The organism is Streptomyces sp. A01 (assembly GCF_059026195.1).
In genome coordinates, this window is the sequence record NZ_JBWLKN010000020.1 from 1 (window position 1) to 113,953 (window position 113,953).

At 70.8% G+C, this 113,953-nt stretch carries 98 protein-coding genes, 1 tRNA gene, 3 pseudogenes and 1 riboswitch (1 of these 103 cut by a window edge); of the genes and pseudogenes, 61 read left to right on the top strand and 41 right to left on the bottom strand.

The window, feature by feature from the left end; translation table 11 throughout:
* Positions 1-209: biotin carboxylase N-terminal domain-containing protein (locus AC5P1B_RS24750; RefSeq protein ID WP_493889782.1), on the bottom strand; the 209-nt coding region annotated here is incomplete at its 3' end.
* Between the two features lie 395 nt (positions 210-604).
* On the opposite strand from AC5P1B_RS24750, the gene AC5P1B_RS24755 reads away from it, so the two are divergent.
* Positions 605-1,105 carry a hypothetical protein gene (locus tag AC5P1B_RS24755; protein ID WP_493889784.1) on the top strand — a complete coding sequence of 167 codons (501 nt, stop codon included), beginning with the start codon at positions 605-607 and terminating at the stop codon, positions 1,103-1,105.
* Here AC5P1B_RS24755 and AC5P1B_RS24760 read toward each other — a convergent pair.
* The 3 genes from AC5P1B_RS24760 to AC5P1B_RS24770 form a co-directional block, all read right to left on the bottom strand.
* Positions 1,077-1,763 (bottom strand): Maf family protein, encoded by a 687-nt coding sequence (locus AC5P1B_RS24760; RefSeq protein WP_493889785.1) that lies wholly within the window; start codon positions 1,761-1,763, stop codon positions 1,077-1,079. The genes AC5P1B_RS24755 and AC5P1B_RS24760 overlap by 29 nt on opposite strands.
* Positions 1,764-1,864: 101 nt before the next feature.
* Positions 1,865-2,245 (bottom strand): bleomycin resistance protein, encoded by a 381-nt coding sequence (locus AC5P1B_RS24765; RefSeq protein ID WP_493889787.1) that lies wholly within the window; start codon positions 2,243-2,245, stop codon positions 1,865-1,867.
* A gap of 189 nt (positions 2,246-2,434) precedes the next feature.
* Entirely contained in the window at positions 2,435-3,799 is a 1,365-nt protein-coding gene (locus AC5P1B_RS24770; RefSeq protein ID WP_493889788.1) for a heparan-alpha-glucosaminide N-acetyltransferase domain-containing protein, read from the bottom strand.
* A 184-nt stretch (positions 3,800-3,983) separates the two neighbouring features.
* Between AC5P1B_RS24770 and AC5P1B_RS24775 the strand changes: the two genes are divergently transcribed.
* Entirely contained in the window at positions 3,984-4,643 is a 660-nt protein-coding gene (locus AC5P1B_RS24775; RefSeq protein WP_493889789.1) for a response regulator, read from the top strand.
* Positions 4,640-5,743 (top strand): sensor histidine kinase, encoded by a 1,104-nt coding sequence (locus AC5P1B_RS24780; protein WP_493889790.1) that lies wholly within the window; start codon positions 4,640-4,642, stop codon positions 5,741-5,743. The genes AC5P1B_RS24775 and AC5P1B_RS24780 overlap by 4 nt, the downstream gene beginning before the upstream one ends.
* A 172-nt stretch (positions 5,744-5,915) precedes the next feature.
* On the opposite strand, the gene mmpB is transcribed toward AC5P1B_RS24780, so the two are convergent.
* The 3 genes from mmpB to AC5P1B_RS24795 form a co-directional block, all read right to left on the bottom strand.
* Complete coding sequence (gene mmpB, locus AC5P1B_RS24785) at positions 5,916-6,047, bottom strand: morphogenic membrane protein MmpB (RefSeq protein WP_493889791.1); 132 nt, start codon at positions 6,045-6,047, stop codon at positions 5,916-5,918.
* Between the two features lie 114 nt (positions 6,048-6,161).
* Positions 6,162-6,368, bottom strand: a complete 207-nt coding sequence (locus AC5P1B_RS24790; RefSeq protein ID WP_493889932.1) for an acyl-CoA carboxylase subunit epsilon — start codon at positions 6,366-6,368, stop codon at positions 6,162-6,164.
* A gap of 16 nt (positions 6,369-6,384) precedes the next feature.
* Positions 6,385-7,974, bottom strand: coding sequence for an acyl-CoA carboxylase subunit beta (locus tag AC5P1B_RS24795; RefSeq protein ID WP_493889792.1), 1,590 nt, complete (start codon positions 7,972-7,974; stop codon positions 6,385-6,387).
* A 418-nt stretch (positions 7,975-8,392) separates the two neighbouring features.
* On the opposite strand from AC5P1B_RS24795, the gene AC5P1B_RS24800 reads away from it, so the two are divergent.
* From AC5P1B_RS24800 to hutH, 5 genes are all read left to right on the top strand, one after another.
* Positions 8,393-9,319, top strand: a complete 927-nt coding sequence (locus AC5P1B_RS24800) for a biotin--[acetyl-CoA-carboxylase] ligase (protein ID WP_493889793.1) — start codon at positions 8,393-8,395, stop codon at positions 9,317-9,319.
* A 294-nt stretch (positions 9,320-9,613) separates the two neighbouring features.
* On the top strand, positions 9,614-10,753 hold the full coding sequence (locus tag AC5P1B_RS24805; RefSeq protein WP_493889795.1) for an adenylate/guanylate cyclase domain-containing protein: 1,140 nt from the start codon (positions 9,614-9,616) through the stop codon (positions 10,751-10,753).
* A 514-nt stretch (positions 10,754-11,267) separates the two neighbouring features.
* Positions 11,268-12,062, top strand: coding sequence for an enoyl-CoA hydratase/isomerase family protein (locus tag AC5P1B_RS24810; RefSeq protein ID WP_493889796.1), 795 nt, complete (start codon positions 11,268-11,270; stop codon positions 12,060-12,062).
* 210 nt (positions 12,063-12,272) lie between these two features.
* On the top strand, positions 12,273-13,541 hold the full coding sequence (locus AC5P1B_RS24815) for a GGDEF domain-containing protein (protein WP_493889933.1): 1,269 nt from the start codon (positions 12,273-12,275) through the stop codon (positions 13,539-13,541).
* 11 nt (positions 13,542-13,552) lie between these two features.
* On the top strand, positions 13,553-15,109 hold the full coding sequence (gene hutH, locus AC5P1B_RS24820) for a histidine ammonia-lyase (RefSeq protein WP_493889797.1): 1,557 nt from the start codon (positions 13,553-13,555) through the stop codon (positions 15,107-15,109).
* Positions 15,110-15,207: 98 nt separating this feature from the next.
* Here the strand turns inward: hutH and AC5P1B_RS24825 are convergent, their stop codons facing one another.
* Entirely contained in the window at positions 15,208-15,492 is a 285-nt protein-coding gene (locus AC5P1B_RS24825; protein ID WP_493889799.1) for a hypothetical protein, read from the bottom strand.
* Between the two features lie 107 nt (positions 15,493-15,599).
* On the opposite strand from AC5P1B_RS24825, the gene AC5P1B_RS24830 reads away from it, so the two are divergent.
* The 3 genes from AC5P1B_RS24830 (at position 15,600) to AC5P1B_RS24840 (ending at position 19,098) form a co-directional block, all read left to right on the top strand.
* Positions 15,600-16,016 (top strand): hypothetical protein, encoded by a 417-nt coding sequence (locus tag AC5P1B_RS24830; protein ID WP_493889800.1) that lies wholly within the window; start codon positions 15,600-15,602, stop codon positions 16,014-16,016.
* A gap of 284 nt (positions 16,017-16,300) precedes the next feature.
* Positions 16,301-17,572, top strand: a complete 1,272-nt coding sequence (locus AC5P1B_RS24835) for a L,D-transpeptidase (RefSeq protein WP_493889801.1) — start codon at positions 16,301-16,303, stop codon at positions 17,570-17,572.
* A gap of 224 nt (positions 17,573-17,796) precedes the next feature.
* Positions 17,797-19,098: a DUF2786 domain-containing protein gene (locus tag AC5P1B_RS24840; RefSeq protein ID WP_493889803.1), complete on the top strand. Its 1,302-nt coding sequence runs from the start codon at positions 17,797-17,799 to the stop codon at positions 19,096-19,098.
* 144 nt (positions 19,099-19,242) lie between these two features.
* Here the strand turns inward: AC5P1B_RS24840 and AC5P1B_RS24845 are convergent, their stop codons facing one another.
* Positions 19,243-19,878, bottom strand: a complete 636-nt coding sequence (locus tag AC5P1B_RS24845) for a TetR/AcrR family transcriptional regulator (protein WP_493889805.1) — start codon at positions 19,876-19,878, stop codon at positions 19,243-19,245.
* 317 nt (positions 19,879-20,195) lie between these two features.
* Here AC5P1B_RS24845 and AC5P1B_RS24850 point away from each other — a divergent pair, with 317 nt between their 5' ends.
* Complete coding sequence (locus tag AC5P1B_RS24850) at positions 20,196-20,867, top strand: DUF5701 family protein (RefSeq protein WP_493889806.1); 672 nt, start codon at positions 20,196-20,198, stop codon at positions 20,865-20,867.
* 195 nt (positions 20,868-21,062) lie between these two features.
* On the opposite strand, the gene AC5P1B_RS24855 is transcribed toward AC5P1B_RS24850, so the two are convergent.
* Positions 21,063-21,485 carry an acyl-CoA thioesterase gene (locus tag AC5P1B_RS24855; protein WP_493889807.1) on the bottom strand — a complete coding sequence of 141 codons (423 nt, stop codon included), beginning with the start codon at positions 21,483-21,485 and terminating at the stop codon, positions 21,063-21,065.
* 303 nt (positions 21,486-21,788) lie between these two features.
* Between AC5P1B_RS24855 and AC5P1B_RS24860 the strand changes: the two genes are divergently transcribed.
* The gene (locus AC5P1B_RS24860; RefSeq protein ID WP_493889808.1) at positions 21,789-22,307 is read left to right on the top strand and encodes a hypothetical protein; all 519 of its coding nucleotides are present in this window, start codon (positions 21,789-21,791) and stop codon (positions 22,305-22,307) included.
* 63 nt (positions 22,308-22,370) lie between these two features.
* Here the strand turns inward: AC5P1B_RS24860 and AC5P1B_RS24865 are convergent, their stop codons facing one another.
* Complete coding sequence (locus tag AC5P1B_RS24865; protein WP_493889809.1) at positions 22,371-23,954, bottom strand: DUF2079 domain-containing protein; 1,584 nt, start codon at positions 23,952-23,954, stop codon at positions 22,371-22,373.
* A 330-nt stretch (positions 23,955-24,284) separates the two neighbouring features.
* On the opposite strand from AC5P1B_RS24865, the gene AC5P1B_RS24870 reads away from it, so the two are divergent.
* From AC5P1B_RS24870 to AC5P1B_RS24885, 4 genes are all read left to right on the top strand, one after another.
* Positions 24,285-25,070: a GmrSD restriction endonuclease domain-containing protein gene (locus AC5P1B_RS24870; protein ID WP_493889811.1), complete on the top strand. Its 786-nt coding sequence runs from the start codon at positions 24,285-24,287 to the stop codon at positions 25,068-25,070.
* Between the two features lie 192 nt (positions 25,071-25,262).
* Positions 25,263-25,910 (top strand): SurA N-terminal domain-containing protein, encoded by a 648-nt coding sequence (locus AC5P1B_RS24875; RefSeq protein ID WP_493889813.1) that lies wholly within the window; start codon positions 25,263-25,265, stop codon positions 25,908-25,910.
* Between the two features lie 18 nt (positions 25,911-25,928).
* On the top strand, positions 25,929-26,981 hold the full coding sequence (locus tag AC5P1B_RS24880; protein WP_493889814.1) for a nucleoside triphosphate pyrophosphohydrolase: 1,053 nt from the start codon (positions 25,929-25,931) through the stop codon (positions 26,979-26,981).
* Between the two features lie 250 nt (positions 26,982-27,231).
* On the top strand, positions 27,232-27,699 hold the full coding sequence (locus AC5P1B_RS24885) for a DUF6479 family protein (protein ID WP_493889816.1): 468 nt from the start codon (positions 27,232-27,234) through the stop codon (positions 27,697-27,699).
* 229 nt (positions 27,700-27,928) lie between these two features.
* On the opposite strand, the gene AC5P1B_RS24890 is transcribed toward AC5P1B_RS24885, so the two are convergent.
* Positions 27,929-28,231 (bottom strand): hypothetical protein, encoded by a 303-nt coding sequence (locus AC5P1B_RS24890; RefSeq protein WP_493889818.1) that lies wholly within the window; start codon positions 28,229-28,231, stop codon positions 27,929-27,931.
* A 40-nt stretch (positions 28,232-28,271) separates the two neighbouring features.
* On the opposite strand from AC5P1B_RS24890, the gene AC5P1B_RS24895 reads away from it, so the two are divergent.
* From AC5P1B_RS24895 to AC5P1B_RS24935, 9 genes are all read left to right on the top strand, one after another.
* Complete coding sequence (locus AC5P1B_RS24895) at positions 28,272-29,528, top strand: cytochrome P450 family protein (RefSeq protein WP_493889819.1); 1,257 nt, start codon at positions 28,272-28,274, stop codon at positions 29,526-29,528.
* A 148-nt stretch (positions 29,529-29,676) separates the two neighbouring features.
* On the top strand, positions 29,677-30,708 hold the full coding sequence (locus AC5P1B_RS24900; RefSeq protein WP_493889821.1) for a transglycosylase family protein: 1,032 nt from the start codon (positions 29,677-29,679) through the stop codon (positions 30,706-30,708).
* 276 nt (positions 30,709-30,984) lie between these two features.
* Positions 30,985-31,160, top strand: a riboswitch (cyclic di-AMP (ydaO/yuaA leader).
* Between the two features lie 3 nt (positions 31,161-31,163).
* Positions 31,164-31,877, top strand: a complete 714-nt coding sequence (locus AC5P1B_RS24905; protein ID WP_493889823.1) for a transglycosylase family protein — start codon at positions 31,164-31,166, stop codon at positions 31,875-31,877.
* Between the two features lie 340 nt (positions 31,878-32,217).
* Entirely contained in the window at positions 32,218-33,504 is a 1,287-nt protein-coding gene (gene eno, locus AC5P1B_RS24910; RefSeq protein WP_493889824.1) for a phosphopyruvate hydratase, read from the top strand.
* Between the two features lie 205 nt (positions 33,505-33,709).
* On the top strand, positions 33,710-34,168 hold the full coding sequence (locus AC5P1B_RS24915) for an FtsB family cell division protein (protein ID WP_493889825.1): 459 nt from the start codon (positions 33,710-33,712) through the stop codon (positions 34,166-34,168).
* Between the two features lie 165 nt (positions 34,169-34,333).
* On the top strand, positions 34,334-34,888 hold the full coding sequence (locus AC5P1B_RS24920) for a DUF501 domain-containing protein (RefSeq protein WP_493889826.1): 555 nt from the start codon (positions 34,334-34,336) through the stop codon (positions 34,886-34,888).
* Positions 34,885-35,871: a Ppx/GppA phosphatase family protein gene (locus tag AC5P1B_RS24925; protein WP_493889827.1), complete on the top strand. Its 987-nt coding sequence runs from the start codon at positions 34,885-34,887 to the stop codon at positions 35,869-35,871. Before AC5P1B_RS24920 ends, AC5P1B_RS24925 begins: the two co-directional genes overlap by 4 nt.
* 527 nt (positions 35,872-36,398) lie before the next feature.
* Positions 36,399-37,802, top strand: a complete 1,404-nt coding sequence (locus AC5P1B_RS24930; protein ID WP_493889828.1) for an NAD(P)/FAD-dependent oxidoreductase — start codon at positions 36,399-36,401, stop codon at positions 37,800-37,802.
* A 410-nt stretch (positions 37,803-38,212) separates the two neighbouring features.
* Complete coding sequence (locus tag AC5P1B_RS24935; protein WP_493889830.1) at positions 38,213-39,574, top strand: class I SAM-dependent methyltransferase; 1,362 nt, start codon at positions 38,213-38,215, stop codon at positions 39,572-39,574.
* Between the two features lie 147 nt (positions 39,575-39,721).
* Here the strand turns inward: AC5P1B_RS24935 and AC5P1B_RS24940 are convergent, their stop codons facing one another.
* Together AC5P1B_RS24940 and AC5P1B_RS24945 are read right to left on the bottom strand one after the other, a co-directional pair.
* A complete protein-coding gene (locus AC5P1B_RS24940) occupies positions 39,722-42,253 on the bottom strand; it encodes an ABC transporter permease (protein ID WP_493889832.1) in 2,532 nt (843 codons plus the stop codon).
* 54 nt (positions 42,254-42,307) lie between these two features.
* Positions 42,308-43,078 carry an ABC transporter ATP-binding protein gene (locus tag AC5P1B_RS24945; RefSeq protein ID WP_493889833.1) on the bottom strand — a complete coding sequence of 257 codons (771 nt, stop codon included), beginning with the start codon at positions 43,076-43,078 and terminating at the stop codon, positions 42,308-42,310.
* Positions 43,079-43,719: 641 nt separating this feature from the next.
* Here AC5P1B_RS24945 and AC5P1B_RS24950 point away from each other — a divergent pair.
* Positions 43,720-43,804 (top strand) — tRNA-Leu (locus AC5P1B_RS24950).
* A gap of 314 nt (positions 43,805-44,118) precedes the next feature.
* Here the strand turns inward: AC5P1B_RS24950 and AC5P1B_RS24955 are convergent.
* Together AC5P1B_RS24955 and AC5P1B_RS24960 are read right to left on the bottom strand one after the other, a co-directional pair.
* On the bottom strand, positions 44,119-44,910 hold the full coding sequence (locus AC5P1B_RS24955; RefSeq protein ID WP_493889835.1) for an SAM-dependent methyltransferase: 792 nt from the start codon (positions 44,908-44,910) through the stop codon (positions 44,119-44,121).
* Between the two features lie 185 nt (positions 44,911-45,095).
* Positions 45,096-46,067: a zinc-binding dehydrogenase gene (locus AC5P1B_RS24960; protein ID WP_493889836.1), complete on the bottom strand. Its 972-nt coding sequence runs from the start codon at positions 46,065-46,067 to the stop codon at positions 45,096-45,098.
* A gap of 302 nt (positions 46,068-46,369) precedes the next feature.
* Between AC5P1B_RS24960 and AC5P1B_RS24965 the strand changes: the two genes are divergently transcribed.
* The 3 genes from AC5P1B_RS24965 to AC5P1B_RS24975 all read left to right on the top strand — a co-directional run bounded on the left by AC5P1B_RS24965 (position 46,370) and on the right by AC5P1B_RS24975 (position 49,971).
* Entirely contained in the window at positions 46,370-46,978 is a 609-nt protein-coding gene (locus tag AC5P1B_RS24965) for a carbonic anhydrase (protein ID WP_493889838.1), read from the top strand.
* A 191-nt stretch (positions 46,979-47,169) separates the two neighbouring features.
* Positions 47,170-48,696: a SulP family inorganic anion transporter gene (locus AC5P1B_RS24970; RefSeq protein WP_493889839.1), complete on the top strand. Its 1,527-nt coding sequence runs from the start codon at positions 47,170-47,172 to the stop codon at positions 48,694-48,696.
* 387 nt (positions 48,697-49,083) lie between these two features.
* Complete coding sequence (locus AC5P1B_RS24975; protein ID WP_493889840.1) at positions 49,084-49,971, top strand: Bax inhibitor-1/YccA family protein; 888 nt, start codon at positions 49,084-49,086, stop codon at positions 49,969-49,971.
* Positions 49,972-50,147: 176 nt separating this feature from the next.
* Here the strand turns inward: AC5P1B_RS24975 and AC5P1B_RS24980 are convergent, their stop codons facing one another.
* Positions 50,148-50,378, bottom strand: coding sequence for a DUF4287 domain-containing protein (locus AC5P1B_RS24980; protein ID WP_493889935.1), 231 nt, complete (start codon positions 50,376-50,378; stop codon positions 50,148-50,150).
* Positions 50,379-50,500: 122 nt separating this feature from the next.
* Between AC5P1B_RS24980 and AC5P1B_RS24985 the strand changes: the two are divergent.
* Positions 50,501-50,812: pseudogene (locus AC5P1B_RS24985) on the top strand (hypothetical protein); the annotation flags it as partial.
* A 460-nt stretch (positions 50,813-51,272) separates the two neighbouring features.
* Here the strand turns inward: AC5P1B_RS24985 and AC5P1B_RS24990 are convergent.
* The 4 genes and pseudogenes from AC5P1B_RS24990 to AC5P1B_RS25005 form a co-directional block, all read right to left on the bottom strand.
* A complete protein-coding gene (locus AC5P1B_RS24990) occupies positions 51,273-52,181 on the bottom strand; it encodes a hypothetical protein (protein ID WP_493889841.1) in 909 nt (302 codons plus the stop codon).
* A gap of 677 nt (positions 52,182-52,858) precedes the next feature.
* Positions 52,859-54,079, bottom strand: a complete 1,221-nt coding sequence (locus tag AC5P1B_RS24995; protein ID WP_493889842.1) for an acetyl-CoA C-acetyltransferase — start codon at positions 54,077-54,079, stop codon at positions 52,859-52,861.
* A gap of 515 nt (positions 54,080-54,594) precedes the next feature.
* Positions 54,595-55,278: pseudogene (locus tag AC5P1B_RS25000) on the bottom strand (SGNH/GDSL hydrolase family protein); the annotation flags it as partial.
* Positions 55,279-55,581: 303 nt separating this feature from the next.
* A pseudogene (locus AC5P1B_RS25005) lies at positions 55,582-55,983 on the bottom strand (SGNH/GDSL hydrolase family protein); the annotation flags it as partial.
* A gap of 426 nt (positions 55,984-56,409) precedes the next feature.
* On the opposite strand from AC5P1B_RS25005, the gene AC5P1B_RS25010 reads away from it, so the two are divergent.
* The 4 genes from AC5P1B_RS25010 to AC5P1B_RS25025 all read left to right on the top strand — a co-directional run bounded on the left by AC5P1B_RS25010 (position 56,410) and on the right by AC5P1B_RS25025 (position 60,417).
* Complete coding sequence (locus AC5P1B_RS25010; protein WP_493889843.1) at positions 56,410-57,801, top strand: cystathionine beta-synthase; 1,392 nt, start codon at positions 56,410-56,412, stop codon at positions 57,799-57,801.
* Between the two features lie 589 nt (positions 57,802-58,390).
* The gene (locus AC5P1B_RS25015) at positions 58,391-59,176 is read left to right on the top strand and encodes a helix-turn-helix domain-containing protein (protein WP_493889936.1); all 786 of its coding nucleotides are present in this window, start codon (positions 58,391-58,393) and stop codon (positions 59,174-59,176) included.
* Positions 59,173-59,427 (top strand): DUF397 domain-containing protein, encoded by a 255-nt coding sequence (locus tag AC5P1B_RS25020; protein ID WP_493889844.1) that lies wholly within the window; start codon positions 59,173-59,175, stop codon positions 59,425-59,427. Before AC5P1B_RS25015 ends, AC5P1B_RS25020 begins: the two co-directional genes overlap by 4 nt.
* Positions 59,428-59,499: 72 nt before the next feature.
* The gene (locus AC5P1B_RS25025; protein ID WP_493889845.1) at positions 59,500-60,417 is read left to right on the top strand and encodes a LysR family transcriptional regulator; all 918 of its coding nucleotides are present in this window, start codon (positions 59,500-59,502) and stop codon (positions 60,415-60,417) included.
* 171 nt (positions 60,418-60,588) lie between these two features.
* Here AC5P1B_RS25025 and AC5P1B_RS25030 read toward each other — a convergent pair whose 3' ends face one another.
* Positions 60,589-61,023: a hypothetical protein gene (locus AC5P1B_RS25030; protein ID WP_493889847.1), complete on the bottom strand. Its 435-nt coding sequence runs from the start codon at positions 61,021-61,023 to the stop codon at positions 60,589-60,591.
* A gap of 293 nt (positions 61,024-61,316) precedes the next feature.
* On the opposite strand from AC5P1B_RS25030, the gene AC5P1B_RS25035 reads away from it, so the two are divergent.
* The 5 genes from AC5P1B_RS25035 to AC5P1B_RS25055 all read left to right on the top strand — a co-directional run bounded on the left by AC5P1B_RS25035 (position 61,317) and on the right by AC5P1B_RS25055 (position 66,334).
* Entirely contained in the window at positions 61,317-62,744 is a 1,428-nt protein-coding gene (locus AC5P1B_RS25035) for an AMP-binding protein (protein ID WP_493889849.1), read from the top strand.
* 213 nt (positions 62,745-62,957) lie between these two features.
* Positions 62,958-63,809, top strand: coding sequence for a MurR/RpiR family transcriptional regulator (locus tag AC5P1B_RS25040; protein WP_493889851.1), 852 nt, complete (start codon positions 62,958-62,960; stop codon positions 63,807-63,809).
* A 93-nt stretch (positions 63,810-63,902) separates the two neighbouring features.
* Complete coding sequence (locus tag AC5P1B_RS25045; RefSeq protein ID WP_493889852.1) at positions 63,903-64,502, top strand: hypothetical protein; 600 nt, start codon at positions 63,903-63,905, stop codon at positions 64,500-64,502.
* Between the two features lie 273 nt (positions 64,503-64,775).
* Complete coding sequence (locus AC5P1B_RS25050; RefSeq protein ID WP_493889854.1) at positions 64,776-65,234, top strand: cupin domain-containing protein; 459 nt, start codon at positions 64,776-64,778, stop codon at positions 65,232-65,234.
* 206 nt (positions 65,235-65,440) lie between these two features.
* The gene (locus AC5P1B_RS25055; protein ID WP_493889856.1) at positions 65,441-66,334 is read left to right on the top strand and encodes a putative protein N(5)-glutamine methyltransferase; all 894 of its coding nucleotides are present in this window, start codon (positions 65,441-65,443) and stop codon (positions 66,332-66,334) included.
* A 142-nt stretch (positions 66,335-66,476) separates the two neighbouring features.
* Here the strand turns inward: AC5P1B_RS25055 and AC5P1B_RS25060 are convergent, their stop codons facing one another.
* Positions 66,477-67,925 carry an APC family permease gene (locus tag AC5P1B_RS25060; protein ID WP_493889857.1) on the bottom strand — a complete coding sequence of 483 codons (1,449 nt, stop codon included), beginning with the start codon at positions 67,923-67,925 and terminating at the stop codon, positions 66,477-66,479.
* Between the two features lie 117 nt (positions 67,926-68,042).
* On the bottom strand, positions 68,043-69,431 hold the full coding sequence (locus AC5P1B_RS25065) for a type III PLP-dependent enzyme domain-containing protein (RefSeq protein ID WP_493889938.1): 1,389 nt from the start codon (positions 69,429-69,431) through the stop codon (positions 68,043-68,045).
* A gap of 474 nt (positions 69,432-69,905) precedes the next feature.
* On the opposite strand from AC5P1B_RS25065, the gene hutU reads away from it, so the two are divergent.
* From hutU to AC5P1B_RS25090, 5 genes are all read left to right on the top strand, one after another.
* Positions 69,906-71,567: a urocanate hydratase gene (gene hutU / locus AC5P1B_RS25070; protein WP_493889859.1), complete on the top strand. Its 1,662-nt coding sequence runs from the start codon at positions 69,906-69,908 to the stop codon at positions 71,565-71,567.
* 245 nt (positions 71,568-71,812) lie between these two features.
* Positions 71,813-73,018: an allantoate amidohydrolase gene (locus AC5P1B_RS25075; RefSeq protein ID WP_493889940.1), complete on the top strand. Its 1,206-nt coding sequence runs from the start codon at positions 71,813-71,815 to the stop codon at positions 73,016-73,018.
* Positions 73,019-73,188: 170 nt separating this feature from the next.
* Entirely contained in the window at positions 73,189-74,700 is a 1,512-nt protein-coding gene (locus AC5P1B_RS25080) for a formimidoylglutamate deiminase (RefSeq protein WP_493889941.1), read from the top strand.
* A 17-nt stretch (positions 74,701-74,717) separates the two neighbouring features.
* Positions 74,718-75,959, top strand: a complete 1,242-nt coding sequence (hutI, locus tag AC5P1B_RS25085) for an imidazolonepropionase (RefSeq protein WP_493889860.1) — start codon at positions 74,718-74,720, stop codon at positions 75,957-75,959.
* 264 nt (positions 75,960-76,223) lie between these two features.
* Positions 76,224-77,504, top strand: coding sequence for a methyltransferase (locus AC5P1B_RS25090; RefSeq protein WP_493889862.1), 1,281 nt, complete (start codon positions 76,224-76,226; stop codon positions 77,502-77,504).
* A 155-nt stretch (positions 77,505-77,659) separates the two neighbouring features.
* Here the strand turns inward: AC5P1B_RS25090 and AC5P1B_RS25095 are convergent, their stop codons facing one another.
* Positions 77,660-78,076 (bottom strand): DUF1348 family protein, encoded by a 417-nt coding sequence (locus AC5P1B_RS25095; RefSeq protein ID WP_493889864.1) that lies wholly within the window; start codon positions 78,074-78,076, stop codon positions 77,660-77,662.
* A 282-nt stretch (positions 78,077-78,358) separates the two neighbouring features.
* On the opposite strand from AC5P1B_RS25095, the gene AC5P1B_RS25100 reads away from it, so the two are divergent.
* Entirely contained in the window at positions 78,359-78,958 is a 600-nt protein-coding gene (locus tag AC5P1B_RS25100; protein ID WP_493889866.1) for a TetR/AcrR family transcriptional regulator, read from the top strand.
* Positions 78,959-79,101: 143 nt separating this feature from the next.
* Here the strand turns inward: AC5P1B_RS25100 and AC5P1B_RS25105 are convergent, their stop codons facing one another.
* Complete coding sequence (locus AC5P1B_RS25105) at positions 79,102-80,118, bottom strand: zinc-binding dehydrogenase (RefSeq protein ID WP_493889867.1); 1,017 nt, start codon at positions 80,116-80,118, stop codon at positions 79,102-79,104.
* Between the two features lie 664 nt (positions 80,119-80,782).
* Positions 80,783-81,739 (bottom strand): RNA polymerase sigma factor SigF, encoded by a 957-nt coding sequence (locus AC5P1B_RS25110; protein WP_493889869.1) that lies wholly within the window; start codon positions 81,737-81,739, stop codon positions 80,783-80,785.
* Between the two features lie 237 nt (positions 81,740-81,976).
* On the opposite strand from AC5P1B_RS25110, the gene AC5P1B_RS25115 reads away from it, so the two are divergent.
* The 4 genes from AC5P1B_RS25115 to AC5P1B_RS25130 all read left to right on the top strand — a co-directional run bounded on the left by AC5P1B_RS25115 (position 81,977) and on the right by AC5P1B_RS25130 (position 85,308).
* Complete coding sequence (locus tag AC5P1B_RS25115) at positions 81,977-82,345, top strand: STAS domain-containing protein (protein ID WP_493889870.1); 369 nt, start codon at positions 81,977-81,979, stop codon at positions 82,343-82,345.
* Positions 82,346-82,516: 171 nt separating this feature from the next.
* Entirely contained in the window at positions 82,517-83,002 is a 486-nt protein-coding gene (locus tag AC5P1B_RS25120) for an ATP-binding protein (RefSeq protein WP_493889871.1), read from the top strand.
* Between the two features lie 304 nt (positions 83,003-83,306).
* The gene (locus tag AC5P1B_RS25125) at positions 83,307-84,122 is read left to right on the top strand and encodes an LPXTG cell wall anchor domain-containing protein (protein WP_493889872.1); all 816 of its coding nucleotides are present in this window, start codon (positions 83,307-83,309) and stop codon (positions 84,120-84,122) included.
* A gap of 145 nt (positions 84,123-84,267) precedes the next feature.
* Positions 84,268-85,308, top strand: a complete 1,041-nt coding sequence (locus tag AC5P1B_RS25130) for a neocarzinostatin apoprotein domain-containing protein (RefSeq protein WP_493889873.1) — start codon at positions 84,268-84,270, stop codon at positions 85,306-85,308.
* Between the two features lie 146 nt (positions 85,309-85,454).
* Here the strand turns inward: AC5P1B_RS25130 and AC5P1B_RS25135 are convergent, their stop codons facing one another.
* On the bottom strand, positions 85,455-86,984 hold the full coding sequence (locus AC5P1B_RS25135) for a peptide MFS transporter (RefSeq protein WP_493889874.1): 1,530 nt from the start codon (positions 86,982-86,984) through the stop codon (positions 85,455-85,457).
* A 481-nt stretch (positions 86,985-87,465) separates the two neighbouring features.
* On the opposite strand from AC5P1B_RS25135, the gene AC5P1B_RS25140 reads away from it, so the two are divergent.
* Positions 87,466-88,146 (top strand): response regulator transcription factor, encoded by a 681-nt coding sequence (locus AC5P1B_RS25140; RefSeq protein ID WP_493889875.1) that lies wholly within the window; start codon positions 87,466-87,468, stop codon positions 88,144-88,146.
* 46 nt (positions 88,147-88,192) lie between these two features.
* On the opposite strand, the gene AC5P1B_RS25145 is transcribed toward AC5P1B_RS25140, so the two are convergent.
* Entirely contained in the window at positions 88,193-88,357 is a 165-nt protein-coding gene (locus AC5P1B_RS25145; protein WP_493889876.1) for a hypothetical protein, read from the bottom strand.
* Positions 88,358-88,375: 18 nt separating this feature from the next.
* Between AC5P1B_RS25145 and AC5P1B_RS25150 the strand changes: the two genes are divergently transcribed.
* Positions 88,376-89,635: a sensor histidine kinase gene (locus tag AC5P1B_RS25150; RefSeq protein ID WP_493889877.1), complete on the top strand. Its 1,260-nt coding sequence runs from the start codon at positions 88,376-88,378 to the stop codon at positions 89,633-89,635.
* A 44-nt stretch (positions 89,636-89,679) separates the two neighbouring features.
* Here the strand turns inward: AC5P1B_RS25150 and AC5P1B_RS25155 are convergent, their stop codons facing one another.
* Positions 89,680-90,183: a GtrA family protein gene (locus AC5P1B_RS25155; RefSeq protein WP_493889878.1), complete on the bottom strand. Its 504-nt coding sequence runs from the start codon at positions 90,181-90,183 to the stop codon at positions 89,680-89,682.
* Positions 90,184-90,378: 195 nt separating this feature from the next.
* Here AC5P1B_RS25155 and AC5P1B_RS25160 point away from each other — a divergent pair, with 195 nt between their 5' ends.
* The 3 genes from AC5P1B_RS25160 to AC5P1B_RS25170 all read left to right on the top strand — a co-directional run bounded on the left by AC5P1B_RS25160 (position 90,379) and on the right by AC5P1B_RS25170 (position 93,571).
* Positions 90,379-91,506: a 5-(carboxyamino)imidazole ribonucleotide synthase gene (locus AC5P1B_RS25160; RefSeq protein WP_493889943.1), complete on the top strand. Its 1,128-nt coding sequence runs from the start codon at positions 90,379-90,381 to the stop codon at positions 91,504-91,506.
* On the top strand, positions 91,503-92,027 hold the full coding sequence (gene purE / locus AC5P1B_RS25165) for a 5-(carboxyamino)imidazole ribonucleotide mutase (protein WP_493889879.1): 525 nt from the start codon (positions 91,503-91,505) through the stop codon (positions 92,025-92,027). The genes AC5P1B_RS25160 and purE overlap by 4 nt, the downstream gene beginning before the upstream one ends.
* Positions 92,028-92,290: 263 nt before the next feature.
* On the top strand, positions 92,291-93,571 hold the full coding sequence (locus AC5P1B_RS25170) for a dipeptidase (RefSeq protein ID WP_493889880.1): 1,281 nt from the start codon (positions 92,291-92,293) through the stop codon (positions 93,569-93,571).
* A 203-nt stretch (positions 93,572-93,774) separates the two neighbouring features.
* Here the strand turns inward: AC5P1B_RS25170 and AC5P1B_RS25175 are convergent, their stop codons facing one another.
* Positions 93,775-94,140 carry a VOC family protein gene (locus tag AC5P1B_RS25175; RefSeq protein WP_493889881.1) on the bottom strand — a complete coding sequence of 122 codons (366 nt, stop codon included), beginning with the start codon at positions 94,138-94,140 and terminating at the stop codon, positions 93,775-93,777.
* Between the two features lie 119 nt (positions 94,141-94,259).
* Here AC5P1B_RS25175 and AC5P1B_RS25180 point away from each other — a divergent pair, with 119 nt between their 5' ends.
* Complete coding sequence (locus AC5P1B_RS25180) at positions 94,260-94,895, top strand: CGNR zinc finger domain-containing protein (protein WP_493889882.1); 636 nt, start codon at positions 94,260-94,262, stop codon at positions 94,893-94,895.
* Positions 94,896-94,906: 11 nt separating this feature from the next.
* Here AC5P1B_RS25180 and AC5P1B_RS25185 read toward each other — a convergent pair whose 3' ends face one another.
* Positions 94,907-96,247, bottom strand: a complete 1,341-nt coding sequence (locus tag AC5P1B_RS25185; RefSeq protein WP_493889884.1) for a UDP-glucose dehydrogenase family protein — start codon at positions 96,245-96,247, stop codon at positions 94,907-94,909.
* 232 nt (positions 96,248-96,479) lie between these two features.
* Between AC5P1B_RS25185 and AC5P1B_RS25190 the strand changes: the two genes are divergently transcribed.
* The gene (locus tag AC5P1B_RS25190; protein WP_493889945.1) at positions 96,480-97,601 is read left to right on the top strand and encodes an acyl-CoA dehydrogenase family protein; all 1,122 of its coding nucleotides are present in this window, start codon (positions 96,480-96,482) and stop codon (positions 97,599-97,601) included.
* Between the two features lie 378 nt (positions 97,602-97,979).
* On the opposite strand, the gene AC5P1B_RS25195 is transcribed toward AC5P1B_RS25190, so the two are convergent.
* Positions 97,980-99,185, bottom strand: coding sequence for a helix-turn-helix domain-containing protein (locus AC5P1B_RS25195; RefSeq protein WP_493889885.1), 1,206 nt, complete (start codon positions 99,183-99,185; stop codon positions 97,980-97,982).
* Positions 99,186-100,233: 1,048 nt separating this feature from the next.
* Here AC5P1B_RS25195 and AC5P1B_RS25200 point away from each other — a divergent pair.
* The gene (locus tag AC5P1B_RS25200) at positions 100,234-100,821 is read left to right on the top strand and encodes a hypothetical protein (protein WP_493889886.1); all 588 of its coding nucleotides are present in this window, start codon (positions 100,234-100,236) and stop codon (positions 100,819-100,821) included.
* On the opposite strand, the gene AC5P1B_RS25205 is transcribed toward AC5P1B_RS25200, so the two are convergent.
* The 3 genes from AC5P1B_RS25205 to AC5P1B_RS25215 all read right to left on the bottom strand — a co-directional run bounded on the left by AC5P1B_RS25205 (position 100,818) and on the right by AC5P1B_RS25215 (position 103,518).
* Positions 100,818-101,222 carry a hypothetical protein gene (locus AC5P1B_RS25205; protein WP_493889887.1) on the bottom strand — a complete coding sequence of 135 codons (405 nt, stop codon included), beginning with the start codon at positions 101,220-101,222 and terminating at the stop codon, positions 100,818-100,820. The genes AC5P1B_RS25200 and AC5P1B_RS25205 overlap by 4 nt on opposite strands.
* Positions 101,223-101,714: 492 nt before the next feature.
* A complete protein-coding gene (locus AC5P1B_RS25210) occupies positions 101,715-102,008 on the bottom strand; it encodes an antitoxin (protein ID WP_493889889.1) in 294 nt (97 codons plus the stop codon).
* A 163-nt stretch (positions 102,009-102,171) separates the two neighbouring features.
* Positions 102,172-103,518, bottom strand: a complete 1,347-nt coding sequence (locus AC5P1B_RS25215) for an LCP family protein (RefSeq protein ID WP_493889890.1) — start codon at positions 103,516-103,518, stop codon at positions 102,172-102,174.
* 106 nt (positions 103,519-103,624) lie between these two features.
* On the opposite strand from AC5P1B_RS25215, the gene AC5P1B_RS25220 reads away from it, so the two are divergent.
* Positions 103,625-104,173: an acyl-CoA thioesterase gene (locus AC5P1B_RS25220; RefSeq protein ID WP_493889891.1), complete on the top strand. Its 549-nt coding sequence runs from the start codon at positions 103,625-103,627 to the stop codon at positions 104,171-104,173.
* Between the two features lie 175 nt (positions 104,174-104,348).
* Here AC5P1B_RS25220 and AC5P1B_RS25225 read toward each other — a convergent pair whose 3' ends face one another.
* Complete coding sequence (locus AC5P1B_RS25225; RefSeq protein WP_493889892.1) at positions 104,349-105,863, bottom strand: LCP family protein; 1,515 nt, start codon at positions 105,861-105,863, stop codon at positions 104,349-104,351.
* 191 nt (positions 105,864-106,054) lie between these two features.
* On the opposite strand from AC5P1B_RS25225, the gene AC5P1B_RS25230 reads away from it, so the two are divergent.
* The gene (locus AC5P1B_RS25230) at positions 106,055-107,074 is read left to right on the top strand and encodes a glycosyltransferase family 2 protein (protein WP_493889893.1); all 1,020 of its coding nucleotides are present in this window, start codon (positions 106,055-106,057) and stop codon (positions 107,072-107,074) included.
* A gap of 96 nt (positions 107,075-107,170) precedes the next feature.
* On the opposite strand, the gene AC5P1B_RS25235 is transcribed toward AC5P1B_RS25230, so the two are convergent.
* The 4 genes from AC5P1B_RS25235 to AC5P1B_RS25250 all read right to left on the bottom strand — a co-directional run bounded on the left by AC5P1B_RS25235 (position 107,171) and on the right by AC5P1B_RS25250 (position 113,421).
* On the bottom strand, positions 107,171-109,096 hold the full coding sequence (locus AC5P1B_RS25235; RefSeq protein WP_493889894.1) for an LCP family protein: 1,926 nt from the start codon (positions 109,094-109,096) through the stop codon (positions 107,171-107,173).
* A 71-nt stretch (positions 109,097-109,167) separates the two neighbouring features.
* On the bottom strand, positions 109,168-110,862 hold the full coding sequence (locus AC5P1B_RS25240) for an LCP family protein (protein WP_493889896.1): 1,695 nt from the start codon (positions 110,860-110,862) through the stop codon (positions 109,168-109,170).
* Between the two features lie 216 nt (positions 110,863-111,078).
* On the bottom strand, positions 111,079-112,323 hold the full coding sequence (locus AC5P1B_RS25245) for an LCP family protein (RefSeq protein WP_493889898.1): 1,245 nt from the start codon (positions 112,321-112,323) through the stop codon (positions 111,079-111,081).
* A gap of 315 nt (positions 112,324-112,638) precedes the next feature.
* A complete protein-coding gene (locus AC5P1B_RS25250; protein WP_493889900.1) occupies positions 112,639-113,421 on the bottom strand; it encodes a TIGR03089 family protein in 783 nt (260 codons plus the stop codon).
* A 137-nt stretch (positions 113,422-113,558) separates the two neighbouring features.
* On the opposite strand from AC5P1B_RS25250, the gene AC5P1B_RS25255 reads away from it, so the two are divergent.
* Positions 113,559-113,953: the beginning of a peptidoglycan recognition protein family protein gene (locus AC5P1B_RS25255; RefSeq protein WP_493889901.1), read on the top strand. It continues 994 nt past the right edge of the window; only the first 395 of its 1,389 coding nucleotides appear in the window; the start codon lies at positions 113,559-113,561; its stop codon lies off the right edge, out of view.

The window sequence follows — 113,953 nt, forward strand, 5'->3', positions numbered from 1 at the left end:
GCCGCCGCGGCGAGCACCTTGCCCATATCCAGATAACTGGACGCGGGCGTGTCACCACCCAAGGCATATGCCTCGTCCGCGGCCCGGACATGTGGCGCGTCACGGTCCGGGTCGGCGTACACCGCCACACTCCCGATCCCGGCGTCGCGGCATGCACGGGCAACGCGGACAGCGATTTCGCCACGGTTGGCGATGAGCACCTTGCGCACGATGGCTCCCTCCTTGAAACAAGCAGAGTTTAGGTACAGGCAACACTGTGCGCCGAGAAGACTCCGGGCGTGAGCTTGACCACAGAGGGTGCGCGCCAGGCCCCTGCGGAGGGACCAGATCCCCCGTTGCTCCACGGTACGCCCGCTTTTCTGGACCGCTAGCCAGATGCGAATGTGGGCAAGGTCTCGATGGGGTGGCCCCATGGCAGCCTGCGTTTTTTTGTAGAGAACCTACGAATGCGAAGCGGAAACTTTGCCTTATGGTCCCGGCGGTCTCCCGTGTTGACGCGCGCGCCGCAGACCCCTTGTCGGCGCGCCTTACTCGTTAGTAGCGTGCGCTTCGAGGGCGTACTAGGGGTAACCGCCTCTGGACGGCAGCGGAAGAGGTGGCACGGGTGGCGCGCAGAACGGTGGCCGCGGTGGCGGCTGTGGTGCTGATGGTCGAGGCGGTCGGCATCGCGCTGCTCAACTGGATTCTGGGGCTGGTCGTGGACCGCCAGGAGATGTCCCTGGCCGATCTCGACCCGGGCGCGATGACCATCGCCACCTGGGTCGCGGGCGGCGCCATCGGGCTCTACTTGCTGGCCTGCGCCGTGATCCTGCTCCGTGCGTCCGTACGAGACCTCGCGCCGGGCCGCTTCGGTCACATCCTCCTCATCACTTGCGCCGTCACGCACGGTCTGCTCGGCGCCTTCTCCGTCGGCCTGGTCGGCTGGTCCGCGTTCGCGTTCATGATGGTCGTGCTGGGCCTGATCGTGCTGGCTTTGATGGGATACGACGGTGACGTCGACGGCGCGGCCGCGGGGCCCGCGGAGGGCGGCGGCGCGGGCAACGGCACCGGCGACGGCCCTTCCCCGATCGGCCCGGCTACTCCGGCGCCGTCCACAACTCCGTGATGGAGACGTCCAGTTCCGCCAGCAGGCGGCGCAGCAGCGGCAGCGAAAGCCCGATCACATTGCCCGGGTCGCCGTCGATGCCGTCGATGAAGGGCGCCGAGCGACCGTCGAGGGTGAAGGCGCCCGCGACGTAGAGCGGTTCGCCGCTGGCCACGTACGCCGCGATCTCGGCGTCCGTGGGCTCGCCGAACCGGACCGTCGTCGAGGCCGTGGCTGACGTCCGCCGACCCGTCGCGGTGTCGATGACGCAGTGCCCGGTCCGCAGGACTCCGGAACGGCCGCGCATCGACTTCCAGCGCGCGGTGGCGTCCTCGGCGTCCGCGGGCTTGCCGAGCGCCTGTCCGTCCAGCTCCAGCACCGAATCGCAGCCGATGACGAGCGCGCCGGTGCCCATGCCCGTGTCCGTGCTGGTGCTCGCGCCGGTGGCGGCCGCCTCCGGGCGCACCTCCGGGCGGGCGGCCACCGCTTCCGCCTTCGCCTCCGCCAGCAGCCGCGCCAGCTCGGTGGGGGAGTCGGCGCTGAGCGCGTCCTCATCCACGCCGCTGACGATCACCTCGGGCGCGAGCCCGGCCTGGCGCAGCAGCCCGAGCCTGGCGGGCGACTGGGAGGCGAGCACGAGGCGGCGGGAGGGGGAGTGGGGGCGGTGAGTGGCGTTCATGCCGCACATCGTAGGCAGGGCCGCCGGGAGGGGCCGGGCGGGCACCGCCCGTGGTGGTCAGGGCACGGCGGGCCGGGGCGGGCAGGCACCGGCCCGTGCGCTCACGACTGGGCGGGCAGCGGACTGCCGACGCGCAACAGGTTCCCGCTGCGGTCGACGAGGGCGAACTCGCGCATCCCGTACGCGGTGTCGGACGGCGGCACCAGGCGGCTGCCCGTGGCCTCGTCGCTGGGCACGCCGATCTCCTCCCACGAGCGGTGGAGGGCGTCGGCGTCCTCGACACGCACGTAGCAGCTGGCGGCCGTGGACAGCGGGTCCACCTCCTGGTGGTGCCAGAAATGCAGCTCCACCGTCCCCCGGCTCAGGATCAGATAGTCGTCGTCCTCCGGGGTGGCCTCCGGCTCGAAGCCCAGGCGGACGTAGAAGTCCAGCGTCTCGTTCAGGTTGCGGCTGGGCAGGATGGGCACGGCGTATTCGGTCATGATTCCTACCGTAGGGATGGGCACTGACATTCGCTCCGCACGCTCGGGTGGTCGGGTGGTCGGGTGGTCGAGCGATGCGGTGTTCGGGGGCGGGGTGCTCGGGTGCCGGCGTGGTCCGGGTGCCGGTTCGGTACGTCCGCCGTGTGGCGGGCCCGACCCCCTCGGCGGGGCGCTGACGGCCTCCCGGTGTCAGCGGACCCAGCGGGCCAGCCGGGTGGTCTGGTACACCAGGTACTCCAGTGGCCCGCGCCGGAACAGGTGCGACCAGCCGTACGCCAGGGCGCCGGCGCAGGCGATGAACCCGAGCAGCAGGGACAGCGGCAGGTCGGACGGTTCCTCGGCCTCGATCTCGATGTTGAAGGCCCAGATGCCGACGACATGGCCGACGTACGCGCTCAGCGACATGGTGCCGACCGCGATGACCGGGCCGAGGAAGCGGCGCAGCCGGGGCAGGTGGTCCATGGCGGCCAGCGCGGCGACGATCACGGTGACGGCGACGCCGGTATTCGCGATGACCGACAGCGTGGTCTCACTGTGCGGGGCGGCAAGCAGCAGCTCGACGGCGCGGTAGTCGTCGTAGTTCATCGGGAAGGGATCGGCGTCGGACCACCACGCGTTCGGCCTGCCCGTGGTCTCCACGATGGCCGGAACGAGCCGGAAAAGCAGCCATGAGGTGCCGTAGCCGAGCACCGCCAGGGCGGGGCCGATGACGGCCAGCCGGACGCGTACCCGGTGAGCGGCGAGGTCGAGACGGCCTATGGCCATGCCCGCGAACACGAACGGCATCCAGGCCAGCAACGGGTAGTTGCCGGTGACCAGCAGTTCCAGGAAGCCCTCACCGCCGACTCGGGCCAGGGGGTCGTGCGCCTCGGCGGCCCGCTCCAAGGGGCTGTCCCCGGTCGCCTTCAGCGCGACGTACAGCAGTTGGGGTCCGGCCAGCGCCCAGCCCGCCGCGATGGCGGCCAGCGCCCCGGCGCCCAGCCGGGCGAAGGGCAGGGCGAGCAGGAAGTACAGGCCGTAGTACGCGAGGATCACCTCGACCCGGGTGTCGCTCATCATCAGCGCGGTGCCCAGCGCGAGCAGAACCACCGCGCGGATGGCGATCCGGACGGCGGCCTGCCGCCCGTCGCGCCCCGTCTTGGGCGTTCGGCGCCCCGCGATGATCACGAGGGTGATTCCGGCGAGCACGGCGAACAGCGCGGAGGAACGGCCGTGGGAGAGTTCCATGAGGAAACCGGCGGCTCCGTCCCTGACGGCCGGGTCGGGGCCGACATGGGCCGCGTACATCCCGAAGACCGCGAGGCCGCGCGCCAGGTCGAGCCCGACCAGTCGCGTGGTCGCGGCCGTGGTCGTTGCTGTGGCCGTGGTCGCTGTCGTGGGCGCCGCCGGCGTGGCGGCTTCCACGGCCCGTGTGCCGGGTGCCGGGTCGGGTGTGCCGGTGGACGGAGCGGGTGGGCCGGGTGCCGGACTCGGTGTGCCGGTGGTCGGAGCGGGTGTGCCGGTTGTGCGGGTCGGTGGGCCGACCTCCGTGTCGGATGCCGCGTGGCGCCTCATGCCGTCAACGCTCCGGTAACCGCGTCCCCTCGCCCATCCGGCAGGCTTCCGGGGCCACCCCGCCGACTGGCTGGACCACCCCCCGCCAGGTGACTGGAACCGGAACGGCGACGACCACGGCGGCACGCCCGTGGTAGGTAATCGGACGAGGGCGGCGGAGCGACGACGAGAGAAGGGCGGGACCGTGATCCGAGTGCTGGTGGTGGACGACGAGGCGCTGATACGCAGCGGTTTCCGGCTGATCCTCGACGCGGCCGACGACCTTGACGTCGTCGCGGCCGTCCCTGGCGGCGAGGCGATGAAAGCCATCCGGGAGTGCCGCCCCGACGTGGTCCTTCTCGACATCCGCATGCCCGACGTGGACGGGCTCACGCTCCTCGGCCAGATCCGCCGACTGCCCGAACCTCCCGTGGTCGCCATGCTCACCACCTTCGACACCGACGCGTACGTGGCCACCGCGCTCCGCTCGGGAGCCGCCGGGTTCCTGCTCAAGGACACCGACCCGGAACAGCTCCCGCACCTGGTGCGCAGCCTCGCCGCCGAGAGCGTCGTGCTGTCCTCGAAGGTCACCCGCACCGTCGTGAACGGCTACCTGGACCGCGCGGCGGACAACCCGGCCGCCGGAGCCATCGCCCGGCTCACCGACCGTGAGCGCGATGTTCTCCGCCTGATCGCCGAGGGCCTGACCAACACCGACATCGGCCTGCGCCTCTTCCTGAGCACCGGTACCGTCAAGGACCACGTCAGCGCGATCCTCACCAAGCTGGAGGTCAGCGGCCGCATCCAGGCGGCCCTCCTCGCCGAGCGCGCCGGCCTCCTCGCACCGCGCCGGAACACCGCATGACCTCCCCCCGGCTGCCCGCCCCCCTGCTTGACGCCCTGCTCGTCGGCGTAGCCCTGCTCGACACGTACATCAACGTCTACTTCGACGACCGTGGCGAGATGTCCCTGGCGACGCTGGCGGCCTGCGCCCTGCTGCTGCGGCGCCCGCTGCCGCTGGTGGCCTTCGGCCTGACGCTGCCCGCCGCCCTCATGACCAACGCGAGCCTCCCCGCACTGATCGCCCTGTCCCTGCTCGCCGCGAGCACCCGCAGCCGCCTGCTGATCGGCGTCTCCACCGCCGCGTTCACCACCTGCTACGCGCTGCCGTGGCAGACCCCGGACTTCAGCGCGGAGTTCGGCATCGACACCGCGCCCAGCGCCGGTTACGGGCTGGCGTCCGCGGCCGCCGCGGTCTTCCTCGGCCAGCTCGTCCAGGCCCGCCGCGACCTGTCAGCGCGCCTGGCGGAGATCACTGAGGCGCGCGAGACCGAGCGGCTGCTGACGGCCCAGACGGTGCTGGCGAACGAACGCGCCCAACTGGCCCGCGAGATGCACGACGTCGTCTCCCACCAGGTGAGCCTGATCGCCGTACGGGCGGGCGCCCTCCAGGTCAGCACCAGGGACCCGGACACCAAGGAGGCGGCCACCACCATCCGCCAGCTCGGCGTGCAGACCCTCGAAGAGCTGCGGCACATGGTCAGCCTCCTGCGCACGTCCGGCAGCGCGCCCACCGAGCTGACCCCGCAGCCCACGCTCGCCGGGCTCGACCGGCTCGTCAGCGGCAGCGCCATCGAGGCCGACCTGGACATGGACCTGCCGGACGACCTCGCACCGCCCCTGCAACGCGCCATCTACCGGACGGTGCAGGAGGCGCTTACGAACGTGCGCAAACACGCGCCCGGCGCGCGAGCGCTGGTCCGCATCCGGCACGGCGACGCGGCAGTGGTCACGACGGTCACGAACACCGCCCCCACCCGTCCCGCCCTCCACCTGCCCAGTTCCCAGCACGGGCTCGTCGGCCTGCACCAGCGCGCCGCGCTCCTCGGCGGCCTCCTCGAATCCGCGCCGACCGGCGACGGCGGCTACCGGCTCCGGCTGGAGCTGCCGCTGGGGGAGCGCTGAGGCGCGTTGAGGCACCCCGAGACGGTGGGCGCCTGGTGTGTTGTGCTTGCTGTGGTGCGGGCGCGTTGTGGCGCGATGCGTTGTGGTGCGTACGCCTTGTGATGCTGAGGTGCCTGCTGTGGCGTGCTGTGCGCTGTGGTGCGGACGCGTTGTGGTGCCGTGTGCTGCGTGCCTACGCGCCCAGGCTCAGGATGATCATCAGGACGACCGCGGCGACCGCCAGCACCGTACCCGCACGACGGATCATCATCTCCGTCACGCGCAGCTCGTCTGGCGGTTCTTCGGGCGGGTCGGACCACAGCATGTGAGACATCGTGCGCCGCAGCGCGGACCGGCGCCTGAGTACAGGTACTCAGGCGCCGGGCGCTTCAATGCTGGTTTTCTGCGGGATCTGACCCCTCAGACGGACCAGTACGTGTCAGACGGGCCAGTACGTGGTCCGCCACGCCTTCGGCCCCGGGTGCGGCATACGGCGGCTGGGGACGGTGCGGGCCGGGTCGGACCACTCCTCCGGCACCCCGGCGCCGGGCGCGGCGGCGCCCGCGGCCGCCGCGCGTGCCTGTACGACCGCCAGGGCGGCGGCCAGCTCCTCGGGCGTCGGGTTGCCCCGAAGTACCTTGATCACCATATGAACGGCCCTCCTACAGCGGGATGTTGCCGTGCTTCTTCGGCGGCAGGGACTCGCGCTTGTTGCGCAGGGTGCGCAGCCCGCGGACGATGTGGCGGCGCGTCTCGGACGGCAGGATCACCGCGTCGACATAGCCGCGCTCGGCCGCGGCGTAAGGGTTGAGCAGGGCGTCTTCGTAGTCGGCGATGAGCTCCTGGCGCAGCTCCTCGGCTCGCTCGGGGGTCTCAGCGGCTGCGAGTGTGCGCCGGTGCAGGATGTTGACCGCGCCCTGCGCGCCCATGACGGCGATCTGCGCCGTCGGCCAGGCCAGGTTGAGGTCGGCGCCGAGGTGCTTGGAGCCCATGACGTCGTACGCGCCGCCGAACGCCTTACGGGTGATCACCGTGATCAGCGGGACGGTCGCCTCGGCGTACGCGTAGATCAGCTTGGCGCCGCGCCGGATGATGCCGCTGTACTCCTGGTCGACGCCGGGCAGGAAGCCGGGCACGTCGACGAAGGTCAGCACCGGCACGTTGAAGGCGTCGCAGGTCCGTACGAACCGCGCCGCCTTCTCCGAGGCGTCGATGTCCAGGCAGCCCGCGAACTGCATGGGCTGGTTGGCCACGACACCCACCGGGTGGCCCTCGATCCGGCCGAAGCCGGTGATGATGTTCGGAGCGAACAGGGACTGCGTCTCCAGGAACTCGGCGTCGTCGAGTACGTGCTCGATCGCCTTGTGCATGTCGTACGGCTGGTTGGCCGAGTCCGGGATGAGGACGTCCAGCTCCAGGTCCTCCGGCGTGATCTCCAGGTCCGCCTCCTCGGGGAAGGCCGGCGGCTCGGAGAGGTTGTTGGACGGCAGGTACGACAGGAGCGCCTTGATGTACTCGATGGCGTCCTTCTCGTCACCCGCCATGTGGTGCGCCACACCCGAGGTGGTGTTGTGCGTCCTGGCGCCGCCCAGCTCCTCGAAACCGACGTCCTCGCCGGTCACGGTCTTGATCACGTCGGGTCCCGTGATGAACATGTGCGAGGTCTGGTCGACCATCACGGTGAAGTCGGTGATCGCCGGGGAGTAGACCGCGCCACCGGCGCAGGGGCCCACGATCAGGCTGATCTGCGGGATCACCCCGGAGCCGTGCACGTTGCGGCGGAAGATCTCGGCGAAGAGGCCGAGCGCCACGACGCCTTCCTGGATACGGGCGCCGCCGCCGTCGTTGATGCCGATGACGGGGCAGCCGTGCTTCAGCGCGAAGTCCATCACCTTGACGATCTTCTCGCCGTAGACCTCGCCGAGGGAGCCGCCGAAAATGGTGAAATCCTGCGAGTACACGCAGACCGGGCGGCCGTCCACGGTGCCGTACCCGGTGACGACGCCGTCACCGTACGGGCGGTTCTTCTCGATGCCGAAGTTCGTGGAGCGGTGCCGAGCGAACTCGTCCAGCTCGGCGAACGACCCCTCGTCCAGCAGCAGGTCGATGCGCTCGCGCGCTGTCAGCTTGCCCTTCGCGTGCTGCTTCTCCACGGCCCGTGCGGAGCCGCCCTGCGTCGCCTCTTCCACGCGGCGCTGGAAATCCGCGATCTTCCCGGCGGTGGTGTGGATGTCGTGTTCCGGCTCGGACATCGGGATGCGGCTCCTGCTCGTCCTCGGGGGTCGACTCCCCGCGCTCCCTGCTGTGCCGCGCGGGTCGCCGTAGCTACCGCCTCGTAGCGTATCGGCGAGATCGCGCTGTGGCAGTGCGGCGTTGGCCACACCTTTTCGCTCCGCTTCGGGCGGGGAGCGGGCGGTCCGCGGATGACGCCCTGGCGGTGCTCGGGCGGTGCTCGGGTGGTCCTCGGCGGTCCTCGGGCGGTGCTCGGCTGGGGAGTGGGTGGGGCTGAAGGGGGCTGGGTGGGGGTTCGGGTGTGCGGGGTCGGGTGTCGGTCTGCGCGGGGGCGGGTGGCTTCTCTTCGGCTTCTGTTCGGCTTCTGTCTGGCTTCTCTGTGGGCGCGGCGCGTTTCCGCTCCCTCGATCTCACCCCTCCGCTTCTAGGCTGGCCCGCATGACGCCCTCTGACACCCCCGAGATCCCCCGTTTCTCCGACGGCGGCCAGTGGTCCGACCTCGACCGGCCGCCGCTGAACGAGTCCGGACTACGGCGCGCGCTGCTGCGGCCCGGCAGCCTGTGGACAGCGCTCGACGTGCTGCCCGCCACCGGCTCAACCAACTCCGACCTTGTCGCACGTGCGAACGCCGGTGCGAGGGAGGGCGAGGTGCTCGTCGCGGAGGAGCAGACGGCGGGCCGCGGGCGGCTGGACCGCGCGTGGTCGGCTCCGCCCCGCTCCGGGCTGTTCTTCTCCGTGCTGCTGCGACCCGGCCCCGAGGTGCCCATCGAGCGCTGGGGCTGGCTGCCGCTGCTCGCCGGGGTGGCGACGGCGAGCGCGATCTCCCGGTCGGCCGGTGTCGACACGGCCCTGAAGTGGCCCAACGACCTGCTCGTCACCTTTCCCCAGCGCGCCGGTGAGCCCCAGGGCGATGACGGGCCCGCCGGTGGCGAACGCAAGCTCGGCGGAATCCTCGCCGAGCGCGCCGATGGCGGCGTCGTGGTGGGCATCGGGCTGAACGTCTCGCTGCGCGCCGACGAACTGCCGGTGCCCGGCGCCGGGTCGCTCACGCTGGCCGGGGCCGTGTCGACCGACCGGGACCCGCTGCTCCGCGCGGTGCTGCGGTCGCTGGAGCACTGGTACGGCGAGTGGCGGGGCGTGGGCGGCGACCCGGTGGCCAGCCGTCTACAGGAGGCGTACGCGGCGGGCTGCGCGACGCTCGGCCGTGCCGTACGGGCGGAGCTGCCGGGCGGAGGGGAGTGCGTCGGCGAGGCGGTGGCCATCGACGGCGACGGGCGACTGGTGATCGCTACGGCGGACGGCGCACGGGAATCCGTGTCGGCGGGGGACATCGTTCATCTGCGGCCGGCATCTCCGGAAGAGTGAGCTACGGCACACCTGTCGTATCGTTGTGCTGATCCGTCCGGTCGGCCGCTGGCCGGGCCGGGGGTGCGGTAAGAGTGCCGGTAGTAGCGCGGCAGTGGTTCGGTGGCGGTACGGGAGCGGTGCGGGAGCGGTGCGCTCGTGGTCTCGTGGTGCTGTCGACGGGCGTGACGCGTGGGCGTGTTTGTGCGTGCGGGTGCGTGGTGCGTGGCGTGGTGAGCGAAAGAGGAACGGAAGGGCAGTGCGCAGGGACCGGACACGGATTGGGGCCTCCTCGCCGATGGCAGGGGAACGCCGGTGACCGTCGACGACACGGGTGCTGGCGACGACGACACGGGTTCCAGCGATGCTGTCTCTCCTGACCCTCCCGACCCTGAGCGCGGGACCGGGCCGGAAGACGACCCGATCGCGATCAAGCTTGAGCAGCTGATCCTCGGCGCGGAGCGGCGCTATACGCCCTTTCAGGCGGCCCGCAGCGCGGGGGTGTCGATGGAGCTCGCCTCGCGGTTCTGGCGGGCGATGGGCTTCGCCGACATCGGGCAGGCGAAGGCGCTCACGGAGGCGGACGTCCTGGCGCTGCGGCGGCTCGCCGGTCTGGTGGAGGCCGGGCTGCTGAGCGACGCGATGGCCGTACAGGTCGCGCGCTCGACCGGGCAGACGACCGCGCGGCTCGCCGACTGGCAGATCGACTCCTTCCTTGAGGGCTTGACGGAGCCGCAGGAACTGGGCATGACGCGGACCGAGATCGCGTATCCGCTGGTCGAGCTGCTGCTCCCGGAGCTTGAGGAATTCATCGTCTACGTGTGGCGGCGGCAGCTCGCCGCGGCGACCGGGCGGGTGGTGATGGCGGCGGACGACGCGGAGATGGTCGACCGGCGGCTGGCCGTCGGCTTCGCCGACCTGGTCGGCTTTACGCGGCTGACGCGGCGGCTTGAGGAAGAGGAGCTGGGCGAGCTCGTCGAGGCGTTCGAGACCACGGCGGCCGATCTGGTGGCCGCGCACGGGGGGCGGCTCATCAAGACGCTGGGCGACGAGGTGCTGTACGCGGCGGACGACGCCGGGACGGCGGCCGAGATCGGGCTGCGGCTCATCGAGACGCTGGCGAACGACGAGACGATGCCTGAGCTGCGGGTCGGGCTGGCCTTCGGCACGGTGACGACCCGGATGGGCGACGTCTTCGGGACGACGGTCAATCTGGCGAGCCGGCTGACGTCGATAGCGCCGAAGGATGCGGTGCTGGTGGACGGGGCGTTCGCGGAGGAGCTGTCGCGGGCGGGGGATGCGCCGGTGTCGGAGGCGGAGGCTGCTGTGGCGGAGAAGGAGGGCGAGGGTACGGCCAAGTACCGGTTCGCGCTCCAGCCGATGTGGCAGCGGCCGGTGCGGGGGCTTGGCGTGGTCGAGCCTTGGCAGTTGCGGCGGCGGCCGCCTTCGGGCTGACGTGGCACGGCTGGGGCGGGTGGGTGCCGGGGCCTTGGGCCTCCGGGGCAGGGTCCTGGACCGTATATTTACGGCGCCTTAGGCCCTTTTGTGTGGTTGGCCTCTTGTTGCGCCACAAATACACGTAAGCGTCCAGGACCCTGCCCCTCCGACCCCGGCCCCTCCCGTCGCCTCTCGGCTGCCGGGTGATTTCTGGTTTTCGTCTGTTTCCTCCCGTTTCCGCGTCTTTCTCGGGTGTTTCCGCGCCTTTCCGGGTGTTTCCGGGTGTCCCTGTGTGTCCGTCCGTTTTCTTGTTTCCCTCTGTTCTCGTTTGTTCCCGCCTGTTTCCGCCGTTTCCGCGTGCTTCTGTGGGTTCTCGACTGTTCCCGACTGTTCCCGTGTGTTCCGGGCTGGTGGCTGGTGGCTGGTGTCGCTCGCGGGTGTCGGTTGGGGTGGGTTTGTAGCGGGGGGTGGGGTGGGGCTGCGATGATCCGTGGGTCTGGGTTTACGGTCGTTAACCTCGGGAGGGTGTGGCGTGAGCGAGCAGCGGTTTGGGGAATGGGTCGCGGTGCGGCGGGACGGGTTTGTGGCTGAGCTGGTGCTGGACCGGCCGAAGGCGATGAACGCGGTGTCCACGGAGATGGCGCGGTCCATTGGTGCGGCGTGTGCCGCGCTCGCTGGGGACCGGGATGTCCGGGCTGTCGTGTTGACGTCCACGCATGAGCGGGCGTTCTGTGTCGGGGCGGATCTCAAGGAGCGCAACAAGTTCAGTGACGCCGAGCTGGGGCGGCAGCGGCCGGTGGCGCGTGGGGCGTATACGGGGGTGCTTGAGCTGCCGGTGCCCGCGATCGCGGCGGTGCACGGGTTCGCGTTGGGGGGCGGGTTCGAGCTGGCGCTCTCGTGCGACCTGATCGTGGCTGACCGGACGGCCGTGGTGGCGCTGCCGGAGGTGTCGGTCGGTGTCATTCCGGGAGGTGGGGGCACGCAGCTGTTGCCGCGTCGGGTGGGGGCTGCGCGCGCTGCTGAGCTGGTGTTCACGGCGCGCCGGGTCGCCGCTGAGGAGGCGCGTGAGCTGGGGCTTGTGGACCAGCTGGTCGCTGAGGGTGAGGACCGGACGGCCGCGCTGGAGCTGGCGGGGCGGATCGCGGGGCACTCGCCGGTCGGGCTGCGTGCGGCGAAGCGGGCGTTGCGGCTCGGGCAGGGGCTTGATCTGCGGGCCGGTCTTGAGGTCGAGGACGCGGCCTGGCGGTCGGTGGCGTTCTCCGGGGACCGGGCGGAGGGGGTCGCGGCGTTCAATGAGAAGCGGACGCCGCAGTGGCCGGGTGAGTGAGTGCCTCCGGGGTTTCTCCAGCCGGGCGCCAGGGGGTGATGAGTGATTCACTCGTCGGTCTCTTCCGGTTCCTAAACCCCCCTCAAGCGAAATTCGCTGAACATTCTTACGCTGGAGTGCAGGCATGTGCGGACAGTGACGGAATGCGAGGCGTGGGTGACGGGCGAGGGCGATACACGACTGGCGGCCGTGGTGGCGTTGGCGCAGGCGATGGCGTCGGCCCACACGGCGCGCGAGTCGATGCGTGCCGCCGCGCGCAGCGCGCTCGCCGCGCTTGAGGGGAGCTTCGCCGCGATCTCCGTGTGGGAGCGCGAGCTGGGGCGGCTGCGGGTGCTGGTCAACGTCGGGGAGCTGGCCGCGGGGGAGGTGGAGTTCCCCGCTGATGAGGCGTATCCCGTGCATGATTTTCCGGAGATCGCCGAGTGCTCCCATGAGGAGTGGATCAGCGGTGGCGGGTCCGCCTGGGTGGAGACGGCGGCGGATGAGCCGGTCGGTGCGTACGGTGCCGAACTGGGTCCTGGGCGGCGGGCCGGGCGGGTGGCGGCGCTGCGGCGGCGGGGGCGTGGCTCCTGCGTGGTCGCGCCGATCGTGCTGCGCGGGCGGGCCTGGGGTGAGCTGTATGTGGCGCGGCCTCCGGAGGTTCCCGCGTTCGGCCGCGGGGATGCCGACTTCGCGGCCGTACTCGCGTCGGTCACAGCCGCCGGGATCGCGCAGAACGAGCGGCTGGAGGAGGCGCACCGGCTGGCGTTCACCGATCCGCTGACCGGTCTCGCCAACCGGCGGGCGGTGGACATGCGGCTGGATGAGGCGCTGGAGCTGCACACGGAGCAGGAGGCGGTGGTCAGCCTCGTGGTGTGCGACCTCAACGGGCTGAAGCGGGTCAATGACTCGCTCGGGCATGAGACGGGGGACCGGCTGCTGGAACGGTTCGGCTCGGTGCTGTCGGTGTGCGGTGCGATGCTGCCGGGCGCGTTGGCGGCCCGGCTGGGGGGCGATGAGTTCTGCCTGCTCGCCGTGGGGCCCTCGGCGGATGAGGTGGTGGTCGTCGCGGACGAGCTGTGCCGCCGGGCGAGCCGCCTCGAACTCGGTGAGGGCGTCGCCTGCGGGGTCGCCTCGACGGGCGATCCCATCGGTCCTGTGCGGTCGGCGCGGCGGTTGTTCCGGCTGGCGGACGCCGCGCAGTACCGGGCGAAGGCCGCGCAAGCCGACAAGCCGGTGGTCGCCGGGCGTGACGGCGGGACCCAGGACCCGGTGGTCCGCCTCGCTGACACGCCCGTTCCGCAGACCGCCGACCGACGGCGTATCAGGGGGCGGGGCCGAGGCCGTGGTGATGGGGGCGGAGGCGGTGCCTCCGGGGGATGGGGCGCGGGTGGTGCCTCCGGTGGGCGCGGTGGTGCGGGTACGGCTGGAGGGTTTGGCGGTGGGGGCGGCGGTGCGGGTGGCCGGCCAGCCCGTGACAGTTCGCGATTCAGTCTCTAGGGTGCCTGAATATGGATATGCACTCTGTGGTGGTGGGGACGTCCGGGACAACCGCTGAGGACGTGATCGCTGTGGCCCGCGGCCAGGCACGCGTCGAGCTGTCCCCCCAGGCTCTGGCGGCTGTGGCCGCCGCGCGGCAGGTCATCGAGGATCTGGCGGCCAAGCCCGAGCCGGTATACGGCGTCTCGACCGGGTTCGGGGCGCTCGCTGTCCGGCACATCAGCCCTGACCTCCGGATTCAGTTGCAGCGCAACATCGTCCGCTCGCACGCGGCGGGGATGGGCCCGCGCGTGGAGCGCGAGGTGGTGCGCGCCCTGATGTTCCTGCGGCTGAAGACGCTGGCCTCCGGTCATACCGGGGTGCGGCCCCTGGTCGTGGAGACGATGGCCGCCATCCTCAACGCGGGCATCACCCCCGTCGTGCACGAGTACGGGTCGCTCGGCTGTTCCGGTGACCTCGCGCCGTTGTCGCACTGCGCGCTGACGCTGATGGGCGAGGGCGACGCCGAGGGGCCCGACGGTGTGCTGCGGCCCGCCGCCGACCTGCTGGCCGAGCACGGGATCGAGCCTGTCGAGCTGCGGGAGAAGGAAGGTCTCGCGCTGCTCAACGGCACGGACGGCATGCTCGGCATGCTGGTCATGGCGTGCGCCGACCTGGCCCGGCTGTTCACCACCGCCGACATCACCGCCGCCCTGTCGCTGGAGGCGCTGCTGGGCACGGACAGGGTGCTCGCCCCCGAGTTGCACGCCATCCGCCCGCACCCCGGCCAGGGGGTGAGCGCGGACAACATGCTGCGGGTACTCGCCGGTTCCGGGCTGACCGGGCACCACCAGGACGACGCCCCCCGCGTGCAGGACGCGTACTCCATCCGCTGCGCCCCGCAGGTCGCCGGAGCGGGCCGGGACACCCTCGCGCACGCCCGGCTCGTCGCCGAGCGTGAGCTGGCGGCGGCCGTGGACAACCCCGTGGTGCTGCACGATGGTGACGGGCAGGGCCGGGTCGAGTCCAACGGCAACTTCCACGGCGCCCCGGTCGCCTACGTGCTCGACTTCCTCGCCATCGTGATCGCCGACCTGGGGTCGATCGCGGAGCGGCGCACCGACCGGCTGCTGGACAAGAACCGCTCGCACGGCCTGCCGCCGTTCCTCGCCGGTGACGCGGGCGTCGACTCGGGGCTGATGATCGCCCAGTACACGCAGGCTGCCCTGGTCAGCGAGCTGAAGCGGCTGGCGGTTCCCGCGTCGGCGGACTCGATCCCGTCCTCGGCGATGCAGGAGGACCACGTCTCGATGGGCTGGTCGGCGGCGCGCAAGCTGCGTACGGCGGTGGACAACCTGGCACGGGTGCTGGCGGTCGAGCTGGTCGCCGCCACCCGCGCCGTCGAGCTGCGGGAGGGGCTGACGCCCGCGCCCGCCACGCAGGCGGTCCTGGCCGCCGTGCGCGAGGCGGGCGTCGAGGGCCCGGGGCCGGATCGTTTCCTCGCGCCTGACCTGGCGGCGGCGGAGGCGTTCGTACGTTCCGGGGCGCTCATCGACGCCGTGCAGCCGGTGACCGGGCCGCTCGGCTGACGGCGCCGCTCAGGAACAACGCAGGTCCGCCCGCCCGGCGATGCCGGGCGGGCGGACCTGTCGGGTAGGAGTGTCGGGTGGGGCTGGGGACCGGATGCTCAGGCCGCGGGCGTGCGCGAGCGGCGCACGGAGGCGGTCACCATCGCCAGGCCGAGGCCCAGGAAGGCGGAACCGCCGATCAGATACGGGGTGGTGTCGACGCTGCCGGAGTTGGCGAGATTCAGCTCTTGTGACGGTGTGTCCGAGCTGGTGCTCGCTGCTGGCTGCGACTGACCTGAGTCGTGGCCCTCAGCCTTCGCGTTGGCGGACGGCACGAACCACAGAGCACACAGCAACGCGCCGGCGGCGGAGGCGGTCAGCAGTGGTCGACGTGCGACAGTCACGGAAGAGATCCCCCTTGTGCTGGCGGCCAATTGGCCTTGTGGCCCGATGGTAGTGACAGCTGCGGGTCGTACGGAAGCCTGGGCCGAAGACCCTTACGCTCCGGACCATGAGCACTTCGGAAACATCACAGTTTGTCCGGCTTCGCGTCGAGATCGTGCTGGACATCACCGACGCTGATCAGCTGGGCCAGGCCGCTTTGCGCCAGATCGAGAGCGACGCCTTCATGCCCGAGGACGAGCGCGGGCACGCCCGGCTCGCCATCCGCGAGGACCACGCGGAGGCGCTGGCGTATCTCATCGATCCGTCCGACCTCCTCAAGGAGGTCCCCGGAATCGAGCTGGCGCAGGCGTCCTGGAGCAGTGAGCGGATCGAGTACGACCCGGACGAGGAGTACTGGGGTCTCGATGACGATGATGACGATGAAGGTGACGAAGAAGAGGGTCTGGAGGTTGAGGGGGATGCGGGTGAAGGGGGTGGCGGCGGTGTCTCTTACGGGGATCGCGCGGGCGGCGCGGGTCGCTAGCCGGAAGTCCCCCGGCCTCGGCGGTGGCGGCGGTGGCGCGGGGCCGCGCTCGGGCCGGGCGGCGAGAGCATAACGAAGTAGTCCCCGAAAGGTGGGCGTGAGGCGGAACCGGACGACCAATAACCCCCGTCAGACATATGGTCTGACCGGGGTTTTTTGGTAAGTGGCATTGCCCACAGTTTTACTGGGAGTGGAACGGACCAAACGGTGCAGGCGTTCCTATGCAGTGGCCGGTACTTGTGCGCCCAGCGGTTCGGCTCGGGGATTGACGGGGTTCAGCAGTGATGGAGAAGCGTGTGATGACGTACGGCAAGCGCCGCAAGGGCTTGGCAGCCGCAGCCGCTGTGCTTGGCGGCGTGCTGGCCCTGTCGGCGTGTGGTGGCGATGACGGCGACAGCGGTAGCGGCGACAAGGACAAGGGCGGCAAGTCGCAGTCCCAGGTGGACGAGGCGGCGGCCAAGGACGCTTCTGACGCCCACATCAAGATCACGCCGAAGGACGGCGACACCAGCGCGGGCATCAACAGTGACGCCAAGGTCACCGTCAGTGGCGGCAAGCTGTCCGAGGTCACGATGACCTCCGCCAACGGCACGGCCGTCCCGGGTGTCATATCCGCCGACGGCACCTCGTGGAAGCCGAACAGCCAGCTGGAGCGGTCCACCACGTACAAGCTGAAGGCCGTGGCCAAGGACTCCGAGGGCCGTAAGGCGACGGAGAACTCGTCGTTCACCACGGTTTCCCCGGCGAACAGCTTCATCGGCAGCTTCACGCCCGAGGACGGATCGAAGGTCGGCGTCGGCATGCCGGTCTCGATCACCTTCGACAAGGCGGTGACGAACAAGAAGGACGTGCAGTCCGCCATCACCGTCACCAGCACCAGCGGGCAGAAGGTCGTCGGCCACTGGTTCAGCCCCAACCGCCTTGACTTCCGGCCCCAGGAGTACTGGAAGGCCGGTTCCAAGGTGACGATGAAGATGAAGCTCGACGGCGTCGAGGCGACGAACGGCGTCAAGGGCGTCCAGGACAAGACCGTCAACTTCGAGGTCGGCCGCTCGCAGGTCAGCACCGTCGACGCGAAGACCAAGCGGATGACCGTGGTCCGCGACGGCAAGAAGATCAAGGACATCCCGATCTCGGCGGGCAGCGTGGAGAACCCGACGTACAACGGCCAGATGGTGATCTCCGAGAAGTTCAAGGAGACCCGGATGGACGGCTCGACCGTCGGGTTCAAGAACAAGGACGGCAAGGGCGAGTACGACATCAAGGACGTCCCGCACGCCATGCGGCTGTCCACGTCGGGCACCTTCATCCACGGCAACTACTGGGGCTCCGACTCGATCTTCGGCGCCGCCAACACCAGCCACGGCTGCATCGGTCTGAACGACGCCAAGGGTGCGGGCGACAACGCGCAGGACGGCGCCTGGTTCTTCAACGAGACGATGCTCGGCGACCTGGTCGTCATGAAGAACTCCCCGGACGACACCATCAAGCCGGACAACGGCCTCAACGGCTGGAACATGAGCTGGAACGAGTGGGTCGCGGGCAGCGCGGTCTGAGCTTGACCCGGGTCTGACCCCGGTCGGCGCCTCCGTGCGCTGACGGGCGAGAGACCACCCGGTTTCCCCGCCGCCGGGCGGTGATCGGCACCGAGCACGAACGCCGATCACCGCCCGGCGGACGTGTGCCCCGGCGCGATCCGTGCCTCTCGCGCGTCTCCCAGGGGCGGCCGCCCCGGAAGAGACACGGAACAGCACAACGCGGAACGACGTAGGAGAGACCCGTGAGCGGACGCGACAGCGGCGCGCGGCGCGGCCGTACCGGTCCGGGCCCGGCGGACGGGGCCCCGGCGCTGCTGGACGGTGTGCTCCGCGAACTGGTGAGCCTGCCGGTGGACGTCAGCGCCGACGCGCTGGACCGCGCCCTCGACGCGGGCGCCTCAGCGCTCACCGCCGCCCCCGACGGCTGGGAGGCCGTGAGTCGCGCGGTGCTCGCCGCCGCCGGGCAGAGCCTCGGCCTGCGCTGGTCGACCGGCTGGTACCCGGCCGACGTGCTGCGCGTCATGCGCCGTGAACTCCCCGCCGACCGGGCCCGGTTGTGCACCGACGCGGTCGCCGCGCAGGCACGCCGCTACCCGCCGGAACACCTGCCGGCGCGCTGGGCGGCACAGTTGCGCGCACTGGACGCACAGGTCTGGTGGGACGGTGACGGCGACTACCTGGAGGCGTTCGCGCGGCGTGAGCGCGCCGGCCGCTTCGAGGCCGCTTCCTGCGCGCTGGACGCGCTCCGGTTCATCAGCCGCCTGCCGCCCCTCACCCCCATCGGGCCGCCCCCGGGCCCGCCCGCCGCCGCGGCCAGGCCCGCGCCGCCGCGTTCCTCTCTCGCGCCCCGGCAGCTCGACCGCGTACGGGCGCTCCTCGCCAAGGCCGAGTCGACGGAGTTTCCCGAAGAGGCCGAGGCGCTGTCGGCGAAGGCGCAGCAGCTGATGGCCCGTTACAGCATCGACGACGCGCTGGTCGCGGCGAACGCCATCGACGGCCGCGCCACTGCTGAGGGGGACGGCCCCGGCGCCTGCCGCATCGGCGTGGAGGGGCCGTACGAGTCGGCCAAGGCGCTGCTGCTCGACGCGGTGGCCGAGGCGAACCACTGCCACGCCGTCTGGTCCTCCGACTTCGGCTTCTCCACGGTCGTCGGCTACGAAGCGGACCTGGAACTCGTGGAGTTGCTGCACACCTCGTTGCTGCTCCAGGCCACCACCGCCATGCACAGCGCGGGCAACCAGCATCACGCGCGGGGCCGGGCCCGCCGTACCAGGGACTTCCGGGAGTCGTTCCTCATCGCGTACGCGGGCCGCATCAGGGACCGGCTCGCCAACGCCACCCGGCAGGCGGCCACGGACGCCGCGGGCGAGGCGGCCCGCGCGCGTACGGCGGACCCGCTGCCGGTGCTCGCCGCCCGTGAGGTGACGGTCGGGCAGGCGGCCCAGCGGATGTTCCCGACGACGACCGCCCACCGGATCAAGGGCCGTGACGCCGAGGGTTGGGCCCGGGGAACGGAAGCGGCGGACGCGGCGCGGCTGCGCTGACGCCGTCCGCACGCGCCGGCATCCATCCGCCCAGTCGTCCGGGAGACGGCCACAGCCACCCAGGCGCCGGGACGCGCGCGCGAAAAGCGATGGGCCCGCCCCTTCTGGCGCATTCCAGGAGCGGGCCCATCGGCGCACCACGGCTCACTTGACCGCGTAGTCCGCGAGCGAGCCCTCCAGCAGGCCGAAGACCGTACGGGCCGAGTCGGCCACCGTGGCGGCGATCTGCTCGTTGGGCTTCCCGTCCAGGGTCAGTTCCATGATGTGCTGGAACAGCACCCGGTGGGCGCCGCCGAGCTGGGTCGCCGCGGCCCTGGGCGTGATGTCGCCTTCGGCGGCCCCGGTGTCGGCCGCCAGCACCTGGGCGAGCGCCTCCTCGCGCTGGTCGTGCAGGTCCCGCAGGCGGGCCAGCAGCGTGGGGCTTTCGACGATCATCCGGGCGAACACCTCACCCGAGAAGCCGATGACCGGGTCCATGCGCTCGACCCCGGCCAGGAACTCACGGCGCAGCGCCGCCAGCGCCGACTCGCCCGCCGGGCGCCCGGCGGCCGCACTGGCCAGGCCCGCGACGAACTCCTCGTGGTGGTCGAGGGCCAGGTCCTCCTTGCGGGCGAAGTAGTTGGTGACCGTTTTCTTGGCCACCCGGGCGGCCGCGGCGATCTCGGCGATCGTCGTCGTCTCGAAGCCGTTCTCGATGAACAGCCTGGTGGCGTGGTCGGAGATCAGTTGCCTGGTCTCCCGTTTCTTGGACTCGCGCAGTCCCATCTCATCGACACTCATGAGGCAATCTTACCCCCGATATAAAATTAACCTTGACGAATCGTGGACTGTCAGGCTAAGTTTACGTCCGTAGCAAGTTCGCCCTGAGGATGCGGACTGGAGAGAGGTCTTACCTTGCGAAAGATCAACGCCGCCCCGCGTATGGCCGGACGGAACGCCGCCCAGGACCGCGGGGCCGCCCGCCCGCAGCGGGTGCAGCCGCCCATGACCGGTCGCGACCAGCCGCGCCGCCCGGTCAACGCCCCCCGCCGGAGGTCCTACTGATACGCCGCCCGTCCACCCGCCCTGCCCCCGCCCCCACCACCTCTGGAGACGCCTTGACTGCCGACACTGTGAACGCCGCCGTGACCGCCTTCGATCCGGCCGCGGAATTCGACCGCCAGGTGGGCACGCTCGTGGAGGCGGGCTACCCGGCCCTGGCCCAGCTGTCCGAGGCCGCGTTCCGTGACCGCGCCGCGCCGCTGCGCGAAAGCGTCCTCGCGCGGGCCGGGGAGATGGCGGAGCCGCGCGAGGGGCGCGTGCCGTTCCTGCTCGTGGTCACCAGGGCGCTCGTCCCCGTGGAGCAGGCCGTGCCGCTGACCACCCTCGCGGGCAAGAGCAAGACCGGCATCATCGACCGGCACTACGCGCCGGGTGACCTGGAGCGGTTCGTCTCCCTCAGGGAACTGGGCGCTCCCGGGAGCGGGATGTACGTCCTGTTCGACGCCGACCGGGGCGAGGAGTTCTGCGGCGCCGTGCCCGCCGACGCCCTGGCGGTGATCACCGAGCGCGGTCGCACCCCGCTCACCATCGAAGAGGGCCTCGCGTTCGTCACGCAGTATCCGCGGGCGCTGGCCAAGAACAAGTGCTTCTCCCTCGCGGGAAGCCGCTCGGGAGACCGCAGGGTTCCGGCTGTCTGGATCAGCCAGGGCGCCCCGAAGCTGGGCTGGTGCTGGGAGGGCAACCCGCACACCTGGCTGGGGGTGGCGTCGGCCGCCGACCGGAGCTGACACGGTGCGGACGGGAGGCGGGGCGGGGGCGTGCCGGGCCGACCGCGCCCGTAAGTCCCAGGGCGCGCCGCGCGGGCTTGCTCACCGCGCGGGCTTGCTCACCGCGCGGGCTTGCTCACCGCGCGGCGCGGGGAGACGGACACGCGGCAGGCGCGGGGCTTCCGCTGCCGCGCCTGCCGGGGCGGGCCGCTCAGGTCAGAGGCCGAGCACCTGCGGCTGCGTGGCCAGGGCGCGGAAGTACTCACGCGGGTCGGCGACCATGCGGCGCTCCTTGAGGTCGAGCAGCCCGCCCAGGCTGGCGATGTCGGCGGAGAGGGTGCCGTCCGTCTTGCGGACCTCCTGCTCGATGCGGAAGGTCTTCCGCTCGCCCCACACGAACGCGCAGCTCACCGTCACCTCGTCCCCGGCGCGCAGCTCGCGCAGGTACTTGATGGTGGTCTCCAGGTTGACCGGGCCGACACCCTTCTCCAGCAGGGCGCTCTGCGAGATGCCCGCCGCGTCGAGCAGCGCCCAGCGGGCATGCTCGGCGTACTGCACGTAGACGCTCATGTTCAGGTGGCCCTGGGAATCCGTCTCATAGCCACGCACGGTGATCGGTACGGTGATGGGCTGCGCCACAGGGACCCCTTGTCCGGTCTTCTCACGTCCGCTGAACCCGGCTGTTCTCCGGGTTCCTCAGTGACTATCGCCGCTCCGGCCACCGCGAGGCAACGCGGATTTTCGTGGCTCTAGCCATAGTCCTACGCTCTGTAATCGGCTCCGTAGGTATCTGTCGTACGCACCGCTCGGCCGACGCCTTCCCGGGGGTGGGCAGGGCCCCACCCGGTCGGTCCTGTCACATCGCCTGCCACAATGACCCTGGATCACGGCACCCTCGCAGGTCGGCAGAGTCCTCTGCGGCCCCTACGGGAAAGGGACATTGTGGCCAACGCCAAGTTCAACCGATCGGCAGCGACCGCTCTGATAGTCGCCGCTGTCGCAGGCAGCGCCCTGGTGACCAGCTCCCCGGCGTCCGCCGCCGGTTACAAGTGCACCACCACGTCGAAGAGCCTCGACATGCCGCGGTACCACGGCCCACGGCCGGACAACTACGTCATCAAGACCGAGGTGTGCGCCCGGCGCTCCGGTCCCCTCGTCTACGCCCACGCGAAGATCAAGTGGACGGCGCCGAAGGTGGCGGACGGGAAGCGCGTCTTCGACGGCGCGCGCTTCACGCTGTCGGTGAAGAAGTCGACCAGCGGCCCTGACCCGGTGCTGGAGTCCGCGAACTTCGATCTGCGCTCCCGCCTCGACGCGGGCAGCGGTTCCTTCACCACGTCCGCCATCAGCTACCCGGCGCGCGGCGCCAAGGCCGTGGCCGACGGCGTTCTGAAGATCAACTGGAACGGCGACGGGGCGGGCTACCGGTCCCACGGCGTCTCCGCCTCGCCCCGCGTCTGAGCCTCGCTGCTGAGCCCCGCTCCTGCCCCGCCGCCTGCGGCGATGCGGCCGGGCCGCGCCGCGTCAACGGGTCTTCGGACGCCCGACGCGTTCCATGACCTCCACGCCGCCCGCACTGCCGATGTGCGTGTACTCCGCGTCGGGGTGCAGCTGACGGGCGTAGCCGACGAGCTGCTCCGGTGTGCGGCCGGTGTTCTCCCGCAGGGCGATGTAGTCGGGCAGCCGCCCCCGGGTGTCGCCGATCCAGAACACCTGGCAACGCCTGGCGAGCCGGCTGATCGGGCCGATGTTGGCCTCCACGGACGCGTCGTCCGGGATGCGCTCCAGCAGCCGCTCGGCCGCCGTGACCTCGCTGGGCTTGCGGTAGGAGTCCGGCTCGGTGAGCGTGGCCAGCGGCAGGGCCGTGGTCAGCGCGAGCCCCGCGGCGGCGACGGCGGCGGGCAGCTGCCCGGCGTACGAACGCAGCCACGCGCGGCGGCTGCGCTGCGAGCGCGCTACGGCGTCCACCAGCGCGAGGAAGACGACCGGCATCAGCACGGCGCTGTAGTGCCAGTCGGTGCCCCAGTAGTGCTCCTCGTGGGAGACGAAGCGCCAGCCGATCGTCGGTAGCGCCACGATCAGCAGCGGGGAGCGCAGCGCCAGCAGCCCGGTGGTGGGCAGCAGCACCCACGCCAGGGTGCGCAGCGCGGTCTCCGCCGGAATGGTGGGCGCCGGGCCGCTCTCCGCGTTGATCTTGTTCCAGTAGTCGTACGAGCCGGAGGTGTTGAACTCCGGGATGACGACACCCAGCGCGAACGCGGCGGCCAGCACGCCGAATCCCGCGAGGGCGAGCGCCAGCGGTGTCACGCGGGAGTCCGCCCGGCGGCCCCGGATGAAGAGCACCACACCGATCGCGGCGACCGTCGCCCCCAGGTCCTCCTTGACCAGGACGAGCGGCAGCGCCCAGCAGGCCGCCGCCACCCACCGCCCGCGCAGCAGCGCCTCCAGGGCGAAGGCGATCAGCGGGACGGCGAAGCAGATCTCGTGGAAGTCGAAGTCCACGGCGCGCTGCACGCCCCAGGACACTCCGTACGCGACGCCGATCGCGAGCCCGCGCTCGCGCCCGAGCAGCTGGGCGGCGACCCGGGTGACGGGGATAGCTGAGAGGGCGAAGAGCACGGCCTGCGCCACGAGCAGGGTCACGGGGGAGGGGAAGACCCGGTAGAACGGCGCGAGCAGGGCGGTGATGGGGCTGAAGTGGTCGCCCAGGATGTTGGTGCCGGGGCCCTTGAGATCGACGATCGGGGCCTGGAAATGCGCGTACGACCGCACGGCCTGCTCGAAGATGCCCAGATCCCAGGACATCGACGCCAGGCGGCGGTAGCGAAGTATGGAGAGGGCGGCGTAGACGGCGAAGAGCGCCGTGGCCAGCCAGTACGGGTCGCAGCGCGGGTCCCGCAACCGCGTCGCCGCGTTCCTGAGCCTGCCGTCCAGCCGGGCCGCCGCCTTGTCCGGGCCGGGCCCGGTGGCCTCGGCGGGCTCATGGTTCCCCGCAGGCTCCGAGGGGGCCTGGGACCCGGTGCGCCCGGCCGGGACCGCGGGGCTGGTGGAGTCGGCGGGCGTCGCTTCGGGAGAGCTGTCCGGAGTGACGGGAGCAGCCGAATCCATGCGGAGATCCTTCGCGTGCGAATGACGGTGACCGAGCGCGGCGTGGGGACAGCTCACCCCCGCCGCAAAGATACGTGAAACGGACCCGGGGCCCGGTGGCACTGTTCTGGTTCCCGCAACCGCCCTGGTGGGAACGGGTATGAGGGGACTAGAAGAGGGTGAAGAGGGGTGGGGAGGGGTCGCCGGACCCGCCGCCGCTCTGATGCCGCATGCTTCGCGGCGTAGCCCGGAGAATTCCCGCGGTGTGATCAGGCACGAACACAGGCATGAATACAGGCACGCATACAGGCGTGGACAAGGGGGCGGCGGGCTGTGCGTACGAAGAGGCATGTGAGCCAGGGGGCAGCGGTGCGCGTGTGGGGGGTCCGCCCGGCGCCGGCCGTCGCTGCGGCTGTGGTCGTGGCCGTGGCGCTCGTCGCCGGATGCGACGCCGGGGGAGAAGGCGACGCCGCACCGAAACCCGGGACCGTCGCGCCCGACGGCTGGGCGGTGGCTCCGCTCAAGAACCCCGACGGCACCAAGCCGGGGCTCCGGCCCCTCACCTCGGACGCGGACAAGGCCGCGGCGCGGGCGCTGATCGAGCGGCTGGAGACGAAGGGGCGCGGCCCGAAGACCGGTTACGCGCGCGATGAGTTCGGCTACGCCTGGATGGACACCGCCGACGGGGTGCCGCTGGCCCGCAACGGCTGTGACACGCGCAACGACCTGCTCAAGCGCGACGGCCGGAATCAGCGCTTCCGTTCCGGCTCCGACTGCGTGGTCGTTTCGATGGACCTGTACGACCCGTACACCGGCAAGGACATCGCCTGGAAGAAGGCGAAGGCGGCCGAGGTGCAGATCGACCACGTGGTCCCGCTGTCCTACAGCTGGCAGATGGGCGCCGCCCGCTGGCCGGAGAGCAAGCGCGAGCGGCTGGCGAACGACCCGCTGAACCTGCTGCCCGTGGACGGGCCCGCGAACAGCAGCAAGAGCGACTCGGGCCCCGCCTCGTGGTTGCCGCCGAGCAAGCGGATTCGCTGCGCGTACGGGGTGCGTGTCGTGCAGGTGGCACTGAAGTACGAGCTGCCGGTGACCGCCGCGGACAAGACGATGATGCTGGGGCAGTGCGGGGCGTAACGGCGGGCCGGGCGGGTCGGGAACGGGCCGAGAAGGGACGCCGGGTGATGATCCGTCCGTAGATCCGCCTGTACGTCCCTGGCGCGCATCTCATCTGTCCACGAATCGTTGGTCGAATCAGTGGCTACGGCCGCGCCGACTCCATACCATCGATCAACGTCAGGTCGGTGCATATCCTTGCCGGGAGGCTCCATGCTGCGTCCCTCGAAGAGCCGCAGGACTGCGCTCTCCTTCTCCGTCGTCGCGCTGGTCGGCGCGACGCCGCTCCTCGCCGGGTGCGGCAGTGACGCGCACCCCGGAGCCGCCGCGGTGGTGGACGGCGACCGGATCACCGTGTCGCAGTTGCAGTCGCAGGTCAGGGACGTACGAGACGCGCAGCGCGACGCTCCGCAGGGCGAGCAGCTGATCGCGGGCTCCAGCAGGCTGAACCAGGACACCCTGATCCGCATGATCCAGGCCCGGGTCGTGGAGCACACCGCCAAGAACAACGGGGTGAGCGTCACCCGGCGTGAGGTGCTGAAGGCGGTCAAGGACACCGAGGACCAGGAGGGTGGCGCGGAGGCGCTGCGCACGCTGTTCCTGAAGCAGGGCATCTCGCCGAAGCACATCAACGAGACCATCCGCCTTGAGCTCGTCCGCGTGAAGCTGCTCCAGAAGCTCGGCCAGGACAAGGCGAACACCGAGCTTCAGGCGACGTCCAAGAAGCTGGGCATCGACGTCAACCCGCGCTACGGCAAGTGGGACAACCAGCAGGGCACGGCGGTCCTGGTCAAGGAGCCCTGGATCAAGCAGATCACGAAGGACAAGGAAAACGACCAGGAAGCGGAGCAGCCCGCGTAGGTGGGTAACGTTCGAGGCGTGAACGCTCCTCGAACCCCCGGTCGCCTCGTCCTGCTGACCACCACCCACCGCGTTTCGCCCGGCCTGCTGTCCTGGCCCGCGTGGCAGACGCTGCGGGACGCCGACCGCGTACTGTGCTCCGACCCCTCGCATCCCCAGCTGCCCTATCTGCGCGACGCGGGCGTCACCGTGGAGATCAGCGAGCAGGACGCCCGCGCGCTGGTGGGCTACTGCGTCGAAGGCGGCCGCACGGCCGTCGTCCTCACCTCGGCGACCGGCGACTCCGCGCTCACCGACGGCCTGGCCCGGCTCGCCGGCTCCGGCCGGGAGACCATGCCCGACCTCGAACTGCTGCCCGGCTCGTACGACCTCCCGGGCGCCAGGCTGCTCGACCTGGTGCAGGTCATGGACCAGATCAGAGCCGCGTGCCCGTGGAGCGGGGTGCGGACGCACGAGGACCTGGCCAAGTACGGGATCGAGGAGGCGTACGAACTCGTCGAGGCCATCGAGGCGGGCGACCGGGAGGAGTTGCGCGAGGAACTGGGCGACGTCCTGCTCCAGGTCGTCTTCCACGCCCGTATCGCCGAGGACGACCCGGAGGAGCCGTTCGCCATCGACGACGTCGCCGCCGGGATTGTCGACAAGCTCATCCACCGCCACCCCCACGTCTTCGGCGGGGAGTCGGCGAAGACCCCCGACGACGTCAAGGCGCACTGGCTGCGGACCAAGGCGACCGAGAAGGGCCGCGACTCCGTCACCGAGGGCATTCCGATGGCGCAGCCCGCGCTGGCGCTGGCCGCGAAGCTGGCCTCCCGGGCGCGTGTGGCGGGGCTGACCGTCCCGCTCACTCCTGGTCCCACCGCTGGTTCTGCCGCAGTCACGGATGAGGCCCATGGGACGCTCGATGCGTCCGGGGCGGCTGAGGTGTCCGCTGTCGGCTACGAGCTGCTGGAGCTGGCGGTGCGCGCCGAGGCGAACGGGGTCGACCCGGAGACCGCCCTGCGCGCGGCCGCCCGCACCTATCGCGACGCGATCCGCGCGGCGGAGCGGCCGACGGATTCCCCGTCGTGACGGCTGTGCCGGTGTCCCGGATTCCGCGTCGTTGACGGTCGCCCCGTCGTACGGATTCCCCGTCGTGGCGGCTGCCGGTCATGGGACGGTTCGCGGGTGTGCGGCGGCGGGGGCCGGGGCTGCGGATTCGGGCCGGACGGCGGTGCGGGCGGGCCGCGGCGGCAGTGCCCCTGGTCAGGGGCCCCGCGGCGCATGAGCCATTCGGCCGCACGAGCCGACTGACCACCATCAAGGGGGGTACTCGTGGCGCATGAACATTCAGAGCATGGCCGCAGCCACCGGTCACCCCACCGGTTCATCCGTCGACTCCGCCGTTGACACCGTTGTCGAGCTGGCCCTCAAACGCGACCACCTGGTCGGCATCGGCCCCTTCGTCGCCGGGCTCGCCATTGTCGCCGTGCTGATCCTTGCCGTGGTGTACGGACTGCGCCGACGAGAACGCGAACCCGAGCCGACCATGGAGCCGCAGCCGCGTTCCGGGGCGTGGGAGACATCCGAGGAGTACCGCAGGGGCAACTGCCCGCCTGATCATGGTCCCGGCCACCAGGAGGACGGGGAGCAGATCGGGTACATCACCCAGCACCGCGAGCCTGATGAGGTGCCGCATGAGGGCGGGCGCCGCATGATGCCGTACGAATTCAAGGACCACGGAAACGAGGGCACCCGGCCCGTGCCGGGTGAGGAGGAGGGCCAGGAGCGCCAGGGGCGAGGCAGGTGAGCGGGACCGCCCAGCAGACAGAGGGACGGAGGGACGGAGCGGGGTGGAGGGACGGAGCGGGGGAGCGGGACGAGTAGCGTCTGAGGGTGCCCGAAGAGAACGCCGCCACGCCCCCGCCGTCCCCGTTGCCCACCCCCGCTACGCTCTCCGCCCCGGCCCCGGCCATGCCGCAGCCCGCCACCCCGCGCCCGGTCGCGCCGCGTCCTGCCACCTCGCGCTCCGCTACCTCTCAGCCCGCCGCTCCCGGCCTCGCGGCCCCGCAGCCGCAGGACGACGCCACCAGCTCGGCCGCCATGCCCGGGGGCGACCGCACCCCGCCTGAGCGCCCGGCGGCGCCGGAGCCGCCGGGGAGTCCGGCACCCGAGAGCCCGGCGCCGGAGCCGCCCGCGAACGGCCCCGCGCCCCAGGCCCCCGAAAGCCCCGCGCCGGACGGTGTCGCCCCCGCCCCGGCCGACGCGCCCGCGGACAGTTCCAGCCCCGCGCCCGCGGACAGCCCCCGTTCCAGCCCCGCCCCCGGCGGGTGCCCGGTCACGCCCGGAGGGGCCGGTGGGCCGGGCGCCGCGGGTGGCGGCATGCCCGAGATGTTCACGTGGGAGTTCGCGGCCAACCCGTATCCCGCGTACGCGTGGCTGCGCCAGCACGCCCCCGTCTACCGGACGGCGCTGCCCAGCGGGGTCGAGGCGTGGCTGGTGACGCGGTACGCCGACGCCAAGCAGGCGCTCGCGGACGGGCGGCTGTCGAAGAACCCGGGGCACCACAGCGAGTCGGCGCACGCCAGGGGCCGGGTCGGCATCCCCGGTGAGCGAGGCGCCGATCTGATGACCCACCTGCTCAACATCGACCCGCCGGACCACACCCGGCTGCGGCGGCTGGTCTCCAAGGCGTTCACCCCGCGCCGCGCCGCCGAGTTCGCCCCGCGCGTGCAGCAGCTGACGGATCAGCTCATCGACGGCTTCCAGGAGCGCGGGAGCGCCGACCTCATCCACGAGTTCGCCTTCCCGCTCCCCATCTACGCCATCTGCGACATGCTCGGCGTTCCCCGCGAGGACCAGGACGACTTCAGGGACTGGGCGGGCATGATGATCCGTCACGGCGGTGGCCCGCGCGGCGGCGTGGCCAGGTCCGTCAAGAAGATGCGGACCTACCTCGCCGAGCTGATCCACCGCAAGCGGGAGTCCCTGCGCCTCGGGGAGGCCGACGACCTGATCTCCGGGCTCATCAAGGCCAGCGACGACGGCGAGCACCTGAACGAGAACGAGGCCGCCGCCATGGCCTTCATTCTGCTCTTCGCGGGCTTCGAGACCACCGTCAACCTGATCGGCAACGGCGTCTACGCGCTGCTGCGCGACCCGGGGCAGCGCGAGCGGCTGCAGAGCGCCCTCGCGGCCGGGGACACCGCGCTGCTCGACTCCGCGGTCGAGGAACTGCTCCGCTTCGACGGGCCGGTGGAGCTGGCGACGTGGCGGTTCGCCACCGAACCGCTCACGCTCGGCGGGCAGCGCGTCGCCGCGGGGGACCCGGTGCTCGTGGTGCTCGCCGCGGCCGACCGCGACCCCGAGCGCTTCCCCGACCCCGACACGCTCGACCTCGGTCGCCGCGACAACCAGCACCTCGGCTACGGCCATGGCATCCACTACTGTGTCGGCGCGCCACTGGCCCGCATCGAGGCACGGACGGCCCTCGCCACCCTCCTGACGCGCCTGCCCGACCTTCGGCTCGCTGCCGAACCCGACGAACTGCGCTGGCGCGGCGGGCTCATCATGCGGGGGCTGCGTACGCTTCCGGTCGAATTCGGCACCGGTGCGCGACCGGTCGACTCCCATGAGTGAGACCGGCCCCCGGCGCGGCCAGGGTGACGAAGCGTCAGTTGTGTGATCTTGGCGTGACCTCCACTACATCAGCTTGTGATGATCCTGTGTCGGCAGTATTTTCGACCGTCAACTCGACCGACTCGACTGCCACACGAGAGGCAACCGCATGCGATCCGGCCACGGCAGACACCGCCGCCCCCGTCAGGCTCCGGCCATCATCGTCGCCGCGGGGGTGACCGGAGCGGGAATCGCCCTTCCGCTGCTGGGCGCCACCAGCGCCGTGGCGGCTGACACCGAGACGTGGGACCGGGTCGCCGACTGCGAAAGCGGCGGCGTCTGGAGCGCGAACGCCGAGAACGGGTTCTACGGCGGCCTCCAGTTGACCCTCGACGCCTGGCAGCTCTACGGGGGCACGGACCACGCACCCCGGCCCGACCTGGCGAGCCGTTCGCAGCAGATATCCATCGCCGAGCTGATCCTCGCCGACCGGGGCCCGGTGGCCTGGAGCGGCTGCGCGCGCACGGCGGGGCTGACCGAGGACGGGGAGATCCCGGACATCAACCCCGGGGACACCGGTTCGCAGAGCCCCGACGAGTCGGCCACGCCCGAACCTGACGCCACTCCCACCCCCACGCCCAGCGAGGGGGAGCCGGACGAGGCCGAGCCCACCGAGATCCCCAGCGGCACCGCGAAGCCCAAGCCCAAGCCCAGCGAGAAGCCGGGTGATGAGCCGGACGGCAAGCCGAGCGGGTCACCCAGTCAGTCGCCGGGCGAGGAGTCCGGTAAGCCGTCGCGGGAGACTCCCGAGGACGAGGCCCCGGACAGGACTTCGCCCGAGAAGCCCGGCGATGGCCGGACGGAGCCCGGCACGGGCGGTGGCAAGCACCGCGGCGAGCCCGGCACCGGGCCGGAGGCGGAGAAGCCCGGTTCGGGCCCGGCGGACGACGAGGCGCGGCCCGGCGGGCGGCACGCCGACCGCGGCACCGGGGAGCGCGGCGATCCGGGACGTACGGACAAGTCGGCGGACGGTGACCATGTCGTCCGTTCCGGTGACACGCTGTCAGCTATCGCGGAAGAGCACGAGACCCCCGGTGGATGGCCCGCGCTCTACGAGGCGAACGAGAGCGTTGTCGGCGCCGACCCCGACCTCATCCTCCCAGGTCAGAGCCTGGAACTGACGGTTCCTGAGAAAAACTGACGGGACCTGCGGGCTGCTCCATTCGGGCAGGAATATCCGTTACGTGAAAGTGAGACATGAGTCTCTTCGGAATCAGGGCGTGTCTGCCTTGTCCGATCTTCGCGTGAGGTTCCTGACCTGCGGAGATGTGAAATCCTTGGCGGCAAACACGGCTTAGTTTCCAGGGATGTTGGGGTTTGAGTGCCCCGGCCTCCTGTGTTTACCGTCGTCATCGCTCACCACCGTGAGCGCCACTGGTCGTCACGCCGAATCCTGCCGACGGCCGGGGGGAAGTCGACGCGTCAAGCGCCGAAGGCAGGAGCGGGGGAACCACAGGTAAGCGCCCGAACGGCCCGTTTCAACGCGGAGCCCGAGGGCTAGGGGTGAAGCCATGTGTGATCAATGCACGCGGCCGGGCAACTCACATGGCCCGAACCCGACAGCTCACCTCGTAGGCGTCGGTGAGGAATCAAAACATGCTGATTTCCAAGGGTAAGCACCGCCGTCCGTCCAAGGCCGTCCGTATCGCCACGCTCGCCGGTGTCGCCGGTGCGGCCGTCGCCGTGCCGCTGATAGGCGCCACTGGCGCCTCCGCCGCCACCACCGACCAGTGGGACCAGGTGGCGCAGTGCGAGTCGACCGGCAACTGGTCGATAAACACGGGTAACGGCTACTACGGCGGTCTGCAGTTCTCGGCCTCCACCTGGGCCGCGCACGGTGGCACCGCCTACGCCCCGACCGCCGACAAGGCGTCGAAGGCCCAGCAGATCCAGGTCGGCGAGAAGGTCCTGGCCAGCCAGGGCAAGGGCGCCTGGCCCAAGTGCGGCGTGAACCTGACCTCGGGTGGCGGCTCCAGCGCCCCGCAGCAGCAGGCCGCTCCCCAGCAGAAGGCCGCCCCGAAGGCCGCCCCCAAGCAGCAGGCGCAGCCCAAGGCCGCCCCGAAGCACGCCGCGCCGCAGACCGCTCCCGAGCGGCCTGCCCCGAAGCAGCAGGCCGCCCCGAAGCACGCCGCCCCCAAGACGATCAAGAAGGGTGACGGCGAGTACAAGGTCGAGTCGGGTGACACCCTCGCCAAGATCGCCGAGGCCGAGGGCGTCAAGGGCGGCTGGGAGAAGGTGTACGACCTCAACAAGGACGTCGTCTCCGACGCCAACCTCATCTACCCGGGCCAGCAGCTCCGCCTGAGCTGATCCCCCGTCCCCTCCCCGCCAGGCCGGAGGGGTACGAGACCGCCCCGCCCCGGTGCGCCTTCCCCCGAGCGCACCGTGGCGGGGCTCCTCGGTTCTCGGCTCGCCGTGCCCGGCCACTCGCGCAGCCCGGCCACTCACCGTGCGCGCCAGCCCGCTCGCCTGGGCTCGCCTCCGCTCGTCCGTCGTGGCGTCGACAGCCTGCCGGGCATGTCGTTCGCCCCGTGATCTGTGTTTTTGTCCTCGTTACCGTCTCGTCGGGCGGGCGAAGGGCAGGCGGACGTCCCAGCGCCGGTTAGGCTCGTGCTGCAGAAGCGTCTGACCCACACGAAGGAGACCGCTCGTGCCGTCCATCGACGTCGTCGTAGCTCGCGAGATCCTCGATTCGCGAGGCAACCCCACGGTCGAGGTCGAGGTCGGCCTCGACGACGGCAGCACCGGCCGTGCTGCCGTGCCGTCCGGCGCCTCCACCGGCCAGTTCGAGGCCCTTGAGCTGCGGGATGGCGACAAGGCCCGCTACGGCGGCAAGGGCGTGGAGAAGGCCGTGCTGGCCGTCATCGAGCAGATCGGCCCGGAGCTCGTCGGCTACGACGCCACCGAGCAGCGGCTGATCGACCAGGCGATGTTCGACCTGGACGCCACGCCGGACAAGTCCTCGCTCGGCGCCAACGCCATCCTCGGCGTCTCCCTCGCCGTCGCGCACGCCGCCTCCGAGGCGTCGGACCTGCCGCTCTTCCGCTACCTCGGCGGCCCGAACGCCCACCTGCTGCCGGTCCCGATGATGAACATCCTGAACGGCGGATCGCACGCCGATTCGAATGTGGACATCCAGGAGTTCATGATCGCGCCGATCGGCGCGGAGTCCTTCTCCGAGGCGCTGCGCTGGGGCGCCGAGATCTACCACACCCTCAAGGGCGTGCTGAAGGAGCGCGGGCTCTCCACCGGCCTGGGCGACGAGGGCGGCTTCGCCCCGAACCTGGACTCCAACCGCGAGGCCCTCGACCTCATCCTTGAGGCCATCAAGAAGGCCGGTTACACCCCCGGCCAGGACATCGCGCTCGCGCTCGACGTCGCCGCCTCCGAGTTCTACGAGGACGGCGCGTACGCGTTCGAGGGCAAGTCCCGCAGCGCCGCCGAGATGACCGCGTACTACGCCGAGCTGGTCGACGCGTACCCGCTGGTCTCCATCGAGGACCCGCTCAACGAAGAGGACTGGGACGGCTGGAAGACCCTCACCGACGAGCTCGGTGACAAGGTCCAGATCGTCGGCGACGACCTGTTCGTCACCAACCCCGAGCGGCTGGCGCGCGGCATCGAGAGCGACACCGCCAACGCCCTGCTGGTCAAGGTCAACCAGATCGGCTCGCTGACCGAGACGCTGGACGCCGTCGAGCTGGCCCAGCGCAACGGCTTCAAGTGCATGATGTCGCACCGCTCCGGCGAGACCGAGGACGTCACCATCGCCGACCTTGCCGTCGCCACCAACTGCGGCCAGATCAAGACCGGCGCCCCGGCCCGCTCCGAGCGTGTCGCCAAGTACAACCAGCTGCTGCGCATCGAGGAGATCCTCGACGACGCGGCCGTGTACGCGGGCCGCAGCGCCTTCCCCCGGTTCCGTTTCGCGCAGTAAGCACGGCCCGTAAGCGCGGCGCGGAGATCCGCTTCGCGCGGTGAGCGCGGCGTGGCCATTCGCCCGGCGCAGCCGCTTTTCCGTCCGTCCCCGGCCCCGGTCCCGTACCGTGGCCGGGGACGTACGTGTGTGCTGGCGGCGGTCCGGCCGTCCGGCAGCGCACCGTGCCAGCACGCAGGGATGCAGCAGGGAACGAAGGAGAGACGTGCCCGCGGACCGGTTCTCCACCGCAACCAGGCTCAAGGCACTCGGTGAGAACGCCGCCGCCCGGGTGTATCGCGCCCGGTCGCCGCGCCGTGGCCGGCTGACCGGCCGCGCGGCGCTGCTCGCGCTCGTCGTCTGCTCGCTCGTCGTGGCACTGGCCTATCCCATACGGCAGTACGTCTCGCAGCGCTCGGACATCGCCGACCAGCGGCGCCAGGCCGAGCAGGCCCGCGAGGACGTGGAGAAGCTGCGCGACCGCAAGGCCAGGCTTGAGGACCCCGCGTACATCGAGCAGCAGGCCCGCGAGCATCTGCACTACCTGCGGCCGGGCGAGACCGGCTACAGCATGCTGGGCGAGGCGGACGGCGACGCCAAGCGCCGCGACGACCGGAGCGCGGCCGACCGGCCCTGGTACAGCAATGTCTGGGAAGGGGTGGACGCGGCCGACGCGCAGCGCTGACCGGGCCCCGCCCGGCCTGCCCTTCCCGGACCGCCGCAGCCCCCGCGCCACAGATCCTCAGCAGCCGCCGTACGAGCCGCAGGCTCCTATCGGTGGCACCCACCACCGCACCCGACCACCGCACGGCCGCCCGCGGCCCCACGAACCGAAGAGAACCCTCCACGCATGGACACGCCTCCTCCGAAGACCGAACCCACCGCGCCCACCGACGCGGACATCGCCGCGTTCAAGGAGCAGCTCGGCCGTCCACCGCGCGGGCTGCGCGCCATCGCGCACCGCTGCCCCTGCGGTCAGCCCGACGTGGTCGAGACGGCCCCCCGCCTTGAGGACGGCACGCCGTTTCCGACGCTGTACTACCTGACGTGCCCCCGGGCCGCCTCGGCCATCGGCACGCTGGAGGCGAACGGCGTGATGAAGGAGATGACCGAGCGCCTGGCGGCGGACCCGGAGCTGGCCGCCGCCTACCGCGCCGCGCACGAGGACTACATCGCGCGTCGCGACGGCATCGAGGTGCTGGAAGGGTTTCCCAGCGCGGGCGGCATGCCGGACCGGGTCAAGTGCCTGCACGTGCTCGTCGGGCACTCGCTGGCGGCCGGGCCCGGCGTCAACCCGCTGGGTGACGAGGCCGTCGCACTGCTGCCCGAGTGGTGGAGGAAGGGTCCGTGCGTGACTCCGTGCGGACCGGCGTCCGCGCCGGTTGACGAGGGAGACAGCGAGTGAAGCGTGTCGCCGCCATCGACTGCGGTACGAACTCCATCCGGCTGCTGGTCGCCGACGCCGACCCGGCCACCGGCGAACTGGTCGAACTGGACCGCCGGATGACGATCGTCCGGCTGGGCCAGGACGTCGACCGCACGGGGCGGCTCGCCCCCGAGGCGCTGGAGCGCACGTTCGCCGCGTGCCGGGAGTACGCCAAAATCATCAGGGAGCTGGGAGTGGACACCGACGGCGGGCCGCACCTGCGCTTCGTCGCCACCTCGGCGTCCCGCGACGCCTCCAACCGCGACGACTTCGTGCGCGGCGTGGTGGACATCCTGGGCGTCGAACCCGAGGTGATCACCGGCGACGAGGAGGCCGGACTCTCCTTCGCCGGGGCCACCAAGGAGCTGACCGGGCGTCGGGATCTGTCGCCGCCCTACCTCGTGGTGGACATCGGCGGCGGCTCGACGGAGTTCGTCGTCGGGGACGAGCATGTGCGGGCGGCGCGCAGCGTGGACATCGGCTGCGTACGGATGACGGAGCGCCACCTTGCCGACGGCAGTGGGCACGTGCCCGAGCAGGGACTCCCCACACTGGGTCAGATCGCCGCGATAAGGGCGGATGTCGAGGCGGCGATCGACACCGTCGAGAAGACCGTGCCGCTCCGCCGCGCCGACGGCGGCCCCCACACCCTCGTCGGCCTGGCCGGGTCGGTCACCACCGTCGCGGCCATCGCCCTCGGCCTGCCGGAGTACGACTCCACCGCGATCCACCACGCGCGCGTCTCCCGTGACCAGGTCGATGAGGTCACCGGGCGCCTGCTCACCTCGACCCACGCGGAACGCGCGGCCATCCCCGTCATGCACCCGGGCCGCGTGGACGTCATCGGCGCCGGTGCCCTCGTGCTGCTCACGCTCATGGAGCGCAGCGGCGCCCGGGAAGTGGTCGTCAGCGAACACGACATCCTGGACGGGATCGCCTACACGTTGGCGGAAGGCGTCTGACCGCAGTGGCGAGGGTGTCAGGCCGGGGGTCCGGGGGTTGTCCCCCGGGATGGGCGAGCCTGGACGGCATCGCCTGGACCTGCGCGGGCGCCGACGTGTGACACCTCGGCTGCTGTGGCGGCCGCCCGGAGCCCTTTCCGGGAGGGGTCTCGGGGGTCCCTGAGCGTGTCTGACGGTGTGCCGCCAAGAAACTTCGTGAAATCCTTCACATGAAAAAGAGCCTGGTGGTCGCGTGCCGGGACCGTTTGGGCCCGTTTCCCCGCCCTGGTGCCGCCGTCGGCCCTGGGTTGGGAGGTTTCGGCGGAGTTAAGGACGAGATACAGACCGCTGGACAGACCCCTTGGTCTACTCGCGGGTAGCATGGCAAGCCCTGATCAGCAGGGGTGAGGAACGGCCCGCGCGGACCCTTGGTTCCCCTGTCCGGGTATGGCGTGGATCACGAGGGCGGCGGAGTGTAGCAGATCCCGTCACAGTGCTTGTGAAGGGGCTCACGAGCAACCCCCCTTTGGGTGCTGGATACTCGAAACATGAGCACCACGGAGCGTCCCCGAATCCTCGTTGTAGGCGGTGGGTACGTAGGTCTGTACGCGGCACGCCGCATCCTCAAGAAGATGCGGTACGGCGAGGCGACCGTCACGGTCGTCGACCCGCGCTCGTACATGACGTACCAGCCGTTCCTTCCCGAAGCAGCTGCCGGCAGCATCTCCCCGCGCCACGTCGTGGTCCCGCTGCGGCGCGTGCTCCCCAAGGCTGAGGTCCTCACCGGCCGCGTCACGACCATCGACCAGGACCGCAAGGTCGCCACCGTCGCGCCGCTCGTCGGCGAGGCGTACGAGCTGCCTTTCGACTACCTGGTGATCGCGCTCGGCGCCGTCTCGCGGACCTTCCCGATCCCGGGCCTGGCCGAGAACGGCATCGGGATGAAGGGCGTCGAAGAGGCCATCGGGCTGCGCAACCACGTGCTGGAGCAGCTGGACAAGGCCGACTCGACGACCGACGAGAACATCCGCCGCAAGGCGCTGACATTCGTGTTCGTCGGCGGTGGCTTCGCGGGTGCGGAGACCGTCGGCGAGGTCGAGGACATGGCGAGGGACGCCTCCAAGTACTACCCCAACGTCAAGCGCGAGGACATGCGCTTCATCCTGGTCGACGTCGCGGACAAGATCCTCCCCGAGGTCGGCCCGAAGCTCGGCACCTGGGGCAAGGAGCACCTGGAAGGCCGCGGCGTCGAGGTCTACCTCAAGACCGGCATGGACTCCTGTGTCGACGGTCACGTCGTGCTGAACAACGGCCTTGAGGTCGACGCCAGCACCATCGTGTGGACGGCGGGCGTCAAGCCCAACCCCGCGCTGGCCCGCTACGGCCTCCCGCTCGGCCCCCGCGGCCACGTGGACACCGCCACCACGCTCCAGGTGCAGGGCGTCGACTACATCTGGTCGGCAGGTGACAACGCCCAGATCCCCGACCTCGTGGGCCGTGCCGCCGGGAACGAGAACGCCTGGTGCCCGCCGAACGCGCAGCACGCGCTGCGGCAGGCGAAGGTCCTCGGCGACAACGTCATCTCGGGCATGCGGGGCTTCCCGCAGCGCGAGTACAAGCACGCCAACAAGGGTGCGGTGGCCGGCCTCGGCCTCCACAAGGGCGTCGCGATGATCGTCGTGGGCAAGGTGAAGATCAAGCTCAAGGGCCGTCTCGCCTGGTACATGCACCGCGGTTACCACGGCATGGCCATGCCGACCTTCAACCGCAAGATCCGCGTCTTCGCCGACTGGACGCTGGGCATGTTCCTCAAGCGCGAGGTCGTCTCCCTCGGCGCCATCGAGAACCCCCGCGAGGAGTTCTACGAGGCCGCCGCCCCGGTCTCCGCCGGTGCCTCGGCGAAGCCCGCGGAAGCCAAGGCCGACAAGGGCGGGGCCAAGGCCAAGGCGTAAGCGGCACCGGTGCGCGCGGCACGCCGCCGCGCGCACCGGTCCGCGGCCGACCGCGCACAGCGGCGGCTCGTACAACCTGGCGCGCTCCGCGCACTGAGGGCGTCCACCAATCCGTGGGGTGGGCGCCCTCAGCCATGCCCGCCCCCGGCCGCCGCCTCAGGCCTGTGGCCGCCGCCTCAGGCCCGCGGGCGCGCCACCGCTCCTACGCCCCCTCGCCCGCGCCGTGGAGCACACGAGGGGCGCGTGCCGCCCGCCAGCGCCTTCTCGCACCGCAGCACCCACCAGGATGACTTTGCCGATTCCAGACAAGTGATTGGGACTGTCATGAGGCTGGACGGTGTTTACGTGGTGAGTGAATCTTCCTCGGACTCACCATCGCGACTCACCGCGTCTCCCTGGAGGTGTGCGACATGTCCGACGCCGCTGGACGGCTCTCCGCACTCGCTGAGGCGGTAACGGGGTCACCTCTCCCCATCCGTGTCCGCGCCTGGGACGGCAGCGAAGCCGGACCTCCGCACGCGACAGGGAGCTGGGCCGGAGCGGGCGGCCAGCCCCCGTCGCAGGCCCCGCCGACGCTCGTCGTACGCGATCGGCGCGCCATCCGCCGCCTCCTGTGGAAGCCCGGCGAGCTCGGCCTCGCCCGCGCCTGGGTGGCCGGTGACCTCGACGTGGAGGGCGACCTCTACGCCGCGCTCGACCTGCTCGCCGGACTCTTCTGGGAGCGCGGCACCCCCGGCAAGCCGCAGTCCGCCCTCGTCAGGGCGCTGCGCGCCGTCCGCGACCCGGAACTACGCTCCGCCGCCCGCGAACTGGCCATGCTCGGCGGCCCCTGGCCGCCGCCCGCACCGCCCGCCGAAGAGGCGCGCTTCCGGCGCGGCCCCCTGCACACGCTCCACCGCGACAAGGAAGCCATCAGCCACCACTACGACGTGAGCAACGGCTTCTACGAACTCGTCCTCGGCCCGTCGATGGTCTACTCGTGCGCCTACTGGGACAGCCCCGACTCGACGCTGGACGACGCCCAGCGCGCCAAGCTCGATCTGGTCTGCCGCAAGCTGGGGCTGCGCCCCGGCCAGCGGCTGCTGGACGTCGGCTGCGGCTGGGGCTCGATGGCGCTGCACGCGGCGCGCGAGTACGGCGTACACGTCGTCGGCATCACCCTGTCCCAGGAGCAGGCCGAGTTCGCCCGTAAGCGCGTCGCCGAGGCCGGGCTCACCGACCGGATCGACATCAGGGTGCAGGACTACCGCCGCGTCGCCGACGGTCCGTACGACGCGATCTCCTCCATCGGCATGGCCGAACACGTCGGCTCCGCCGGCTACGCCGAGTACGCCGGTCTGCTGCACGGGCTGCTGAGGCCGGGCGGCCGGCTGCTCAACCACCAGATCGCCCGCCGCCCCGAGCCCGACGAGGACGCCTACCAGATCGACGAGTTCATCGACCGGTACGTCTTCCCCGACGGCGAACTCGCCCCGGTGGGCAGGACGGTGAGCCAGCTGGAGGACGCCGGGTTCGAGGTGCGCGACGTGGAGGCGATCCGCGAGCACTACGCGCTGACGCTGCGCCGCTGGGTGGCGAACCTGGAGCAGCACTGGACGGAGGCGGTGCGGCACACCTCGGTCGGCCGGGCCCGGGTCTGGCGGCTCTACATGGCCGCCTGCGCGCTGTCCTTCGAAAGCAACCGGATCGGCGTCAACCAGGTCCTCGCCGTCCGCACCCCGGAGTCCGGCGAGTCGGGCCTGCCGCTGCGCACGCGGGAGTGGCCGGCCTGAGCGGGGCGGGCACGGGATCGCCGCCGACCAGCGGCCGACGCCCGGCGCGACGGTGAAGGGGCCCCGGGCCCGCGGTGGTGACCGCGGGCCCGGGGCCCCTTCGTGACGCGTCGTCCCAGACGCCCGGCGAACCGCTCCGGCGCTCCGCTACTCCGCCTTGATGGCGTCCAGCATGTTCAGCTTCGCCGCCCGGCGGGCGGGCCACAGCGCGGCCAGCACACCGACCACGGCGGCCAGGCCGAGGAAGATGCCCATCCGGCCCCAGGGCACGACCAGTTCGTACGTGGTCAGGCTGGAACCGATCAGCTCACCGGCCGCCCAGCCGAAGAAGACACCCAGGCCGATCCCGAGCACCCCGCCGAAGAGCGAGATGACCAGCGACTCCAGCCGCACCATCCGCTTGATGCCCTTGCGGTCGAGGCCGATGGCCCGCAGCATGCCGATCTCCTGCGACCGTTCGAAGACGGACATCGCGAGGGTGTTCACGACACCGAGCACCGCGACGATCACGGCCATCGCCAGCAGCCCGTACAGCATGTTCAGCATCAGGCTGATCAGCTTGGCTATGTCGTTGGAGACATCGTCCATGTCCTGCACCTTGACGGCCGGGTTGTCGCCGAGGGCCTTCTCCAGCGACTCCTTCGCCTCGTCGGACACGCCGTCCTTGGTCTTCAGCATCACCTGGAAGTCGGTGATGTCGTCCTGGTGCGGGGTGAGCGTGGCGTTGTCGAGCATGACGCCGTTGATCATCATGTTGCCGTCGTAGACGCCCGACACCGCGAGGCGGCTCTTCTTGCCGTCCTCGAACGTCGTGGTGAACGTCGAGCCGACCTTCCAGCCGCGGTCCTTGGCCATGTCGTCGTCCACGACGACCTTGTTGCCGCCGAGCCCGGCGAACGAGCCCTCCTTGAAGTCCAGCCGCGTCAGCTTGCCGATGGTCTTGCCGTTGACGCCGACCAGCTCTTCCTTCTCGCCGCCGATCCGGGCGGGCGACATGCGCAGCGGGCTGCTGTCGGTGACCTCGTCGAGGTTCTCCAGCGTCTTGCCGACATCGGGGGAGAGCGGGGTCATGCTGGCCATGCTGACGACGTAGTCGGCTGTCAGGGAGTCCGTGGCCATCTTGTCGATCGCCTTCTGGACACCGCCGGCGATCACGGTCAGACCGGTGATGAGGGTGAGGCCGATCATCAGCGCGGAAGCGGTGGCCGCCGTACGGCGCGGGTTGCGCACCGCGTTCTGCCGGGCGAGCTTGCCGGGCATTCCGAAGACGCGCAGCACCGGGGCCGCGGCGGCGATGAGCGGCCGGGACAGCAGCGGGGTCAGGACGAAGACACCGATCAGCAGCAGACCGGCGCCGAGGCCCATCGGGGCGTTGCCGTCGTCCATGCCGGTCGCCGCCAGCACCAGGGCGACGCCCACACCGGCGAAGATCGCGCCGATGGTGTTGCGGACGACCAGGCCACGGGTGGTCGGCGGGGCGTGCACACTGCCCATCGCCGCGACCGGCGGGATCTTCGCCGCACGGCGGCCGGGCAGCCAGGCGGCGAGCACGGTGACGACGACGCCGACGAAGAGGGAGATGCCGACCGTGCTCGGCGTGACGACCAGCGGGCCGTCCGGGACGGTGGCCCCCGTGGAGTTCAGCAGCGAGCGGAGCCCGGCGCCGATGCCGACGCCGGCGAGCAGGCCGGTGGCGGCGGCGATGACGCCGACGAGGGTCGCCTCGAAGAGCACGGAGCGGGTCACCTGGCGGCGGCTGGCGCCGACCGCGCGCATCAGCGCCAGCTCCTTGGTGCGCTGGGCGACGAGCATGGTGAAGGTGTTGGCGATGATGAAGATGCCGACGAAGAGCGCGATCCCGGCGAAGGCAAGCATGCCGGTCCGCATGCCGCTCATCTGGCTCTTGATGTCCTCGGCCTGGTCGTCGGCGAGCTTCTCGCCGGTGGTCGCCTCGGCCTGCTTCGGCAGCATCTTGTCGGCCTGCGCCTTCAGCGCGGCCTGCGAGGTGCCGGGCTTGGCCTTCAGCTCGATGCCGGTGTACTGGCCGGGCTCGGCGTACAGCTTCTGTGCGGTGGCCGTGTCGAACAGCGCGAGGCTGCCACCCGCGGCGACGTTGCCGTCATCGGTGGTGAAGATGCCGACGACCTTCTGCTTCAGCACCGGCCCGTCGACGGACACCTTGATCGGGTCGCCGACCTCGTAGCCCGCGCGCTCGGCGGTCTTCTTGTCGAGCGCGACCTCCTTCGCGTTGGCGGGGGCGCGGCCTTCCTTCATCGGATAGCGCGCGTCCTGCCCGTCCTTGCCCGGGAAGTAGTTGCCGCCGTTGGAGGCGAAGCCGTCGCCGACGAGCTTGCCGTCCTCGTCGGGGATGGCGGCGAAGCCGTTGAGCGTGCCGGTGACCGAAGCCGCTCCGGGGAGCTTCTTCGCGTCGTCGAGCAGCGCCTGGCTCAGCTTGGGGGCGGCGCCGGGCTTCTCCTTGGCGTCGTCGGAGTTGTCAGGCTCTATCGCGACGTCGACGTTGGTGAACCCCTTCTCGGAGCTCTTCTGGTACGCGTCGGAGATGGTCGAGGTGAAGACCAGAGTGCCGGAGACGAATGCGACGCCGAGGAGAACGGCGAGGACGGTCATCAGCAGTCTGGCCTTGTGCGCGAGCACGTTGCGCAAGGCGGTACGGAACATGGGTCTGTCAGTCCTGGGGAAGTGGGCCGGTGGTCATCGAGCGGCTGCCGGAGCTCAGCTGGTCCGGCCCTTGGCGTCGAAGCGCTTCATACGGTCGAGAACGGTGTCCGCCGTGGGCTCGTACAGCTCGTCCACGATCTGGCCGTCCGCGAGGAAGACGACGCGGTCCGCGTACGCGGCGGCCACCGGGTCGTGGGTGACCATCACGACGGTCTGGCCGAGCTCGCGTACGGAGTTGCGCAGGAAGCCGAGCACCTCGGCGCCCGACCGGGAGTCGAGGTTTCCGGTCGGCTCGTCCGCGAACATGATCTCGGGGCGGCCCGCCAGCGCGCGCGCCACGGCGACGCGCTGCTGCTGGCCGCCGGAGAGCTGGTTCGGCCGGTGCTTGAGCCGCCCGGACAGGCCGACGGTCTCGACGACCATGTCGAGCCACTGCTTGTCGGGCTTGCGGCCCGCGATGTCCATCGGCAGCGTGATGTTCTCCAGCGCGTTGAGTGTCGGCAGCAGGTTGAACGCCTGGAAGATGAAGCCGATCTTGTCGCGGCGCAGCTGGGTGAGCTTCTTGTCCTTCAGCGACGTCAGCTCCACGTCACCGATGCGGGCCGAGCCACCGGAGACCGAGTCGAGCCCCGCCATGCAGTGCATGAGCGTCGACTTCCCGGAGCCGGAGGGGCCCATGATCGCGGTGAACTCAGCCTGCCGGAAGTCGACGGTGACCCCGCCGAGGGCGACCACCTGGGTCTCGCCCTGTCCGTAGACCTTGCTGAGATCGGTGGCGCGGGCTGCCACCGCGGTGCTGCGGGTGGCGGTGGTGGGGGTGGTCACTGTCGAACTCCTGTCGGTGCGGTGCCTGGGGACGGTTCCATCCTTCCGGGCGAACTGCCCCGGACCATCAGCCCCTGCTCCCGTTCCTGGGGGAGACTCGCGAGGTACACCGTGCGTGCCGTGTCCTCCTTGGGGAGGAGGGCGACCCCGAGAGAGCAGGAGGCGAGGACGTCCGGGCGGCGGCGTACGGACGTCCTCGGCACCCGGGCACCAGAGCGGCCGACCTCCGGCCGGAGCGTGACCGGACCAAGATCAGACCGCGGCCGGACCGCGGCCGGACCACGAGTCCGCGCCAGCGGAATGACCCACTCCGGAACCACCTCCGGGAAGCGGCCGGAACCGGCGGGAAGAGCGGCCGCCGATCCCCTTCACGGCGGAGCGGCGGCGAACGGCCCACACGCTGCGTCGAGATTTCGTCAATTCAGCGTAACCGGCCCTATGTGCCATGCGAGCAGCGTTGATGGGCCATTGGCATGTGCCACAGGCATAGCCACCCTGCTGATGCACCCTCAGTTGCCCATAAAATAAGACAACGGCGATCAGCCGTTCAGCCGTCCGTGGAGCGTTCCCCGGCTAGGCTCGTCCTGCTCTCCTCTGGGGGACGGGCCGTACACCGTACGTGCGGCGATGGGAGCGCCCCTGCCCGGATGGTGGAATGCAGACACGGCGAGCTTAAACCTCGCTGGCCTACGGGCCGTGCCGGTTCAAGTCCGGCTCCGGGCACCACCGCGCTCAGGGCGTCTGACCTGCGCAATCGGCGAGCATCCGCCGTGCTTCCTCCGCGTCGTGTGCGCGGCGCGTGCGCACCGTCCTCTCATCTCGCCGCATGGCGTACGCGCGGAAGCGCGAAGGCCCCAAGGGCAACGTAACCGGCTACCGCGTGCGGTGGCCCCCAGGGGGCGCGAATTACACCAAGACGGGGTCGGCGGCCTTCGGTGACGACGCGTCAGCCGGGGCCTCGGGAGAGGCCGCGGACGGTGGGGAAACCCCCGTCCGCGACCGGAACCCGGCGCGGACAGCGCCTGCCAGTAGTACGGGTGTCAGGACCGGGGTTTGACGGCGACCAGGCCCCACTGGTCCACCGGCTCGGGGGTCGGGCCGGGTTCGGGGTGCCAGTGACTGATCGGGACCAGCCCCGGCGGCAGGATGTCCAATCCTTGTGCGCAGGCGGTGATCTGCTCGGGGTCGCGGACCCAGTAGGGCGGGGTGTCGCCGCTGGCGTACGCCTCTTGTGCCTGGAGGGTCTGCGGGGTGCGGATGGTGTCGCACGTCACGAGATGGCTGCCGACCGCGAGCTGAGCGAGGTAGCGCCGCATGAGGGCGCTCGCCTCGTCGGCGGGGAAATGCCCCAGGGTGGAGAGGGCGAGGAGAACCACCGGGCGGTCGAGGTCGAGCGTGCCGGCGGCTTCGGTGAGCACGGTGTCCGCGTCGCGCAGATCAGCGTCGATGTAGTTGGTGGCCCCCTCGGGGGCGCTGGTGAGGAGCGCGCGGGCGTGGGCGAGCACGATGGGGTCGTTGTCGACGTAGACGACCCGCGCACGGGGGATGACCTCCTGGGCGCTGCGGTGCGTGGGCATCGCGGTCGGCAGCCCCGTGCCCAGATCCAGGAATTGGTCGATGCCCTGGCCGGCCAGGTAGCGCACCGCGCGGTCCTGGAACGCGCGCGAGGCGCGGGCCAGCTCCTGGGCCTGGGGGTACTGCTCTACGACCTGCCGCCCCAACTCCTCGTCGGCGGGGTAGTGGTCCTTGCCGCCGAGCCAGTAGTTCCACACACGGGCGCTGTGGGGGAGATCGGGGCGTAGGTCGAGCTCAGGGGGTGGGCCGTCGGTCATCACGTGCTCCTAGCGGGGAGAAGGGGTCTGCGGTGGCGGTGCGATGCCGGCGCTGGCGTCCATGGCGTCCGTGGCTTCCTGATACGCCCTCACCAGCTCGGGTTCAGTGGTCCTCGTCGTACGCGGGCCCCGCAGGATCAGCCGATCCTCCGCGTGGGACCCGCGTCCGCCACACCATCACACCGTCACGCCGTCAGAACCACCTTCCCCTCCGTTTCGCGGGCCTCCAGGGCCGCGTGCGCTTCGGCGGCCCGGTGGAGGGGGAACCGGGTGACCGGCGGGATCAGCCGGCCTTCCGCCGCCGCGGCCAGTGCCCGGGTCGTCAGGTTCTGCCAGCCGTCGGCGGAGAGCATGTGCGGGCCGATCGCCCAGGTGGCTGTCAGCTGGCGTTCGATGAGGTCCCGGGTGCTGATCTCGGTGGGCTCGCCCGAGGCCCAGCCGTACAGCAGGAAGCGCCCGCCGGGGCCGAGGAGTTCCAGGGCCTGGCGGCCGGAGGGGCCGCCGACACCGTCCAGGACGACGCTCACCGGGCGGTCGGCCACCGCGTCGCGGACGTGGGCGGGCCAGTCGGGGTCACGGTAGTCCACGGCGATGTCGGCGCCGAGGGCGCGGACACGGGCCACCTTCGCCGGGCCTCCGGCCACGCCGACGACGAGGGCACCGGCCTGCCGGGCGGCCTGGACGAAGATGCTGCCCAGCCCCCCGGCGGCCGACATCACCAGGACGGTGTCGGCGGGGGAGAGTTGGGCCAGGGCGAGCACGCCCTGTGCGGCGGCTCCGGTGGTGACCACCGCTACGGCGGTGCTGTCGTCCACGTGCTCGGGGATGAGGTGCAGCGCGTCAACGGTGGCGATCGCCTGCTCTGCGTACCCCCCGTCCGCCACTTGCGCCACGACCCGGCGGCCCAGCCATTCCCCGCCGACTCCGGGGCCCACCGCCCCCACGACCCCGGCGACCTCACCGCCGGGGGTGTGCGGCAGTTCCGGTGGCTGATGCGGACCGACGCCGACACCCCGGCGGAGCGTGGTCTCGACCAGATGGACGCCGCTCACCCGCACATCGATCCGCACCTGCCCCTCGGCCGGGACCGGGTCGGCGACCTTCTCGTAACTGAGGTTCTCGGCGGGGCCGAAGGCGTGCAGCCGTATCGCGTGCATCTGTGACGCTCCTGAAGTCGGGCCACCAGCGTGTGTGGTGTGCGTGATGACCACGGTCGGACATGAACCGCACTTGAGGTCAAGGCCGTGATCCGCCGCCCGGTGCCGCGCCGGACGGATTTTCAGGTCATCTTCAGGATCACTGCGCGAGGGTGTGCCGCAGGCGCTCACCGAGCGCTCCCCGGTGGCCGGGTCCTCCCGCCGCCGGGCCCCGCCGTCGCCACGTCAACGTTGATGAAGCGGCCGGACCCCTGACCCGACCACACCACGCGCCCACCACGGCGAGTAAGAGGCAGGCCACCATGCAGCAACTCATCGCGCACGCCCGTTCCTTCGAGAGCCACTGCGCGGAGCGCGGTGAGGACTTCCGCAGGCTCGGGGACGGGCAGGCGCCAGAGGTCCTCTTCATCACGTGTTCCGACTCGCGCGTCGTGCCCTCGCTGATCACCGGAGCGGGCCTCGGCGACCTCTTCGAGCTGCGCACCGCGGGCAACATCGTCCCCGAGTACCGCCACGGGCACCCCGCGGGTGAGACAGCGACGATCGAATACGCCGTGCGTGTCCTGGGCGTACGGCACATCGTCGTCTGCGGACACTCCCACTGCGGGGCGGTCGGCGCCGTGTTCCGCGACGACGACCTGCGCGCCGTTCCCGCCGTACGGGACTGGCTCCACACCACCGTCTCGCAGCGGCTGCGCGGCAGGCGGCCGGGCGCGGCCGGTGCCTCGCCGGACCTCACCGACGCCATCCAGCGGCACGCGCTCGCCCAGCTGGCGCGGCTGCGGTCCTACCCCTGCGTACGCGAAGGGGTCGCGGACGGCCGGCTTTCCCTGACCGCGTGGTTCTACGAGGTCCACACCGGGGCCGTACGCGCGCACTGCCCGGAGACGGACACCTTCCAGCCGCTGTAGTAGGGGCGTTCACGCGCCCCCTGCGCTCGGCCTCGCCGCCCGGACGGGTGACCCCCGCGCCCGCCGCTCCCGCGCGGCTCCGTCCTCTTCCCTCCGTCCCCCTTCCCGGCGCCCTCCACCGTCCCCGTGCCCGGCGGCGTCCCTCGCCGTGCGCGCATCCGCTCACCGCTTCCGGAGGAATCGCAGATTCCATGTTCTCCACACGGTTGTCCAGCCTCAGTCCCACCACCGTCCGGCGCGATGTCCTCGCCTCGCTCGTCGTCTTCCTCGTCGCCGTCCCGCTGTGTGTCGGCGTCGCCGTCGCCTCGGGCGTACCAGCCGAACTCGGGCTGATCACCGGCATCGTCGGCGGGCTCGTCGTCGGCTGTCTGCCCGGCAGCTCCCTCCAGGTCAGCGGGCCCGCGGCGGGCCTCACCGTCCTGGTGCACGAGGCCGTGCAGCAGTACGGGCTCGCGTCCCTGGGGGCCATCGTCCTGGCCGCCGGTGTGCTCCAGCTCGTACTCGGCGCGCTGCGCTGCGGGCGCTGGTTCCGCGCGATCTCCGTCGCCGTCGTCCAGGGCATGCTCGCGGGCATCGGCCTGATCCTCATGCTCGGCCAGGTCTACGCCATGGCCGACGCCGACCAGCCCGACAGCGGCCTCGGCAAGATCGCCGGGCTGCCCGGGCTCGCCGCCCACGTCGCGGGCAGCAGCGGGGCCCGTGCGGCGTTCGCGGTGGGCCTCGGCACGCTGGCCGTCCTCGTGCTGTGGAAGCGGCTGCCCGAGAAGGTGCGGATGGTGCCGGGCCCGCTCGTGGCCATCGCCGCCGCCACCCTCGCGACAGCGGTCTTCGGGCTGCCCCTCGGCAAGGTGGAGGTGCACGGCCTGCTGGCGTCGATCCAGCCGCCCGGCGCCGGTGACCTCGGCGGTCTCGCTCAGCTGTCCGTGATCGGCACGGTGCTCGCCTTCACCCTGATCGCGTCGGCGGAGAGCCTGTTCAGCGCCGCGGCGGTCGACCGCATGACCGACGGGGCCCGTACGGACTACGACAAGGAGCTGATGGCCCAGGGGGCGGGCAACGCCGTCTGCGGCGTCCTTGGCGCACTGCCGATGACCGCGGTGATCGTCCGCAGCGCGGCCAACGTCCAAGCCGGTGCCCGCACCAAGCTCTCCCGCATCCTGCACGGCGCCTGGCTCCTGCTGTTCGCCGCCCTCTTCCCCGCCGCCCTCGGCGTCGTCCCGCTCGCCGCGCTCGCCGCCGTCCTGGTGCACGCCGGGGCGAAGCTCGTGCCCGTGCGGCAGCTGCTCCCGCTGTGGCGGGAGCACCGGGGCGAGGCCGTGATCCTCGGGGTGACGGCGGTCGCCATCGCCGTGGCCAACATGTTCGAGGGCGTACTCCTCGGGCTGCTGCTCGCCGTTGTCAAGACGGCCTGGGAGACGTCCAAGGTCCAGGTCGAGGTGACCGAGCTGACCGGCGGCCGGATGATCGCCGCCATCAGCGGAAACGCCACCTTCCTCCAGCTGCCCAAGATCCTCGACGCGCTGGAGGCACTGCCTCAGGACAAGCCCGTCGAGCTGGACCTGACCGGACTGCGCCACCTTGACCACGCCTGCCGCACCGCGCTGGACGCCTGGTCCGCCCGGCACAACGGCGTCAGCCGGACGGAGACCCCGGCACCGCGGCTCGCCGGGGCGGGCAGCGGCCGGGCCGCGGCCGGGCCCACTGGGCCGACCGCGTGAACGAGGGCCCCACGGGTACTCCGCCACTCCGCAGGACACACGGATCACCTGACCGGGCGCGGCCGGTACAGCGGATGTACGCGGCGCAAAGGCCGGGCCCAGCGGCCGGACCGGAGGCATGTGCGCAGGTCACGCCGTTGAGACCGGGGGAAGAGCAGGGCGCGGGACGGTGGGGAGGGAGGTTCCGTGAATGATTCGGCCAGGCTCCGGACGCGGCCGGGTGCCTCGCGCGTACGCTGCGTAAGGGCGACGTCGCCCACGGTCCAGCAGAGGGCCATGTACCGGCCACGAAGGGGAGAAAAGATCCTCCTTCGGCACTAGGGTGATTGTTTTGCTTACCCATTACCCTTGACTCAAGGTCGCGCAGGGCGGCCATGGAGGAGTGAGATGAGGAGCAGCAACCCGGTCTTCTCGCGACGGGGCTTCAGCCGCGACAACGCCTATGCGGGCTTCAACACGCCGCCGCAGGCCGGGGGCCCCACCGCAACCCAGGGCAACCCGTACGCCGCTGGCGCGCAGCCTGCCAACCCGTACGCCCCGGGCGCGCAGGACCTGACCCCCGAGCAGCTGCAGCAGCTCTACGGTGGGGGCCCGGCGGCCCCGCCGCAGGCCGGCCGTATGACGATGGACGACGTCGTCATGCGCTGTGCCATGACGCTCGGCACCGTCGTCGTGGGGGCCATCGTCGCCTGGGCGGCACTGCCGGTCTCCAGTAAGAGCTACGGCATCGCCATCGGCGCCGCGCTGATCGCGATGGTGCTCGGCTTGACCCAGGCCTTCAAGCGCACCGCCGTCCCGGCCCTGATCATCGGTTACGCCGCGTTCGAGGGTGTCTTCCTCGGCGTCATCAGCGAGATGTTCAACTCCCGCTGGTCCGGTATCCCGATGCAAGCCGTGCTCGGCACGATGGCCGTCTTCTTCGGTGTGCTGATCGCCTACAAGACACGGCTGGTCCGCGTCGACGCGCGCTTCCAGCGCTTCGTGCTCGCCGCGGCCATCGGCTTCGTGCTGCTGATGGCGGTCAACCTGCTGTTCGCCGCCTTCGGTGGCGGCGACGGTCTCGGCTTCCGCAGTGGTCCGCTCGGCATCGTGTTCGGCATCGTCGGTGTCGTCCTTGGTGCCGCCTTCCTGGCCATGGACTTCAAGCAGGTTGAGGACGGTGTCCGCTACGGCGCTCCGCGCGAGGAGTCGTGGCTGGCCGCGTTCGGCCTGACGCTGACGCTCGTGTGGATCTACCTGGAGCTGCTGCGGCTGATCGCCATCTTCAGGGACTGACCCCGGGGATGGCCGCCGTGCGCGGCCATCCCGCCCGGGCAGCGTCGGCGGACGAGGCCCACAGCAACCCGCCGCAGGGCCCCGGAGGATCATCTCCGGGGCCCTGCGTTGTTGCTGTCCGGCGCGGACCCTGCCGCGCGTTGTTGTCCGACGTGGAGACTGCCGTGCGTTGCCCGCTACAAGAGCTTGCGCGCCGCGCGCCGCAGATCGTATTCGTGGACGATCGCCTTGGCGTGTCCATAGGCGAGCTTGTGCTCGCCGCGTAGCCAGTTGACCTTCTCCTCGAAACGGAAGAGGGCGGGGCCTTCATCCACCGTGCGCAGCCAGTCGGCGACTTCACGGCCGGTGCAGTGGGGGATTCGGGAGAGCAGGTTCCGGTGGGTCTCTTCGGAGAAGACTTGGGACATCGGCGCCTCCGGCGTGTCCTGTCGCTGTACCACTTGTTCGTGGCCAAGGGGGTCCTTCACCTCACCGTGCCTGAGGCTTTGGTCGTTGGCAACAGCCTGTGGGTGGCGCATAGAGTCGCGATGTGAATGACGTGACCGCTCTTCTGGCCGCCGTAGACCGACTTTCCGACCGGCTGCGCGCCTTGCCGCAGTCGCGCCTGAGGCAGGGTGCGGCGGTCGAAGGGCTGGCGCTTGCACGCGAGTTGGCGGCCCGCGCGCAGCGTGTCGAAGAGCCTGGACGTACCCCGCGGACGATGCCCGACGTGGGGCTTTTCGCGGTCGCTGACCAGGTCGCCGTCGCCGGACACGATCTGGCCCACGCGCTGGCGGGCGGCACGCCGTCCGCCGCCGCCGACGACCGTGGCGACGCCGTGGACGCGGAGCGGGCAGCGGGCAGCGGGCGGGACGCCGGACCGGACGGTGGTCCCGACGACGGGCCGGAGCGGGTGGCGGAGGCCGGAACGGAACGGGAAGCGGACGTCGATACGGGGCCGAAAACGGACGGTGTGCGGGATGTCCGTGCGGGAGGGTCCGCAGCCGGGCCTACGGGGAGGCACGCGTCGGAGGCGCAGGAGGCGGCCGCGCTCGTCGAGGCGGTACGGGCTCGCTGCGGCCTCTGAGCGGTGGCGCGAGCCTCCCGGCGGACGGGGCCGAGCCGGGCGGCTGGGCAGGCGGTTCGGCCCGGTGCTCGGGGCCTCTCGGGCGGGGGACGGCCGGTGCGATGAGACGAACGCGGCACGCCCCGGCGTTGAGCCCGGGGCGTGCCGTAGGTGCGGGGGTCCGGACGTCCGTGGGAAACGGCCGGAGCGCCGTGCGCGCCGCCTGCCGTGAGTGGGCGGCGCGGTGGCGGGGCGGTCAGAGTGAGGCGATGACCCGGTCGGCGAGCACGTAGACGTTCTCCTCGCCGTAGCCGAAGGTCAGGGCGTACGCGCCGGAGACGCCGGAACCGCCGAGCAGCACCGGGACGCTCCCGTCGCGCAGCGCCTGCGCGAGCTGGTCGGCGGTCTCGCGGTGGCCCGGGGTCATGCAGACCGTGGTCCCGTCGGCGAACACATAGACGTCGAGGGTGCCGAGGGGGCCGGGGCGCACATCGGCCAGCGGCGTACAGGCGTCGGCCAGCTCACCGAGGAGGGCGACGGTGCGCTCGTGGTCGATGATCGCCGGGGGCTGCGCGGCGGCGTGCGAGGGATGCGAGGGATGGCGGCGGCGTGCGGCGGCCAGCTCGGGCGACTCGGTGACGTCCGGCTCACCGGCCAGGTCGAGCGCGGGGTCAAGGGCCGGGTCGAGCATCGGGTCGAGCGCCGGATCGAGGGCCGCTTCGAGCGCGGCGTCCAGCAGCTCGGAGTCGATCAGCGGCTCCAGACCGGCGAAGTCGGACTGGCGGGGCACATAGGGCGTCGTGTCGAGCGTGGGCTCGTCGCCGAGCCCGGTCAGGCCGCCGAGCAGGGTCGGAGTGTCGGCCGCGTTGGCCGAGTCGCGAGCTTCCTGGGCCGCCCAGAAGGCGCGGGCCTCGGCCAGTTCCCGCTCGCGCTCCTCGGCGAGCGCGTCGGCGACAGCTGCGCGTATCTCGGCGGCGGGGGTCTGGCGCGCGGCTGGCACGCCCACCGAGCCGGACGCCTCAGCGGCGACGGTGGTGGCGGTCACGACCTCGGCGCGCAGGGCGGCGATCTGGCGGCGCAACCCGCGAGCGGTGTGCAGGGCCGCGGCACCCACGGCCGTGGCGATGCCCGCGGCCAGCAGGACGGCTAGGGACGTAGCGCTCACTGACAGACTCCCGGTTGCTATTGATCCCCCGAATTCCTATCTCAGCTTGGCGTGTGCCGCAGACTCTTGTCAGTGCAAAACGTCACCAAATGAGTGGGTATAAAGGCCCGGACGTTTTGTACCGGACGTCCCTGACCTGCACGATCGGCGCTCCCTCGGGACGTTGGTCACATCCTGGGGGAGATTCGGTCACGGCCCGGTGGGCTCGCCCGCCCCTCGCGCACCACGATAGAGGGCGCGGGGGCGTCGCGGAACTAGCTGGCGAGCGCGGCCAGTCCGGCTGGTGGGCTGCCGGAGACCTGGTGAAGGCCCGCAGGGGACTGCGTAGCGGCTGGTGGGAGGCGAGGCTGCTGGAGGTCGTACGGGGGCCGCTGGAGCTCGCCCTGAAGTCCGCAGGCCTGGCTGGAGCCTTCCGTGGCCGGGTGCAGAGCGCGACGCCCGGCGCTCGTTACGCCCCGCGCGCCCGGCGTTCGCGGGAACGCCGGGCGCGCGCTGGCACGTTGAGCGCGGCACACTCTGGGCGATGCGCCGGTGACCGCCCGTACGGCACGGCGTCCGTGCCGTGGGGGGCTCAGCACACGCGGCAGTCGCGCCAGGGGGGCCGTGCGGGCGGGTCGTTCCGGCGGCCGGGCCAGTGGCCGTGTCGTGGACAGGCCGGGCCCGGCCGCCGTGCCGGGTCAGCTCAGGCGCTCGATGACCATCGCCATGCCCTGGCCGCCACCGACGCACATGGTCTCCAGAGCGAACTGCTTGTCGTGGAACTGGAGAGAGTTGATCAGCGTGCCGGTGATGCGGGCGCCGGTCATGCCGAAGGGGTGACCCACGGCGATGGCACCGCCGTTGACGTTGAGCCGGTCCAGGTCGATGCCGAGGTCGCGGTACGACGGGATGACCTGCGCGGCGAACGCCTCGTTGATCTCGACCAGGTCGATGTCACCGATCGACAGACCGGCCCGCTTCAGCGCCTGCTTGGACGCCTCGACCGGCCCGTAACCCATGATCTCGGGGGACAGGCCGGAGACACCGGTGGACACGATCCTGGCGAGCGGCGTGAGGCCCAGCTCCCTGGCCTTGGTGTCGGACATGATCACGAGGGCGGCGGCGCCGTCGTTGAGCGCGCAGCAGTTGCCCGCGGTGATCAGGCCGTCGGGGCGGAAGACCGGCTTGAGGCCCTGGACGGCCTCCAGCGTCACGCCCGCGCGCGGGCCGTCGTCCTTGCTGACGACCGTGCCGTCCGGGGTGGTGACCGGGGTGATCTCCCGCTCCCAGAAGCCGTTCTTGATGGCCTGTTCGGCCAGGTTCTGGGACCGGACGCCGAACTCGTCCATGTCCTGGCGGGTGACGCCCTTGAGCCGGGCCAGATTCTCGGCGGTCTGCCCCATCGCGATGTACGGGTCGGGCAGCAGGTCGTCCTCGCGCGGGTCGTGCCAGCCCTCGCCGCCCTGCTCGGCGCGCGCGGCGGTGCGGGCCTCGGCGTCCTCGAACAGCGGGTTGTGGGTGCCGGGCATGCCGTCGGAGGTGCCGTTGACGCTGCGGGACACCATCTCGACACCGGCCGAGATGAAGACGTCGCCCTCGCCCGCCTTGATGGCGTGCAGCGCCATCCGCGAGGTCTGGAGGGACGACGAGCAGTACCGGGTGACGGTGCAGCCCGGCAGGTGGTCCATGCCCATCTGGACGGCGACGATCCGGCCCAGGTTGTGGCCCTGCTCACCACCGGGCAGACCACAGCCGAGCATCAGGTCGTCGATGTCGCGTGGGTCGAGCTCGGGCACCTTGGCGAGCGCGGCGCCCACGATCTCGGCCGTCAGGTCGTCCGGGCGGACGTCCTTCAGCGAGCCCTTGAAGGCGCGGCCGATGGGGGAGCGGGCGGCTGAGACGATCACGGCTTCGGGCATCACGGCTCCATGGGGCGAAAGAAGGCAGGACTGAGGTGGAAGTTACCCGGACGTACCCCCTGGGTCACGGGCCGCGCGCTGTGATGCGGAACTCTTTTCTAAGCGCTTGCTCAGCGGCTGGGTGCCGCGCCACGCCAGGGCGGGCGCGCCCGCGCGTGCCCTGGAACGCCGCGGTTGTGCCACGGACGGGCCAGGGGGTGGGCCCAGCCCGTCTCCCGGTGGTCGCAGGCGCTCCCCGGCGGGCCTCAGTCGTCGCTGGCACCCCGATCGACTCGCCCGCGTCCAGAGGGCGCCCTGGACGGGCACGGGAGGGCCACGGGCGGAGTACGGGCGGAGTACGGGCGGGCCCAGCCGCAGGCGACCGCGTAGGGCGAAGCGGGCGCGCGGTGGAGCGGACCGCGGTGGAGCGGGCGCGGGGCGAAGCGGGCGCGCGGTGAAAGCGGCAAGGCCGCGACGCGGCTCGGGACCCCGCGTCGGCCTCGGATGATGCTCGCGGCTTACGGTCCCGGCCGCTGTCAGCTCGCTGCCGTACGGGGCGACGGCTCCGCCGATTCCGGGTCGGCGGGCAGCCGACGGCGTCGGCGGCGCAGCAGCTGGGCCCAGGGCCCCCGGGCCGCGGCGACCTCCGTGCCGCCCTCGGACGCCGCCTCGGCCGCCGCCTGGGCGACGGGCAGGAAACCCTCGCGGCGTGACGCGTCGGGCCGCTCCTCCTCCGGCCACAGGCCGAGCGCCGCGCACAGCGTGGGCAGCATGGCCATCGCGGCCGTCACATAGCCCTCGGCGGACGGGTGGTAGTTGTCGGGGCCGAACAGCTCCGTGGGGTGGGCGGCGAATTCGGGGCCGAGGAGATCACCGAGCGAGACGGTGCGCCCGTTCTGCTCGACCACCGCGATCGTCTGCGCTGCGGCGAGCTGGCGGCTCAGCCGCCGGGCGACCCAGCGCAGCGGCTGGTAGACGGGCTCGATGGTGCCGAGGTCGGGGCAGGTCCCGACGACGACCTCGCAGCCTGTCGCGCGTAGCGTGCGTATGGCGTCGGTCATCAGCCTGACGGACTTGGCGGGCGGCATCCGGTGCGTGACGTCATTGGCGCCGATCATGATCACAACGACGTCCGGGACCCAGCGGGGTCCCACGTCGGCCTCGGCCAGATCCGGCCCGGCGGAGCCGGTGTGACCACCGGAGAGGGCGAAGCTGCCGAGGCGGCGTAGGCCATCGGGATCACCGGGATTTCCGGGACTGGCGAGATCAGCGGGATTCCCAGAGCTGACAGGACCGCGGGAGCCCACGGGATCACAGGGGCTGAGGGGACTGGCAGGGCCGAGGGGGCTAACAGGGCTAACAGGGCTGATGAGGTTGCCGGGGCCGGTGTGTGGGCTCCCCCCAGGCGGTGTCGGCAGCGTCGTCACGCCGGACAGCTCACCCGGTCCGCCCAGGCCCATCAGTGGGCCCGACGCCGACTCGGCCCCCGATGACTCCGGCCCGGCCGCCGCGCTGTGCGGCGGTGGGTAGCCCAGCAGCATCGCGACCTGGCGGTCCAGGTCGTCGGACTGGGCGCCGGGCTGTGCCACATTGCGCAGCTCCACCGGGCACTCGGCCACGGCGGCGAGCCCCGACGCCAGCAGCGCGCCCGGTGTCTGATGAGCGTGCTGGACGCCCTGGCCCGCCGCCGTCGAATCGCCGAGAAGGCCAAGGCGCAGTGGGCGGGCGGCCGGGTCGCGGTCGAAAGCCATGCCGTACCGGCCGTCGGCGTTCGGCGGCTGGTCATCCGACCCGCCTACGACCCGTCTCGCCAGCCGTACCTCGGTGAGCAGCAGCCCGACGGCCGCTCCGCCCAGCAATCCGATCCCGCCACCCCCGTAGGCCGCGGCGGCAGCGATCCGCCGCGCTACCCGCGCTCTCGACATTGACATGGGCCCGACTCACCTCCTGTGTGCGTTCCCCGTGGCGTGTCGTGGGCGAGCTGGGCGCCCTGACCTGGCCGACCGGGTTCCTTCATAGCTGTCATAGCTGTGTTGCCCCGTCGGGGGCGCGCCGCAACGCGCCGGTCGGGGGGCACGCCGCGGGCGAACGCCGTGCACGGCCCGTTCGCCCGCCGGCCACGGCGCGGCCGCCTGCCCGCGCGCCCTCGACGTGGCACTTCGCCCGGCGCGGGGCGGCACCGCCCTGATGGGCTAGTGCTCGCCACCGGGTTACCCCCGGTTGCCCGCGGCGGGGCGATCCGCGTTATCCACAGGAGGGCCGCTTGTGGGCCGTGGCGCAATAGGCTTGCTGACGGGCCCGCGCTGGCGGACACCCTTGACCGCGGAGATCCCGCCGAATCTGGAGTAGGCGTGCAGTATTACGAATCGATGATTGAGCTCGTCGGCAACACCCCGCTGGTGAAGCTCAACAGCGTGACCGAGGGCATCCAGGCGACCGTCCTGGCCAAGGTCGAGTACTTCAACCCCGGTGGTTCGGTGAAAGACCGGATCGCCGTGCGGATGATCGAGGCCGCGGAACGCTCCGGGAAGCTCCAGCCTGGCGGCACGATTGTCGAGCCGACCTCCGGCAACACCGGCGTCGGACTCGCGATGGTCGCGCAGCGCAAGGGCTACAAGTGCATCTTCGTCTGCCCGGACAAGGTGTCCACGGACAAGATCAACGTGCTGCGCGCGTACGGCGCCGAGGTCGTGGTCTGCCCGACCGCGGTCGACCCCGAGCACCCCGACTCGTACTACAACGTCTCCGACCGTCTGGTGCGCGAGACGCCCGGCGCGTGGAAGCCCGACCAGTACAGCAACCCGGACAACCCGCGCTCGCACTACGAGTCGACCGGCCCCGAGCTGTGGGAGCAGACCGAGGGCCGCATCACGCACTTCGTGACGGGCGTCGGCACCGGCGGGACCATCAGCGGCACCGGCCGTTACCTGAAGGACGCGAGCGAGGGCCGGGTCCGGGTCGTCGGGGCCGACCCGGAGGGCTCGGTGTACTCGGGCGGCTCCGGGCGCCCGTATCTGATCGAGGGCGTCGGCGAGGACTTCTGGCCTTCGGCGTACGACAGGTCCGTCGCCGACGAGATCGTCGCCGTCTCCGACAAGGACGCCTTCCAGATGACGCGCCGCCTCGCCAAGGAGGAGGGCCTGCTCGTCGGCGGCTCCTGCGGGATGGCCGTGGTCGCGGCGCTGCGCGTCGCGGAGCCGCTGGGCCCGGACGACGTGGTGGTCGTGCTGCTGCCGGACAGCGGCCGCGGCTACCTGTCGAAGATCTTCAACGACGAGTGGATGGCGGACTACGGCTTCCTGGAGGAGGCAGGTCCCGCCGTGCGCGTAGGCGACGTCCTCAGCGGCAAGGAGGGCGGGCTGCCGACGCTGGTGCACATGCACCCCGAGGAGACCGTCGGCGAGGCGATCGACGTCCTGCGTGAGTACGGCGTCTCGCAGATGCCCATCGTCAAGCCGGGCGCCGGGCACCCCGATGTGATGGCCGCCGAGGTCATCGGCTCGGTCGTCGAACGCGAGCTGCTCGACGCGCTGTTCGCCCAGCGTGCGGCGCTGAGCGACCCGCTGGAGAAGCACATGAGCCCGCCGCTGCCGCATGTCGGCTCCGGAGAGCCGGTCGCCGACCTGATGGCCGTCCTCGGCGGAGCGGACGCGGCCATCGTGCTCGTGGAGGGCAAGCCGAAGGGTGTGGTGAGCCGTCAGGACCTCCTCGCCTACCTCGCGAAGAACGCCAACAAGGCGTAAGGAAAAGCCGGGTGGGGACCGCATTCGCGTAAGCGGTACGTATGCGTCACGCTCCGGCAGCACGCATTTAACACAGGTCCGGCACATTGGTGGGTGTCGGCAAGGACGACACCGACACCCGAGTACGGCGACACGGACCTCCGGAGCGGCTCCCGGACCTCCATGGTCGCCAGGACGCGGAGAGACCGGCCTTGGCCGGGCCCGCGTCCCCGCGGGGACCGTCGTCGTCCCGCCCTCGGTGGCGACACCGGGGTGCGGCGGTCCCCGCTACGCCTCACCGGATGGCCCGCGACCTCCTGGTCGCGGGCCATCCGCAGTCGGCGGCCCCGGTCTCCCGGGTGATCCGGCGGGTGCGCTCGCGTCCCCATGGGGGGCTCGCAGCAGCTGACGGGCACGGCCGACGCTGCGGCGGTGGCGGGTGAGCCGCCATTCAACGACATGCGGTGGTGGGGGAGTTCCGTCGTTCATGGCGCAAACTCTGCTGGCGCGAACCTACTCTTGCAGAGTAACGGTGTGGGTACGCAGCGTAGACGTACCCACCGGGTACCGAAGGGTGGGCGCGGTGACGGACGGAACTGCTCAGCTGCCGATGGCGTGGCGGTACTGCGGCAATCAGATCAAGCTGTGGCGTACGCAGGCAAGCGTGAGCCGCGAGGAGCTGGGCAAGCAGGCGGGCTACGAGGTCGAGACCGTCAAGTCGATGGAACAGGGGCGCCGCCGCCCGACCCTGCGACTGCTGGAGATCGCGGACGAGGTGTGCGGGGCGAAGGGGCTGCTGCTGGCGGCGCAAGGATATTTGCAGCCTCAGAAGTTCGCTTCGTACTCGCAGGATTACATGCGGTACGAGGCTGAGGCGATCGTTGTCAGCTGGTACGAGTCGCAACTGACTCCCGGACTGCTTCAGACCGAGGAGTACGCGAGCCAGCTAATCGGCGACCACTGGCCACCGCTGGACGACGAGACCATTGTGGAGCGAGTCGCAGGACGGATGGCGCGGCAGTCCCTCCTAGACAAGCAGACAAAGTCGTTCAATTTCGTCATTCAGGAATCCGCACTTCGGCATCAGCTTGGAAGTCGGGAGGCGCATGAGAGGCAGCTGCTGCATCTCCTTGCTCTGAGCGGGCGGCGCAACGTGAATATTCAGGTGATGCCTGAAGGCCGGGGCGCCCATCCGGGGCTTCTCGGCCCATTTGTCTTGTTGGAGACACCGGAGCACGGGCATCTCGCCTACGAGGAAGGCCAAACCACAGGCGTGCTGTACGCGGACCCAGAGAAGGTGAGCATCGTTTCGCAACGTCATGCCATGATCCTCCGAAAGGCTCTCAGTCCTGAAGAGTCCGCGCGGTTCATCGGCGAGTTGGCGGAGGAACTATGAGCACCGAGTTGGCGTGGTTTAAGTCCAGCTACAGCAACTCTGAGGGCGGTGCCTGCGTCGAGGTAGCCGTCACCTGGCACAAGTCCAGCTACAGCGATGACCAGGGCGGGGCCTGCGTCGAGGTCGCCGCCTGCCCCCACACCGTCCACGTCCGTGACTCCAAGGACAAGTCCGGCCCGCAGTTGGCGTTCTCGGCTGCCGCGTGGGCGTCGTTCGTGTCGTTCGCGCGGGAGCTCCCCACCGAGGTGTGAGTTCCGGCCCCGGGGCTCGGCCAGGGCCCCCGGAGAGTGCACGCGGTTCATCGGCGAGTTGGCGGAGGAACGATGAGCACCGAGCCGGCGTGGTTCAATCTCGACAGACTCCGGGCGCTGCATCTGGTCGCCACCCATGGCTCCGTCGCCGCGGCGGCCGCCATCCTGCACGTGACGCCCTCCGGGGTCAGTCAGCAACTGGCGAAGCTGGAACGCGAGACCGGGCATCCGCTGCTGGAGCCCGACGGGCGCGGCGTGCGGCTCACCCCGGCCGGGGAAGTGCTGGCCGGTCACGCCGGAAGCATCCTCGACGGCATCGCCACGGCGCGCGCCGACCTCGACGCGCTGGGCTCCGCCGTCGCGGGACCGCTGCGGATCGGGTCCTTCTCGACGGCGATCTCGACCTTCCTGACTCCCACGCTGCTGACGTTGCGAGACGAGCATCCACGCGTACGCACCACGGTGCACGCGGGCGAGGCCGACGATCTATTGCCCGCCGTGCGCAAGGGCGAACTGGACCTGGCGATCGTGGAGAGCTGGGAAGGGTTCCCCACGGTGTTCCCGCCCGGGCTGACATCCGTGGAGCTGCTGTCGGATGTCGCCGACGTGGCGTTGTCCGTACGGCATCCACTGGCGCACCTGGACACCGTGGACCTGGCCGAGCTGGCGGACACGCACTGGGCTTCCTGGACCGGCGACGGAGTCTGTCACCAGTTCCTCGTACAGGCGCTCCGCCAGCGGGGCTTCGAGCCGAAGATCAGCTGTTACGTCGCCGGGTACCCGGCGCAGCTGGTCCTGGTGTCCGCCGGGCTGGTGGCCGCGCTGGTGCCCCGGCTGGGGCGGGGGCCGCTGCCCGAGGGCGTGTGCGCGCTCGCCACGCGACCCGTCCTGCGGCGGAAGGTGCTGGTGGTGCACCGGGCCGGGGACGCGGCCCGGCCGGTGGTCGTCGCCGGGCTGGCGGCCTTGAGGCAGGCGGTCGCCGAACTGTGACGGGCGGGGGCGAGCCGCGTCTGCCACTGCCCCCAGCGCAGGAGGCCCCGTCAGGGGCGCGGGGAACTGCGCGACCAACCACGAAGCACCCGCAATCCGCGACGCACGGACAGGGACCCCGCCCCAGCATGGCCCGGCCGGGCTCCGGCACGGTCCGGCCGGACACGGCACCTAGTCCCAGTCGCTCTGCGACTTCTTGTCACGGCGCAGGAAGGCGAAGCCGCCGAGCGAGTGCACCGCGTTCACGCCGAAAATGCCGCCCCAGGCGACGAGCAGGCCGGCCAGGCCCTCGTGGGCCGCGCCGATCGCCGACAGCGGGATGGCCAGCACCAGCGATACCGCCACGAACCCGAAGCGCTCTCCGAGGCCGATCCCGGTGGCGTGCGCGGGATTCCCCGCCCCCTGCGGGCGCACCCCCCGCGCCGCCGACATCTGCTGCTCGGCCAACTGCCGCCGGACATGCCGGTCGGCGGTGTCGTTGAACCGCTGTTCGACCTTCTCAAGGAAGGAATCGACCAGCTCTGACTCGTACTCCGGCCCCAGCTCCTTACGGGTCTGGAGGGTCGCGTCGAGTTCCTTCTTCAGCTCAGGGTCGCGGGCGTCCATGGTGCATACGCTACGGGTAAGGGGGCGGGGTGTAAGTAGGGACAACCCCCCTATCGGAACGGGGGGCCAGCCCCCTGACCTGCCCTTGATCCGACCGCTGACCTCGGGCGACCCGACCCGGCCCCCGCCGGCGCGGTGGCCCGGGGGGTCCAAGACGCCCCGGGCCGGGCTGTGTTCACCCGGCCGCATAGGGTGCTTGACCCGGTGGGTAACGTCACTGACAGCCATCACACGGTGTTGATGACCCATGGACGAGGGCGCGTCTCGCGACCTTGAAGGAGAGGAATCCGCTGGTGAGCAAGCCCCTGTTGTCGGCCCTCGCAGGCTCGGCCGATGACCGCCCAGACGCGCTGTCCATCGCCGGGCGTCCCTGTTCCCGTGAACAGCTCATGGCCGCCGCGGGTGCGGTGGCGGCCCGCGTCGCCGGGGCGCCGGTGGTCGCCGTGCGGGCGGAACCGACGCTGGAGACAGTGGTCGCCGTGGTCGGCGGACTGCTCGCCGGGGTGCCGGTGGTGCCCGTACCGCCGGACTCCGGGCCCGCGGAACGCGACCACATCCTGCGGGACTCGGGCGCGGCACTGCTGCTGACGGGACCGGACGGACCGGGAGCAGAACCGGGCGAGGCCGGAGGGCCGGGGAGCACGGGCGCTGGCGCGCCGGTCGAGATCCTGCGTGTCGACGCCGATGAGCGTGCCGAGTGGAGCAAGCCCGAGCCGGACGGCGCGGCGACCGCGTTCATCCTCTACACCTCGGGGACGACCGGCGCGCCCAAGGGCGCGCTGATCTCGCGGCGCGCCGTCGCCGCCGACCTCGACGCGCTGGCCGACGCCTGGGCCTGGACGCCGGAGGACACCCTCGCCCACGGGCTGCCGCTGTTCCATGTGCACGGCCTGGTGCTCGGCGTCCTGGGCGCCCTGCGGGTGGGAAGCCGCCTGGTGCACACGGGACGGCCCAAGCCGGAGGCGTACGCGGCGGCCGGCGGCAGCCTGTACTTCGGCGTGCCCACCGTCTGGAGCCGCGTCGCCCAGGACCACACGGCGGCCCGCGCGCTGCGCGGCGCGCGGCTGCTCGTCTCCGGAAGCGCGGCGCTGCCCACCCCGGTCTTCCGCAAGCTGGAGGAGCTGACCGGGCACCGGCCCGCCGAGCGGTACGGCATGACCGAGACCCTGATCACCGTGGCCGCACGGGCGGACGGCGACCGGCGTCCCGGATGTGTCGGCGTCCCGCTGCCCGGCGTGCGGACCCGTGTGGTCGCTGAGGCCGGAGCGGAGATCGGCGAGCTGGAGGTGTCGGGGCCGACCCTGTTCGACGGCTATCTGAACCTCCCGGAGGCGACAGCCGAGTCGTACGCGCCTGACGGCTGGTTCCGTACGGGCGACATCGCCGCCATCGACCCGGACGGCACCCACCGCATCGTCGGCCGCGCCTCCACCGACATGATCAAATCCGGTGGCTACCGCATCGGCGCGGGCGAGGTGGAGAACGCGCTCCTGGACCACCCGGCCGTGCGGGAGGCCGCCGTCGTCGGTGCGCCACATGACGATCTCGGGCAGGAGATCGTGGCGTACGTGGTGGCTGACGGAGTGAGCGAACGCGAGCTGATCGACTTCGTGGCGGGCCGGCTCTCCGCCCACAAGCGGCCCCGCAAGGTCCGTTTTCTGGAGGCGCTGCCGCGCAACGCGATGGGCAAGCCCCAGAAGCGGCTGCTGCCCCCGGCGTAACGCACCGCGGGGAGCACCCGCCCCGTCCTCCCACCCCGGCCGTCCGCCGCCCGCCCCGCTGGGGCGGGCTGGGCGGCTGGGGTGGTGGTGACCCGCCCGGGGCGTGAGATCTTGCCCCCGCTGCATATATTCATGCAGAGTCAAGAGTGAGTGAATGGGCGGGGGGAGGCGGCCGGGTCGGTCCGCCCCACCGTGGGCTTCTGGGAGGGCGCCATGGACGAGACGCGGGACACCACGGGGGCTGCCGCACGCCTGCAGAAGCTCTTCGAGGGCCACCGGCTCACTCCCACCCAGCGGCGCATCGCGCACTGCATGGTCCGCCGCGCGGCCGACGCGCCCTTCCTCTCCAGTGTCGAACTCGCCGAACTCGCCGGGGTCAGCCAGCCCTCCGTGACACGCTTCGCCGTCGCCCTCGGCTTCGACGGGTACCCGGGGCTGCGCAAGCACCTGCGGGACGTCGGGCCCGCGGAACGGGCCACGGGGGTGGACTCGTACAACGAGTACCAGCAGGCCGTAGAGGCCGAGATCGACAACCTGCGGCACCTGGCCACGATGCTCGCCGACCCCACGCCCGTCGTCCGCGCCGGGCGGCTGCTCGCCGCCTCACGCCCGCTGCCCGTACTCGGACTGCGCGCCGCGTCCGCCCAGGCCGGCGGCTTCAGCTACTTCGCGCGCAAGGTCCACCCGGACGTCCGGCTGCTCGACGAGGGCGGCACGATGCTCGCTGACCGCATCGACGCCGCCACGGCGGCCGGCGCCAGCGCGCTGCTCTGCTTCGCGCTGCCCCGCCACCCGCGTGAGGTCGTGACGGCCCTGGAGTACGCGCGGACCGTCGGCCTGACCGTCGTCACGGTGGCCGACAGCGCGTTCGCCCCGGTGGCCGCCCACAGCGACCTGCTGCTCCCGGCGGCCGTGGGCACCGGGCTCGCCTTCGACACCGCCTGCGCGCCGATGCTGCTGGGGCGGGTGCTGCTGGAGGCCATGTGTGACGCGCTGCCGGACGCGCAGGCCCGGCTGGAGGAGTTCGACGCGAAGGCGGCGGCCCGGGGCTTGTTCGAGGACTGAGCGTCCGGGCTTCCAGCCCGTCTCAGCGATCTCTCATATGTCCTGGCTAAAGTCCCGTCATCAGACATACGCGTGGTGGTGAGGAGGTCTGTCGTGAGACACGGCGCGTACGCGGTGGCTCGGGTGGCGGTGCTGGTACGGGCGCCCGCCGGGTGGCTGTGGTGGCTCGGAATCGTGGCGGCGGCGCTGGGAGCGCTGGTTCCCGGGTTCACCGGTCGGCGCATCGGTGCGCTGGCTGGGGCGGCACTGTTCCTGATCGCGGCGGCGGTGGCCGCCATGGTGCGGCGCAAGCGCTACGAGGGGCTGGCGCGAGCCGCCTCGCGCGCGGGCAAGTCCGTCTTCCTGCAGGACCGCGCGGTCACCCTGCGGGCGTTCCGGCTCTCCCGCCGCTGGGGGCTGGCGCTGGCGTTCGTGGTCGCCGTCGGCTCGTCGTTCGCCCTCCCCACCGCGGGCGGAATGCTGCTCGCGGGCGTCGGCGTCGGACTGTGGCTGAAGGCCGGGTGGCTGGGCCGCTGGGAGGAGTCGAACGAGGCCCTGCTCTGGGTCCGTACCGACGCGCTGCCGGGCGGCTGGACCGGCGGCGGCCCCGCCGCCGCGTCCGTACGCGGCTATCTGACGACCGGCGTCGCCGCGGGCGACGCCCAGCCGGGCGGAGCGAAGCAGCGGCGCTTGGTGGCGGTCGCCGCAGGCTGACAGGGTGCCGCGCCGCGCCGCGTTCGCCGGGCTGCTGCTCTACGAACTCTCGGAGTGTGCGGACTGCGTGGCGTGGTGGCTTCCAGCGAGGCAGGTAGCAGGGGGCGCGAGGCTTTCTCGCGCCCCCTGCCGGCTTTCCCGACCGGTCCGCAGGTTTTTGCCGAACGGTCAGCCACCCCATCCCACCTGGGCGTTAGCGTCCGTGTCAGGTGTCAGGCAGCCGCCAGATGCCAGGTGCTGATACGTGACAAGTGACAGGTGGCAGGGGTGGAGATGAACGGTGTGACGAGCGCGAGCGCGGCGGGGACTCGGGGCACGAGTGTGGGCATGGGCATGGGCTCGGGGGCAGGTGCGGCTGACGCCCTGCACGCGGGGGATGTTGTCGGGCTGCGGAGCGCGGCGGACGCGCTGCCGACGGCGTGGAGCTCTCGGGTGCTGGGCCGGGTGGGCCCCGCGTGCGTGAAGGTGCTGCGGATGAACGAGCTGCCTGTCGTGGAGGAGAGTCACGACATCCCGGAGGCGCTGCTCGTACTCGACGGCAGGCTGGCCCTTGAGGTGGCCGGCCAGCCCGTACTCGTACAGGCTGGCGAGTTGTTCGTCGTTCCGGCGCGTACGCCGCACCGGGTCACGCCCGGGAGCACGGGCATCCTGGTGATCGTGGAAGTTGAGCCGGAAGCGGAGACGACGGAAGCGGAGGGGAGGCGGCATCGGAACCGGTCGGAGGTCGGCTGAAGGCCGACGGGCTGGGTGCCGATGAGACGACCGGGGGATATCTGCGGTGACCTGCGTCAGGTACTGTTACGGACTTCAGCAGTGGACTTTCTGAGGAGGTGGGACCCATTACCGCGGTATCAGGTCGGGTGCTCCCCTCTCACGGCCGTGCGGTCTCACTGACATAGGTGACCGAGGGAGCCCCATTGGCTTCCCGAAAGGTTTCCATGTCGAATTTCCCGCCAGCCCTCTCTCGTTCCACCATCATCACCACGCTTCGTGCCGCCGGTTGTGTCTTCGCTGAGGACGAGGCGCAGTTGCTCACCTCCACGGCGCGGACGCCGACCGAGCTGGCTTCCATGGTGGAAGAGCGAGTCGGCGGACTGCCCCTCGAACACGTTCTTGGCTGGGCGGAGTTCTGTGGCTTGCGCATCGCTGTGGACACCGGGGTCTTCGTGCCCCGCCGCCGCACCGAGTTCCTCGTCCAGCAGTCCACCGCCCTCATCCGGCAGGCGGCCGGCACCGCCACCCAGGCCGCCGGTGTTGCGGGTGCGGGGGCGGGACGGGGGTCCGGTGACCGCTTCGGCCGGAGTCAGACCCTCGTTCGACCCCGGCCCGTCGTCGTCGACCTGTGCTGCGGCTCGGGAGCGGTGGGGGCGGCACTCCTCGCGACCCTGGAGCACATCGGGTTGTACGCCGCCGACATCGACGCCGCAGCGGTGCGCTGTGCCCGCCGCAATGTGACCGCTGGTGGCGGTGAGGTGTTCGAAGGCGACCTCTACGAGCCGCTGCCCACCTCGTTGCGCGGCCGCGTCGATGTCCTGGTCGCCAACGCGCCCTACGTACCCACCGAGGCGATCGGCACGCTGCCGCCCGAGGCCCGCGACCACGAGCCGCTGGTGGCGCTCGACGGAGGCATGGACGGCCTCGACGTACAGCGGCGGGTGGCGGCAGCGGCGGCATGGTGGCTCGCCCCGGGTGGTCACCTGCTGATCGAGACGAGCGAGCGACAGGCGCGCCAGACCGTCGCCACCGTCGCCGAGAACGGGCTCATCCCGCGGGTGGCCACGTGCGATGAGCTGGACGCCACGGTCGTCATCGGGACCAGACCGGTTCCGTAGGCGGTCCCGCTGGGCTGACATCGGGACCAGGCCGGTTCCGTAGGCGGCCCCGCGGTTGTGCCGACTGGTACGCGTCGGTGGGTCGTAGGCCCGGTCGGCTCAGGCCGCCGGGCCTGACCGGGGCTCCTTACGCGCGGTTTCCTTACGCATGCCCGGTTTCCTTCCGCGTGGCAGCCCGTAGCGCCAGCTTGTTCACCGCCCACAGCGCGACACCGATGGCGATGAGCACCCCGGCGCGGATATAGACGTCCGCGGGGCGGTCGGCGAGCGGGCTGGCGAGGGTGAGGGCGCAGAGCGCGCCGAGCACGGGCAGAGCCGTGGGGGCGCGGAAGTGCCGGTGCGCGACTGGGCGTTTGCGCAGCACCAGTACGGCCACGTTGACCAGCGCGAAGACGCACAGCAACAGCAACGCGGCGGTGTCGCCGAGGCCCGCGATCTCGCCTGTGGTGGCGAGCCCGATGGTCAGTACGGAGGTGAAGACCACCCCGGTGACCGGCGTACGGCGGCGTGGCAGCAGGCGGCCCATGGCGCGCGGCAGGATGCGCTCGTTGGCCATCCCGTAGCAGAGCCGCGAGGCCATCATCAGGTTGATCAGCGCGGAGTTGGTGACGGCGAACAGCGCGATCAGGGCGAACAGGCGGGGCGGGAAGTCGGCCCAGCCCGCCTTGACGACCTCAAGCAGGGGCCCTGACGAGGCGCCGAGCGTCCGGTAGTCGACCAGGAGCGAGGTGACGATGGCGACCAGGACGTAGATCGTCCCGGTGACCCCCACACCGATGAAGATCGCGCGCGGGAAGGTGCGGCCGGGGTCCTTGACCTCCTCGGCCATGTTGACCGAGTCCTCGAACCCGAGGAAGGCGAAGAAGCCCAGCGCCGTCGCTCCCAGCACCCCGGTGAGCAGGGCGAACCCGGAGCCGTCGGTGTGGAACTCGGTGAGGCGGCCCGGCTCGCCGTCGCCGGTGAGGACGGCGTACACGCCGATGGCGATGATGAGCAGCAAGCCGCTCACCTCGACCAGCGTCAGCACGACGTTCGTCTTCACCGACTCGGACACCCCGCGCAGGTTGAGCGCGGCGAGGGCGACGACGAACACGACGGCGACGAGCTTCGGCGGCAGATCGACGAACTCCGCCAGGTAGTCACCACCGAACGCGCGGGCCGCCGCGCTCGCCGACGCCAGACCGGAGCACATCACCATGAAGGCGATGATGAAGGTCAGGAAGGGGACCTTGAACGCCTTCTGGACGTAGAGCGCCGCACCCGCCGCCTTCGGGTACTTGCCGACGAGTTCGACGTACGAGGCGGCGCTGAGGATGGCGACGAGGAAGCCGATCAGGAACGGCAGCCAGAGTGCGCCGCCGACCTTGCCCGCCACCTTGCCGGTCGCCGCGTAGATGCCGGTGCCGAGGATGTCGCCGATGACGAACAGGATCAGCAGCCTCGGCCCGATGACCCGCTTGAGCGGCGTGCCACCGGCGCCGTCACCGGGGCCGTCACCAGCACCGTCACCGGTGTCACCACCGGCCGGAGCGCCGTCTCCGGCGGACGGGTCAGGGGCTGATGACGCGCCGGGAGGCTGTGGCGTCCGCATGGACAACGGTTACCCGCTCCGGTCGCGCCGCACCCCGGACGGGGTCCGTCGATGTCCCTTTCTCACCGGCACGCCCTCTCTTCCGTCCGCCTTCTCTTCCGTCCGCCGCGTGCGACGTCAGAGGCTGGTGAGCGCTTCGGCGAGTGCGCCTCCGCTCTCGGCGACGATCTCCTCCACCGTCTGTGATGCGCGAACCGTTGCGAAGCGCACGCCACCGGCCGTTGCCACGAAGCCGTAAACGGCGGGCCGGGGCAGGCTGTTGTACGCGAAGTGGTTGGAGAAGTAGTACGCGCCGGTGTCGAGCAGCGCGGCCACGTCGCCCGCGTCAAGCGGCGGCAGTGCCCGGTTCCTGGCGACCAGGTCACCAGCGAAACAGCAAGGTCCCGCGACGTCCTGGACGACGGGTTCGCCGCGCTTCGGCCGTCCCCACGCGTCGTATGCCGCCACCCGGATCGGCCACGACTCGGGGGCGAAGACGGTACGGGTGGCGAGTTGCGCCCCCGCGTGCGTGACGGCGATGCGGCGGCCGCCCGCGGACTTCGCGTACTCCACGTGCGCGAGGACCGTCCCCGCCTTGGCCAGGAGCGCCCGCCCGAACTCGGTGACCAGCCCGTACCGCCCGTCGAACAGCCCGGGAACGGTGGCTTGGAGCACCCGCGCGTACTCGTGGAAGGTGGGCGTGACCGCGTCCGAGGTGAAGTTGACGGGCAGCCCGCCGCCCAGGTCCAGGCTGGTGATCCGCCGTCGGCCGCCGGCCTGGTTGATCTCCTCGGCCAGTTCGTAGACCTCGGCGACGCCCTGCGCCATCAGCTCCAGCGGCACGCCCTGGGAGCCCACATGGGCGTGCAGCCGGGACAGCCACGGCCGGTCGAGTACGGAGCGTACGAGCCGGGCCCGGACCTCGGCGGGTGAGCCTCCGCCGGGCCCGTCGTCAACCAGCGGCACACCGAACTTGGAGGTCGTCGTCGCCGTGCTCAACGCGTCGATGGCGCCGCCGCCCACCTGCGGATTGACGCGCAGCCCCAGCGGGGAAGCGGTCGGCGCGGCCCGCACGAGTCCATCGAGGCGGGACAGCTCCTGCTGGTTGTCGGCGTTGACGGCGATGCCGAGGGCCAGCGCCTGACGCAGCTCGGCGACGGTCTTGGCGGGCGAGTCCAGCACCATACGCGCCGGTTCGACGCCCGCCTTCTGGGCCAGAGCGAGCTCGCCGGGGCTGGCGACCTCGCAGCCCAAGCCCTCGTCTGCGAGCAGCCGCAGCACGGGCGCCAAGGGGGCGGCCTTGACGGCGAAGGCGTGCAGAACGGGGGTGCCCGGCGCTGTGACCTCGGCGAAGGCCGTCCGCAGCTCGGCCGCGGCCGCCCGGATAGCGGCCACGTCGAGCAAGCCGATCACGGGTGTTTCCGGTCCGATGAGGCCCTGCTCCACGGCGGCCCGCACTGCTCGGTGGCGGCGCGCCACGGCGTCCACCGTGCTGCCGACATCGGTGCTCGTGGAGATGCCGGTGATTTCGGTGTGGATATCCGCACCGGTGCCTGTGCCGGTATCCGCACCGGTGCCTGTGACGGCATCTGTGCCGGTATCTGCGACGGTATTGGCGCTGATGTCCGTACCGGGCGCGGCGTCGACATCCGTAAGGGGGTCGGCGTTGGCGGGTGCCTTCGTGCGGCGTGGCGCGTCCGCGTCCGAGTCCGCGTCGGCGTTTGAGACCGAGTTCGCGTCGGCGTTTGAGACCGAGTCCGTCGTGCGGTCTCGGTGCACCGTTTCGCCGTCGCCATCGTCCGGCTGCCCTTGGCCCGTCTCTGGGGAGGTCATGACAGCACTACATCATTCAAGGATGTCGGCTGCTACGAGGCGGACCCGGGGCTTTGCGGCAGTCCGGGCCCTTCCCGGCGACGCGCTCCCTCCGTCTGTTGACTACGAGTATTCATCCCTGGACTATGTGAATGAACTAATCCAGTCAAGGCCAGGGAGGCAGCACCCATGTCGGGACCGCGACCCGTACGAGCACCGCGCGGCACGGAACTGAGCGCGCTGGGATGGCAGCAGGAAGCCGCCCTCCGGATGCTGCAGAACAACCTTGACCCGGAGGTCGCCGAGCATCCGGACAAGCTCGTCGTCTACGGCGGCACGGGCAAGGCGGCCCGCGACTGGCGGTCCTTCGACGCCATGGTCCGTACGCTGCGGACCCTGAAGCAGGACGAGACGATGCTCGTCCAGTCCGGCCGTCCCGTCGGTGTGATGCAGACCCACGAGTGGGCCCCCCGGGTCCTCATCGCCAACTCCAACCTCGTCGGTGACTGGGCCAACTGGGAGGAGTTCCGCCGCCTTGAGCAGCTGGGCCTGACCATGTACGGGCAGATGACCGCCGGTTCGTGGATCTACATCGGCACCCAGGGCATCCTCCAGGGCACGTACGAGACGTTCGCCGCCGTAGCCGCGAAGAAGTTCAACGGCACCCTTGCCGGGACCATCACCCTCACCGCCGGGCTCGGCGGCATGGGCGGCGCCCAGCCCCTCGCCGTCACCATGAACGACGGCGTCGCCATCTGTATCGACTGCGACCCGCGCGCCATCGAGCGCCGCATCGAACACCGCTTCCTCGACGTCAAGGCCGACAGTCTCGACCACGCCCTCGCACTCGCCGTCGAGGCCCGGGACCAGCGCAAGCCGCTGTCCATCGGCGTCCTCGGCAACGCCGCCGACCTGCTGCCGCGACTGCTCGCCGCGAACGCCCCGATCGACATCGTCACCGACCAGACCAGCGCCCACGACCCGCTGGCCTACCTCCCGCTCGGCATCGACTTCGACGAGATGGCCACGTACGCGGCCGAGAAGCCCGCCGACTTCACCACCCGGGCCCGCGAGTCGATGGCCAAGCACGTCGAGGCGATGGTCGGCTTCCAGGACGCGGGGGCCGAGGTCTTCGACTACGGCAACTCGATCCGGGGCGAGGCCCAGCTCGCCGGATACTCGCGGGCGTTCGATTTCCCCGGCTTCGTCCCCGCGTACATCAGGCCGCTCTTCTGCGAGGGCAAGGGCCCGTTCCGCTGGGCGGCCCTGTCCGGAGACCCGAAGGACATCGCCGCCACCGACAAGGCCATGCTCGACCTCTTCCCGGAGAACGAGTCGCTGGCCCGCTGGATCAAGCTCGCGGGGGAGCGGGTGCACTTCCAGGGGCTGCCCGCCCGCATCTGCTGGCTCGGCTACGGGGAACGTGAACGCGCGGGCGAGCGCTTCAACGACATGGTCGCCGACGGCACGCTCCAGGCCCCGCTCGCCATCGGCCGCGACCACCTCGACTGCGGTTCCGTCGCCTCCCCGTACCGCGAGACCGAGGCCATGCTCGACGGCTCCGACGCCATCGCCGACTGGCCTTTGCTGAACGCCATGGTCAACGTCGCCTCGGGCGCGTCCTGGGTGTCCCTGCACCACGGCGGGGGCGTCGGGATGGGCCGCTCCATCCACGCGGGCCAGGTCACCGTCGCCGACGGCACGGCGCTCGCCGGGGAGAAGATCCGCCGCGTACTGACCAACGACCCAGGGATGGGCGTGATCCGGCACGTGGACGCCGGATACGACATCGCCGACGAGGTGGCCCGGGAACGGGGCGTCCGCGTCCCCATGCGCGAGGGCGACGCGTGACCGCCCCGGACGGCAACTCAGTTCGCGGCACCGAAACCGGAAACGGCGCCGAAACCGGAAACGGCACCGGGGCTGCGAACGGGAACGGCGTCGGGGCCGGGGCCGGGAACGGGACTGGGACCGGGAACGGCACCGGGGCCGGGAAGGGAAACGGTGCTGCCTCCGGCAGCACCACCACCTGCGTCGGCTCCGCCGCCGACTCCGGGCGTCCCGCCGCTGCCGCAGGTGCCACGTCCTTCCATGAGATGTGGCGGGACCTGCTGCCCATCGGCAGGGAGGCGGCTACGGGCGGCTATCGCCGGTACGCCTGGACCAGCGCCGACACCGACTGCCGCGCCTGGTTCCGTACGCAGGCAGAGTCCCGGGGACTCGCCTACGAGCAGGACCGCAACGGCAACCAGTGGGCGTGGCTGGGGGCGGCCGGGTACCGGGAGGTGGCGGCCGGGGAGGCCATCGTCACCGGCTCGCACCTGGACTCCGTGCCGGACGGCGGGGCCTTCGACGGGCCGCTCGGCGTCGTCTCCTCGTTCGCCGCGCTTGATGAGCTCCGTGGGAGGGGAACGGAGCTCATCAAGCCGGTGGCGATCGTCAACTTCGGTGACGAGGAGGGCGCCCGCTTCGGCCTCGCCTGCGTGGGTTCCCGGCTGGCCGCCGGGCAGCTCACCGCCGAGGCGGCGCACAAGTTGCGTGACGCCGACGGCACCACCCTGCCGCAGGCCATGGAGCGGGCCGGGCACGATCCGGAGGCGATCGGGCCCGACCCCGAACGCCTCGCCCGTATCGGTGCCTTCGTGGAACTGCACGTGGAACAGGGACGCGCCCTCGACCTCTCCGGCGACCCGGTCGGCATCGCTTCCGCGATCTGGCCGCACGGTCGCTGGCGGTTCGACTTCCACGGCGAGGCCAACCACGCCGGGACGACCCGCGTCGAGGACCGCCGCGACCCGATGCTCACCTACGCCAACACCGTGCTCGCCGCCCGCAAGAAGGCCAAGCTCGCCGGGGCGCTGGCCACCTTCGGGAAGGTCAGCGTCGAACCGAACGGCGTCAACGCCATCCCGTCCCTCGTCCGGGGCTGGCTGGACTCCCGCGCCGCTGACCAGCAGACGCTGGACACCGTCGTCGCGGAGATCGAGCGGGCGGCGCGGGAGCGCGGCGAGCGCGACGGCGTGGACGTGCGCGTCACGCGCGAATCGTTCACGCCCGTCGTGGAGTTCGAACACGCCCTTCGCGACGAACTCGGCCGCCTCCTCGGTGGCGGCATCCCGGTCCTCGGAACGGGCGCCGGACACGACGCGGGCATCCTGTCCGGTTCTGTACCGACCGCCATGCTGTTCGTACGGAACCCCACCGGCGTCTCCCACTCCCCGGCCGAGTCGGCGGGCGAGGACGACTGCGTCGCCGGGGTCATGGCACTCGCTGACGTACTGGAGGGCTTGGCGTGCGCGTGACGTACTGGGCGGAGTACGCCTGGCTGGCAGCGGACCCGACGGCGACGCCCGGGGCGGCCGCCACCGGGCCGGGTGGCACGGCGGGAGCCATGGCGCCGACCGCGCCAGGCGTCGCGCCCCCTGCCGCGACCGGCACGGACTCCGGCACCACGACAGACGTTGCGACGGGCATGACGGCGGGCGTCGCGGCGGGCGTGGTGATCGAGGTGACCGACGGCCGTGTCTCCGCCGTCCGGCGGGGAGTGGGCACGCCCCCGCCGGGAGCCGTGCCGCTGCGCGGCCTCACCATCCCCGGACTGGCGAACGCGCACAGCCACGCCTTCCACCGCGCCCTGCGCGGAGCGGCCCAGGTCTCCCCACCGCGAGTGACGACCGACCGCCCCGGCCGGCGCGCCGCCGCCCCAGCACCGGAAACGGCCCGCCCGGCGGTCACGCCCACCACCTCAACCAGCACCACCCCAACCACCAGCACCTCAGCCACCGCCAGCCCTGCCAGTGGCACGTCACCCACCGCCTCAGCCGCCGGCACGGGGCCGGGCGGCGGCGCGTCGTATGGCGACCGGGCGCCGGACTCGTTCTGGACGTGGCGCGAGGTGATGTACGGCGTGGCCGAACGGCTCACCCCGGACAGCTACTTCGCCCTCGCACGCGCCGCGTACGCCGAGATGGCCCTGGCCGGGATCACCAGCGTCGGCGAGTTCCACTACGTGCACCACGGCCCTGGCGGCACCCGCTACCAGAACCCCAACGCCATGGGCGAGGCCCTGATCGCGGCGGCCGCGGAAGTGGGCATCCGCATCACACTCCTCGATACCGCCTACCTTTCCTCGGGTTTCGGCAAGCCCCCGGCCCGGCCTCAACTCCGCTTCAGCGACGGCACCGCCGACGCCTGGGCCGAGCGGGCCACGGCGCTCCAGGCGTCGCCGCACGCCCGGATCGGTGCCGCCATCCATTCCGTACGCGCCGTGCCCGCCGATGAGCTGGCCACGGTCGCGCGCTGGGCCGCCGACCGTGCCGCGCCCCTCCACGTCCACCTCTCCGAGCAGACCGCCGAGAACGACGCCTGCCAGGCCGCCCACGGCCGCACGCCCACCCAACTGCTCGCCGACCATGGCGCGCTCGGTCCGCGCGTGACCGCCGTACACGCCACGCACCTCACCACCGAGGACATCGCCCTGCTGGGCGGCACCGGCACCGGCGTCTGTATGTGTCCCACCACCGAACGCGACCTCGCCGACGGCATCGGCCCCGCCGTCGCCCTCCAGCGCGCGGGCTCCCCCCTGTCCCTGGGCAGCGACAGCCACGCCGTCATCGACATCCTCGAAGAAGCCCGCGCCATGGAACTCGACGAGCGGCTCCGCACCCGCGCCCGGGGTCACTGGACAGCGGCCGAGCTGCTGCGCGCGGCGACCGCCGACGGTCACGCCGCACTCGGCTGGCACGACGCGGGCCGCATTCAGCCCGGCGCCCTGGCCGACTTCACCACGATCACCCTGGACTCGGTGCGCACCGCGGGCCCGCCACCGTCGCTGGGCGCGGAGACCGCCATATTCGCGGCCTCCAACGCGGATATCCGGCACACCATCGTCGGAGGCCGTCACATCGTCCAAGAGGGAAGACACACTCTGCTTCCGGACGTTCCCGCCGCCCTTGCCCAGTCCATCGCAGCCGTCCTCGGCTGAAGGAGAACACCCCCGCGATGACATCCCCCGCCAGCCAGAGCCCACGCCACGCCCCCGGCCCCAGCGAGGCCACCAGCGCCGCAGACAGCGGCAGCACAGCCATCACCAACATCGGCAGCCTGGTCACCAACGACCCCTCCCTCGGCGCGGGCGTGCTCGGTCTGATCCAGGACGCGGCCGTCGTCATCGACGGTGACCGCGTCGTCTGGGTCGGTGAATCCAGGAAAGCACCCGCCTCTGACAATCACCTCGACGCGGGCGGCCAGGCCGCGATCCCGGGCTTCGTCGACTCTCACTCCCACCTCGTCTTCGGCGGCGACCGCACCGCCGAGTTCAACGCCCGGATGTCGGGCGAGCCGTACACAGCGGGCGGCATCCGCACCACAGTGGCCGCCACCCGCGCCGCCACCGACAAGGAGCTTGAGGCCAACCTCCTCCGCTACCTCCGCGAGGCGGCGCGCCAGGGCACCACCACCCTCGAAACGAAGTCCGGCTACGGCCTCACACCGCACGACGAGGCCCGTGCCCTGCGCATCGCGGCCGCGCACACCAGCGAGACCACCTTCCTCGGCGCGCACATCGTCGCCCCCGAACTCGCCGACGACCCCGCCGCCTACGTGGAGATCGTCACCGGGCCCATGCTCGAAGCCTGCGCGCCGTACGCCCGGTGGATCGACGTCTTCTGCGAGAAGGGCGCCTTCGACGGTGACCAGGCGCGCGCCATCCTCAGCGCGGGCAAGCAACGCGGTCTGACGCCGCGCATCCACGCCAACCAGCTCTCCTACGGCCCCGGTGTCCAGCTCGCCGTGGAGCTGGACGCGGCCTCAGCCGACCACTGCACGCACCTCACCACCGAGGACATCGACGCCCTCGCGCACAGCGGCACGGTCGCGACGCTGCTGCCGGGCGCCGAGTTCTCCACCCGCGCCGAGTGGCCCGACGCCCGCCGCCTGCTCGACGCGGGCGCGACCGTCGCGCTGTCCACCGACTGCAATCCCGGGTCGTCCTTCACCAGCTCCATGCCGTTCTGTATCGCGCTGGCCGTGCGCGACATGAGGATGACGCCGGACGAGGCGATCTGGTCGGCCACGGCGGGTGGCGCGCGCGCCCTGCGCCGCGATGACATCGGCCGTCTCACGCCGGGCGCGCGCGCCGATATCGCTCTGCTGGACGCGCCCTCCCACGTCCATCTCGCCTACCGCCCCGGCGTCCCGCTGGTCACCGCCGTCTGGCAGTCGGGCAAGCGCGTCGGCCCGTAACGCGGAGGAGGCGGGCGGCCGGACTGGGACCGGGGCCGAGCCAGGGACGGGATGTGGGCCGCCGCCCCGCCCGGAGGCTGTCGCCTGCCCGAAGGCTGCCGCCCTGTCCGGGCCGGGGACCGGCGGTCCTGTCCTGCCGCGCCTGCCCTGGGCGGGACGCCGCCCCGCACTGGACGGCCCGCGCTGGGCGGCGATCACGGAATGGCGTTCGCGCGTGGGATCGTGGTCCCAGCTCGCCCGCCACTCCCCGCGAAGTTGGAACTGATGCGCACCCCGCCGCCCCACCCCGACCGGTCAGCCGAAGCGCAGCCCGCCACACCTCCTCCACCCGCCGTCGAGTGGACCGAAGACGACGCGGCCCGCGGCGCGCGCTGGCGTTCCGAGAGCGGGGCACCGCCGCCCAAGCGGGTGGCGGTCGCTGACGACCGGCTGACGGCGGACGCCGCGTACAAGCTGGCCTGCGAGGGGACAGCGCTGCTGTGGCGCGGGGACTACCAGAACGCGCGTCAGCTGCTCCAGGCGATGGCCCGGCGTATCGACCGCAAGCGGACCGGTGGCCGCCCACGCCGCAAGCCCGCCGCGCAGCCACCCGCCACGAGCGCCGTCGCAGCGTCCGCCGGGTCGCCGGGCCAGGATGGGAGTACGCCCGTCTCAGCCGCCGCCCAGGCGTTCCACCTGCACCGTAAGGCGCAGGCGCAGCGAGCCCGGATTCTCGGCATGCTGCTGGTGCCGGTCGAAGCGGGGTATGTCGTTCCGTTGCGCCGCGCGCCGGAGGTGCACGACGCGTGTCTGGAGGCGTGGGGCCCCGACGGCGCCGGTGAGACCGCGGTGATCTCGCTGCGGGAACTGCTCGGCCTCATCGGCGGCCACGAGTGGCGCCGTAAGGGCGTGGAGATCCCGGCACTCGGCGACGACCGCGTCCACCCGTACTACGGAGTGTTCTCGCCGGTGCGGGGCGAGTATGTGGACCTGGTGGCCGAGGCCCCGCTCCCCGAGCGGGCGCGCGAGCTGGCGTTCGACATCGGGACGGGCACCGGCGTACTGGCCGCGCTGCTGGCGCGCAGGGGAGTGCGGCGCGTTGTGGCGACCGACCAGGACCCGCGCGCGCTGGCGTGCGCGCGGGAGAACGCCGCCCGGCTGGGCGTGGCCGCCCAGGTGGACGTCGTGGAGGCCGACCTCTTCCCGCCGGGGCGTGCGCCGCTCGTGGTGTGCAACCCGCCGTGGGTGCCCGCGCGGCCCAGCTCACCCATCGAGTACGCGGTGTACGACCCGGACAGCCGCATGCTGCGGGGGTTCCTCGGCGGCCTTGCCACACACCTGGAACCGGACGGCGGCGAGGGCTGGTTGATCCTGTCCGACCTCGCCGAACACCTCGGCCTGCGCACCCGTGACGAGTTGCTCGCCGCCATCGACGCGGCCGGGCTGCGCGTGCTGGACCGGCTCGACATGCGGCCGAGGCATGGCCGGGCCTCCGATGAGGACGACCCCCTGCACGCGGCCCGTGCCGCGGAGGTCACCTCGCTGTGGCGGATGACCCACGCCTGACCGCCCCGTTCGCCCGGGCCCGCCCCGCTCACGGGGACCGGACCCGGCCGGGCGCGACCCGGGCGGCCCAGGCGCGGGTCCGCCGCCACCGGCTCATCACCGGCCGCCACCACCGGTCGGTCACCGGCCCATCACCGGTCGCCGCCGCCGGTCGGTCATGCCTCGATGCGGCGCTGGCTCTCCTCGATCGGCAGGTCGTTGATGCTCGCGTACCGCCGCCGCATCAGCCCGTCCGCGTCGAACTCCCACTGCTCGTTGCCGTAGCTGCGCCACCACTGCTGCGCGGTGTCGTGCCACTCGTACTCGAAGCGGACCGAGATCCGGTTGCCGGTGTAGGCCCACAACTCCTTGCGCAGGCGGTACTCCAGCTCACGGTTCCACTTGGCGCGCAGAAAGGCCCGGATCTCGTGGCGGCCGCGCAGGAACGTATCGCGGTTTCGCCATTCGGAGTCCTCGGTGTACGCGAGCGCCACGCGCTCGGGGTCCCTGGAGTTCCAGGCGTCCTCGGCCGCCTGGACCTTGAGCCGTGCGGTCTCCTCCGTGAACGGAGGCAGGGGCGGGCGCTGTGACATGGCGGTCTCCTCATCCGGGACACGAACCAGAGAACGTACGTTCTCTGGTCTTGCGGGTACGGTAGGAGAACGGTCGTTCTCCGCGCAAGTCGCGACCGGGCGAGCGGAGATCAGGCAGGTTCTGATCGGCGATCGGCGATCGGTGGGATCGGTGGGACCAGGGGGGTCGGTGTGAGCGATAGGTCCAGTGAGACCGGTGGTGCCGGTCGGGCCGGGCAAGCCGTGGTCGCGCGAGAAGCCGGGTGACCCAGGGGAGTGGACGCGTGGAGTGGAGGAGTGGGAATGCCGAACGGGACGGGGAGCGCCATGGACGAGCCGACGGCGAGAGCGCGGGTGCTCGAAGCGGCGGAGGAGCTGTTCTACGAACGCGGTGTCCAGGCGGTCGGCATGGACGCCATACGCACGGCTGCCGGTGTCCCCCTCAAGCGCCTCTACCAGCTCTTTCCTGGCAAGGAGCGATTGGTCGCCGAGTTCCTCGCGCAGCGGGACCGCGCGTGGCGCGCCGCGCTGACGCGCTACGCCGACGCGCGGCCCTCGCCCCGCGAGCGCGTGCTCGCCGTCTTCGACTGGCTGCATCTGTGGTTCAGCGAACCAGGCTTCCGGGGTTGCGCCTTCATCAACTGCTTCGGCGAACTGGGCGGCACCTCTGAGGCGGTGGCCGAGGCTGCCCGCGGTCACAAGGAAGCGGTACGCCGGTATCTCGCCGAGTTGGTGGCCGCCGCTGACGCCCCGGACCGGCTGGCCGACCACCTCGCTCTGCTCGCCGAGGGGGCGATCACCACGGCGGCCATCTCCGGTTCCGCCGAACCCGCCCGCCAGGCCAGACAGGCGGCCGAAGCGCTGCTCGACGCGGCGGCCGCTGACGGCGCGCGCCCCGCCTGAGCCGTCACGGGAGGCCGGTGCCTCCGCGCGCACGCCCGTACGCGCGCGCCCGCACAGATCACCGAAGTCGTCCCGGAGGCCGCGTTCCGGATGCCGGCGGCCCGGGCGCCGGGGCCCAGCGGGGCGCGCGTGCGGCGCGCCGACTACGACAGCTCCAGCACGGCCTTCCCCGGGACCTGACGATCCGACAGCGCCTTGGACGCCTCCTCGACGCGTGTCCAGTCGCCGCGCCAGGCGACCTGCGGGTCGAGGTCGCCGGTGCCGATGAGGGAGGCGAGCCAGGTCAGGTCGGCTCCGATCCCCTCCATGTCCTCCAGCAGGAAGAACGTGGTGAGCGAGCGGTTGTGGCGGCCGCTGTCGCCGAAGAGCGCGCCGAACGCGAAGGTCTCGCCGGTTCCCGCCGAGTGGCCCATGGTGATCAGGGTGCCGTGCGGGGCCAAGGCGCCGAAGGCGGCGACGAGCTGGTCACCGCCGACGAGGTCGATCACGCCGCGTACGGGCCCGGTCGGCACCAGGCCGCCGCCGATACCCGCCGTCTCCGCGCCCGGCAGCGTCCCCGTCCCTGTGCCCGTGCCCGTCCCCGCGTCCGTCGCCGCCGTCCCGGCTGTCACCACGACCTCGGCCGCGCCCAGGGCGCGCAGGGCGCTCTCCTTCGCGGGATCGCTCGTGGTGGCGATGACATGTGCCCCGCCCCTCGCGGCGAGTTGCACCGCGTACCGCCCCACACCCCCGCCCGCGCCCGTCACCAGGATGCGGCTGCCCACGATCGGGCCGATCCGGCGCAGCCCGCGTAGTGCCGAGCCCGCCGCGACGGGCAGCGTGCTGGCCGCGCCGAGGTCGACGCCGGGCGGCACCGTGCCGATCGAGTCGGTGTCAACGGCCCGGAGTTCGGCCCAGGCCCCGGCGGCCGCGAGGGTGACCACCCGGGTGCCCTCGGCGGGGCCCGTCCCGTCGGCGGCCGCTCGTACGACGGTGCCCGCCGCGTCCCAGCCGGGGACCGTGCCCGCTTCCCCGCCGGGGACGACGAACTCCACCTCGCCCCCGTTGAGGGAGAACGCCTCCACGCGGACCAGGGCCTGTGCGGGGCCGGGGTCGGGATCGGCGACCTCCGCCAGCCGCAGGTGGCCCGGGGCGTTGTGGTCGATCACCAGTGCGCGCATGGCTGACTCGCTTCTCTCGCGGAGGAACAGACGATCAGGGAAAACAGCCGACCAGGGGCAGCGGAGAAACGCTGCGGGAACCCGCCGACAGCGAGATAGTGCCACTGAGTGGCATAAGCCTGCAAGGCGCTTATGCATCTTCCGAGCGCACCGCGTGCAGGCCGCGTCATGTGACGAACGCAGTGCCGGTGGCGGGGCCGCGTCGGTTCTCTCGGCCGCCCTTCCGGGAGCGCGCGAAGCTGCGCACGCCCCGTGCGCTCGTCAACACGGCGCTACGGCGTAGGTACGGCGCTCGACGTACTCCCCCGGCGCAGGCGCACTCGTACGCTCCGTAGCGCGCCCCACAGCGCTCGCGCGGCGCCCCGCCGATGCCCCACCCGACCCAGCTGGCGCCCACGGGGCGCTCGACGCACTCTGATGCCGCTCTCCAGTCCTCGGGAGGGGCGATCGCGGTCCTTGCGCGGAAAACCCGCGCGAGCCGCCCCAGGGCGCTGCTGCGGGTCTTCCGGGGCCGCGACGTGCCTGTGCCGCCCCGGTCCCCGGGCCGAGGCGGCAAAAGGAGCAGGGCCCGTCCCGTAACGCGTGTGCGCAACGCGTACGGGGCGGGCCCTGCTCCGATGAGTGCGAGTCCGCGCCGAGAGGGCGCTCACCCGCGCTCACCCGCCTACTCCTCCAGCATCAGCCCCTTGCGGAGCTTGGTGAGGGTGCGCGACAGCAGGCGCGAGACGTGCATCTGGGAGATGCCCAGTTCCTCACCGATTTCCGACTGCGTCATATTCGCCACAAAGCGCAAGGAGAGAATCTTGCGGTCCCGCGGCGGAAGTTCAGCGATGAGCGGCTTCAAGGACTCGACGTACTCGATGCCTTCGAGGCCGTGGTCCTCATAGCCGATACGGTCGGCCAGCGCGCCCTCGGTGTCGTCCTCTTCCGGCTGGGCGTCCAGCGAGCTCGCGGTGTACGCGTTGCTCGCGGCCATGCCCTCGATGACCTCGTCGTTCGAGATGCTGAGTCGCGTGGCGAGTTCGCTCACGGTGGGCGCGCGGTCCAGCTTCTGCGCGAGTTCGTCGCCGGCCTTCGCCAGGTCGAGCCGCAACTCCTGAAGGCGGCGCGGAACGCGTACCGACCAGCTGGTGTCGCGGAAGAAACGCTTGATCTCGCCGACGATGGTGGGCATCGCGAAAGTGGGGAACTCAACACCACGGCTGAGCTCGAAGCGATCGATGGCCTTGATCAGGCCGATGGTGCCTACCTGGACGATGTCCTCCATTGGCTCGCTGCGGGAGCGGAACCGGGAGGCGGCGAACTTCACGAGCGCGAGATTGAGCTCGACCAGCGTATTGCGGACGTACGCGTATTCGTGGGTCCCTTCCTCAAGCGATTCGAGGCGCTGGAAGAGGGTCTTGGACAGGGCCCTCGCGTCAACAGGTCCCACCTCGTCGTACGGCGGGATGTCAGGCAGGCCCTCGAAGGTGCCGACGGTCATCGGGTCTTCCGTCATGGAAGCCTCGGCGTCAGCGGGCGGCGCGGTGTCTACCTGCTCTGGCGAGGTAGCCGACGAGGCGGTCTCCCGAGGATGTTCGGTACGCGATTCGTCGAGCCGGGGTGACATGGTGTCCTCCATCGTTCTCGGCATATGGCTGCCGGAGCCAATACGGCTGCTGCGGTGAGCGGCGCCTCCAAAGCCGGGCCGGTTCGGGTGTGTCCTTCTACGCCTACCCGCATTGACCCGGAAGTGGCAAGTGCGTGTTGTCCGTATTTGGTGATATATGGCAGTTGTTCGGCTACCGTACGTCGTACTGAAGGCGTAGGGTTCGACGCGCGCAATCGAAAGCCACGAGACACCAGAAGAGGTGCGTGCATGGACCGCGGGATGGTCGGCAGCACGAGCAGGGGCCGACTGCGAGTCGAAGTACGGCACCAGGGAACGAGCGCTGTGGTGACTCCGGCGGGTGAGCTCGATCACCACACCGCCGAGTTGCTCAGCGAGCCGTTGGAGCGATGCGTCGACGACGGGCGCTCGCGCTTGGTTGTGGACTGCTCGCAGCTGGAATTCTGTGATTCCACCGGCCTCAACGTGCTGCTCAGTGCCCGGCTCAAGGCCGAGGCCGCCGGTGGCGGGGTTCACCTGGCCGGGATGCTGCCGGTGGTGGCCAGGGTCTTTGAGATCACCGGGGCTGATGCCGTGTTCACCGTTCACGAGACACTCGACGAGGCGCTGGTCGAGTGAGAAGCGGCACGCCTGTCGCTTGTGCGTAATGCATGCGTTACGTGAGTCACACGGCCTGGGGGGAAGAAGTGGGTGTTCTCACGCCACTCTCGGGCAGGAGACAGCTGAATCTGCACGACGTGACAGGCATTCCCTGTCCTGAGAACGGTGAATCGGTGAGGTGAAGCGCTGATGAGCACCACGCGGCCGTACTCGCCGGGCGACCGCGGCCCGGAAGCCGGCGCGACTGCTCCGGCCCGCCCGTCGCCTGGGCAGATCCGCCGACTCGCCCTCATCGACGCCAGCGGCGCCGTGCCCCGCGCGCGCGACTTCGCGCGGGAGGCGCTGCGCGACTGGGGCTGGCTGCCGGCCGCTACCGCTGATCGGCGTGCCGCCGCGGAAGACGTGTTGCTGGTGGTCTCCGAGCTGGTCACCAATGCCTGCCTGCATGCCGACGGCCCCGAGGAACTGCGGGTCAGCTGCGACAAGAAGTCGCTACGACTCGAAGTCAGGGACCGGGGCGCGGGCACCCCCGCTCCTCGTAACCCGCACCGCGCGGGGCGGCCTGGCGGCCATGGCATGTTCATCGTGCAGCGACTCTGTCTGGACTGGGGAGTCATACGCAACGCCGACGGTGCCGGAAAAACCGTCTGGGCGGAACTCGCCGCGCCCAGCTGACCCGAAGCGCGCGGAACTCGCCGCGCCCGGCTGACGTGACGCGTCAGCCCGCTCCACCGCGCACCGCCCGGCGCATGGCCCCCCCGCCGCGCCCTCCGGTGGCTCCTCTCCTCGCCCCGCCCCGCATGCCCCGTCCGGGCCTCGCCCGGAACGGCTGTCCATCCTCGCCTCGGGCAGGGTTTTCCGGCCTCGCGCCGATCCGGCGCGTTCTGTGTCTTCCTTCGTCAAGGTCTCCGGCGTACCGTCGCGCCCAAACTGATGGCCCGTCAGGTCTCAGCCGTGTGCGACGAGAGGGGAACCCGAGGTGACCTACACCAAACGCCACCTGACCCGGTGCTGCGGGGTGGTCGCGTTGACCGCTTCGGCCGCCTGCTCGGTGGCTCTCCTCACCGCGCCGGTCGCGCACGCGAAGACCGTGGACGTCGACTACCAGTGCAAGACGCCCATCGGGAACAAGGGTGCCGTGTCGCCCATCGACATCGTCAGCAAGCGCAGCGGTGCCGCGTACAAGCTCACCATGAGCTTCGAGAAGGGCGTGTCCTCCAGCCCCATAGAGCTGGGCAAGGGCGCGATGACACCGAGCGCGCTGATCAAGCTGGGCGGCGCGGAGCAGGGCACGGTCGCTGTCGCGGGACCGGCCAATGACCAGGCGATCCCGCCGAACACCCCGATCAAGATCAGCGATCTGACGGGGACGTACACCCCGAAGAAGAGCGGCACGGTCACCTTCACGGCGTCCACCCTCACGATCAAGGCGCTGGGTACGACGACCACCTGCACGCCCAAGAACAGCCCGGAGCCCTCGCTGAGCCTCGATGTGAAGGCTTCCGGCGGCAGCACGGGCGGCTCGAACAGCGGCGGTACGGGCAATTCCGGCGGTACGGGCGGTACAGGTGGTACGGGCAGTACGGGTGGTAATGACGGGGCGTCGGGGACCGGTGGCTCCAGCGGTGCCAACGGTTCCGGTGGCGCGCAGGACGCCCCCGGAGACAGCGAACTCCCGAACACCGGACCAGCTGATTCCGCTCTTGCCCTCGGCGCTCTCGGCGGCACGGTGCTCCTCGCCGGGGTGGGCGGAGCGCTCTGGCTGACCCGACGTCAGCGGAGCGCGGCGCGCTGAGGCGCGGGGTCGTGCGGTTGTGTGGCCGTGTGGCCGTGCGCCGTTCAGCGGACGTCCGGCTGCGACTGGTCCCGTGCCCCGGCCCGCGCCCCCACCGCACCCGATGCCCAGCGCCCGGGCCGCGCGCCCGTAAGGGGAGGAGCCGATGCCGATGCGCACCTGGGCCCGCGCCGACGCCCACGCCCGCGCGCGTAAGCGCGCACACTCCGTGACCTTCCCCGTCACTTTTCCCGCCACCTTCCTCGTCGGCTTCCTTACGGCTGTCGCCCTCCTGGCAGCGGCTCTCGGCGTGGCGCCGACCGGTGCGGCCGCCGCGGAGGAGGAACCGGCAGCGACCGTGTCGCGGCAGGAGGCGGGCGCCGGAAGCAGCGTCACCGTGCGGGGAACGGGCTGGCGGCCCAGGGCGCTGCTCACCCTCGTCGTCTGCGGACAGAACATGATCGGCGGAAGCGACGCGTGTGCCAACGGGGACGGGCGAGCCGTCACCACCGATGCGAGCGGTGCCTTCAGCAAGCGGCTGCGCGTCACCGAGCCGCCGAAGCCGTGCCCGTGCGTCGTGCATGTCGCGACCACGACCGGGAGGCCCGCGGCGGCTGACGTCGCGTTCAGCGTCGCGGGGCACCCCGTGAAGCCGCTGCCGAGGGAGCGGGGAAGCGGGCGGCTGCGGGTGCTGGATGCGCGGCTGGACGGGTCGAGTGGGCTGCTCACCTGGTTCGGCGCGCCGCCACGCCGTCGGCTCGTCATGACGGTCAGCAACACCGGCCCGGCACCGGTGCGGAAGCCGGTCTTCCAGGTCGGCACGGCCAACGGCGTGTTCGCCCCGTCCTGGGAGGCCCAGGAGTGGCGGGGGACCCTCAAGGCGGGAACGACGACACAGGTCAGCCTGCCGGTCGAGCTGACGGCCGCAGCCCACGGGGACTACACGGTGTCACTGAAGTACGGGCGGGGGGTGCTGGTGGCGCAACCCTGGGAGGTCGGGCGGCCGTGGGGTGTGACGCTGTTCTGGGCCCTGCTGTGCGTCGTGGCGGCCGCACTGGTGTTCCGGCTCGGCATGCTCGCCGTGGACGCGGTGCGCCCACGCGTCCGGCAGGACCCGGACGCGAAAGCGGCAAAAGCCGGAGAGGCCGGAGAGGCCGCAGAAGGGGATCGCCTCCAGCAGGCCCGTAGAACGCCGGAAGGCGCGTAGGACACGTAAGTACACGTGAGCCATCCAGAAGGACGCCGGAAGGCACCGGAAGAAGCCAGAAGGCGCCGTAAGACGCCGGAAGCCCGGTGCGCGTCTCGCGCACCGGGCTTCCTGGCGACCGCCTCAGTGGCGGCGGCGGGCGGACGTCAGCGGACGTCGCCCATCAACGCCACGAGTTTCTTGCGGGAACTCCATACGCCGATACCGGCGATCATGGCCAGCGCCGCCTCGATGGCGACGACGCCCTCACCGCTGAGGTCGACGCCTCCGATGGAGAGCAGGCCCGTGGTGCAGTCACCGGCGGTGACGGCGAGGAACCAGACGCCGAGCATCTGGCTGGCGTACTTCTGGGGGGCCATCTTCGTGGTCACCGAGAGGCCGACCGGGGAGAGGCACAGCTCGCCCATGGTCTGGAGCATGTAGATCGAGATCAGCCACATCGGGCTGACCTTCGCACCGTCGCCAGCCATCCCCATCGGAACGACGAAGACGAAGAACGAAGCACCGATCAGGACCAGCGCCATCGCGAACTTCACCGTGGTGTTCGGCTCGCGGTTGCGGCGGGCCAGCGCCAGCCACATCCAGGCGAAGACCGGGGCCAGGGCCATCACCCACAGCGGGTTGACGGACTGGAACCAGGACGACGGGAAGCGGATGCCGAACACCGAGTCCGCCGTCTTGGTCTCGGCGAAGGCGGACAGCGTCGAGCCGCCCTGGTCGAAGATCATCCAGAAGGCGGCAGCCGCGGCGAAGAACCAGATGTAACCGCTGACCTTGGTCTGCTCAAGATCGGTCAGTTCCTTGTCCCGCTTGATGCGGATCAGGACCGCGGTCGGGATGATCAGGCCGAGGATGGTGATGGGGACGAGCGCCCAGTTGAGGGTGAAGTGCCCGGTGGCGACGACCACGCTGTAGAACGCGGCGGTGATCAGCGTCCAGATCAGGCCCTTGCGCAGCCAGCTCTTGCGCTCCTCGGCGGCGAGCGGGGTCGGGACCTCGCTGGAGATCGGGTTCAGGTGGCGGGTGCCGATCAGAAACTGGGCCAGCCCCAACGCCATGCCGAGCGCGGCGATGGCGAAGCCGAGGTGCCAGTTGACCTCCTGGCCGACGGTGCCGATCACCAGCGGCGCGGCGAACGCGCCGATGTTGATGCCCATGTAGAAGACGGTGAAGCCGCCATCCCGACGAGGGTCCTGCGGACCGTCGTAGAGCTGGCCGACCATCGTGGAGATGTTGGCCTTCAGCAGGCCCGAGCCGAGCGCGACGAGCGCGAGACCGGCGAAGAACATGCCCTGGCCGGGCACGGCCAGCGCGAGGTGACCGGCCATGATGATGCCCGCGGCGATGGCGACCGTCTTCCGGGGCCCCCATACCCGGTCGCCGATCCAGCCGCCGGGCATGGCCAGCAGATAGACCATGGCCAGGTACACGGAGTAGATGGCTACCGCGTTGGCCTCGGACATCCCCAGGCCGCCGCCCTGGCTGCCGTCCTTGGAGTCCGGCCCGCCGGCGATCAAGTAAAGGACGAGCAGAGCCCGCATGCCGTAGAAGCTGAAGCGCTCCCACATCTCGGTCATGAAGAGAGTGGCCAGGCCGCGAGGGTGGCCGAAGAAGGTTTTGCCGCCGTCCGCAGGGGTTCCCTGCTTGGCCGCGCCCTTCGTCAGGCTGGACGCCATGGTGGTTCCTTGGGGGGCTACGGGACGCGGGGTCAAGGCGGCTAGCCGGAACAAGACCACGCGCCCGGTCGGGTGGCCGGCACCGGCGTTGCCGTGCCCTCACCCCCACGTCCCAGGGGGGCTCAGCCCACGAGGGACCGACAGGACGGCGGCATACCGGGATCTCCACGCCCCCGCGCAGGTTCACGCGGCGGACCCGGCCGACAGGTCATTCACTGTGCTGGTGAGGCTGGTGGTTCCAGCCCCGGGCACAACAGAAACCTTTGGCGCGTCTTGCGATCCAAAGGTCTCAGGGCAGTGCGACAGACGTTCCGTCACCATACGCCACACCGGGGGCACGATTGGAAGGCCATGAGACGTAACTCACGGTACAATGCACCAATATTTTGCCTGCCATTTGAATGAGCCTGATAACCGGGCGAAGAACCGCAAAGTCGCACGCGGGCGCCGGGCTCAGCCGGACGCGGACTACCATTCCCGCATGACCCGAGTACTGCTCGCCGAGGATGACGCATCCATCTCGGAGCCGCTTGCCCGCGCTCTGCGCCGCGAGGGGTACGAGGTCGAGGTGCGACAGGACGGACCCACCGCGCTCGACGCCGGCCTGCAAGGCGGCGTCGATCTGCTCGTCCTCGATCTCGGCCTGCCGGGCATCGACGGCCTGGAGGTCTGCCGGCGATTGCGCAACGAGGGCCATTCCTTCCCTGTGCTGGTGCTCACCGCTCGCGCCGACGAGGTGGACACCGTTGTCGGGCTCGACGCGGGTGCCGACGACTATGTGACCAAGCCCTTCCGGCTCGCCGAACTGCTCGCCCGCGTGCGGGCGTTGCTGCGCCGCGGCGCGTCGGAGACGCAGCAGCCGCAGCCCGCCACGCACGGCGTGCGGATCGACGTCGAGTCGCACCGGGCCTGGATGGGCGAAGAGGAGCTTCAGCTGACCGCCAAGGAGTTCGACCTGCTGCGCGTCCTGGTCAGGGACGCGGGCCGGGTCGTCACCCGCGATCAGCTGATGCGCGAGGTCTGGGACACCACCTGGTGGTCGTCCACCAAGACGCTGGACATGCACATCTCCTGGCTCCGTAAGAAGCTCGGTGATGACGCGGCCAACCCGCGGTACATCGCGACGGTGCGCGGCGTCGGCTTCAGGTTCGAGAAGAGCTGAGCATGAGCTGAGCCGGTCATGAGCGGACCGGCCGTCGGCAGACCGGTCACGCGGCGGCTCTGCGGACGGCGGAGCGGTCAGCCACCAGTACGGGCACCGGCGCCAGCACCGGCACCAGAGCACCAGCGTCGGAGCCACCACCAAGCAGCAGCCCGCAAGCTCCCGCGATAGGCACCACCAGCACCACCAGCACCGCGCAAGACCGCAGCATGACCGCCCGGAGGGCACAGTGCGCCGCCGCCTGATCAACTCCACGCTCGCCGTGGTGCTCGTCGTCATCGCCGTCTTCGGCGTCTCCCTCGTGATCGTCGAGACCCGCACCATCGAGAACAGCGCTCAGGAAAGCGTGGAGTCCGAGGCGCTGCGGCTGGTGAGCATCGTTGACGGGCGGCTCATCGGCGGGGAGTCGGTGACCCCCAAGGTGCTGAGCGAGCAGATCACCACCGACCGCTACGCCAGGATCACCCTCCCCGGCCAGCCCCGCCCCCTGGAGTTCGGAAACCGCCCCTCGGGCGGCGTCATCGCGGCCGAGGAGAAGGGCACGCAGGGGGTCGAGGTCCGGGTCGAGGAGTCGCACCGCACCGTCGGCCGGGAGATCGGCCGGACGTTGCTGATCATCCTGGCGGTCGCGCTGCTCGCCATCGCCGCCGCTGTCATCCTCGCCGTACGGCAGGCGCACCGGCTCGCCGCCCCGCTCACCGACCTGGCGGAGACCGCGGAACGGCTCGGCTCCGGTGATCCCAGGCCCAGGCACCGGCGCTACGGCGTCCCGGAGCTGGACCGGGTCGCCGACGTGTTGGACGCCAGCGCCGAGCGCATCGCCCGGATGCTCACGGCTGAGCGCCGCCTCGCCGCCGACGCCTCGCACCAGCTGCGTACGCCGCTGACCGCGCTCTCCATGCGGCTGGAGGAGATCACGGTCACCGAGGAGCTGGAGACGGTCAAGGAGGAGGCGACCATCGCGCTCACCCAGGTGGAGCGGCTGACGGATGTCGTGCAGCGGCTGCTGACCAACTCCCGCGATCCGCGTTCCGCCTCGGCCGTGGCCTTCGACCTGGACGAGATCGTCAAGCAGCAGATCGAGGAATGGCGCCCCGCCTCGCGCAGCGAGGGGCGGGCCATCGTCCGGTCGGGAAAGAAGGGGCTGCGCGCGGTGGGCACGCCGGGGGCGGTCGCGCAGGTGCTCGCCACCCTCATCGAGAACTCGCTCATGCACGGCGGCGGCACTGTGGCTCTGCGGACCCGGGTCACCGGGAACCAGGCGGTGGTGGAGGTCTCGGACGAGGGCCCCGGCGTACCGGCGGATCTGGGGTCGCGGGTCTTCGAGCGTACGGTCAGCGGCCGTAACTCCACCGGACTCGGCCTCGCGGTGGCCCGTGACCTCGCGGAGGCGGACGGCGGCCGCCTGGAGCTGCTCCAGCAGCATCCGCCGGTCTTCGCGCTGTTCCTCAGCCGGGAAGCGGATCAGCACCCGCATCAGGGCCACTGAGCCCCGCGGCCGTACCGAGCCCCGCGGCCACGGGGTGAAGCGGCTTACTTGACCCGGTGGGGGCGCGCCTGCGAGTCGGTGAGGAAGGACTCCGCGGTCTGCACCGCTTCGCGTGCGGGCAGCGCCCGGAAGACCCACGTGCGGTAGGACCAGAAGCGGAAGAGCGTGGCGATGCCGATGCCGAGGAACTTGAAGATGTTGCTCTGCAGCGGGCTGTCCCAGTCGAAACCGTAGGTGGCCGTGTAGAGCACCCCGTTCTCGATCACCAGGCCGACCGCGCTGAACAGCAGGAACAGGCTGAGTTCCTTGGTCCGCCCGCTCTTGTCCCGGTCCCGGTAGGTGAAGTACCGGAAGCCGATGTAGTTGCAGACGATGGCGACGACGGTGGCCACGATGCTGGCGCGCACCACGGGCAGCTCTGTCGTGTGGCGTACGAGGTTGAAGACCGCGAGGTTGACGAGCAAACCCACACCGCCCACCACGCCGAACTTGGCGACTTCGCGCAGCAGCTGATCCAGCCGCATGCGCAGGGCGTGCCGTTCACTCATAGTGATCGTCTTACTCCGTAGCTCGGCGGTGGTCGGCTTTACTCCAACTGCTTCATGCTAACCAGCCGTTCTGCCGTTCGCGTCCGGGTATTCAAGATGAGGAGCCGTTCCGGCCATGGATGATCCTACAAACCCAGGAGGGTGACTATCCGCCGGGGCGGATACCCTGGCTGAGTGACGTTCCCTGTAATTGGCATGGTCGGCGGCGGCCAGCTCGCTCGCATGACGCACGAGGCGGGCATCCCCCTCGGCGTCAGGTTCAAGCTTCTCAGTGACACTCCGGCGGACTCCGCGGCCCAGGTCGTGGGCGATGTGGTCGTCGGGGATTACCGCGACCTGGAGACGCTTCGTAGGTTCGCACAAGGCTGCGACGTGATCACCTTCGATCACGAGCATGTCCCCACGGGGCATTTGCGGGTGCTGGAGGCCGACGGCATTCCCGTACGTCCGGGCCCCGAAGCCCTTATCCATGCCCAGGATAAGGGTGTAATGCGGGCAAAGCTGGACGAAATCGGTATTCCGTGCCCGCGGCACCGGATTGTGGCCGATCCCGCGGATGTGGCGCGCTTCGCTGCGGAGGGTGAGGGTTTCCCGGTCGTCCTGAAAACGGTGCGCGGCGGCTACGACGGCAAGGGCGTGTGGATCATCCGCAGCGAGGCGGAGGCGGCCGAGCCGTTCCGCGCCGGTGTGCCCGTGCTCGCCGAGGAGAAGGTCGAGTTCGTCAGGGAGCTCGCGGCCAACGTCGTACGGTCCCCGCACGGCCAGGCCGTCGCCTACCCCGTCGTCGAGTCGATCCAGGTCGACGGCGTGTGCGACACCGTCATCGCCCCCGCTCCCGGCCTGGACCCGGCCCTCTCGGCGCAGGCTCAGCAGCTGGCTCTCAGGATCGCCGACGAACTGAACGTCACCGGGCATCTCGCCGTGGAGCTCTTCGAGGTCAGGGACGGGCAGCGGGTGGCCGTCCTCGTCAACGAGCTGGCGATGCGCCCCCACAACTCGGGCCACTGGACTCAGGACGGCGCCGTCACCTCCCAGTTCGCCAACCATGTGCGCGCCGTGCTCGATCTGCCGCTCGGCGACCCGCGGCCCCGTGCCCCCTGGACGGTGATGGCCAACGTTCTCGGCGGTGACTACCCCGACATGTACGCGGCGTATCTGCACTGCATGGCGCGCGACCCTGGCCTGAAGATCCATATGTACGGTAAAGATGTGAAGCCCGGCCGCAAGGTCGGCCATGTCAACACCTACGGCGACGACCTGTCCGACGTGCGTGAGCGCGCCCGCCACGCCGCCGGTTACCTGCGAGGAACGATCACGGAATGAGCTCGCCCCTTATCGGCATCGTCATGGGTTCCGACTCCGACTGGCCCGTCATGGAAGCAGCGGCGAAGGCCCTCGACGAGTTCGAGATCCGCTACGAGGTCGACGTCGTCTCCGCGCACCGCATGCCGCGCGAAATGATCACGTACGGCGAGCAGGCCGCTGACCGTGGTCTCAAGGCGATCATCGCGGGCGCCGGAGGCGCCGCCCACCTCCCCGGCATGCTCGCCTCCGTCACGCCGCTGCCGGTCATCGGGGTACCGGTGCCGCTGAAGTACCTGGACGGCATGGACTCGCTGCTGTCGATCGTGCAGATGCCCGCGGGCGTCCCCGTCGCCACCGTCTCGGTCGGCGGAGCCCGCAACGCGGGCCTGCTCGCCGCCCGGATGCTGGCGGTCCACGATCCCGACCTGCTCAGCAGGATGCGGCAGTTCCAGGAGGACCTGAACGAGCAGGCCACCGACAAGGGCAAGCGGCTGCGCGCCAAGGTCGAGGGTTCCGGCGGCTTCGGATTCGGGAAGTAACCGGTCGGCTCGGGCAGCCGCCCGACGCGCGACCGGTCAGCCGGTCGGCGGGTCTGCCGGTCTATCGGTCTGCCGGTCGGCGGTCAGCCGGGAAGGGCGCTGCTGGGAGGACGCGGCAGCACGACGCGCGCCTCAGCCATTGGCTGCCGGCCGGGTGGCCGATGGCGATGTCCAGCAGCCAGTGGTTCGGTAATCGGCGGGAGCGGCGGCAGCGGCAGGCCGGCGGTCACCATGCGGACGATCGGGACGATGGGGGAGTGACCATGTCAGGCAGCAAAGGTGTCGCCACGGACGAGGTCGGCGGCGAGGCCACTGAGGACGGCCCAGCGCCCGGCGGTCCCGGGGCTCCGGCGACAAGAGCCGCGCGCCACCTCACGCGTGCCCGCGAGCTGCTCGCCGAGCACCCCATCGTCGACGGCCACAACGACCTCCCGTGGGTGCTGCGCGAGATCGGCTACGACCTCGACCAGCGCGATCTCGCCGCCGACCTGAGCGCGCACCAGCACACCGACATCCCCCGCATGCGCGCGGGCGGCGTCGGTGCCCAGTTCTGGTCCGTCTACGTACGCTCCGACTTCGCGGGCGACAACGCGGTCACCGCCACCCTGGAACAGATCGACATCGTCCGGCAGTTCGTCGACCGGTACCCAGCCGACCTGCGGCTTTCCCTCACCGCCGACGACATGGAAGCGGCGCGTGCCGAGGGCCGCATCGCCTCGCTCATGGGCGCGGAGGGCGGCCACTCCATCAACTGCTCGCTCGCGACCCTGCGGGCGCTGTACGAGCTGGGCGTCCGCTATATGACGCTCACCCACAACGACAACGTCCCGTGGGCCGACTCGGCGACCGACGAGCCCCGGGTGGGCGGCCTCACCGCGTTCGGCCACGAGGTCGTCCGCGAGATGAACCGGCTCGGCATGCTCGTCGACCTCTCCCACGTGGCGCCGGAGACCATGCGGGCGGCGCTGCGTACGAGCGAGGCTCCCGTCGTCTTCTCGCACTCCTCGTCCCGGGCCGTGTGCGACCACGTACGCAACATCCCGGACGACGTGCTGGAGCTGCTGCCCGCCAACGGGGGCGTCGCGATGGCGACGTTCGTACCGAAGTTCATCCTGCCCGAGGCCATCGAGTGGACGCTGGCGGCGGACGCCAACATGCGCGCCCACGATCTGCACCCGCTCGACAGCACGGCGGAGGGGAAGCGCGTCCAGCGCGCGTTCGAGGCGGCCCACCCGCGCCCGCTCGCCACCGCGGCCACGGTCGCCGACCACCTCGACCACATGCGTGAGGTCGCCGGTGTCGATCACATCGGTGTCGGCGGTGACTACGACGGGGTGGCGTTCACCCCGGCCGACCTCGCGGACGTCTCCGGTTACCCCAACCTCGTCGCCGAACTCCTCGACCGCCGCTGGTCCGAGGCCGACCTGGCGAAGCTGACCTGGCACAACGCGGTGCGCACGCTGCGCGGCGCGGAGGACGTGGCCCGCGGCCTGCGGTCCGTCCGTGGCCCCTCCCGTGCCACGATCGAACAGCTGGACGCCTGAGGCCAGCCCGGCGGCACTGGGCATCCCCCGCCCGCGTCCCGGACTCACTCCCGGCGCCGACCGGGAGGCGCCCCCGTACGGGGCTGTACCGCCAGCTCGTACGGGGCCGCCAACGGATCAGCCACGAGCACACCAGACCGTGAGCCAGCTCCTGAGTCAGCTCCTGAGCGACCAGCCCCTGAGCCCGTGCGTGCGTCGGCCGGTCAGCACATGCACAGGCAGAAAGGATGCCCCGCCGGGTCCGCGTAGACCCGCCAGGTGCGGGGCTCGCCGCCGTTGTCGTCGAGCAAGCGCGCGCCGAGCGCGAGTACCCGCTCCTGCGCCGCCTCCATGTCGCTGACGCGCAGGTCCAGATGGAACTGCTGTGCGCCGTCCGGCCGGGGCCAGACCGGCGGTACGAACTCGGGTGCCTCCTGGAAGGCGAGCGGCGTTCCCTCGTTCCCCACGAGGTCCACCCACCCCTCGTCCCCGGGTTCGGGCTTGCCGCCCAGCACCTCCGCGTAGAAACGCGCGAGCGCCATGGGATCGGGACAGTCGAGGACGACCGCGCCCAAAGTGGCGATAGCCATGCTTGTTCCCTTCAGAGGACAGCCCCCTCCGGGGTGTTACCGGTAGAGAGCATTCACTAGTAACCGTAACCACATGATGGCGGGTTACTGGTAACGCGGCAACCGGTAATGTGGCCGATGTGCAGCAGCCCGGCCATCGCGAACCCGCGCCTGAACCGCTCGTCCTGGTTCAGGACCTCGCGAACACGCTCGACACCGAGAGCGGGCATGACGCGCTGGCCGTCGCAGGGGGCCTCGACGCGTTCCTCGGTGCCCACGGGCTGACCGATCTCGGTCTCACCGACCGCCAGCTGCCGGCTGTCCGAGAGCTACGTGAGGCGCTGCGGGACGCGTGCCTGGCGCATACGGGCGTGGACATGCCGTCCGCGTCGGCCACGGCCCTGGACGCGCTCATGGCCCGGGCCCCGCTCGTCCTCGCCATCGACGCGCACGGCGGTGCGGCGCTGCGGCCCGCCCCCGGCCTGTCGGGCGCCGACGCCTTTACGGCCCGTATCGCCGCTGACATCACCACGGCGGTCGCCGAAAACACCTGGCCGCGGCTCAAGGCCTGCGAGGCCGATGACTGCCGCTGGGTGTACTACGACCGCAGCCCGGCCGGACGCAGCCGCTGGTGCACCATGGCGATCTGCGGCAGCCGGGCGAAGATGCGCGCCTACCGCGCGAAGCGCGTGGCCAAGCCGGGCCGGGCAGCGGGCAGCCGCCCGGCGGGTACGAAGGGACCGGGCCAGGGCGTTTCTCCTGGGCCATCGGGCTGACGGCGGGCGCGCTACGCGCGAGGGCGGCCCAGCGCGCGGTACGTCCAGTCGGCCTCGCGCCACACCTCGGGGTCCAGCGCGTTGCGGCCGTCGAGGATGCGGCGCTCGTCTACGACCGCTCCCAGCTCGTGGGGGTCGAGGTCGCGGAACTCACGCCACTCCGTGAGGTGCAGCACCGCGTGCGCGCCACGCGCGGCCTCCAGCGCGCTGGGCGCGTAGCGCAGGGTCGGGAAGACCGCGCGCGCGTTCTCCATGCCCTTCGGGTCGAAGATCGTCACCTGGGCGCCCTGGAGGTGGATCTGACCCGCGACGTTCAGCGCGGGGGAGTCCCTCACGTCGTCGGAGTCGGGCTTGAACGCCGCGCCGAGCACGGCGACCCGCTTGCCGAGGAAGCTGCCGCCGACCGCCTCGCGGGCCAGCTCGACCATGTGCCCCCGGCGGCGCATGTTGATCGAGTCGACCTCGCGCAGGAAGGTCAGTGCCTGGTCGGCGCCCAGCTCACCGGCGCGGGCCATGAAGGCCCTGATGTCCTTGGGCAGGCAGCCGCCGCCGAATCCGATCCCGGCCCGCAGGAACTTCTTCCCGATCCGCTCGTCGTGGCCGATGGCCTCGGCGAGCTTCACGACGTCCCCGTCGGCCGCCTCGCAGACCTCGGCCATGGCGTTGATGAAGGAGATCTTCGTGGCCAGGAAGGAGTTCGCCGAGGTCTTGACCAGCTCGGCGGTCGGGAAGTCGGTGACGACGAACGGCGACCCTTCGCTGAGCGGCGTCGCGTACACCTCGCGCAGCTGCTTCTCGGCCTGCTCGCTGGTGACGCCGACGACGATGCGGTCGGGGTGCAGGGTGTCCTGTACGGCGAAGCCCTCCCGCAGGAACTCCGGATTCCAGGCGAGCTCGACGTCCTCGCCCGCAGGGGAGAGCTCGGCCAGGAGACCGGCCAGCCGCGCCGCGCTGCCCACGGGGACCGTGGACTTGCCGACGACCAGCGCCGGGCGGCGCAGCAGCGGCGCGAGCGACGTGAAGGCGCTGTCCACGTAGCTCATGTCGCACGCGTACTCGCCCTGCTTCTGCGGGGTGTTCACGCAGACGAAGTGGATATCGCCGAACTCGGCGACCTCCTCGTAGGACGTGGTGAAGCGCAGCCTCCCGGTCGCGCCCTCGATGCCCGCGGCGTGCTGCCGCAGCAGGTCGTCGAGTCCGGGTTCGTACATCGGAGCGCGTCCTGAGGACAGCATCTCGATCTTCTCGGGCACGATGTCGAGCGCCAGCACGTCAAAGCCGAGGTCGGCCATGGCCGCAGCGTGCGTGGCGCCGAGGTAGCCGGTGCCGATCACAGTGATCTTGGGGGCCATGCGGTGCTCCATGGTACGAAAGGGCGGGACTGCGCTGACCGAGCATAGTCGGGACGCGGGCCGGGCATCTGAGCCGCTGTCGGCAAACTCACGTACCCCGGCCAGGGGCGCGCCCCTAAGATTGGGTTACTTAACGGTTATTAACACTCAGGGGAGTGAGGACACCTTGGCCTCCGCGCAAAAAGCCACTGGCGCCGGATTCGACCTCTACCGCCCGGCCGAGGAGCACGACATGCTCCGCGAGTCGGTGCGCGCGCTCGCCGAGTCGAAGATCGCGCCGTTCGCGGCCGAGGTCGACGAGCAGAGCCGTTTCCCGCAGGAAGCCCTCGACGCGCTGGTCGCCAGCGACCTGCACGCCGTGCACGTCCCGGAGACCTACGGCGGCGCCGGCGCGGACGCCCTCGCGACCGTGATCGTGATCGAGGAGGTGGCCCGCGTCTGCGGCTCCTCCTCCCTCATCCCCGCCGTCAACAAGCTGGGCTCGCTGCCGGTGATCCTCGCCGGCTCCGAGGACGTGAAGAAGAAGTACCTGAGCCCGCTGGCCAAGGGCGAGGCCATGTTCTCGTACTGTCTGTCCGAGCCCGACGCGGGCTCCGACGCGGCGGGCATGAAGACCAAGGCCGTACGGGACGGTGACTTCTACGTCCTCAACGGCGTCAAGCGCTGGATCACCAACGCGGGCGTCTCGGACTACTACACGGTCATGGCCGTGACCGACCCGTCGCTGCGCTCGAAGGGCATCTCGGCCTTCGTCGTCGAGAAGGACGACGAGGGCGTCTCCTTCGGCGCCCCCGAGAAGAAGCTCGGCATCAAGGGTTCGCCGACCCGCGAGGTCTACTTCGACAACGTCCGCATCCCCGCCGACCGTCTGATCGGTGAAGAGGGCACCGGCTTCGCCACGGCGATGAAGACCCTGGACCACACCCGCATCACCATCGCCGCCCAGGCCCTCGGCATCGCCCAGGGCGCCCTCGACTACGCCAAGGGCTACGTCCAGGAGCGCAAGCAGTTCGGCAAGCCGATCGGCGACTTCCAGGGCGTCCAGTTCATGCTGGCCGACATGGCGATGAAGCTGGAGGCCGCGCGTCAGCTCACGTACGCCGCCGCCGCGAAGTCCGAGCGCGTCTCCCTCGGCGGCGCGGACGAGGACCTGACGTTCTACGGGGCCGCGGCCAAGTGCTACGCCTCCGACGCCGCGATGGAGATCACCACCGACGCGGTCCAGCTCCTCGGCGGCTACGGCTACACCCGTGACTACCCGGTCGAGCGCATGATGCGCGATGCCAAGATCACGCAGATTTATGAAGGTACGAATCAGGTGCAGCGGATCGTGATGGCGAGGAACCTGCCGTAGCAGGGATTTCGCAGGTCAGAGCAGGTCGTAAGCGGTCTGCGCGCCGGTCTGAGCTTCCCGTCTGTTTGTGGCTGTTCCGGGCCGTTCCTGAGCGTCATGCCGGGGAAACTTGCGCTGACACTGGGCGACGCACGACTCCTGACACCACGGCCCCCGGCATCGCCGGGGGCCGTTCACATGGGCTGCTGTCAGGCCACTTGCGCCCGTTCGGAGCGGGCGTCGGCGCCAGACGCCAGCAGAGGGACCAAGGCCACCAAACGCCAGCCGCTCAGTTTCCCCAAGCGCCAGCCTGGTCTGCTCTGGCGAACCAAACACAGAGCCCCGGTCCCGGAACACTTCGACCGAGGCTTTGTTCGTTCGGGGTGATGCGGCACTTCATCAGTTTGTGAGGCCGATCCGCTTCGCCATGTCCATCAGCTTGGGCCTAGCCCGTTGATGCCTGACGAACAGCACGCGAATCGCTTCCTTAGCCATGGGGTGGACTTCGGCCATTTGTGGTGCGACCGCGAATGCCCTGTCCAGGGCTTCTTCCGTGCCGTCGTAGTCGCACAGGGCTAGCCGCGCCCGAGCTGTGTTTATGGCGAGGTTTCCCACGCGTGAGGGGCGCAGACCTGCCGGAGGATTCTTGAGCAATGGGGCTGCCATGGTCGAAGCCTCATCCGGCCTGCCAAGGTCTACGAGGGCCGCTAGCTCGTGAAGATCAGTGTTCCCAGGGCCGAACGTCAGGGCGCGGTGAACCAGGTCACGCGAGCCGATCCGATCCGCGTACGACCGGGCTTTGCGTACATGCTCCGCTGTCGCTTGCTTATCCTCCGCGCGGGACGCGAGTGTGACCCCGCGTAGGTGCAACGAACCCAGGAGTACAGCCATGCCGGGATCTTCCCGCTTGGTACGCCGAGCGTCCGCTTCGTACTCGGTCACGGCGCGCTCAACCACCGCTAGGCCGTCGTCGTACTGCCCCGCTGACTGGTACGTACCGACTTCACTCCAGGCGGCCGCCGCTTCTACCCCTGGGTTGTCGGCTCGCATTGCCGCCCACTGCTGCCGACCAACCACCGTGTCGGCGAGATCGTATTGACCCATCCGATGCGCGACTACATACGCGCACCCGTACAGCTCCGCCAGAGCCTCCCAGTCTTCCGGTGATGATCCGGTGGACAGTGCGGACGCGGTTGCCTGGTCCAGAAGCTCAGGCAGGCTTTGCAGCAGTTCGACGTACCGTGTACCGGTACGAAGCGTTAGCGCGGATTTCAGGCCATCGGCCACAACCCCCGCTGGTGGGATGTCCGTGCGGGGTAGCTTGTGCCGCCTGACCGCCGCTCGCAGGTCATCCAGTAGCTCGCTTTGCTGTGAGGCGTCGGCATACGGCTGCCCATAGATTCTCGCCGTAGATACGCCAAGCGCCTTGGCGACGCGTGCCACGTAAGCGGGGGTTGCTGGTCGTAGCCCGTTCTCAATCTTGGTCAGGTACGACACTGAATAGCTCGTCAGGTGTGCCAACCGCTGCTGGCTCATGTCCCTGGCCATCCGGAGAACCTGGATGTTCTCGCCTGGCGGAGGGCTTGTCATGGTGGTCGTAGTCATGTCGTCACTGTCCCACTCTCACGGTTCCGAATGACTTGTCGTGGCCGGAACCCGTTGTGTCGCTCCTGTGTCAACTGATCACGCTCGGCCGGTGGTTATCTAGTAACAGCCAGCAACCGAGCCAGTAAGGCAGGTGCCCAAGATGAACCAGTGTTTCCGGGTTGACCCCATCCCCGGTCTCCCTGCGTACAGAGAGGACCAGTCGGGGCACATCCACGTTCCGCTGTCCCTCCTGCGGAATGGCGAGCATCAGGCCGACGTCGAGTTAGTACTTGCACCCTCTGAAGCGGAGACCCACGCCGCTCAGATCAATCGACTCATGGCGGGAAGCGGTGGCTCGAACCGTTTCTTGAGCTTGGTGGCCGGTGCCGACAAGACCGGCGGAACCTCGTACGTACCCCCGGGCATGCTGGTGGCGCGAGAACACCGCAGGCACCCGATCGCGTAATCCGGTGCACCCGAACGCCAAGGTGTGGTGCCTAGCTTGGGCTCTCATGATCTGTATCTGGGGGCTGGCCTTTCTTCTGGTCACCACCTTCTTGTGATCCCCCTTCCGGGACGACGAGCCTCCCCATAGCAAGTGGCGCCGTCAAACCGGAAGTACCCCCGGGGCGCTGGTTGTCAACCTCGCGTCAGTCAGCGCCGCGAAGCCCCACCTCCGCGAGCAGGACCGGTTCGCATAGAAGGCGGGGGTGCCCTGCTCCACTTTTGTCGTGGGGTGGAGCAGGGCCAAGCTCCCGACCTTGGTGCCAGGCAGCCACCTCCCATGGTCGGGCCCGGGGTTCTCGCACGGGGTTGGCCTGTCCTCAGGTAGTGCGAGAACCCCGGGGACCGAGTCTCGTAATGGCGGCACATCTAACTAAGCTCCCGCTCCCTGCTGGATGAGAACGGGTGAGGCTCCCCCTTCATCCGTCCCCGGCACGGGGCGGGCTTCTCCACCATCACCCATGGCGACCGAATCGGGTCAGGGTCGCAGCACGCTCACCGACTCCCGCCCCAACCGTGGGCGGGCAACTGGCGCACCCCTCAACGAAGAGGAGAGTAGGGAATGAATGACGTGATCCTCGCCCGTCCTGAGCCTGAGAAGGTAGCGGGGCGGGCCCGTGAAATCCTGGCTGCCGTTGAGGCTGACCCGGAGTTCAGCCGCTTACGTACGGCGTGTGCGAAGTATGACGAGGACTGGACCTCGTTCATGGGGTACGCCCTCGTTGACGGTTTCGACATCGCCACGGACACCGAACCCCTGTTCCCGGAAGCCATGCGCGCCATGGCCATCAAGTCAGCCGTCTACGAGATGACGGAGGGCAACGAGCACGCCGCCGAGGTGCCCGTAGCGGTTCCTGTGGACGAGATGATCCACGCCCTGGCCGCACAGTTCACGGTCCTCAGCCGCGTCCAGGAACGGACCGGCATCAAGTTCGTCCATGCCACAGACCGGGAGGCAATCGGCGAGTGGGACCACGGCGACTACACCCACCAGGTCTATCGCGCCGCGTGGGGACCGACGCCCGATCGGTACTGGTTCGGCAAGGACGAGACAGCCAAGCGGCGTGCGGCTGTGATGGCGAAGTATGAACCGGTGGGGATTCTCGACGGTGGTCGCCGTTTTGTCCCCGGTTTCCCGACGAGTAGTTAGCTGAGAGCGCGGCGCAGTGTCGTGATCACATCCACGTCAGGGAACGCACGGGGGATCTCCACAGTGGCTTGATCAATGAGCGAGTCGAGCAACCCCGGCGCTGCGCCGTACAGCACCATTCGCAAGTAGGGAACCAGTTGTCCCGCGTCACTCGGCAGAATGAGTTCCGGCATGAGCGGAACGCCATCGGTCTTGTAACGGCCAGCGCGCAATCCCACCTTGTCGGGGTGGACACAGACCGGCACACCGTCAGCCGTATACCGGTGGCCGTCCGAGGGATCGAACGGGCACTCCCGTGAGGGGCGCTCGAACACGTCGAACTCTCCGAGAGCGAAGCGGCGTGACGGGCAGATGCCGCACGCGGGATGGTGTTCGTCACCGATGACGAAAGCCTCTGCCATGGCCCGAGCTTAGCCTTGGTGAAAGGCACACTCGGTCCCCCAAACTGCCGAGCAGCCACTCCCAACGTGTATCGCGTCTTTCCATGACAACCCCGGGCTCATGGGCGTGCTGCGCGATCACGGGAAATCCTGCGGAGGCGCCTCGGAAGGAGATGTTCTCGCAGGCGAGAGCGTTGAGTCTCGTAAAGCGCCCCGATATGCGAAGGGGCGAATCAGGTCCAGCGCGTCGTGATGGCGCGGAACCTGCCGTAGCGCCGTAGCAGGGGTTCGCCCCACGCAACCCGCAGCCTGCGGAGTCACCCTCCCCTCGCTGCGCGCACCGAGTGCTTCGCGTACGAGGAGAGGGCTTGATCAGTGGTGATGGCCGCACGCAGAGGATGGGGGTTCCCCGGCCGGGAGACGGCGCGCGGCACGCGTCGAGCAGCGCGCTCCACGCGTCACGTCGGCAGCCGGTGGGCGCTCCGCTGAGCGATGGGCGTGTGGGTCCGGGCGTCAGCGGTCGCTGCCGCCGGAGCGCCTGCGGAGCTGCTCGTTCATCTTCTGCTGGGCCGCGTCGATCTGGCTGCCGTACTTGCCGCCGGTCTTGCGGTCGGCGGTGTCGCCCGCCTTGTCGACGCCCTTGCTCCCGGTGCTTTCGTGGCCCTTGAGCATGGATTTCATCTTGTCGAGCATGGACATGGTGTCCTCCTTGCCGAACAGGCTGGCTGTGCTCTTCTTCTCAGGATCACCGAGGGGGGCAGCCCCCGCATCCGCGCCCGTTTCGCGCCCGTGCTCAGGGCTGCTCAAGGCCACTCAAGCGCCGCGGTTCCGGCCGGTCGGGAGACGCCACGGTGGCGGCGGGCCGCGCCGCCCCGCGTGCGCACGCGCGCGTAGGGCCCCGGGCGGTGTGGCTGCCCGGGGCCCTGCGGAGGAGGGGGCGGTCCCGCCCGGGAGGGCGGGGCGGCCGTGCTCAGTTCGCGGAGACGGTGACCTTGTCGTCGTTCTTCAGCTCGGCCATCAGCTTCTTGACCTTCGGCATGTCCCAGAGGACCGCGCTGCCCTTGGGGGTGCTGTAGCCGGCGTTGGCGATCGGGATGTTCATCTGCTTGCCGTCACCGCTGGTGACGCCCTTCATGGCCCAGAACATCGACCGCAGCTTCCACAGGCTCATGTCCTTGTCGACGATCAGTGAGTCAAGGCCCGCGCTCATCGTCGGGTAGAGCCGGAACGGGTTCATGATCGTGCTGGGCGTGGCGGCCTGTGAGGCGAGCGCGGACAGGAACTTCTGCTGGTTCTTGGTGCGCTCCAGGTCGCTGCCCGCCTCGTAGCGGTTGCGGACGAAGGCCAGCGCCTCTTTGCCGTCCAGCGTCTGCTTGCCCTTCTTGAGGTCGGCGCCGGAGTTCTTGTCCTTGATGTCGCGCGGGATGTTCATCTCGACGCCGCCGACCGAGTCCACGATCTCGGCGAAGCCGCCGAAGCCGATCTCCGCGTAGTGGTCGATCTTCAGCCCGGTGTTGTACTCGATGGTACGAACCAGCAGCTCAGGGCCCTGGATGGAGAAGGAGGCGTTGAGCTTCTGCTGCTGCGGCGGGATGCGGTTGCCGCTCTCGGAGCCGGTGAACTCCGGGATCGTCACCCACGAGTCGCGGGGGAGGCTGATCATCGTGTTCCCGTTGTCGCCGACATGCAGGATCATCATCGAGTCCGTGCGCTTGCCGCCGGCGGAGCCGGTGTGCAGGTCCTTCTTCTGCGCGTCGGACATGCCCTCACGGCTGTCGGAGCCGACGATCAGGTAGTTCGTGCCCTTGCCGCCGTCCGGCCGGTCGTCGACCTTGCTCAGGTCGACCTCGCGCTTGAGCTTCGCGTCGGCCCAGAAATACGTGCCGATGGAGACGACGAGCAGCAGGACGACCAAGGAGATGGCGCCTATCGTGATGCGCCGCCGCCAGTTCGGGCGCGCGGCGGGAGCACCACCGGGCGGCAGGGTGCCGTCGCCGCCCCCTCCTGCCGGGCCCCGGCCCGCGCCGTAGACCTGGCCGGTGTTGTAACCATTGTCATATCCGTCGCCGGGCGCCCCGTCGTCGTAGCCATCCGGCTGCTGGGGTCCCCGCGCCTGCGGAGGAACGGACCCGCGCGGGGACAGCCCCGGCGGGAGCGGCGGCTCGGCACGGTGGCCGCCACCGGCGGGAGGGGCCATGGGCTCGCGCCGCACGTGCGGCATGGCACGGGCGGCCTCGGGCTCGGCACCGCGGCCTCCGCGTCCGTGCCGATCCCAGTCTCCGTTGTCGCTGGTCCGCCCCTCGGGCCAATTGCTCATAGCCGAAGTCTGCATGGTCGGACCAGGTGGCTCACAGGTCGGGTGCGGGATCGGGCCAGGGCTGTTGCAGAGCTGATGCAATCCGGCGGCGCATAAGGTGGAGGGCATGACCATTCAGGCCCAGGCCCCGGAGGCATCGATACCGGGCAAGCCGACCGCTGCTTCGCGTACGACGCTCTCGCACATCATGACCGGCAGTGACACCAACCTTCTCGGCACCGTGCACGGTGGCGTGATCATGAAGCTGGTCGATGACGCGGCGGGGGCCGTCGCGGGCAGGCACTCCGAGGGGCCCGCCGTCACCGCGTCGATGGACGAGATGGTGTTCCTTGAGCCGGTCAGAGTGGGCGACCTGGTTCATGTGAAGGCCCAGGTCAACTGGACTGGACGGTCGTCCATGGAGGTCGGCGTCCGGGTGCTCGCCGAGCGCTGGAACGAATCGACCCCCGCGACGCAGGTCGGCAGCGCCTATCTCGTCTTCGCCGCCGTGGACGAGGAGGGCAAGCCCCGCCCAGTGCCCCCGGTGATCGCGGAGACCGAGCGGGACAAGCGGCGCTACCAGGAGGCGCAGATCCGCCGCACCCACCGGCTGGCCCGCCGCCGCGCGATCAAGGAACTGCGCGACCGGCGAGCGGCTGAGGGCATCAACGACTGACGGCGTCAGACGGCTGGCGACGCCGACTGCCCAGGCGAAGCGGCCCTGGCGCGGCGCAGCGGAGTGCCCTGGTCAGGGGCGCGGGGAACCGCGCGACCAGCCACGACGCATCCGCAGTCCGCGACGCACGGACGAAAGCTCCCGCGCTCCCCCCAGCACGATCCGCCGGACCCGGCTAGGTGCACCCCACCTGGTCTCCCGTGACGGCCGCGGCGCCGTCGTTCTTGCCGGGGGGCGGCTGTTCCGGGCGGACCGCGCGTACGCCCTTGTAGTCATCCCCGACCGTGACCCGCATGACCTTGCCCTGTCCCGCGACCTCGCGCAGTACGGCGCCGGGCAGGGCGGCGGCCAGGGAGCGGGCCGAGCGGTCCCAGTTCGGGTCGTGGGCGATGACGGTGCGGGGCCTGGCGGAGCCGCCCGCCTCGCTGGGGGCGCGGGTCGTGGCGAAGCCGGTGGCGCGCAGGGCCCGGTCGGCCTTCTCGCCGAGCCCGGAGCGGCGGGTGCCGTTGATGACCTGGACCTGGATCTGCGCCGGATCGACGTCGACCGCCCTCGCGCGGGGGCGCCGGGGGTGGTGGACGGCCAGCGGGCGGTCCTCGCGGAGGGTGTGGAACAGCTTGTCGGCCTGGGCCTCGTTCCATCTCACCGTCGAGCCGACGCCCTCCACGGGGTAGCTGGTGTCGCTGAGCGGCACCGAGGTGAACTCCGACGACGCGGGCGTGAAGCCGCGCATCGCCCGGCCCAGCTCGATCAGCTCCTTGCTGCCGAACTTCCGGTCCGCGCGGACCGAGCCCAGCAGGGTGGAGGTGACCTTGTTGAACTTCACCGGGTTCAGCAGCACACCGCTGCTCGTGGCCCGGTGGATGAGCGCCGCGAGGAAGCGCTGCTGGCGCTGCATCCGCCCGAGGTCGGCGGCGCCGTCGATGTGCCGGGAGCGGACGTACTGCAGCGCCTCGCCGCCGTTGAGGTCGCTGCGGCCGACGGGCAGGTCGAGCCCGGTGTGGCTGTCCTTGAGCGGCCGTGCCGTGCACACCCGCACACCGCCCACCACGTCCACGGTCTTCATGAAGCTCGTGAAGTCGACCTCCAGATAGTGATCGACGTGGACACCGGTCATGTGCTCCACGGTCCGTACGGTCAGGCTCGGGCCGCCCTCCGCGTACGCGGTGTTGATCTTCTGGGGGTGGGTCGGCTGGCGTTTGCCCGTATCCGGGTCGATATGCGCGGGGATCTCGGCGTACGAGTCGCGCGGCAGGCTGACCACGCTGGCGCGGCGGTGGTCCGCTGAGAGGTGCACCAGCATCAGGGTGTCGGTGCAATGGCAGGGGGCGCCGCCGAGCCGGTACTTCTTCTTCTGCTCCGGCGTGATCTTGTCGCGCCCGTCCGTGCCGACGACGAGGAAGTTCGTGCCGTTGCCGCCCTCCGGGCGGTTGTCCAGGCCGTCGAACGGGTCGACCCGGTCGATCTTGCTCTCCAGGCCGGTGACCACCGCGTGCCCGACCCCGCTGGTGACCAGCACCGCCGCCGAGACGCCGGTGGCGATCCGCAGCCCCCAGCGCCGCCGCTGGGGGCGGCGTCTTATGCCGAACGGACCGGCCTTGGCCCCGGGTCCCGGCTGGGCGGCGGCACCCGGTGGCTGTCGGGGGCGGCGCGGCGGGGGAGGGTAGGGGAAGCGGACCGGTGGGGTCACTGGGGGAGACCTCCGACAAGCTGGGGCAGTGCCGACACCGTAGGCCCATACGATGAGCGGTGTACGCCCCCACGCCGCGCATCCCGCCCGGTGCCACCCGCCCGGGTCGCCTCGCTGTCCCCCATTCGCGGTAACGTGATCCTCACTACCCGCAGTCTTCTGGGGGGCGACCCCCGTACCCCCGAGGAAAGATGTCTGAGCAGCAGCCTCCGGCCGTATCCGTGATCATGCCGGTGCTCAACGAGGAACGCCACCTGCGCAATTCCGTCCGGCACATCCTGGAGCAGGAGTACGCCGGCGAGCTGGAGGTGGTGATCGCCCTCGGCCCGTCCACGGACCGTACGGACGAGATCGCCGCCGAGCTCGTGCGCGAGGATTCCCGGGTGCACACGGTGCCCAACCCGACCGGCCGCACGCCCGCCGCGCTCAACGCGGCGATCAAGGCGTCCCGGCATCCCGTGGTGGTGCGCGTCGACGGCCACGGCATGCTGTCGGCCGACTACATCGCCACGGCCGTCCGGCTCCTCGCGGAGACCGGCGCGCAGAACGTCGGCGGCATCATGCACGCCGAGGGCGAGAACGACTGGGAGCGGGCCGTTGCCGCTGCCATGACGTCCAAGATCGGTGTGGGCAACGCGGCCTTCCACACCGGCGGCGACGCGGCCCCGGCCGAGACTGTGTACCTGGGTGTCTTCCGGCGCGAGGCGCTGGAGCAACAGGGCGGCTACAACGAGGAGTTCATCCGCGCGCAGGACTGGGAGCTGAACTTCCGCATCCGCGAGGCGGGCGGTCTCATCTGGTTCTCGCCCGAGCTGAAGGTCTCCTACCGGCCCCGGCCGAGCGTCCGCGCGCTGGCCAAGCAGTACAAGGACTACGGCCGTTGGCGGCATGTCGTCAGCCGCTACCACCAGGGGTCGATCAACCTGCGCTACCTGGCACCGCCGACCGCCGTGGTGGCCATCGCCGCGGGCATCGTCGTGGGCGCCGCCCTCACCCCGTGGGGCTTCGTGATACCCGGCGGTTACCTGGCGGCCATCGCCGCCGGTTCCGTACCGGCGGGCAAGGGGCTGCCGCTCAAGGCGCGGTCGCAGATCCCGGTCGCGCTGGCGACGATGCACATGTCGTGGGGCTGGGGCTTCCTGACCAGCCCGCGAGCACTGGCGAAGAAGGTTATCGCGAGCCGCCGCCCGGCGGTCCTGGCCGGTTCCTGAAGCGACGAGAGGGGTGGGACCCGGACCGGGTCCCACCCCTCTCGCTGTTCTCACCGCCCGCACCGCCCGCCGGTCAGCGGGTCCGTCGGCCCGCCCTCAGAACGAGTACTTCGGGTTGACGTTCATGCACGCCGACTCGTCGTCGCCGTTGAGCGCGTTGGCGCTGTCCGGCGCCTTGGTGTCCGCGTCGCTGCGGTCCTTGCCGCCCTCTGCGTCCTTGTCGCCCGTGGTGTCCTCGTCGTTCTTCTCGCCGCCGGGCGGCTTCGGGTAGGCCGTGCCGTCCCGCCAGTCCGCGCCGACGACCAGCGTCACCTGCGCTACGGTGTCCGACTTCCGCACGGCGCTGTCGGGCAGCCCGAGCGACTCGGCCACGGCCAGCGCGTTGCCGCGCGCTGCCCCGTCCGGGTAGCTGATCGTCGTCTCCGCCTGCGGCTTGGGAGTGGCGTCGGCGATGGCCTTGGTGAAGCCGTCCGCGATCAGCGCGTCAGCGATGACCGAGGCGCGCTGGGTGACCGGCCCCTCGACGGCGGTGCCCGTGCCGTTCTGTACGGTGACCGCGATCTCGTCCTTCGGATCGGCGGGTGCGGACGGCTTGGTGGTCTCCTTCGCCGGAAGCTTCTTCTTGTCCTTGCCGTCGACGGCGATGTCGTTGCGGATCAACTCGAAGACCTTGTCGGCGTCGCCCGGCTTGGGGACGACATGCGCCGTGGGGTCACGCGGGTCCGGCATCCACGGCATGGTCGTCATGGTGATCCGCTTGGTCGGCACCCGCTTGAGGTCGTTGCCCAGGTCGTACAGTTTCTTCACGGTGCCGAGGCCGCGGTCCACGGTCAGCGCCTTCGTCGCCGCCTCGGCGAGGTCCATCATCTTGCCCGGATCGCTCAGCTTCGTACCGGACTTGAGCTGCCTGACCATCGCGTTCATGTACATGTGCTGGGCCTTGGCGCGGCCGATGTCACTGCCGTCCTCGAAGCCGTGCCGGGTACGCAGCCACTGGAGCGCCTGCTCGCCCTTGATCTCCTTCTCGCCCTTCTCCAGGCGCAAGCCCGAGTCGGGGTCCTTCACGTTGCCCTTCACACAGACCGGGACGCCGCCCACCGCGTCGGCCATGTCCACCACGCCCGCGAAGTCGATCATCATGAAGTGGTCGATCGGGACTCCGGCCAGTCGTTCCCAGGTGGCGACCGTGCAGCCCGGTCCGCCGTTCTGCAGGCTGGAGTTGATGATGTTGGCGTCGGACTCGGGGTAGACCGTGCCGTCGCTGTCGATGCACTTGGGTATGGTCACCCGGGTGTCGCGCGGCACACTGACGACGGTCATGTTGCTGCGGTCGGCGGAGACGTGCAGCAGCATCTGGACATCGGCCAGCGGCTTGCGGTCCTTGTCCTTGCGTGAGCCGCCGAGCCGGATGTTCGCCTCGCTGTTACGGCTGTCCGACCCCAGCAGCAGGATGTTCATCGGGGTCTGGCCGTTCGCGTTCGGCGTGCTCTTGTCGAGCCGGTTCTCCCCGAGGTTGAGGTCGTCCTTGCGGAGGTTGCCGTTGAGGTGCTGGTAGTAGAGGTAACCCGCGCCCGCCGTCCCGAGGATGACGACCGCGAGCGCGCCCGAGGACCACAGGAGTATTCGGCGCCCCCGGCCGCGCGGCCGCTGGCGCCGACGGGAGCCTCCCGCGCGGCGGCTCCCCCCGGCGCGCGGCCCTGGCACTCCGCTGCCCCCGGCGCTGTTCCCCGCCCCGCTGTCCGCGTCGCCGGCCCCGCTGCCGTTGCCGTTGTCGGCGGGATGGCCGCCACCGTGCCCCTGCCCGGGTACGCCATGCCGGGGCCCCTGCCCGGGAACGCCGCCACCGGGCCCCTGGTGGGGAGCACCGGCTGCGCCTGGTCCGTGCCCCGGCGCGCCACCGTTTCCGTGGAGCGAGTGAGCGTCGTCCGCGCCCTCGTACAGGCTGTCGTCCCAGCCGAGATCACGGGCTTCAGGCGCGCCTCGCCGGCGCCCCCGCCTCCCCCGCATACCGCTTTGCCGCATTGGGCCTCCCCCGTTGCTCGGTCGTACTGCCGGCCAAAAGGGCAGGCGTTTCGCAGATCACTCAGCGCGGATCACTTGGCGCAGATGCTCTTGTCATCCGCTCCAATACGCTGCACACCGTTCGGTGCCTTCGACGGGGCGCTGATGGGAGTGCCCGGGCCCTTGAAGTCCGCGCCCAGCGTGAGGGTCATTTCCGCTGTCGGTTCGGCTTCCTCGGTCCCCTGCTTGAGCGCCGCACCCGACAGGCCCATGCTCGCGGCGAGTCGACGGGCCTGGTCGGCCTGGTTCGGCGCGTATTCCAGCACGGTCTTCTTCAGCTCGCTCGGAGCGTTCGAACCGTTGGTGGAGCGGAGCATGCCTTCGCTGTTCTGCATCCAGTCAACCGTCTTCTGCGCCGCGCCCAACTGGCCACTGCCGTTCAGTACCTTCACCCGGACGTTCGCGGGATCGGCCTTGGTTCCCTTGAGCCGCGCGGCCTCCTTCTTCTTGGCCGCCTTCTCCTTCTTCTTCACCTCGGTCAGCGAGACGTCCTGCTTGACCATGGCGAACAAAGGTTCCGCCTTGGGCTTGTCCAGCAATACCGTCGCCCCGTCGGTGTTGTCGACGACAGGCACCGTCGCGAAGGTGATGTTCTTGATGTTGACCTTGCTGAGGTCCTTGCCCAGGTCCATCAGCTTCTTGACCGTTCCTATGCCGGTGTCGACGGTCAGCGCGTCCGTCGCGGCGTCGCTCAGCTTCCACATCTTCTTCGGGTTGGTGAACGTGCCGCCGGACTTCATCTCGCGAATCATCGAGCTGAGGAACTGCTGCTGGAGCTTGATCCGGTCCAGGTCGCTCTCGTAGCCCACGCTGTGCCGGGTCCGCACGAACGCCAGCGCGTCCTCGCCCTTGATCCTGTGCCGCCCCTTGCTGAGCTTCAGCTTCGACTTGGGGTCATCGATGTCGTGCGCCAGGCACACCTCGACACCACCGACCGCCGTCGAGAGCGTCTTGACCGCGTTGAAGTCGGCCATCATGAAGTGATCGACGTTGAGACCGGTCAGCTTCTCCACCGTGCGCCAGGTGCAGCCGGGGTCGCGGCCCTCCTGTCCGAGGCTGGTGTTGAAGCGTACTTTCCGCTCGCCGGGGATGTTCTTCGTCGAGCCGTCGTCCTGCTTCGTCGGACAGTCGGGCACGTCGGCGATCATGTCGCGCGGGATGCTCAGCGCCGTCGCGTTCGTCCGGTCCTCGGAGACGTGGAAGAGGATCGTGGTGTCGGCGTGGCCGACGCTGTCCTTGTCGCCGTAGTCGCCGTTGCCCTCGCCCGAGCGGGTATCGGTGCCGATGACGAGGATGTTGACCGGGCCGTCGATGACCGCCGGGTTGTTCTCGCCGACGTCGACCTTCTTGATGTTGCCGTTGAGGTGCTGGTAGACGAGGTACGCCGCGACCGACCCGCCCAGCAGCAAGAAGGCCATGCCGCCGCCGCCCCAGATGAGCGCCTTCTTGGTCTTGGACTTCTTCGGCTTCGGCTTGCGGCGGCTGACGGGCCCGGTTGCCGCCGCTGCCTTGTCCTTTGGCGCGCCTCGGCGGCCCCGCTGCTCAGGGACGGCACGACGGCGCTTCGCCGCTCTGGCGGCAGCTCTGCCGCCGGGGGTCGGCGCGGAGGCCTCGTCGCCTTCTCCGGCGGGGTGCAGTCGCAGCTCATAGCTGCCGGTGTTCGGGTCGAACACCCACTGGTCGGCGGGGTCGATATCGCCCGCCTGCCCACGGCCTTGCGCGTCCACGGTCGCCTGTGTCCTCCGTCGGTGCCACGCGGCGCCTCCCCCTTGGCGCTCGGTCAGTCGTCTGCCCAGCGCGCGGAAAAGCCTGGTCGAGCGCACCGGATCGCTCACACTATCCGTCCAGTTCAGCGTCAAGCGACGCCGGTGACAAATTCCACTCCCCTACAACTGGGCAATCTGCCCAATCTATTCATGCCCGTCTGACTCCGTGCGTACTTTTCACTTTCTCTTTTCACACAGACCACGTGCGGCTGGTGTGCTCTTGTCCGAGGGGGACTGGCTCGCCGAAGATTCGCCCGGATCATCCGCCTTGCCGTCTTTGCTCTCTTTCGCCCCCCGCTTACTGTCCGCTGCCGTGACGTTTCGCCTGGCCGTCACCGGCTTGTCCTCGCGCAGTTGCCGGAAGAGCCGGTCCGCGTCCGGCTGTACGAGCTCGTCGCGGGCCGCGTTGAGCCGGTAGGACCGGCGGGGCACGGTCATGAATTGGATCTTGTCTTCGGGGATGCCCCGCACCCCGCGAACCAGGTCGTACAGATCCCTGAGCGAGCTGAGCCCCGGGTCCGTCGTCAGCGAGGAGGTCGCCGCGTCGAGCACCGGATACAGCCGCGTCGGGTTGAGCAGCACCCCGTTGCTGCGCACCTTGTGGACGAGTGCGCTGAGGAATGCCTGCTGGCGGGCGATCCGTTGGGTGTCGCTGCCATTGCCGAGGGTGTACCGGGCGCGTACGAAACCGAGGGCGTCGTGGCCGTCGAGGACCTGCCGCCCGGCGGGCAGCCGCACGCGCGCCTTCTTGTCGTTCATGGGGACGGCCAGGCAGACCTCGACGCCGTCCACGGCGTTGACCATCTTCTTGAAGCCGTCGAAGTCCACGATCATGTGGTGGTCGATGCGGATGCCGGTCAGCCGTTCCACCGTGCGGATCGTGCAGGACGCGCCCGCCGTCTCGAACGCGTAGTTGAACTGCCCGAACATCGCTTCTCCGTACTTACCGCCCGTGCCTGCCTTCTTGCCCTTACCAGTCTTGACGGTCTTTCCGGACTTGCCGTTCCGTCGTTCGCAACGCGGGATGTCCACCATCAGATCGCGCGGGAGGCTGACGGCGGTGGCGCGGCTCCTGTCGGCGGCCAGGTGCAGCAGGATCGTGGTGTCAGACCGCTGGGTGCCGTTGTCCCTTCCGTACCCGCTGTTGCGCCCGCCCCGGTTGTCGGTCCCGATGAGCAGGATGTTCTGCGCGCCCTTCACGATGGCGGTGGGACGCTCAGCCTCGTACTTCCGCAGCAGGTCAGCGGTGTCGGTGTCGGCGGTGATGTTGCCGTCGAGCCGCTCGTAGAGCACCCAGCCGACACCCGAGGCGGCCAGCACCAGGACACCGACGCCCAGGGTCACCCAACGCAGCCAGCGCCGCTTGCGCGGCGGGTCGTCGGGCGGGTCCTCCGGCAGAACAGAGTCCGGGCGGTCAGTCACGTCAGCGTCCATCCCTCGCGGAGTCGGCGGCGTGCTGGGGCTGCCGGTCACAGGAGCAGACATCCGAGCCCCGTGCATGGTTGTACGTCCCCCCGATCATCGCGCGGGACGGGCGCCACGGCCTGCCGTCCAGGCCCCCGCTGTCCGCCGCACGGCGGTACCGGCGGCCCCGCGGGCGCCGATCGGCGAACGGGCGGGACTACGGGTGCGCAGGTGAAGCCCCGCCGGTGCCCGGGTAGGCCGGAGGTCGGGACGTAAGCGGACGAAGCAGGGCCAGTCGGGTGACGGCGGTGGCCGGGACGGAAGGGGGCGGAGTCAGCTGGGCGTGCCGGTCGCGAGTGCTGTCACGCGCTCGCTCTCCCGTCGCTTGTCGAGGCCGGGCCGCGCGAGCTGGTCGAGATGGCGGCACAGGACGACCGAGCCACCGGCCGCGAGCGGGGCGAGCAGCCCGGCGGAGAGCCCGTCCCAGGTGTCGTACGACAGCCCCGACAGCAGGCGTGAGCCGGGCCCGAGCCCGCGTGCGGCGGCGTCGGCGCGGGCGCGCTCGACGACCTGCGCCCCCGTCAGCTCCAGCCGGTCGCCACCCTGGCCGGAGCCCACGGCGAGCGCGGGAGCATCCGGGTCCACCGGGGCGAAGGGCGCGAACCGGTCTCCCTGGCTCGGCACCTCCACCGCATAGTCGGCGAAGCCGTCGGGCGGCTGCGGAAAGCGGACGCCGAGAGGGCGCAGGCTCAGCGCGACCCGCTCGCCCGTACAGGCGTGCGCCGCTTCCAGCGTGTCCGGGCCGCTGACCACGAGGTCGGCGGCGGCCGGGTCGCCACCGATGTCGGCGACGACCCCCGTGGACGAGCAGGCGAGCAGCCACACCGTCGTCTGCCAGTGAGCCGGGAGCAGGAGCGCGAGCCGGTCACCGGGCTCGGCGGCGAGATCGCCCTGGAGCAGATTCGCGGTCTTCGCCACCCAATTGGCGAAGGTGGCCACGGACAATTCCACGCGCTCGCCGGTGGCGTCGTCGTAGAAGGTGACCAGCGGGCGTGTCGGGTCCGCGGCGAGCGCGGATCGCAGCAGGTCGGCAGGGGTGCGATCGGTGGCGTTCATCGCCGCAAGCGTACGCGGCCCGGTTGCTGGCGGGCAGTCAGCCCGAGCCACCAGGCGCGCGGGTGGCGGACACATCAGCCGACTGTCCGTCATATCCCGAATAGACAGATATGCACACACGTGTACACGCTCCTGTTATGCGTGCATTCCTAGCTTCAGCGGTCGGCGTCGCGTGCACGGCCGCCTTGGCCCTCCCGCTCACCACCAGCCACGGGGCGACCGCCGCCCCCCGAGCAGTCTCCGCGGCGCCGGCCCAGGCCGCCGGGCAGCCCGGTTCCACCCAGTCGCTACCGCTGCGCCCGCTCGCCTCGGGCGGCGACCGGGAGGCCGCGAACGCCGGACGCGGCCTCCCGGCGCGCACGGTCAAACCCTTCTCTCTGGTCGGTGTCGCCTGGGATGACGCGGCCGCCGACCTCCACGGCCGGGTCCAGGTGCGCATCCGTGCGACCGGCACCGGCCGGTGGTCGGGCTGGAAGGACGTGGAAACCCACAGCGGTGACGCGCCCGACCCCGGCACGGAAGGACGGCCGAA

Excerpts from the sequence above, each read along its gene's own strand:
- AC5P1B_RS25195 (WP_493889885.1), bottom strand. The coding sequence starts at position 99,185 with ATGACTACGACCACCATGACAAGCCCTCCGCCAGGCGAGAACATCCAG.
- AC5P1B_RS24940 (WP_493889832.1), bottom strand. The coding sequence starts at position 42,253 with ATGTTCCGTACCGCCTTGCGCAACGTGCTCGCGCACAAGGCCAGACTG.
- AC5P1B_RS25205 (WP_493889887.1), bottom strand. The coding sequence starts at position 101,222 with ATGGCAGAGGCTTTCGTCATCGGTGACGAACACCATCCCGCGTGCGGC.
- AC5P1B_RS24905 (WP_493889823.1), top strand. The coding sequence starts at position 31,164 with ATGCTGATTTCCAAGGGTAAGCACCGCCGTCCGTCCAAGGCCGTCCGT.
- AC5P1B_RS25025 (WP_493889845.1), top strand. The coding sequence starts at position 59,500 with ATGAGCACCGAGCCGGCGTGGTTCAATCTCGACAGACTCCGGGCGCTG.
- AC5P1B_RS24835 (WP_493889801.1), top strand. The coding sequence starts at position 16,301 with ATGGAGAAGCGTGTGATGACGTACGGCAAGCGCCGCAAGGGCTTGGCA.
- mmpB (WP_493889791.1), bottom strand. The coding sequence starts at position 6,047 with ATGCTGTGGTCCGACCCGCCCGAAGAACCGCCAGACGAGCTGCGCGTG.
- AC5P1B_RS25040 (WP_493889851.1), top strand. The coding sequence starts at position 62,958 with ATGGACGAGACGCGGGACACCACGGGGGCTGCCGCACGCCTGCAGAAG.
- AC5P1B_RS25115 (WP_493889870.1), top strand. The coding sequence starts at position 81,977 with ATGGACCGCGGGATGGTCGGCAGCACGAGCAGGGGCCGACTGCGAGTC.
- AC5P1B_RS25155 (WP_493889878.1), bottom strand. The coding sequence starts at position 90,183 with ATGAGTGAACGGCACGCCCTGCGCATGCGGCTGGATCAGCTGCTGCGC.
- AC5P1B_RS25075 (WP_493889940.1), top strand. The coding sequence starts at position 71,813 with ATGTGGCGGGACCTGCTGCCCATCGGCAGGGAGGCGGCTACGGGCGGC.
- AC5P1B_RS25170 (WP_493889880.1), top strand. The coding sequence starts at position 92,291 with ATGTCAGGCAGCAAAGGTGTCGCCACGGACGAGGTCGGCGGCGAGGCC.
- AC5P1B_RS24960 (WP_493889836.1), bottom strand. The coding sequence starts at position 46,067 with ATGCACGCGATACGGCTGCACGCCTTCGGCCCCGCCGAGAACCTCAGT.
- AC5P1B_RS24770 (WP_493889788.1), bottom strand. The coding sequence starts at position 3,799 with ATGAGGCGCCACGCGGCATCCGACACGGAGGTCGGCCCACCGACCCGC.
- AC5P1B_RS25135 (WP_493889874.1), bottom strand. The coding sequence starts at position 86,984 with ATGGCGTCCAGCCTGACGAAGGGCGCGGCCAAGCAGGGAACCCCTGCG.
- AC5P1B_RS24965 (WP_493889838.1), top strand. The coding sequence starts at position 46,370 with ATGCAGCAACTCATCGCGCACGCCCGTTCCTTCGAGAGCCACTGCGCG.
- AC5P1B_RS25250 (WP_493889900.1), bottom strand. The coding sequence starts at position 113,421 with ATGAACGCCACCGATCGCACCCCTGCCGACCTGCTGCGATCCGCGCTC.
- AC5P1B_RS25015 (WP_493889936.1), top strand. The coding sequence starts at position 58,391 with ATGGCGTGGCGGTACTGCGGCAATCAGATCAAGCTGTGGCGTACGCAG.
- AC5P1B_RS25060 (WP_493889857.1), bottom strand. The coding sequence starts at position 67,925 with ATGCGGACGCCACAGCCTCCCGGCGCGTCATCAGCCCCTGACCCGTCC.
- AC5P1B_RS24895 (WP_493889819.1), top strand. The coding sequence starts at position 28,272 with ATGCCCGAGATGTTCACGTGGGAGTTCGCGGCCAACCCGTATCCCGCG.
- AC5P1B_RS25105 (WP_493889867.1), bottom strand. The coding sequence starts at position 80,118 with ATGCGCGCACTGGTGATCGACCACAACGCCCCGGGCCACCTGCGGCTG.
- purE (WP_493889879.1), top strand. The coding sequence starts at position 91,503 with ATGAGCTCGCCCCTTATCGGCATCGTCATGGGTTCCGACTCCGACTGG.
- hutH (WP_493889797.1), top strand. The coding sequence starts at position 13,553 with ATGGATATGCACTCTGTGGTGGTGGGGACGTCCGGGACAACCGCTGAG.
- AC5P1B_RS25095 (WP_493889864.1), bottom strand. The coding sequence starts at position 78,076 with ATGTCACAGCGCCCGCCCCTGCCTCCGTTCACGGAGGAGACCGCACGG.
- AC5P1B_RS24760 (WP_493889785.1), bottom strand. The coding sequence starts at position 1,763 with ATGAACGCCACTCACCGCCCCCACTCCCCCTCCCGCCGCCTCGTGCTC.
- AC5P1B_RS24975 (WP_493889840.1), top strand. The coding sequence starts at position 49,084 with ATGAGGAGCAGCAACCCGGTCTTCTCGCGACGGGGCTTCAGCCGCGAC.
- AC5P1B_RS24815 (WP_493889933.1), top strand. The coding sequence starts at position 12,273 with ATGGCGTCGGCCCACACGGCGCGCGAGTCGATGCGTGCCGCCGCGCGC.
- AC5P1B_RS24845 (WP_493889805.1), bottom strand. The coding sequence starts at position 19,878 with ATGAGTGTCGATGAGATGGGACTGCGCGAGTCCAAGAAACGGGAGACC.
- AC5P1B_RS24830 (WP_493889800.1), top strand. The coding sequence starts at position 15,600 with ATGAGCACTTCGGAAACATCACAGTTTGTCCGGCTTCGCGTCGAGATC.
- hutI (WP_493889860.1), top strand. The coding sequence starts at position 74,718 with ATGACATCCCCCGCCAGCCAGAGCCCACGCCACGCCCCCGGCCCCAGC.
- AC5P1B_RS25080 (WP_493889941.1), top strand. The coding sequence starts at position 73,189 with ATGACGGCGGGCGTCGCGGCGGGCGTGGTGATCGAGGTGACCGACGGC.
- AC5P1B_RS24795 (WP_493889792.1), bottom strand. The coding sequence starts at position 7,974 with ATGTCCGAGCCGGAACACGACATCCACACCACCGCCGGGAAGATCGCG.
- AC5P1B_RS25030 (WP_493889847.1), bottom strand. The coding sequence starts at position 61,023 with ATGGACGCCCGCGACCCTGAGCTGAAGAAGGAACTCGACGCGACCCTC.
- AC5P1B_RS25020 (WP_493889844.1), top strand. The coding sequence starts at position 59,173 with ATGAGCACCGAGTTGGCGTGGTTTAAGTCCAGCTACAGCAACTCTGAG.
- AC5P1B_RS25055 (WP_493889856.1), top strand. The coding sequence starts at position 65,441 with ATGTCGAATTTCCCGCCAGCCCTCTCTCGTTCCACCATCATCACCACG.
- AC5P1B_RS25100 (WP_493889866.1), top strand. The coding sequence starts at position 78,359 with ATGCCGAACGGGACGGGGAGCGCCATGGACGAGCCGACGGCGAGAGCG.
- AC5P1B_RS25235 (WP_493889894.1), bottom strand. The coding sequence starts at position 109,096 with ATGCGGCAAAGCGGTATGCGGGGGAGGCGGGGGCGCCGGCGAGGCGCG.
- AC5P1B_RS25200 (WP_493889886.1), top strand. The coding sequence starts at position 100,234 with ATGAATGACGTGATCCTCGCCCGTCCTGAGCCTGAGAAGGTAGCGGGG.
- AC5P1B_RS24865 (WP_493889809.1), bottom strand. The coding sequence starts at position 23,954 with ATGGATTCGGCTGCTCCCGTCACTCCGGACAGCTCTCCCGAAGCGACG.
- AC5P1B_RS25130 (WP_493889873.1), top strand. The coding sequence starts at position 84,268 with ATGCCGATGCGCACCTGGGCCCGCGCCGACGCCCACGCCCGCGCGCGT.
- AC5P1B_RS24875 (WP_493889813.1), top strand. The coding sequence starts at position 25,263 with ATGCTGCGTCCCTCGAAGAGCCGCAGGACTGCGCTCTCCTTCTCCGTC.
- AC5P1B_RS25050 (WP_493889854.1), top strand. The coding sequence starts at position 64,776 with ATGAACGGTGTGACGAGCGCGAGCGCGGCGGGGACTCGGGGCACGAGT.
- AC5P1B_RS25140 (WP_493889875.1), top strand. The coding sequence starts at position 87,466 with ATGACCCGAGTACTGCTCGCCGAGGATGACGCATCCATCTCGGAGCCG.
- AC5P1B_RS25090 (WP_493889862.1), top strand. The coding sequence starts at position 76,224 with ATGCGCACCCCGCCGCCCCACCCCGACCGGTCAGCCGAAGCGCAGCCC.
- AC5P1B_RS25215 (WP_493889890.1), bottom strand. The coding sequence starts at position 103,518 with ATGAGCAATTGGCCCGAGGGGCGGACCAGCGACAACGGAGACTGGGAT.
- AC5P1B_RS25175 (WP_493889881.1), bottom strand. The coding sequence starts at position 94,140 with ATGGCTATCGCCACTTTGGGCGCGGTCGTCCTCGACTGTCCCGATCCC.
- AC5P1B_RS25230 (WP_493889893.1), top strand. The coding sequence starts at position 106,055 with ATGTCTGAGCAGCAGCCTCCGGCCGTATCCGTGATCATGCCGGTGCTC.
- AC5P1B_RS25120 (WP_493889871.1), top strand. The coding sequence starts at position 82,517 with ATGAGCACCACGCGGCCGTACTCGCCGGGCGACCGCGGCCCGGAAGCC.
- AC5P1B_RS24900 (WP_493889821.1), top strand. The coding sequence starts at position 29,677 with ATGCGATCCGGCCACGGCAGACACCGCCGCCCCCGTCAGGCTCCGGCC.
- AC5P1B_RS25185 (WP_493889884.1), bottom strand. The coding sequence starts at position 96,247 with ATGGCCCCCAAGATCACTGTGATCGGCACCGGCTACCTCGGCGCCACG.
- AC5P1B_RS24930 (WP_493889828.1), top strand. The coding sequence starts at position 36,399 with ATGAGCACCACGGAGCGTCCCCGAATCCTCGTTGTAGGCGGTGGGTAC.
- AC5P1B_RS24800 (WP_493889793.1), top strand. The coding sequence starts at position 8,393 with ATGACGCCCTCTGACACCCCCGAGATCCCCCGTTTCTCCGACGGCGGC.
- AC5P1B_RS25145 (WP_493889876.1), bottom strand. The coding sequence starts at position 88,357 with ATGCTGCGGTCTTGCGCGGTGCTGGTGGTGCTGGTGGTGCCTATCGCG.
- AC5P1B_RS25110 (WP_493889869.1), bottom strand. The coding sequence starts at position 81,739 with ATGGAGGACACCATGTCACCCCGGCTCGACGAATCGCGTACCGAACAT.
- AC5P1B_RS24995 (WP_493889842.1), bottom strand. The coding sequence starts at position 54,079 with ATGCCCGAAGCCGTGATCGTCTCAGCCGCCCGCTCCCCCATCGGCCGC.
- AC5P1B_RS24885 (WP_493889816.1), top strand. The coding sequence starts at position 27,232 with ATGAACATTCAGAGCATGGCCGCAGCCACCGGTCACCCCACCGGTTCA.
- AC5P1B_RS24955 (WP_493889835.1), bottom strand. The coding sequence starts at position 44,910 with ATGACCGACGGCCCACCCCCTGAGCTCGACCTACGCCCCGATCTCCCC.
- AC5P1B_RS24780 (WP_493889790.1), top strand. The coding sequence starts at position 4,640 with ATGACCTCCCCCCGGCTGCCCGCCCCCCTGCTTGACGCCCTGCTCGTC.
- AC5P1B_RS25220 (WP_493889891.1), top strand. The coding sequence starts at position 103,625 with ATGACCATTCAGGCCCAGGCCCCGGAGGCATCGATACCGGGCAAGCCG.
- AC5P1B_RS25160 (WP_493889943.1), top strand. The coding sequence starts at position 90,379 with ATGGTCGGCGGCGGCCAGCTCGCTCGCATGACGCACGAGGCGGGCATC.
- hutU (WP_493889859.1), top strand. The coding sequence starts at position 69,906 with ATGTCGGGACCGCGACCCGTACGAGCACCGCGCGGCACGGAACTGAGC.
- AC5P1B_RS24980 (WP_493889935.1), bottom strand. The coding sequence starts at position 50,378 with ATGTCCCAAGTCTTCTCCGAAGAGACCCACCGGAACCTGCTCTCCCGA.
- AC5P1B_RS25190 (WP_493889945.1), top strand. The coding sequence starts at position 96,480 with ATGCTCCGCGAGTCGGTGCGCGCGCTCGCCGAGTCGAAGATCGCGCCG.
- AC5P1B_RS24970 (WP_493889839.1), top strand. The coding sequence starts at position 47,170 with ATGTTCTCCACACGGTTGTCCAGCCTCAGTCCCACCACCGTCCGGCGC.
- AC5P1B_RS24935 (WP_493889830.1), top strand. The coding sequence starts at position 38,213 with ATGTCCGACGCCGCTGGACGGCTCTCCGCACTCGCTGAGGCGGTAACG.
- AC5P1B_RS24765 (WP_493889787.1), bottom strand. The coding sequence starts at position 2,245 with ATGACCGAATACGCCGTGCCCATCCTGCCCAGCCGCAACCTGAACGAG.
- AC5P1B_RS24920 (WP_493889826.1), top strand. The coding sequence starts at position 34,334 with ATGGACACGCCTCCTCCGAAGACCGAACCCACCGCGCCCACCGACGCG.